92 protein-coding genes are annotated in these 108,844 nt (G+C 38.4%); 21 read left to right on the top strand and 71 right to left on the bottom strand.

The annotated features are described in order from the left end of the window. The 7 genes from ACTQ46_RS05935 to ACTQ46_RS05905 form a co-directional block, all read right to left on the bottom strand. A partial coding sequence (locus ACTQ46_RS05935; protein WP_441748039.1) for a transposase occupies nt 1-359 on the bottom strand: 359 nt, incomplete at its 3' end. A gap of 137 nt (nt 360-496) precedes the next feature. Further along, nucleotides 497-1,069 (bottom strand): hypothetical protein, encoded by a 573-nt coding sequence (locus ACTQ46_RS05930; RefSeq protein ID WP_441748037.1) that lies wholly within the window; start codon nt 1,067-1,069, stop codon nt 497-499. A 150-nt stretch (nt 1,070-1,219) separates the two neighbouring features. Then, the gene (rlmD, locus tag ACTQ46_RS05925; protein ID WP_441748035.1) at nt 1,220-2,842 is read right to left on the bottom strand and encodes a 23S rRNA (uracil(1939)-C(5))-methyltransferase RlmD; all 1,623 of its coding nucleotides are present in this window, start codon (nt 2,840-2,842) and stop codon (nt 1,220-1,222) included. Between the two features lie 5 nt (nt 2,843-2,847). Next, nucleotides 2,848-5,157, bottom strand: coding sequence for an ATP-dependent DNA helicase (locus tag ACTQ46_RS05920; protein WP_441748034.1), 2,310 nt, complete (start codon nt 5,155-5,157; stop codon nt 2,848-2,850). A gap of 8 nt (nt 5,158-5,165) precedes the next feature. After that, entirely contained in the window at nt 5,166-5,633 is a 468-nt protein-coding gene (locus tag ACTQ46_RS05915; protein WP_441748032.1) for an acyl-CoA thioesterase, read from the bottom strand. Nucleotides 5,634-5,657: 24 nt separating this feature from the next. Next, nucleotides 5,658-6,308, bottom strand: coding sequence for a lysoplasmalogenase family protein (locus ACTQ46_RS05910; RefSeq protein ID WP_441748030.1), 651 nt, complete (start codon nt 6,306-6,308; stop codon nt 5,658-5,660). 281 nt (nt 6,309-6,589) lie between these two features. Beyond that, entirely contained in the window at nt 6,590-7,129 is a 540-nt protein-coding gene (locus ACTQ46_RS05905) for a 5' nucleotidase, NT5C type (RefSeq protein WP_441748028.1), read from the bottom strand. Between the two features lie 146 nt (nt 7,130-7,275). On the opposite strand from ACTQ46_RS05905, the gene ACTQ46_RS05900 reads away from it, so the two are divergent. Next, on the top strand, nt 7,276-7,935 hold the full coding sequence (locus tag ACTQ46_RS05900) for an HAD family hydrolase (protein ID WP_441748026.1): 660 nt from the start codon (nt 7,276-7,278) through the stop codon (nt 7,933-7,935). 39 nt (nt 7,936-7,974) lie between these two features. Next, the gene (locus tag ACTQ46_RS05895; RefSeq protein WP_441748024.1) at nt 7,975-8,517 is read left to right on the top strand and encodes a type II toxin-antitoxin system RelE/ParE family toxin; all 543 of its coding nucleotides are present in this window, start codon (nt 7,975-7,977) and stop codon (nt 8,515-8,517) included. Between the two features lie 5 nt (nt 8,518-8,522). Here ACTQ46_RS05895 and ACTQ46_RS05890 read toward each other — a convergent pair whose 3' ends face one another. Continuing rightward, nucleotides 8,523-8,816 (bottom strand): cupin domain-containing protein, encoded by a 294-nt coding sequence (locus tag ACTQ46_RS05890; protein ID WP_441748022.1) that lies wholly within the window; start codon nt 8,814-8,816, stop codon nt 8,523-8,525. 75 nt (nt 8,817-8,891) lie between these two features. Here ACTQ46_RS05890 and ACTQ46_RS05885 point away from each other — a divergent pair, with 75 nt between their 5' ends. Beyond that, entirely contained in the window at nt 8,892-9,998 is a 1,107-nt protein-coding gene (locus tag ACTQ46_RS05885) for an MGDG synthase family glycosyltransferase (protein ID WP_441748020.1), read from the top strand. Nucleotides 9,999-10,015: 17 nt separating this feature from the next. Here the strand turns inward: ACTQ46_RS05885 and fni are convergent, their stop codons facing one another. The 5 genes from fni to tadA all read right to left on the bottom strand — a co-directional run bounded on the left by fni (nt 10,016) and on the right by tadA (nt 18,144). Beyond that, on the bottom strand, nt 10,016-11,032 hold the full coding sequence (gene fni / locus ACTQ46_RS05880; protein ID WP_441748018.1) for a type 2 isopentenyl-diphosphate Delta-isomerase: 1,017 nt from the start codon (nt 11,030-11,032) through the stop codon (nt 10,016-10,018). 22 nt (nt 11,033-11,054) lie between these two features. Beyond that, the gene (locus ACTQ46_RS05875; protein ID WP_441748016.1) at nt 11,055-12,056 is read right to left on the bottom strand and encodes an LCP family protein; all 1,002 of its coding nucleotides are present in this window, start codon (nt 12,054-12,056) and stop codon (nt 11,055-11,057) included. 311 nt (nt 12,057-12,367) lie between these two features. Beyond that, nucleotides 12,368-16,594, bottom strand: coding sequence for an acyl-CoA dehydratase activase-related protein (locus tag ACTQ46_RS05870; RefSeq protein WP_441748014.1), 4,227 nt, complete (start codon nt 16,592-16,594; stop codon nt 12,368-12,370). Then, nucleotides 16,591-17,514 carry a TIGR01212 family radical SAM protein gene (locus ACTQ46_RS05865; protein ID WP_441748012.1) on the bottom strand — a complete coding sequence of 308 codons (924 nt, stop codon included), beginning with the start codon at nt 17,512-17,514 and terminating at the stop codon, nt 16,591-16,593. Before ACTQ46_RS05865 ends, ACTQ46_RS05870 begins: the two co-directional genes overlap by 4 nt. A gap of 84 nt (nt 17,515-17,598) precedes the next feature. Beyond that, the gene (tadA, locus tag ACTQ46_RS05860; protein WP_441748010.1) at nt 17,599-18,144 is read right to left on the bottom strand and encodes a tRNA adenosine(34) deaminase TadA; all 546 of its coding nucleotides are present in this window, start codon (nt 18,142-18,144) and stop codon (nt 17,599-17,601) included. Between the two features lie 47 nt (nt 18,145-18,191). Here tadA and ACTQ46_RS05855 point away from each other — a divergent pair, with 47 nt between their 5' ends. Beyond that, nucleotides 18,192-19,340, top strand: coding sequence for a ribose-phosphate pyrophosphokinase (locus ACTQ46_RS05855; protein WP_441748008.1), 1,149 nt, complete (start codon nt 18,192-18,194; stop codon nt 19,338-19,340). A gap of 260 nt (nt 19,341-19,600) precedes the next feature. Here ACTQ46_RS05855 and ACTQ46_RS05850 read toward each other — a convergent pair whose 3' ends face one another. From ACTQ46_RS05850 to ACTQ46_RS05765, 18 genes are all read right to left on the bottom strand, one after another. Then, nucleotides 19,601-20,485: a DMT family transporter gene (locus ACTQ46_RS05850; RefSeq protein ID WP_441748006.1), complete on the bottom strand. Its 885-nt coding sequence runs from the start codon at nt 20,483-20,485 to the stop codon at nt 19,601-19,603. 83 nt (nt 20,486-20,568) lie between these two features. Further along, complete coding sequence (locus ACTQ46_RS05845) at nt 20,569-21,252, bottom strand: hypothetical protein (protein ID WP_441748005.1); 684 nt, start codon at nt 21,250-21,252, stop codon at nt 20,569-20,571. A gap of 108 nt (nt 21,253-21,360) precedes the next feature. Continuing rightward, entirely contained in the window at nt 21,361-22,542 is a 1,182-nt protein-coding gene (locus ACTQ46_RS05840) for a MalY/PatB family protein (RefSeq protein ID WP_441748003.1), read from the bottom strand. A gap of 12 nt (nt 22,543-22,554) precedes the next feature. Continuing rightward, nucleotides 22,555-24,312 (bottom strand): putative glycoside hydrolase, encoded by a 1,758-nt coding sequence (locus ACTQ46_RS05835; RefSeq protein WP_441748001.1) that lies wholly within the window; start codon nt 24,310-24,312, stop codon nt 22,555-22,557. Between the two features lie 33 nt (nt 24,313-24,345). Next, nucleotides 24,346-25,089, bottom strand: coding sequence for an amino acid ABC transporter ATP-binding protein (locus ACTQ46_RS05830; RefSeq protein ID WP_441747999.1), 744 nt, complete (start codon nt 25,087-25,089; stop codon nt 24,346-24,348). After that, entirely contained in the window at nt 25,089-26,693 is a 1,605-nt protein-coding gene (locus tag ACTQ46_RS05825) for an ABC transporter permease subunit (protein WP_441747997.1), read from the bottom strand. The genes ACTQ46_RS05830 and ACTQ46_RS05825 overlap by 1 nt, the downstream gene beginning before the upstream one ends. A gap of 446 nt (nt 26,694-27,139) precedes the next feature. Then, the gene (truA, locus tag ACTQ46_RS05820; protein ID WP_441747996.1) at nt 27,140-27,874 is read right to left on the bottom strand and encodes a tRNA pseudouridine(38-40) synthase TruA; all 735 of its coding nucleotides are present in this window, start codon (nt 27,872-27,874) and stop codon (nt 27,140-27,142) included. Then, nucleotides 27,874-28,671: an energy-coupling factor transporter transmembrane component T family protein gene (locus ACTQ46_RS05815; protein ID WP_441747994.1), complete on the bottom strand. Its 798-nt coding sequence runs from the start codon at nt 28,669-28,671 to the stop codon at nt 27,874-27,876. The genes truA and ACTQ46_RS05815 overlap by 1 nt, the downstream gene beginning before the upstream one ends. Continuing rightward, on the bottom strand, nt 28,668-29,528 hold the full coding sequence (locus ACTQ46_RS05810) for an energy-coupling factor transporter ATPase (protein WP_441747992.1): 861 nt from the start codon (nt 29,526-29,528) through the stop codon (nt 28,668-28,670). Before ACTQ46_RS05810 ends, ACTQ46_RS05815 begins: the two co-directional genes overlap by 4 nt. Beyond that, nucleotides 29,513-30,352 carry an energy-coupling factor transporter ATPase gene (locus tag ACTQ46_RS05805; protein WP_441747990.1) on the bottom strand — a complete coding sequence of 280 codons (840 nt, stop codon included), beginning with the start codon at nt 30,350-30,352 and terminating at the stop codon, nt 29,513-29,515. Before ACTQ46_RS05805 ends, ACTQ46_RS05810 begins: the two co-directional genes overlap by 16 nt. Nucleotides 30,353-30,564: 212 nt before the next feature. Further along, nucleotides 30,565-34,182 (bottom strand): DNA-directed RNA polymerase subunit beta', encoded by a 3,618-nt coding sequence (gene rpoC, locus ACTQ46_RS05800; RefSeq protein WP_441747988.1) that lies wholly within the window; start codon nt 34,180-34,182, stop codon nt 30,565-30,567. Between the two features lie 32 nt (nt 34,183-34,214). After that, a complete protein-coding gene (gene rpoB, locus ACTQ46_RS05795; RefSeq protein ID WP_441747987.1) occupies nt 34,215-37,898 on the bottom strand; it encodes a DNA-directed RNA polymerase subunit beta in 3,684 nt (1,227 codons plus the stop codon). A 538-nt stretch (nt 37,899-38,436) separates the two neighbouring features. Further along, nucleotides 38,437-39,213, bottom strand: coding sequence for a uridine phosphorylase (gene udp, locus ACTQ46_RS05790; protein WP_441747985.1), 777 nt, complete (start codon nt 39,211-39,213; stop codon nt 38,437-38,439). A gap of 9 nt (nt 39,214-39,222) precedes the next feature. After that, a complete protein-coding gene (locus tag ACTQ46_RS05785; RefSeq protein ID WP_441747983.1) occupies nt 39,223-41,544 on the bottom strand; it encodes a S8 family serine peptidase in 2,322 nt (773 codons plus the stop codon). 82 nt (nt 41,545-41,626) lie between these two features. Beyond that, a complete protein-coding gene (locus ACTQ46_RS05780; RefSeq protein WP_441747981.1) occupies nt 41,627-43,489 on the bottom strand; it encodes an ATP-binding protein in 1,863 nt (620 codons plus the stop codon). A gap of 10 nt (nt 43,490-43,499) precedes the next feature. Next, nucleotides 43,500-44,465, bottom strand: coding sequence for a DNA double-strand break repair nuclease NurA (locus ACTQ46_RS05775; RefSeq protein WP_441747979.1), 966 nt, complete (start codon nt 44,463-44,465; stop codon nt 43,500-43,502). Then, nucleotides 44,447-45,286, bottom strand: a complete 840-nt coding sequence (gene rsmI / locus ACTQ46_RS05770) for a 16S rRNA (cytidine(1402)-2'-O)-methyltransferase (protein ID WP_441747977.1) — start codon at nt 45,284-45,286, stop codon at nt 44,447-44,449. The genes ACTQ46_RS05775 and rsmI overlap by 19 nt, the downstream gene beginning before the upstream one ends. Continuing rightward, the gene (locus ACTQ46_RS05765; protein WP_441747975.1) at nt 45,279-45,980 is read right to left on the bottom strand and encodes a tRNA1(Val) (adenine(37)-N6)-methyltransferase; all 702 of its coding nucleotides are present in this window, start codon (nt 45,978-45,980) and stop codon (nt 45,279-45,281) included. The genes rsmI and ACTQ46_RS05765 overlap by 8 nt, the downstream gene beginning before the upstream one ends. Before the next feature lie 116 nt (nt 45,981-46,096). On the opposite strand from ACTQ46_RS05765, the gene ACTQ46_RS05760 reads away from it, so the two are divergent. The 3 genes from ACTQ46_RS05760 (at nt 46,097) to ACTQ46_RS05750 (ending at nt 50,001) form a co-directional block, all read left to right on the top strand. Then, a complete protein-coding gene (locus ACTQ46_RS05760) occupies nt 46,097-47,023 on the top strand; it encodes an NAD(P)/FAD-dependent oxidoreductase (protein WP_441748043.1) in 927 nt (308 codons plus the stop codon). Nucleotides 47,024-47,301: 278 nt separating this feature from the next. Further along, nucleotides 47,302-48,561, top strand: a complete 1,260-nt coding sequence (locus ACTQ46_RS05755) for an MBOAT family O-acyltransferase (RefSeq protein ID WP_441747973.1) — start codon at nt 47,302-47,304, stop codon at nt 48,559-48,561. Nucleotides 48,562-48,570: 9 nt separating this feature from the next. Continuing rightward, nucleotides 48,571-50,001 carry an alginate O-acetyltransferase AlgX-related protein gene (locus tag ACTQ46_RS05750; protein ID WP_441747971.1) on the top strand — a complete coding sequence of 477 codons (1,431 nt, stop codon included), beginning with the start codon at nt 48,571-48,573 and terminating at the stop codon, nt 49,999-50,001. Between the two features lie 446 nt (nt 50,002-50,447). On the opposite strand, the gene ACTQ46_RS05745 is transcribed toward ACTQ46_RS05750, so the two are convergent. From ACTQ46_RS05745 to speD, 18 genes are all read right to left on the bottom strand, one after another. Next, complete coding sequence (locus ACTQ46_RS05745) at nt 50,448-50,891, bottom strand: GNAT family N-acetyltransferase (protein ID WP_441747969.1); 444 nt, start codon at nt 50,889-50,891, stop codon at nt 50,448-50,450. Between the two features lie 227 nt (nt 50,892-51,118). After that, nucleotides 51,119-53,131, bottom strand: coding sequence for an alpha-amylase family glycosyl hydrolase (locus tag ACTQ46_RS05740; protein WP_441747967.1), 2,013 nt, complete (start codon nt 53,129-53,131; stop codon nt 51,119-51,121). Nucleotides 53,132-53,290: 159 nt separating this feature from the next. Beyond that, nucleotides 53,291-54,862 carry a citramalate synthase gene (gene cimA / locus ACTQ46_RS05735; protein WP_441747965.1) on the bottom strand — a complete coding sequence of 524 codons (1,572 nt, stop codon included), beginning with the start codon at nt 54,860-54,862 and terminating at the stop codon, nt 53,291-53,293. Nucleotides 54,863-54,870: 8 nt separating this feature from the next. Then, entirely contained in the window at nt 54,871-55,944 is a 1,074-nt protein-coding gene (gene leuB, locus ACTQ46_RS05730; RefSeq protein ID WP_441747963.1) for a 3-isopropylmalate dehydrogenase, read from the bottom strand. 12 nt (nt 55,945-55,956) lie between these two features. Beyond that, nucleotides 55,957-56,448 (bottom strand): 3-isopropylmalate dehydratase small subunit, encoded by a 492-nt coding sequence (leuD, locus tag ACTQ46_RS05725; protein WP_441747962.1) that lies wholly within the window; start codon nt 56,446-56,448, stop codon nt 55,957-55,959. Beyond that, on the bottom strand, nt 56,448-57,710 hold the full coding sequence (gene leuC / locus ACTQ46_RS05720) for a 3-isopropylmalate dehydratase large subunit (RefSeq protein WP_441747961.1): 1,263 nt from the start codon (nt 57,708-57,710) through the stop codon (nt 56,448-56,450). The genes leuD and leuC overlap by 1 nt, the downstream gene beginning before the upstream one ends. Before the next feature lie 781 nt (nt 57,711-58,491). Further along, complete coding sequence (locus ACTQ46_RS05715) at nt 58,492-59,853, bottom strand: MATE family efflux transporter (protein ID WP_441747960.1); 1,362 nt, start codon at nt 59,851-59,853, stop codon at nt 58,492-58,494. After that, a complete protein-coding gene (locus tag ACTQ46_RS05710; protein WP_441747959.1) occupies nt 59,850-60,278 on the bottom strand; it encodes a MarR family winged helix-turn-helix transcriptional regulator in 429 nt (142 codons plus the stop codon). Before ACTQ46_RS05710 ends, ACTQ46_RS05715 begins: the two co-directional genes overlap by 4 nt. Nucleotides 60,279-60,936: 658 nt before the next feature. After that, a complete protein-coding gene (locus ACTQ46_RS05705; RefSeq protein ID WP_441747958.1) occupies nt 60,937-61,488 on the bottom strand; it encodes a DUF4342 domain-containing protein in 552 nt (183 codons plus the stop codon). Between the two features lie 65 nt (nt 61,489-61,553). Continuing rightward, nucleotides 61,554-63,029: an ATP-binding protein gene (locus tag ACTQ46_RS05700; RefSeq protein ID WP_441747957.1), complete on the bottom strand. Its 1,476-nt coding sequence runs from the start codon at nt 63,027-63,029 to the stop codon at nt 61,554-61,556. Further along, on the bottom strand, nt 63,010-64,368 hold the full coding sequence (locus ACTQ46_RS05695; protein WP_441747956.1) for a vWA domain-containing protein: 1,359 nt from the start codon (nt 64,366-64,368) through the stop codon (nt 63,010-63,012). The genes ACTQ46_RS05700 and ACTQ46_RS05695 overlap by 20 nt, the downstream gene beginning before the upstream one ends. An 8-nt stretch (nt 64,369-64,376) precedes the next feature. Further along, a complete protein-coding gene (locus ACTQ46_RS05690) occupies nt 64,377-66,392 on the bottom strand; it encodes a leucine-rich repeat domain-containing protein (protein WP_441747955.1) in 2,016 nt (671 codons plus the stop codon). A gap of 309 nt (nt 66,393-66,701) precedes the next feature. Further along, nucleotides 66,702-67,862 carry a carboxynorspermidine decarboxylase gene (gene nspC, locus ACTQ46_RS05685; RefSeq protein WP_441747954.1) on the bottom strand — a complete coding sequence of 387 codons (1,161 nt, stop codon included), beginning with the start codon at nt 67,860-67,862 and terminating at the stop codon, nt 66,702-66,704. Beyond that, complete coding sequence (locus ACTQ46_RS05680; protein WP_441747953.1) at nt 67,826-69,028, bottom strand: saccharopine dehydrogenase C-terminal domain-containing protein; 1,203 nt, start codon at nt 69,026-69,028, stop codon at nt 67,826-67,828. Before ACTQ46_RS05680 ends, nspC begins: the two co-directional genes overlap by 37 nt. 10 nt (nt 69,029-69,038) lie before the next feature. Beyond that, nucleotides 69,039-69,890, bottom strand: coding sequence for an agmatinase (speB, locus tag ACTQ46_RS05675; protein WP_441747952.1), 852 nt, complete (start codon nt 69,888-69,890; stop codon nt 69,039-69,041). Continuing rightward, nucleotides 69,880-70,731 (bottom strand): polyamine aminopropyltransferase, encoded by an 852-nt coding sequence (speE, locus tag ACTQ46_RS05670; protein ID WP_441747951.1) that lies wholly within the window; start codon nt 70,729-70,731, stop codon nt 69,880-69,882. The genes speB and speE overlap by 11 nt, the downstream gene beginning before the upstream one ends. Then, entirely contained in the window at nt 70,712-72,181 is a 1,470-nt protein-coding gene (locus ACTQ46_RS05665; protein ID WP_441747950.1) for an aminotransferase class I/II-fold pyridoxal phosphate-dependent enzyme, read from the bottom strand. The genes speE and ACTQ46_RS05665 overlap by 20 nt, the downstream gene beginning before the upstream one ends. A gap of 11 nt (nt 72,182-72,192) precedes the next feature. Beyond that, the gene (gene speD, locus ACTQ46_RS05660) at nt 72,193-72,939 is read right to left on the bottom strand and encodes an adenosylmethionine decarboxylase (RefSeq protein ID WP_441747949.1); all 747 of its coding nucleotides are present in this window, start codon (nt 72,937-72,939) and stop codon (nt 72,193-72,195) included. Nucleotides 72,940-73,513: 574 nt separating this feature from the next. On the opposite strand from speD, the gene ACTQ46_RS05655 reads away from it, so the two are divergent. Further along, complete coding sequence (locus ACTQ46_RS05655) at nt 73,514-74,422, top strand: aromatic acid exporter family protein (protein WP_441747948.1); 909 nt, start codon at nt 73,514-73,516, stop codon at nt 74,420-74,422. 406 nt (nt 74,423-74,828) lie between these two features. On the opposite strand, the gene ACTQ46_RS05650 is transcribed toward ACTQ46_RS05655, so the two are convergent. Further along, nucleotides 74,829-75,380 carry a biotin transporter BioY gene (locus ACTQ46_RS05650; RefSeq protein ID WP_441747947.1) on the bottom strand — a complete coding sequence of 184 codons (552 nt, stop codon included), beginning with the start codon at nt 75,378-75,380 and terminating at the stop codon, nt 74,829-74,831. A 2-nt stretch (nt 75,381-75,382) separates the two neighbouring features. Continuing rightward, the gene (gene bioB, locus ACTQ46_RS05645) at nt 75,383-76,285 is read right to left on the bottom strand and encodes a biotin synthase BioB (RefSeq protein ID WP_441747946.1); all 903 of its coding nucleotides are present in this window, start codon (nt 76,283-76,285) and stop codon (nt 75,383-75,385) included. 291 nt (nt 76,286-76,576) lie between these two features. On the opposite strand from bioB, the gene tenA reads away from it, so the two are divergent. Then, entirely contained in the window at nt 76,577-77,233 is a 657-nt protein-coding gene (tenA, locus tag ACTQ46_RS05640; protein ID WP_441747945.1) for a thiaminase II, read from the top strand. A gap of 546 nt (nt 77,234-77,779) precedes the next feature. Here the strand turns inward: tenA and fba are convergent. Both fba and ACTQ46_RS05630 read right to left on the bottom strand, forming a co-directional pair. Further along, on the bottom strand, nt 77,780-78,646 hold the full coding sequence (gene fba, locus ACTQ46_RS05635) for a class II fructose-1,6-bisphosphate aldolase (protein WP_441747944.1): 867 nt from the start codon (nt 78,644-78,646) through the stop codon (nt 77,780-77,782). A 93-nt stretch (nt 78,647-78,739) separates the two neighbouring features. After that, nucleotides 78,740-80,095, bottom strand: coding sequence for a PTS sugar transporter subunit IIA (locus ACTQ46_RS05630; RefSeq protein WP_441747943.1), 1,356 nt, complete (start codon nt 80,093-80,095; stop codon nt 78,740-78,742). Nucleotides 80,096-80,186: 91 nt separating this feature from the next. Between ACTQ46_RS05630 and ACTQ46_RS05625 the strand changes: the two genes are divergently transcribed. The 4 genes from ACTQ46_RS05625 (at nt 80,187) to ACTQ46_RS05610 (ending at nt 82,700) form a co-directional block, all read left to right on the top strand. Beyond that, nucleotides 80,187-80,864, top strand: a complete 678-nt coding sequence (locus ACTQ46_RS05625; RefSeq protein WP_441747942.1) for a Maf family protein — start codon at nt 80,187-80,189, stop codon at nt 80,862-80,864. Then, nucleotides 80,848-81,279 (top strand): DUF523 domain-containing protein, encoded by a 432-nt coding sequence (locus ACTQ46_RS05620; protein ID WP_441747941.1) that lies wholly within the window; start codon nt 80,848-80,850, stop codon nt 81,277-81,279. Before ACTQ46_RS05625 ends, ACTQ46_RS05620 begins: the two co-directional genes overlap by 17 nt. Nucleotides 81,280-81,825: 546 nt before the next feature. Continuing rightward, nucleotides 81,826-82,014 carry a hypothetical protein gene (locus ACTQ46_RS05615; protein WP_441747940.1) on the top strand — a complete coding sequence of 63 codons (189 nt, stop codon included), beginning with the start codon at nt 81,826-81,828 and terminating at the stop codon, nt 82,012-82,014. Nucleotides 82,015-82,040: 26 nt separating this feature from the next. Further along, nucleotides 82,041-82,700: a hypothetical protein gene (locus ACTQ46_RS05610; protein WP_441747939.1), complete on the top strand. Its 660-nt coding sequence runs from the start codon at nt 82,041-82,043 to the stop codon at nt 82,698-82,700. 207 nt (nt 82,701-82,907) lie between these two features. On the opposite strand, the gene ACTQ46_RS05605 is transcribed toward ACTQ46_RS05610, so the two are convergent. From ACTQ46_RS05605 to ACTQ46_RS05555, 11 genes are all read right to left on the bottom strand, one after another. Next, on the bottom strand, nt 82,908-83,699 hold the full coding sequence (locus ACTQ46_RS05605; RefSeq protein ID WP_441747938.1) for a family 1 encapsulin nanocompartment shell protein: 792 nt from the start codon (nt 83,697-83,699) through the stop codon (nt 82,908-82,910). 26 nt (nt 83,700-83,725) lie between these two features. Beyond that, entirely contained in the window at nt 83,726-84,073 is a 348-nt protein-coding gene (locus ACTQ46_RS05600; RefSeq protein WP_441747937.1) for an encapsulin-associated ferritin-like protein, read from the bottom strand. 65 nt (nt 84,074-84,138) lie between these two features. Next, nucleotides 84,139-84,813, bottom strand: coding sequence for an HAD family hydrolase (locus ACTQ46_RS05595; RefSeq protein WP_441747936.1), 675 nt, complete (start codon nt 84,811-84,813; stop codon nt 84,139-84,141). Next, complete coding sequence (locus ACTQ46_RS05590) at nt 84,806-85,522, bottom strand: TrmH family RNA methyltransferase (RefSeq protein WP_441747935.1); 717 nt, start codon at nt 85,520-85,522, stop codon at nt 84,806-84,808. Before ACTQ46_RS05590 ends, ACTQ46_RS05595 begins: the two co-directional genes overlap by 8 nt. A 364-nt stretch (nt 85,523-85,886) precedes the next feature. Continuing rightward, complete coding sequence (locus tag ACTQ46_RS05585; protein WP_441747934.1) at nt 85,887-86,957, bottom strand: C39 family peptidase; 1,071 nt, start codon at nt 86,955-86,957, stop codon at nt 85,887-85,889. Between the two features lie 105 nt (nt 86,958-87,062). Further along, the gene (locus tag ACTQ46_RS05580; protein ID WP_441747933.1) at nt 87,063-87,872 is read right to left on the bottom strand and encodes a histidinol-phosphatase HisJ family protein; all 810 of its coding nucleotides are present in this window, start codon (nt 87,870-87,872) and stop codon (nt 87,063-87,065) included. A gap of 76 nt (nt 87,873-87,948) precedes the next feature. Next, a complete protein-coding gene (locus ACTQ46_RS05575; protein ID WP_441747932.1) occupies nt 87,949-88,500 on the bottom strand; it encodes an AI-2E family transporter in 552 nt (183 codons plus the stop codon). A 16-nt stretch (nt 88,501-88,516) separates the two neighbouring features. Beyond that, nucleotides 88,517-89,794: a glucose-6-phosphate isomerase gene (locus ACTQ46_RS05570; protein WP_441747931.1), complete on the bottom strand. Its 1,278-nt coding sequence runs from the start codon at nt 89,792-89,794 to the stop codon at nt 88,517-88,519. Nucleotides 89,795-89,805: 11 nt separating this feature from the next. Further along, complete coding sequence (locus ACTQ46_RS05565; protein ID WP_441747930.1) at nt 89,806-90,921, bottom strand: SpoIIE family protein phosphatase; 1,116 nt, start codon at nt 90,919-90,921, stop codon at nt 89,806-89,808. 117 nt (nt 90,922-91,038) lie between these two features. Beyond that, a complete protein-coding gene (locus ACTQ46_RS05560) occupies nt 91,039-92,178 on the bottom strand; it encodes a THUMP domain-containing class I SAM-dependent RNA methyltransferase (RefSeq protein ID WP_441747929.1) in 1,140 nt (379 codons plus the stop codon). A gap of 67 nt (nt 92,179-92,245) precedes the next feature. Then, complete coding sequence (locus ACTQ46_RS05555; RefSeq protein WP_441747928.1) at nt 92,246-92,629, bottom strand: hypothetical protein; 384 nt, start codon at nt 92,627-92,629, stop codon at nt 92,246-92,248. Nucleotides 92,630-92,733: 104 nt separating this feature from the next. On the opposite strand from ACTQ46_RS05555, the gene ACTQ46_RS05550 reads away from it, so the two are divergent. Further along, entirely contained in the window at nt 92,734-93,516 is a 783-nt protein-coding gene (locus ACTQ46_RS05550; RefSeq protein ID WP_441747927.1) for a LarC family nickel insertion protein, read from the top strand. Nucleotides 93,517-93,995: 479 nt separating this feature from the next. Continuing rightward, the gene (gene putP / locus ACTQ46_RS05545) at nt 93,996-95,567 is read left to right on the top strand and encodes a sodium/proline symporter PutP (protein ID WP_441747926.1); all 1,572 of its coding nucleotides are present in this window, start codon (nt 93,996-93,998) and stop codon (nt 95,565-95,567) included. A gap of 244 nt (nt 95,568-95,811) precedes the next feature. Here the strand turns inward: putP and ACTQ46_RS05540 are convergent, their stop codons facing one another. Beyond that, nucleotides 95,812-96,855 (bottom strand): DUF4097 family beta strand repeat-containing protein, encoded by a 1,044-nt coding sequence (locus ACTQ46_RS05540; RefSeq protein WP_441747925.1) that lies wholly within the window; start codon nt 96,853-96,855, stop codon nt 95,812-95,814. Beyond that, nucleotides 96,852-97,169: a PadR family transcriptional regulator gene (locus ACTQ46_RS05535; protein ID WP_441747924.1), complete on the bottom strand. Its 318-nt coding sequence runs from the start codon at nt 97,167-97,169 to the stop codon at nt 96,852-96,854. Before ACTQ46_RS05535 ends, ACTQ46_RS05540 begins: the two co-directional genes overlap by 4 nt. A gap of 157 nt (nt 97,170-97,326) precedes the next feature. Between ACTQ46_RS05535 and ACTQ46_RS05530 the strand changes: the two genes are divergently transcribed. From ACTQ46_RS05530 to ACTQ46_RS05515, 4 genes are all read left to right on the top strand, one after another. Next, the gene (locus tag ACTQ46_RS05530; RefSeq protein ID WP_441747923.1) at nt 97,327-98,493 is read left to right on the top strand and encodes an ATP-grasp domain-containing protein; all 1,167 of its coding nucleotides are present in this window, start codon (nt 97,327-97,329) and stop codon (nt 98,491-98,493) included. 9 nt (nt 98,494-98,502) lie between these two features. After that, entirely contained in the window at nt 98,503-99,255 is a 753-nt protein-coding gene (locus ACTQ46_RS05525) for an esterase family protein (protein WP_441747922.1), read from the top strand. A gap of 68 nt (nt 99,256-99,323) precedes the next feature. Continuing rightward, nucleotides 99,324-100,289, top strand: a complete 966-nt coding sequence (locus ACTQ46_RS05520) for a P1 family peptidase (protein ID WP_441747921.1) — start codon at nt 99,324-99,326, stop codon at nt 100,287-100,289. Further along, nucleotides 100,270-101,007, top strand: a complete 738-nt coding sequence (locus ACTQ46_RS05515; RefSeq protein ID WP_441747920.1) for an ECF transporter S component — start codon at nt 100,270-100,272, stop codon at nt 101,005-101,007. Before ACTQ46_RS05520 ends, ACTQ46_RS05515 begins: the two co-directional genes overlap by 20 nt. Nucleotides 101,008-101,292: 285 nt before the next feature. Here ACTQ46_RS05515 and ACTQ46_RS05510 read toward each other — a convergent pair whose 3' ends face one another. From ACTQ46_RS05510 to ACTQ46_RS05500, 3 genes are all read right to left on the bottom strand, one after another. After that, the gene (locus tag ACTQ46_RS05510) at nt 101,293-101,721 is read right to left on the bottom strand and encodes a hypothetical protein (protein WP_441747919.1); all 429 of its coding nucleotides are present in this window, start codon (nt 101,719-101,721) and stop codon (nt 101,293-101,295) included. A 67-nt stretch (nt 101,722-101,788) separates the two neighbouring features. Further along, entirely contained in the window at nt 101,789-103,702 is a 1,914-nt protein-coding gene (ftsH, locus tag ACTQ46_RS05505; RefSeq protein ID WP_441747918.1) for an ATP-dependent zinc metalloprotease FtsH, read from the bottom strand. Nucleotides 103,703-103,726: 24 nt separating this feature from the next. After that, complete coding sequence (locus tag ACTQ46_RS05500; RefSeq protein WP_441747917.1) at nt 103,727-104,173, bottom strand: MarR family winged helix-turn-helix transcriptional regulator; 447 nt, start codon at nt 104,171-104,173, stop codon at nt 103,727-103,729. 374 nt (nt 104,174-104,547) lie between these two features. Here ACTQ46_RS05500 and iorA point away from each other — a divergent pair, with 374 nt between their 5' ends. Both iorA and ACTQ46_RS05490 read left to right on the top strand, forming a co-directional pair. Then, nucleotides 104,548-106,329, top strand: coding sequence for an indolepyruvate ferredoxin oxidoreductase subunit alpha (iorA, locus tag ACTQ46_RS05495; protein ID WP_441748041.1), 1,782 nt, complete (start codon nt 104,548-104,550; stop codon nt 106,327-106,329). Beyond that, nucleotides 106,319-106,891, top strand: a complete 573-nt coding sequence (locus ACTQ46_RS05490; RefSeq protein ID WP_441747916.1) for an indolepyruvate oxidoreductase subunit beta — start codon at nt 106,319-106,321, stop codon at nt 106,889-106,891. The genes iorA and ACTQ46_RS05490 overlap by 11 nt, the downstream gene beginning before the upstream one ends. A 287-nt stretch (nt 106,892-107,178) precedes the next feature. Here the strand turns inward: ACTQ46_RS05490 and ACTQ46_RS05485 are convergent, their stop codons facing one another. Both ACTQ46_RS05485 and ACTQ46_RS05480 read right to left on the bottom strand, forming a co-directional pair. After that, complete coding sequence (locus ACTQ46_RS05485; protein ID WP_441747915.1) at nt 107,179-108,237, bottom strand: DNA polymerase IV; 1,059 nt, start codon at nt 108,235-108,237, stop codon at nt 107,179-107,181. A gap of 97 nt (nt 108,238-108,334) precedes the next feature. Then, on the bottom strand, nt 108,335-108,844 hold a 510-nt coding region (locus ACTQ46_RS05480; RefSeq protein ID WP_441747914.1), incomplete at its 5' end, for an integrase core domain-containing protein.

Raw genomic sequence — 108,844 nt, 5'->3', positions numbered from 1 at the left:
ACTTTACGTGTTGAGACGCCTGATACATACATCTCAAGCATTGAAGCGAGCAGCGACTTTTCATTTCGCTGATACCGCTCAAACACCGTAGGTGAAAATTCGCCATCACGTGTTCTAGGTACTCTTAATTCAAGTGTACCTACTCGAGTCGTAAAATCACGCTCGTAGTAGCCGTTTCGTTGACTCTGGCGACTTTCGGATCGTTCATAGTCCTCGGCTTGAATATATTCCGTTCGTTGGTTCTCCATCAATTGATTGAAAACTGTCGTCAAAATATTTTTAGACACATCATCTTTTACCGAGTGTTCAATAATACTTTGAACCTCATCACTATTCAGTGTAAAATGTACTTGGGTCATGTAAAGTCCTCCTAGGTATGTTTTTGTGGTTAAAAACATTGTACCGTAAAAGGACTGTTACATGGCCTTTTATCTTTTACACAATTATATGGACTTTATCTTATTTTCTTTCACCCTTAACTAAGCAACCACTTATTCTATACTTGTATAGATTCGTTATACTGATTAATTTTTTTATTCAACTCATTAATAAAATACAATTTAGCATCTTCTTTTATTTCATAATCAAAATCTGCTTCTATTATTTCGTCACAATTAACGCAAAATAATTTTTCTTTTCCATAGGATATATGATTATGTTGTCTTTTAGTTGTTAACTCTGCTCCGCAATGGCAAATAGGTCTAAAGTTCTCCATTTTTATTCGATTATCGTATGTTTTAACTAATTCCCACTTATAATGAATCCCTTTATAAACACCATTAGTAAAGTCCATAAAAACTGGTCTAATAGTATTTACTTTAGATTTGCTTTTTATATCAAAATATAACTTAATAACAAAAACTAATATTAGTAAAAAAACTAATACTTGCCATAGTCGAAGCTCTATTGACAAAAGATTTACTAAAAATGTAATTAATATTTTCCATATGCTTTTTAAGGCAGTAAAAAAATCAACCTTTTCAATAATTGCATAAATAATTGATGAAATGACATTGATAGCTACTGCTGAAATAAAGACATATAGTCCACTTTTTTCTTTTTTATTCATATTTTCCTCTAGCTTTCAAACCTTTTACTTATTAAAGATTATTATATCAAATAAAGCATGATTTATCAGCCTGTTATAACTAGAAAGTTTTCTAGCATAGAAAAAAGCACTTCTGATTCTTAGATCAAAAGTGCTTTCAATATTTTCAAATTAAATCATTTTAAAATGCTCTAAAGCCTCTCTGATCGCTTCTTCCTTTTCAGGTGGGCAATTTGGAACAATTGTATTTTCTTTTTTAGATACATTATAGTTTTTGCCAACTTCTAAGCCACATTTTCTTTTAATCTGTGAAATATACAAATTAGAAACCTTCATATCGTTCTTCTTTAAAACATAGTCCTTAATTTCTTCATAGGTCGCTTTGCTTTCAGAAGCAGTAATATCTAGCTCGTCCATATCTAATTTTACTTTTATATGTTGGTCGACATCTAGTTTGGACAAAAGTGCTACCGTCTCCACGTGAACTGTCCTTGGAAACTGGTCGAAGAACTCCAGCTTCTCAAGCTTATATCCCTTCTCTAAAATCAACCTCAGATCTCTGGCTTGTGTTTTTGGGTTGCAGGAGATATAGACAATGGTTTCTGGTTTTGTGTCTAGGATCGGATCTATGGCTTTTGGATGTATTCCATCTCTTGGAGGATCTAGAACTAAGACATCTACTTTGTTTTCAAGATCTTCTATCTTTTCTAATACATCGCCGCAGATAAATTCAACATTTTCTAAACCGTTTCTTAGCGCTGTTTCTTTTGCGGATTCTACAGCTTCTTCTATGATTTCAATGCCATAAACTTTATCTGCTTTTTTTGCAAAGACTTGGCTGATGGTTCCTGTACCGGAATAAAGGTCGTAGACTTTTTTGTTTTCTAAATCCCCCGCCAGCTCCAAGGCTCTTTCGTATAACTTTTCTGCCATAGAAGGGTTCGGCTGGAAGAATGAAAATGGAGTGATTTGGAATTTAAGACCTAGAAGCTCTTCATTGATAAATTCTTCTCCGTATAATAAATCCAGTTTTTCCGGTATTACAGCATCTGCTAAGGAGTCGTTTGTTGTATGGTAGATGGAATGAATCTTTCCATTTACTGGAAGAGCTTTCAACATTTCTACAAACTCTTCCTTATTCCACTCCACTTGGCTGCTGGTTACAAGGTTTACGAGGATTTCTTTGCTGTGAAAGGCGTATCTTACTACTAAATGGCGAAGAAGTCCCTGATGTGTCTGCTTTCTGTAATAAGAAAAACCACCTTCTCTAAAATATTCCTCGACCGCTTTTCGTACCTTTTCGAAATCTTCTTCTACAATATTGCATCCTGTTGTATCACAGATCTCGTAAAATCTTCCTTTTGAATGAAGCCCTAAGGTCAAAGGTCCCCCCTTATACTGATCCCCGAAGCTGTACTCCATTTTATTTCGATAAGCGCTGATTTTTTCTAAGGGATGAAAATAAAGTTCTTCTGTGTATAAGTTCTCATAGAGTTTTTTCATCATCTCTTTTTTTATATCCGATTCTGTTTTGTATTCTAACGACTGATAAGTACAGCCTCCGCAGACTCCAAAGGCAGGACAAGGTGTCTCTGTTTCCAAGGTAGAGTTTTCCAACAATTCCAGAAACTTGGACTGTATCCCTTCTTTTCGTTTTCTTTGGGTAAGAACTCGGACTTTTTGTCCTTTGATGCCGCCTTTGAAAAAGTATTTTTTATCTTCCTCCGTAAAATAGGATTTGTTCGGGAAGTCTGTCCCCTCTATGATTCCGATAACTTCTTTTTTTCTTCTCAATGTAGTTATGTCCTTTCTATATCCAGTTTCTCAATTTCATGAATTTTATTTATTCTTTTTATTGTATTCCAATGAAGGGGAAAAAGCTTTCTGTACTGGGCTGTTAAGAAACGATCGTCTATTAAAAGGACCGATCCTTTATCCTCAGGCGTTCGAATCACTCTTCCTGCAGCCTGAAACACTTTATTCATTCCAGGATAAAGGAAGGCATATTCAAAGCCCTTCCCTTCTTTTTCTTGAAAATAATCTCGTATCAGTTTCGTATCAAGCCCCACTCCTGGAAGACCTACAGAAACAATTGCCGCTGCATTTAACCGTTCGCCAATTAGATCAATCCCTTCGGAAAACACTCCCCCCAATACAGCAAAGGCGATAATACTCGATTCTGTTGTGAATTCTTTTAGAAATTCGTCCCGCTGTCTTTCCGACATGGAGGATTCTTGTATAACTTTTCTCGGATCCTTTCGAAAACGATAGTAGATTTCTTTCATAAAATGATAAGAAGGGAAGAACAGCATAAAATTTCCCTCATCTTCTGTAAATTTCTCTAAAGCTAATGTAATCTCCCCGTAGTTTTTCTCCCGATCGACGTATCTAGTAGACAGAGGAAGAACTCCCAGTTTGAAGTTTTCCTCTGGAAAGGGGCTTGGAAGCCTTAACGTATAATAGTCCTCTGCTCCGAACAGTTCTCCATAAAATGCTGTTGGTGTTAGGGTCGCTGAAAAAAATATTGAGGATACTGCTCTCGTAAGAATAGACTTAAAGATTCTTGAAGTATCGAGGCATTTAATTTCATAGAATCCTTTATCCTCTTCTATATGGGCAACGGTCTTGAAATCTGTATCATAAAAATCGCTGATCTTTACAAAATGATTCAAGTCAAAATACAGATCCATGATTCTTTCATAAAGTTCATGATCTCGTTCTTTCGCTAAAAACTTTTCCATGTTTTTAAGACAAATCTGAACAGTTTTCATTAACTCTTCTTTATAGGAAGCAGAAATATAGACCCCTTTCGGTCCTTTTGAAATTTCTTCTTCGATATGTTCCTCTAAAAAATGAAGGCTTTTTAAAATTTTCAAAAGTGTTTTATCTTCTCCGTCGGTATGAAGAATCTCTTCAATTTTCTCTTTTTCTATCGCTGCAGAATACATATTCCGACCACGATCTACGAGATTATGGGCTTCGTCTACTAAAAATACATAACGGTCGAGATTATTCTCGAAAAATCTTCGCAGATAAATCTGAGGATCGAAAACGTAATTATAGTCGCAAATAACCACATCAGAATAGATGGATAAGTCCAGCTGAAACTCCATGGGACAGACTTTATGCTTTTTCGCATAGTCTAGGATTGTCTCTACATGAAGCAGATCTTCCTCTTCATAAATTTCTAAAATCGCATCATTTACCCGATCAAAATGGCCTTTCGCAAAGGGGCAGTCCTCTGGATTGCACTTTACTTCATTATTCAGGCAGATTTTTTCTTTCGCTGTTAGAGTAATACTTTTGATACGAAGGCCCCTGTCTGTCAAATGATAGAGGGCTTTGTTCGCCGCTTCCTTTGTCGTTGACCGTGCCGTCAGATAAAAGATCTTATCAATATAGTCTTCTCCCATGGTCTTAACGGCAGGAAATAAAGTAGACATCGTTTTTCCGATCCCGGTAGGAGCTTCTACTAATAGATCTTTTCCTTCCTTAATCGCTTGAAAACAGCCTACTGCAAGCTTTCTTTGGCCTTTCCGATATTGTATGAAAGGAAACTGGAGCTTATCGATTCCTTCATTTCGAATTTTTCGAAAAGCAATGATCTTTTTCGAAAAGTTTAGATAAGATCTTAAAAGCCCGCCGTAGAACTCTTCTAGTGTTTTAATATCAAATTCTCTTTCCAGTCTTTTGACTTCTTCTGTGTCTATTTGATAATAGGTTAAACGGATCTTAATCTTTTCTAAGCTGTGATCTCTCCCATAAAAATATCCGTAACACATGGCCTGTGCCCAGTGGAGAGGATTGCTTTTTTCTGTGAGTTCTTCAAGATTTCTCGTTGTGCTTTTTATCTCGTCTATGAGCACATCGGACCCTTTATGATAGACTCCGTCTGCACGTCCTTCCACCTGAAAAAGAACACCTTCTACCACTTCTTCTCGAATCAGACGAACCTCGCTTATAAAATGAAGACCATATTCTTTTTGAAGCTTCTTGTGGATCCGCTGCCCTTCTTTAAGACTATTCATCGTGCGGAAGCGGTTGTCGATATCTCCGCTTCTCATCACAAACTCGATCAGCCCTCTTACCGAAATTCTGATCTTATCCATAACATCTCCTATTTTATTCGTTCCTTAGACATATCGATGGACTTGTTGATATTTCGTCTTTGGATCGCTTGTCTATTGTACATTCTGTCTTCTTCCGATTCTAAAATAAGTTTCGGCACCTCTGTTGCTTTCATATCTCTGTCGATAGCAACCATTGTAAAATAACCTGAGGCGATCATCGCATTGTCCCTTTCTGGAACTTCCGCTTTCAAATAAACCTCCATGGACGTCCGCCCTGTATAATCGATAATTCCTGTGATTCGGATTTTATCTCCTTCGAAAGCCGGCTGCGTAAAGGTAAAATTGTTTACCGATTTTGTTAAGGAAGGAAATCCGCTAAAATCCTTGCTGCAGTATCCTGCTACTGTGTCCATCATTTTAAAAAGCTCTCCTCCGTGAAGAAGACCAAAATCATTGAGCATCGATTTAATAACACAAAAATTCATCTTTCTTTCTGTTTCTTTTTTTGTAAACATATTTCCTCCTGATGAGAATTATTGTCAGATACTGCTGCCTAGTACTATACCCAGAGCCAATAAAAATTGACCTAAACTATATAATAAAATTACCGGAGACCAACGTCTCGGTTTCTTAAAATCTTTCAATATCCCCATATCCGATATCATAAATAAATGAGCCCCTGCAAAAATCATAAAGGATTCTAAACCTGGAGTCTCGAGTAGAAGACTCAGACTGCTAACTGTTATAGATAAAACTGCTATACCGTATAGACAATATAGATAGAAAAATCCGCTATGATCGTCATATTTCTTTAAAAAGAAAAACAATATTACTCCATAAATGAGGCTTGCAAAAAACAACAAAAGAAGATTTACTTCTCCTATCATTTCAAAAATAATCCAAGCATATAAAAGATGTCCTGCCAGAAAAGAAAAAACGCCTCCCATAAATAGAGCTCTTTTATTTTTATCAAACAATAATAAATCCCCTAAAAACCCGAGTAACAATGCCATTTTTAACGCAGAGGGAACGTATAACTGTCTAATCTGCGCAAATAAAAAAGCGCTTAAGAATAATGAAGGCATTAAAAAAAGCTTTATTCTCTGAGTTTCTATTCTTTTTTCATTCCACTCGAAATAAAGATAGATTCCTAATACAAGAAAGAAAATAACCCATACCAAAAATTCCATAGCTGCTCCTAGTCTTTCTTTCGATAATATCATTAAGAAGAGTATCTTACAAATACAAATAACAGCTGATCGTCTATGGAGAGTAGGGAAATAGAAAGCCTATCCGTTGTAGTTTTAATAGACGAAATTCATATCCTTTTATATCCTTATTATATCGTAATTATTTCTAATAAAAAAATACCAGCACCGCTGATCCTTTCCATTTGGATTTTTATAAAAAAATTTGTTTCACAAAAATGGTAGAGATAATGGGAGTCGAACCAAAGTCAGATTTTAAAAGATTATAAAAAGATCTCCCCGATCTCTTTCCAATTATGAACTCTTTTATAAGGCAGATCCATCTTTGCATTGAAGGGAGACGTATAGACGATACTTTGGCCTCGTACTCTTCTAAGCTGATACGGGCTATCGTCAATCAATACATCGGTTCCAACTACGTATTTAAAGCCGCAGAATATAAATTTATTTTGATCGAGAAAGGGCAGATTTTCCCTTAACCACAAATATTTATCTTCGAAAGAGTTCGGCACTTCCATGGCTGCTGTACAGATATAGATATCGTATTTTTTATTCATTTCCTCTAAAACTTCGAAAACCATAGGATCGATAAATTCTAAATCTCTAAAAAACCCTTTTTGATTTACTTTATTGTATAATTCGATCCATTCATTTTTATCCATAAATTCATGTATTGTTTTGCCTACTAAGTCATCCTTCGTGATATCTTTATTAAATAAACGATTATAAAGAGCAATCGCTTTTTTTAAGCTGTCAACGATCACTTGATCCATATCGATAGCGATACTATGTATTTCTTCCACGGACTACACCTCTTTCCTTGATTATTTTCATTATATAAAAGAAAAAAAGAATAAAGTTTAATCTTCTGTTAAAAATGGGTAAATTATAAAACTAGCATTCTAGTTTTATTTGTATATACTAATATATAGAACAGTAAGGAGGGCTTATGGAAAACAAATATAATTTAGCCTTATTTGATATGGACGGAACATTGATCGACTCCATGGACCGCTGGATTTCTATTATCGGCGAATTTATGGACCGCAACAAAATAATAATTACCGATGAACTCATTTCAAATATAAACACTTTAAACTTAGAAGAAACCATCCACTTCTTAATCAAGAACTATGGACTGAAAAGAAGCTATCAAGAGTCTATCGATGATCTGGATAAGATGATGATGGATTATTATATGCATCATGCAAAATTAAAACCGGGAGCCGTAGAGCTTCTTCACCGCATGAAAGAAAAGTCCATCCCTATGGCGATCGCTACCGCTACGAAGGATCTTCTAGCCATTCCCGCTCTTGAAAAGCAGGGTCTGAAAGAATTCTTTACCTTTATCCAAACGACAGAAAACGCAGGTTTTCCGAAGGCTCGGCCGGGATACTGGAAAATAGCTGCAGAGAGAGGAAAAAAAGATACAAACGAAGTGGTTGTTATAGAAGATTCCCTCTACGCTGCATCTCTTGTCCATACTCTCGGAATGAAGGTGATCGGCGTTGAAGACAAATCCGGAGAGCAGCACAAAGAAGAAATGCTAAAAATTTCGAAACAATTCGTGACGAATTTAAACGATGTTGATTTAAGATGGTTTGAATAAAACAACTCTCGATTTTTATGAAAGATTTCAGGTGATTCTATGACTCTTTTTATTCCAAAAAACGCTTCAAACATCCTAGATAAAATATCTAAAACAGCGAAAGAAGAATCCCTTCTTGATCGGGGTGATCTGTTTTTGTTTTTCTACTATGCACTTCTTTTAGAAAAGAAAGGTTTAAATATAGGTCATCCTTTTATCAAGGAAATACGACACTCCCTTTGGGAGCTTCGTCCCGGTAACCAAAGATACTTTTTTACAATGCTTAAAGGAGAGATCTATCTGCTTCATTCCTTTCGTAAAAGAACACGGAACACACCTTCTAGGGAATTCAAAAAGGCCGTTTTGCTATTGGATGAATTGAATCCTTACAAACCGGATATTTGGCTGCCCTTAGAAGATGTTCTTTCTTCTTATCTCACCGAAAAAGAACAGCGGCTGATAAAAAAATATACAAGCTTTATGATAGAACTTGTTCCAGAATATAATAAAGAGCTTCTGGATTTCCCGAGATATTTCGATAAAGGCCATATCGACCCGCCGCTTCTTTGGGCTCTTTCTTTGATAGAGAAAAACTCTGATTAACTTGCCTATTTTACGAATATACAAAGCCAAAGACAGTTTTCCGAAGTATAGAGCACTCTATGCTTTTCATGGGCCTTTATATAATAATGATCTCCTTTTTTAAGGGGAATTTCTTTCCCTTCTGTTTCCAATACACTTTCTCCTTCTAAAACAAGAACCCATTCATCTTCGTTCTGATCGTAAACATCCGAACTCTGCCCTGAAGACAATATCCTTTCAATCTTAATTTTTTCATTTTCCAATATCGTATCTGTTATTTCAAAATCTTTGCTGAAATTTAACGTCTCAAATAAATTCATAACATTCCTTTCCGTTGGCCAATTGCCTTTTTCTTATTATTTTATAGTATAATAGACTAATAATGGGAGGTTTCTATGAAAAAAGCACTTATCTTCTCTCTTTCTACAGGAGGAGGCCACAATACAGCAGCGAGAAATCTTAAAGAAATCTTTACAGATTCTGATTATGAAGTTGTTATTGTGGACACGATGAATAAAATTAGTCCCAAACTAGATCGTACCATCAACAAAGGATACGAAACCTTGGCAAATAAGGTTCCTTCTTCATGGGGTGCATTATATCAGCTCTCTAATAAGAAAAAAATTTCAAAGGGTTTATTTTCAACACTAGCAAAAGTTTCCCGTAAAACAATTATAGAAATACTCCATCGCGAAAGACCGGATATTATACTGGGAACACATCCCTTTGTCGTTTCTTTTATTGCTTCTATGAAAAAAGAAGGAATTATCCGCCTGCCTTTTATCAGCGTAGTAACTGATTTTGTAGCTCACGATCTTTACCTTCACGATTATGTGGATGCTTATATTGTAGGGAGCGACTTTACGAAAATTAAGATGGTTGAAAAAGGGATACATCCCGATCGGGTTCATTCCTGCGGAATCCCTATCTCTAAAATCTTTACGATCCGAAAAGATCCTCCTTCTTTTGAAACTTTCAAGATCCTCGTTATGGCCGGCTCCGTCGGTTTCAACTATATTATACATATCGTAGATGCGTTGTTGAGTATAGATCGGCCGATACATATCCGCGCCTTGTGCGGGAGAAATGATAAAATAAAAGAGAAAATGAAGCGGCGTTTTGCTAAGGATATTCAAGAAGGCAGGCTTGAACTTTTCAGCTATACCGATGATGTAGCTTCCCTTATGGATGATTCCCACTGTGTCCTGACAAAACCAGGCGGACTCTCTGTTACAGAAGCGCTAAACAAGAACCTGCCTCTTCTGCTTCCACACTATGTACCAGGGCAGGAAAAAGAGAATGTGGAGTTTCTTCTGTCCAATCATCTGGCCTTTTACGCAAGAACGCCAAAGGAAACAAAAAAGATCATGGAAGAGATTATGGATTCCCCTGAAGTTTTAGATATCGTTAAAGATAATATGGAGAAAATCACCTCAAATTATCATCGAAAAAAAATTATACACATTGCCAATGAACTCATAAAAAAAGGATCCTTTACTTAAAAGTAAAGGATCCTTTTTTATTCTGTTAATTCTTTTAATCGTCCAGTTACTTTATAAGGGATCTTTTTTAAATCTTCTAGATCTTTTGCACCTAGTAAAAGCATTGCTATCTTGGTTTTTGCTATAAGACTTTCTACATAATCTCTAGCCTGTTCATATCCCCCGTATAAAAGGTAGGAAAGAATTTCTCCGCTGATTCCTACATAATCAGCGCCTAATATAAAGGATTTTACGATACACTGTCCAGATTTTAGTCCGCCGCTGGATATTAAAAAAAGATCCTCTTTTCGGTCTTTTTTTATATCTAAAAGGATCTTCGCAGTAGGAATACCCCATGGGTAAAAATCTTCAAAATCACAATCAAATCTTCGATTGTTCTCAATTTCAACGAAATTTGTTCCTCCGTGTCCCGCAATATCGATATATCTTGCACCCTTATCGTATAATCTGGAGACTGCCTGGGCAGATAATCCAAACCCTACCTCTTTTACAATAACGGGCTGGTCTAATTCTTCTATAATATTGCTGATATTTTCTAGGATCCCTGAAAATTTTCGATCGCCTTCTTTCATTACCAGCTCTTGAACAGGATTCACATGAAGCTGCATCGCATCTGCATCGATCATGTTTTTTGCTCTTTTTACTTCTTTTAAACTGCTGTTGGAAGAAAGATTTCCGATTACCACGTTCTTTTCCCCTACTATCTCTCGAACAATAGAGAAGGTTTTAATGCTTTCATCATTTTCTAAGGCTATTTTTTGGGAACCTAATGCAATTGGAATCGAAAATTCTTTTGCAATCCGTGCCAAGTCTGCATTTATCTCTTCACAGACTTCCGTTCCTCCGGTCATCGCATTGATCATCAGCGGAAATTTTGTAATTTTCCCAAAAAGCTCTGATTCTGTATTAATCTGTTCGAAATCTAGTTCAGGCAGAGCATTGTATTCGATATATATATCACTTAGAAGATTATCGCCTTTATAAGCAGACTTTAAATAATTTTCTATATGCTCTTCTTTTCGAATCTCTCTCATTAAGCCCCCGCCTTTCCATTATTTAATACTGGTTTTGCCACTGCATTTCTTTATTTAATTCCGGGTCATTGAAATGTTCTTCGTCAATATTGCCTTCATTCTGCTTTTGAATTTCCGCATCTGTTAGAACATAATCCCCAAAGATCTCTTCCACAAGTTGTAAAGTTTCTTCTCTTTGGGCTACATAATAAGAGATTCCTTCATTTACAGGCTGTCCTGGAACAGTATGGAAATTCACTTTGTCTTTATTGATATTGCCGATTTTTGTTGCAGCTCCGGCAATAATATTCGATGGTATATTTGTTTTCACTTCTTTTTTATAAATATCGATTAGCTGAGGCACCTTTGTAATATTGCCAGGAGAAATCACTTGATCAAGAAGGTTCATCATAAATTTTTGCTGATTATCCACTCTTCCTAAATCTCCATTGTCGAATTCTCTATTTCGTACAAAGGCCAGTGCATCCTTGCCGTTTAGTTTGATCTTGCCTGCAGGAATATCAACTTTTTCCCTCGGTATCACAATACGGCGCTGGTTATCCACTTCGATTCCTCCGATAGCATCTACAACTTTTTCTACAGCTTTAAAATTCACCGCCACATAATAATCTAAATCTACTCCTAGAAAATTACGTATCGTCTGAAGTGTTAACGTCATTCCGCCGTATGCATGAGCTGCATTTATTTTATGGTATTCCCCATTAATTTTTACCTTTGTATCCCTCGGGATGGATAAAACATCCGCAGAACCTGTCTCTAAGTTTACTTTCGCAAGCATTATTGTATCTGTTCTTGTATTTTGATCTTTATTTTCCATCTGGCTGTTTTCATCTACTCCAACCATTAAAAAGAATATCTCGTTTGGTACCCGCTGCTCTATCTCATTGCCTTTTGCTAAATCGTCTCCTTTAATCGTATCATCATTTCCTAAATTCAGCATATCCAATATGGTTGAACCATAAAAAAAGATAAAACCAAAAATAATTAACGATAAGACAAAGGCGACTATTGTACGACCTTTCATATGATTCCTCCAGTTATTATTAGTAGTATTATTATAGCACACTCATAATAATAACAGAAAAGTTTCCGGGAAAGTCAACGATATTCTTTCAATACCCTTTCATTTTATCATATTTTTAAAAAGCAGCCCAAAAGCGGCGTAAAAATACCGGTCTATCAAAAAAGAAAAGAGATATAAAAGAAAGAGAGAAGATAAGGAAGAAGATAAGCATTCCTCTTATTTTCCTCCAAAACTCCGCTCTCCACTCTTTTTTCTCTCCCTAGCCGCTAAGGGCGTGCCGCCTAGGCCTCGCAGCAGTCCTGCCTTTTTCCTTACAGCAGCTCCGGTTCTTTTTCAAGATTTTCTCTAGCTTGGTTAAGCATCAACTTGATTCTATTGATCTGATTTACTTCAGAAGCTCCCGGATCGTAATCGATAGGGATAATATTCGCTTCTTCATGCATTTCACGAATCGTTTTGATAACACCTTTTCCGGTAATATGATTTGGCAGACATCCGAAAGGCTGGATACACACGATATTCGGCGCTCCTGATTCGATTAATTCCAACATTTCTGCAGTTAACAGCCATCCTTCCCCGTATTGGTTTCCTAAGGATACTACAGGTTCAGCCAGATTCTCCAATTCTTCTACATATAAAGGAGTGTCGAATCTAGAGTTTGCAAGAGCTTTACGAATATGGCGGCGGTAAAACTCTATAAATTTCACACCCATATCGCATAAAACCGCTCCAAATCTCCCTTTCGATAACAGCTGATGTTTGTGTACCGCATTTCTTAAAGAGTACATTATGAAATCTGTTAAGTCTGGAAGTACTACTTCGGCTCCTTCTTTTTCCAAAATATCCTGGAGATTATTATTTGCTTCCGGAAGATATTTTACTAAAATCTCTCCAACAATCCCAACTTTTGGAATAGCTTTCTTTTCTATTGGAATCGACTCGAAATCCTCGACAATTTTATAGATATTCTTTTTAAACTGGCTCATACGAGGACTGCGTACCTGCTTGCGGCAAATTTCAATCCACTTATCTTTCATCTCATTTGTTTCGCCTTTATTGATTTCATAAGGTCTTGTTGCATTGGAAACTCTCATAATAAGATCTCCGTACAGCATAGACATTAAAGACTTGTTAAGCATGGAAGTAGATAAATTGAAACCTTCGTTTGTCTCGATACCCTGTGCCGACAATGCGATAACAGGAATTTGCGGATAACCTGCTTCGATTAGCGCTTTACGAATATAGCCTACATAATTAGAAGCTCTGCAGGCTCCTCCTGTCTGGCTCATCAGCAGGGCTAAACGATTCACATCGTATTTCCCGGATTTTACAGCATCCATAAACTGTCCTACTACGGTAATCGATGGATAGCAGGAGTCATTGTTTACATATTTCAGCCCTTCATCGATCACTTTTGTATCTACTGTCTTCAAGAACTCAAAATGATAGCCTTCTGATTCTAAAGCTCCTTGAAGGATATCGAAATGATCCGGAGCCATCTGAGGCGCAAGGATAGTGTAGGATTCCTTCATATGCTTTGTGAATTCTATTTTCTTCGGCATTTCCGCTTTAACCGGCAGTTTCAATTGTCTGCCTTGAAGAGCTTGTGTTAAGGAACGAAGGCGGATTTTTACTGCCCCTAAATTCGATACTTCATCGATTTTTATCGTCGTATATATTTTTCCTTTGCGCTCTAAGATTTCCTTCACCTGATCCGTTGTAACAGCATCCAGCCCGCAGCCGAAAGAGTTTAACTGCACAAGTTCCATATTCTTAGAATCTCCTACTACTTCTGCTGCCCTATAAAGTCTGGAGTGATATACCCATTGGTCCAATACTCGAAGTTCCTGGTCCACATCTTTTTTATAGGAAAGGACTGAATCCTCGGATAGAACCGCAAGACCCAGCGATGTAATCAGCTGAGGAATCCCATGGTTTATCTCAGGGTCGATATGATAAGGACGGCCTGACAATACAATTCCATGAATTCCTTTTTCTTCCATAAATTCCAAAGCTCTTTGACCTTCTTGCCGGATATCCTCTCTAAAGTTTTCTAATTCATCCCAAGCTCTTTCCATAGCATTTGAGACTTCTTTTTTTGAGATGCCGAATTCTTTAAATTCCTCTGCAAGTCTCTTTATAAGTCCTTCTTTATCCTGAAGGGATAGGAAAGGATTCATAAACTTGATCTTCTCTTCTTTAAAGCTGTCCATATTATTTTTAATCAGCTCTGGATAGCCGATAACTACAGGACAGTTTATATTATTATGAGCCTTTTCGAACTCTTGTTTTTCATAAAATACAGAAGGATAGAATATGAAATCCACATCTTGATTTACAAGGTCTTCTATATGTCCATGGGCAATTTTAGCCGGATAGCAGGCTGTCTCGCTGGGAATCGAAGAGATTCCTTTTTCATAAGTCTCTCTTGTCGATTCTTCGGATAGTTGAACCCTAAAGCCTAAACTTGTAAGGAAGGTAAACCATAATGGATAATTTTCATACATATTTAAAACTCTTGGAAGTCCTACAACACCTCTTGAAGCCTGTTCTTTCGTTAAAGGAGTGTAATAATCGAAAAGTCTTTTATATTTATATCTGTAAAGATTTGGCAGTTTGTTCTCGTCTTTTGTAACGATACCTGCTCCTCTTTCGCAGCGGTTTCCTGTAATATACTTTTTACCGTTGTTGAAGATATTGATGCTTAAGGCGCAGTTATTGCTGCAAAGTCCGCAGTGTGTCTGCTTTTGTTTATAGCTGAAGTTTTCTAAAAACTCCAAGTCTGCAATCGTCGACTGTCCCGTAGACTGTTCTTGGGCAATCAGCGCCATTCCCATCGCACCCATAAGCCCTGCGATAGAAGGACGAACCGGAATTCTTCCCGATACTTTTTCAAAGGCTCTTAAGATGGCATCTCCATAGAAGGTTCCCCCTTGTACTACTATATTTTTTCCTAGTTTTTGAGGATCGCGGACTTTGATTACCTTTTGTATCGCATTTTTTATAACCGAATAGCAAAGACCTGCAGCAATATCGGCTACCGTTGCTCCTTCTTTTTGAGCCTGCTTAACTTTTGAGTTCATAAACACAGTACATCTAGAACCCAAATCCACAGGATGTTTCGATCTTAAGGCTTCTTCTTGGAACTCTTCTACACCCATATGAAGAGATTTCGAGAATGTTTCAATAAAAGATCCGCATCCAGAAGAACAAGCTTCGTTTAACTGTATAGAGTCGATAATTCCATTCGAGATATGCATGGCTTTCATATCCTGACCACCGATATCTAAAATAAAATCAACGTCTTTATCAAAGAATTTTGCTGCACGATAATGGGCGATAGTTTCTACTTCTCCCACATCGATATTGATAGCAGCTTTTATAAAGTCTTCCCCGTATCCTGTTATTCCAGAAGAAAGAATTTTAGCATTCGGATGTTTCTTGCTGTAGATCTCTTTCAACACTTCTATGACAAGCTCAAGAGGTTTTCCTTTATTGTTCGCATAATGGGAGTAGAGAATTTTTTGGTCTTCATCAATCAATACTACTTTTGATGTTGTAGAACCTGCATCAATTCCCAAATAAAGATTTCCTTCATAGCTTTCAAGATCCCCGTATTTTACTTTTCCTGTTTTATGAGATTCTTTAAAGGCTGCTATTTCTTCTTCGCTGTTAAAAAGGGGCTCTAGTTCGTTTTTCTTATCCCCTTCGATTTCTACTTTTTTATTGATATTCTTTATAATATCTTTAAAGGCTTTGGCCTCTTCCTCTCTCGAAGCAAGGGCTGCACCCATCGCTACAAAAAGCTGAGAATTTTCCGGTGCATAAAAATTATTAGCTCCTTCGCCCAATGTAGTTTTAAATCTCTCTCCTAGTTCGGAAAGGAAATGAAGAGGGCCGCCTAAGAATGCAATATTGCCTTTAATCGGTCTTCCGCAGGCTAAATTCGAAATGGTTTGATTCACTACAGACTGGAATACAGAGACAGCGATATCCTCTTTGCTTGTACCCTGATTCACTAAAGCCTGCACATCTGTCTTCGCAAAGACGCCGCATCTCGATGCAATCGGAAATACTTTTTCAGAACCTTTCGCCATTTCATTCAGCCCTGAAGCGTCTGTCTCTAAAAGAGAAGCCATCTGGTCGATAAAAGCACCTGTACCTCCCGCACAGATCGAGTTCATTCTCTGCTCGATATTTCCGCTTAAGTAGGTAATTTTACTATCTTCTCCCCCAAGTTCGATAGCCACATCGGTGTCGGGAATATATTTTCGGATAGCTGTCGTTCCCGAAACCACCTCTTGTATAAAAGGAATCTTGAGATATTTCTCAACAAACATCCCTCCGGATCCTGTTACCATCATGGTAACATCTCCATCTCCTACTTCTTTATAAGCATCTACTACTACTTCTCTTACTGTTTCCTCCACATCGGAGAGATGACGCTTATAAATGCTGTATTTGATTTCATCCTGTTCATCTAAGACGACGAGTTTAACCGTCGTCGATCCAACATCTAGACCTATGTTGTATTTCATTCTTTGCTCCTTTCGCCCTCTTGGGCATAGTACTTCCCTTGAAAACTCTTTCTCAGCTTGAGTTCTTTTTGTATCCCTCCGATCACCGATAATTTATCCGCTGACCATGTCGGCTTATACAATAAACTCTTGTCTGCATCCCCTGTTAAACGGTGTACCACCATACTCGCAGGTATCCGCTCCAACGCATCGCAGACCCAATCTATATACTCTTCTTTTTCCAAAAGCGGAAAAGAAGCTTTTTTGTAATGTAAATAAAGATCAGAATCCTTCTGAATATACAGACTGTGGAATTTAATCCCCCAGATCCCAAGATCTTTGATATCCTCTATTGTTTTTAGAAAATCTTCCTTTTGTTCCCCTGGAAGACCCGCTATTACATGAACCACACTTTTAATTTTTCTTTGGTTCAGATTTTCAATACTGCAATAAAAAAAGCAGTTATCATATCCTCGACGAATCAAACTCGCTGTTTTCTCATTAGTTGTCTGCAGCCCCAGCTCCACAAAACATTCTTTTTTATTGTATTGTTCAATCAAATCCAGCACATCTTCTCCTAGACAATCCGGTCTTGTCGCTATAGAAAGCCCGATAATGTCTTTTTGTTCTAAAGCTTCGTCATAAAGCTTTTTCAAATGGCGTGGATCTGCATAGGTATTTGTAAAGTTCTGAAAGTAAGCAAGAAACTTTATTGCATCCTTATGTTTTAAATTCGATTTTTGTTCTTTAATCTGCTCTGGAATTGTTTTTCTCCGATCTGGGGTAAATTCTCCCGCTCCTTTTTCAGAACAAAAAAGGCAGCCTCTTTTACCCTCTTGACGATTCGGACAGCTGAACCCTCCATCGATTCCTAATTTATATATTTTAAATCCATATTTTTCTTTAAAATACTCTGACAAGCTGTAATATCTTTGATTCAATGTCGTCCTCTTTATTATACATAATTTTACTAGGTTATTTCCACTAATTTTTATCTTATTTGCAATATTACAATCATAACACAATTAGGGTCGTTTTTTCGCCCTCAGCTCCCGAAAAAATCTCTGAATTTTTTCCAGACATTCTTCCTTCAGAACCCCCCCTTTTATTTCCACATGATGATTGAATTCTTTCACCTGCGGTATCTCCATTATACTGCCGCAGCATCCTCTTTTTGGATCGTAGGCTCCGAAAACTACTCTTCGTATTCTAGAATAGACTAAAGCGCCGGAACACATAATGCAGGGCTCAAGGGTAACATAAAGATCGCAGTCGATCAGCCTCCAGGACCCTATCGCTTCCGAAGCTTCCTTAATCGCTATAAGCTCTGCATGCTGCAGGGGATTTTGGTCTTGCTCTACTTTGTTATGGCCTCTTCCAATTATTTCGCCCTTATACACAACAATAGCACCTATAGGAATTTCTTCTTCTCTATAAGCAAGCTCTGCTTCTTCCAATGCCTTTCTCATAAAATATTCATCCATTTTAATCGGCTCCTCTCCTTTACAAATAGTACCACAATTTAGAACATATTTTTTATTCCATCTTTCCTTTATTGTCTTCATTATCATTCTGTGATATCCTAAAAATCAGTCAGAGAAATAACAGGAGGGATCATATGGCGTCAAAAAAACATGGACTATCTTATGGTGAAATGGGTCTGATCGCTTTAAAAAGCATGAGCACAATCGGCCGCGAAGTAGATGAATGGTTGAAAAAGAAAAATAACAAAGATGAAGATTTCAGTTATCTCATCGATATAACAGAAAGCCGTTTCTCTAATGGTGAAGCGAAGGTTCAAATTAACGAATCTGTTCGAGGCAAAGACATCTTTATTCTTTGCGATATCGGTAATTATGGTTGTACTTACAAAATGTTCGGGAGTGAAAACAGAATGGGTCCTGACGAGCATTTCCAAGATATTAAGAGAGTTATCTCTGCAATCAACGGAAAATCTCATCGAATCAATGTAGTTATGCCCCTTCTATATGGAAGCCGCCAGCATCGCAGAAAAACGAGAGAATCCTTAGACTGTGCGATGGCGCTTCATGAACTTCAGAATATGGGAATCAACGGTATTTATACCTTTGACGTACATGATCCAAATGTTCAAAATGCAATTCCGCTTTTATCTTTTGAAAATATTTATCCAACTGCAGAAATTGTAAACGCTCTTATTAGCACTGAAAATATTTCAAAACAAGAACTTGCGAATAACGAAATGATCATTATCAGCCCGGATACAGGAGCGATGGATAGAGCCATCTATTATTCCAATGTACTAAGACAAGATATAGGACTTTATTACAAAAGAAGAGATTATACGAAAGTAATCGGCGGGAAAAACCCTATTGTCGAACATAAGTATATCGGTAGAGATGTTGAAGGCATGGATATCCTTATCGTAGACGACATGATCGCTTCCGGCGGATCTGTACTGGATATCGCCAAGGAATTGAAAAAGAAAAAGGCGAACCGCATCTTTTGTGCAGTAAGTTTTGCGCTCTTTACAGAAGGTCCTGAAAAATTCAACGAATATTATGAAGCAGGCCTTATCGACAAAGTCTATTCTACAAATTTAACTTATGTCCCAGAAGAAATTATCAACCAGCCATGGTTCCATCAAGTAAACTTATCGAATCTAGTTGCGAAATTCTTAAGAAGAATCAACTTGGACAATTCCGTAAGCCGTCTTCTTGATAAAACAAGAGGAATCAAAGGGATCGTCTCCGATGAAGAGAAAGCTCCTTCTGTGGAAGAAGCTTAGTCAGCCCTGCTAACGGAGGTCAGGCGAGCTTGCTTCACAACCTAGGCAGGATCGCTTCGTGACCTAGAAAAAATAATAAAAAAAGGGCGGATACTTTTGAGTATCCGTCCTTTTTTTATTCAAATACAATCTTCCTGCAGCTACAGCAAGCTGCCTAAGCCGCGTGTTGCAAAACAATCACGCCTATCTCTTCCTAGGTGCCGAAGGCATCCTGCCTGGCCACCGAAGGTGTGCCGCCTAGCGCCTGAGTTGCGAAGCAATCACGCCTGTCTTTTTCTATTATACAGAAAGATCGCAAGGCTCGCTGCAAATATCAAGGCCGATCCGATCACCGTTCCAAAATCCGGCACTTCCGATAAAAATAAAAATCCCAGAACAGCCGTAAATACTACTGTCGAATAATCATAAATCGAAATTTCTTTTCCGGGAGCATGTTTATAAGCAAACGTCACTCCGTACTGGCCTACCGCTGCAAAACTTCCTGTGCAGACTAACAGAAAGATCTGAATTGCTGTCATAGAATGATAATTCAATATTAGAAAAGGAAGTGTAAGGATACAGCTCATCCCTGCAAAAAAGCAGATAATAAAGGAGCCGTCCACCCCCCATAACCCCAGCTGGCGAAGACAAGTATAAGCTGCCCCTGCTGAAAATCCGCCAAAAACACCTACGAGATAATGAAGGCTGTTTACATTATCAAAAGACGGATCTGCTACAAAGATCACTCCGGCAAAAGCGCATACAAGTGCAAATATTTGACTTATATTCATTTTCTCATGAAGAAATATAAAGGATAGCAGTACAACGAAAAACGGAGCCAATTTATTCATTACAGAGGCATCTGCTACAGGAACACGATCCAGCATATAAAAATTCGCTATAATACCAACTGTTCCAAAGAGGGATCGAAGAAGCAGGATTCCCCATTGATCTTTTCCCTTGGGTAAAGATATTTTATTGTCCGTCTTGCTGCTTTTTCGAATCAGATAAACCAGCGCCACGAAAAAAGCAATTAAATTTCTAAAAAAACTTTTTTGTATACTGGGAAGATCCCCAGATAATCTTACAAAAAGATTCATCATCGCAAATCCGAATGCAGATATCAGTATAAATAGTACACCCTTTTGTTTGCTTGTTAATGTCAAAAAACCCCTTCTTTCTTTTTTCTTATATGTGAACAATCTACAAATGATTATTATAACGCAAAGAAAGATTTCATACTATAGTTCTACATTTTAGCATCCTGCACATTTGAGAGCCAAATAAGATGTGCCGTTTCTATATTCTTAAGACAGATTTCGCAGTTTGTATCTAAAGCCATTTCTAAAGTCTGTCCCTCTTCTACTTCGTGTTTTTCCCTTATCACTCGTTTGCCTTCTTTTCTTTTATAGATTATCACTTCTCCCCTTCCCCGAAAAATTCCAAGCAAATAACCTCCTTCAGAGAAATCTCTCCCTGCAATATAGCATCCGTTATGTAAAGTGTCCCCTGACTTTTTTGCTTTAACGGGTCTAAAAACGAGATTGCCTTCAACCTCCATCGTTTCTCCAGACTGAATATCCAAAATTGTATTCAACGGAAAAATCCCGCTTTCTTCCGAATAAAGTTCCTGTTCATATATTTTTTTGCTATCTTGAAATAGGATTATTTTCCCTCGACTGGATGTAGTAATTTCATAGTGTCCTTGATAGATGTCTTCAGGAATACGGATATCTTTTTGATTTGAAAATTCGTATCCATCTTTATTCAAAAAAACACTGTCCCTATTCAGTTTTACTTTTCTTCTAAATATAGCCGGGGATTTTGATTCTTCCGTAATAATTTCTTTATTCGAAAAAAATCCACAGCCGGATAGACCGAGGCTCAGTATTAAAAGCAGAAAAAACGCCAGCTTTTTTCGATTAACTATCATAGCCTTTTTCTCCTATTCTATTTTCTAAAAGAATTGTATATTCCACTTTAGTATAACATAAGAGTTTAGTTCAAAAAATAAAAGACAGATGCAATATGCATCTGTCTTTTACAGTTTTTTCTCTATAACTTTTTTCAGTCTTTCCAAGGCTTGCTCTATGACTGATTTTGGGCAGGCTAGATTGAATCGTTCAAATCCGCTTCCTTCCGCGCCGAAGATATAGCCTTCGTCTAGATAAAGTTTTGCCTCTTTTGTCATCAGTTCTTCCAGTTCTTCATTTCCTAGATCCAAAGCTCTGAAATCCACCCATTGAAGATAAGTTCCTTCTACTAAAGGAGCTTTTATTTTCGGAAAATTTTCTTCGAAGAATTTTTTAACATACCTTTGATTTCCATCGATAACTTCTATACATTCTTCCAGCCATTCTTCACATTCATTGTAGGCTGTCTCACAAGCTTTGAATCCCATCATCGTGTTAAATGTGGCTGTTTCTACAAGACCTTCTTTAAAACGATTGCGAATCTCTTCATTTGGGATAATAATGTTGGATATCCCAAGACCAGCAAGGTTGAAGGTCTTGGAAGGAGCTGTGCAGGTAATAATCCGGTCTTGCAAACGGGGATCGATATTTTGAAGAACTAAATGTTTATATCCCGGCATGATCAGATCGCTGTGGATCTCGTCGGACACAACTAAAAGATCATTTCTCAGAATAATCTTCGAAAGCTGTTCCAGTTCTTCCCTTGTCCATACCCTTCCTACAGGATTATGAGGACTGCAGAATAAAAGAATTTTATTTTCTTTCCTTTGTGCCGCTTGTTCTATTTTTTCGAAGTCCATAGTGTAATAGCCCTTATCCTCTAGCAAAGGGCAATTGACAATTTTCCTGTTGTTTTTTTCTGCAGAAAGATAAAAGGGATAATACACAGGGCCCATAACAATAATGCCGTCGCCTTCTTCCGAGAAATTTCTTACTGCATTGAAGAAAGCATTTACAACACCAGGCGTCTGAACAATCCATTCTTTTTCTACTTTATACTGATGGCGTTTTTCCATCCAATGGATAACCGCATCGTAGTAGGACTCTGTCGGACCTGTATAACCTAAGATCATTTCGTCGATATAGTTTTTCAATCCTTCTTTTATTTCTGGAGGGTTTTTAAACTCCATATCCGCTACCGAAAGAGGAATAATATCCTCTTCCAGCTCTGGATTATCTAAAAGCATTTGATCCCATTTCATCGATCCGGTATTTCTTCTGTTCGTTACAGTTTGAAAATCATATTTCATATAATTCTTTCCTTATTCGTTGCTGTTTTCTTGTGTCTCAGCGGGAGCTTCTGCAGGACTATCACCAAATGCAGGAGGCTGTATTTTATAGATTCCGTTTTCAAGGAATACTTTTAGATCATGGCTCTCGTTTTCCACTTCTTTTCCATTTATTGAATAGGAAAAAGCCACTTTTGCCACACCGCTTTCTCCCTCCATATCAAATGAATTAAGAGTATAGCCTTTTAAATCGACATTCCGCTCTTCCATTTTTTTAGCATAATCTTCGTAGAGAGGCTGATGGGATGCCACAGGAGTCATCAGATACATTCTCTGATAGTTGTCGCTTTCTAGCCCTTTGAGGTATCGATCTAAAGCTTCCTCGGGCGTACGACCCATAAGATCTTTTCCTTGTTCTTTTTTAGGGGCTTCCGGCTTGTAATTAAAAATCTGCGGATCGTATCTGCTAGAAGAGTTCCATAATAAATAACTGTCTACCCCGACGGATTGGCTTCCTTGAATCTGCTGAGCAATGACAGAAGGTGTATATTCTATAAAGCCCGGCACCCAGCTTGCTGTAAAAGCTTGTATCCATGGAGTGATCTGTGCAGGATTTGGCAAGGCTGCATTTTTTTCAATACTTGAACGCATTGAGTCTTCTAAAACTCCGTAAGGATTGGCATCCGGTACATCAAACCCGAACCAACCTTCGGTGTAATGGCTTGGATAAACCATGGGTGCAACTCTGTCTGTATTATTAGAAACTTTTAAGAATCCTTGTCCTATATCATCCGGAATATCTTCCCAGTTTTTCGTCGTTGTTCCAAAAATCGCAGCAGATGTTTTTGCTGGATAGTCTTTTAATTCTTCCCTTGCAAATTGTAGAAATGCTGTTATAGCCGCATCTTTTGGACGCCCGTCTCTTCCCGGGAAATTCGCAATCTCATTGTATGTTCTCGCTCCGTCCGGGAATCGGACATAGTCAAAATGAATCTCATCGAAACCGCGGTTTACAGCTTCCTTTGAAATGGCCACCACATATTTCCAGACATATTCGTCAAAGGGGTTTACCCATGCATTTCCATCATTATCCCGATAGATTCCGCCGCTGTTAAGCTGCATCGCATGTTCTGGTTTCCGATCTGGAAGAATCGGATCTTTAAAGGTTACCACCCTTGCCATTTTGTAGATCTCTTTTTTCTCCATATAATCCAGCAGGGATTTGAAATCATCCTGTGACACAGGTTGAGAAACACCCAGCTCCTTTGCAAGAGGCACTTCGGTTGACCAAGCTAAAGAACCCCAGTCTGTTTTTACATCAATAACTAAAGTATTTACCTCAGTGGCATTTGCAATAGCAAGTGCTGCTTCAAGAGCATTAATATTATCCGGTTTCTCTGCTGTTCCTTCTCCTTGGAGCATCTTCTCGATCTCTTGGGCATAGGCGTCGATTTCTTCTTCGTTAAAAGGCTGAGCCGCCTCGTCTGCAGAAACATACAGACCTTTTACATTTACATCTTTTTCTTTTCTATCTGCCGCTGGAAGAGGAACGTAAAATTCTCCATATTCTTCTTTTCTTTGAGCTTCCAGTTCCTCCAGTTCAGCTTTAGAAAGTGTCTTTTCTTCCTCTTGATTACTGTTGTTTTCTGTAACATCTCCCTCTTTCGAACAGCCTTTGATTCCAAAGGCTGCTCCTACAAGAATAAGTATAATTACGAGAGTTCTGATTGTCTCTCGAAAAGGCTTAGGAGTGTGTCCCTTTCTATTGTTGTTCTGTTTATTCGGGTTCATAGTTTACTCCTTTTTAACTATTTTTTTAGGCTATTAATTATCATTACCCAAAAAACGGCTTAAGAAATCCTTTGTTCGATCGCTTTTTGGATGCATAAAGATATCTTCTGGCGAACCTTCTTCTTCTATATAACCATTATCCATAAAACAAACTTTCGTTGAAACATCTCTTGCAAAATCCATCTCATGGGTTACAACGATCATTGTCATGTTTTCTCTGGCAAGATCTTCCATAACTTTAAGCACTTCGCCTACCATTTCAGGATCAAGAGCGGATGTCGGCTCATCAAAAAGCAGAATTTCTGGATCCATAGAAAGAGCTCTTGCAATTGCCACACGCTGCTGCTGTCCTCCCGAAATCTGGGACGGCATTGCTTTTGCAAAGGTCCCCATTCCGACTTTATTTAAGTACAGTTTCGCATTCTCTTCTGCTGCTCCCCGAGATCTGCCTAAAACTTTCATCTGCCCTACAACACAGTTTTCCAGTACGTTTAAGTTCTTAAATAGATTAAACTGCTGAAACACCATGCCTACTTTTGCACGATACTCTTTTTCATCGTAATTTTTAGTTAAAATAGAATTCCCGTGAAATAAAATATCTCCGTCCGTAGGTTCTTCTAATAAATTAATACATCGAAGCATTGTCGATTTACCGGATCCAGAAGAGCCGATAACGGAGATTACATCATTTTTATATACATCCATATTAATGTCTTTAAGAACTTCTACATCTCCGAAATTCTTTTTTAAATGATTTAGTTGTAATATTCCTTCCATTAGACTCCTCCTACACTGTCGCTGGTTAATATGATTCTTCTATCTGTATCTAATCTTCTTTCAAGAAGACGGATAATTCTTGTAGTTGTAAAGGTTAATACAAAGTAGATTGCCGCTGTAATCAAATAGCCTTGGAAGGCTTGATACGTTGAACCGACAATAGATCTTGTAACAAAGAACAGCTCTGTTACAGCGATTACATTTAGTACGGATGTATCTTTAATATTGATTACGAACTCATTTCCGATCATCGGAAGGATATTTCGTATCGCTTGGGGAAGCACAACATTTGTCATGGTCTGAGTATGGCTCATTCCTATTGCTTTGCAGGCTTCAAACTGGCCCTTATCGATAGAGTTGATTCCTCCTCGAACAACTTCAGCCAAGTAAGCTCCAGTGTTCACAGAAACGACGATAAACGCTGTTAACAAAATATTTATATCTAAATTAAAGAGCTGCTTGCTTCCATAGTAGAATAACACTGCTTGTACCATCATCGGTGTTCCACGGATGATTTCTACGTAAGCCGCTAAAAGGAAGTTGATAACCTTTTGAACATGGTACTGTCCCGGTCTTTTTTTTCGATTAAGAGGAATGCTTCTTACCACTCCGATCACAAGACCGATCAAGAATCCGATCAGTGTAGATACAATAGCAATAAGCATTGTAATCGCTGCTCCTCGAATAAATAAGGAACCGTATTCTCTCGCCATTGAAACAATAGAACCGAAGAAAGACTGTGTTCCTCCTTCTTCTGCCACATTAAGCATTACCATTTCTTCCATAACCTGAGCACGTTCTTCTTCTCCGATTAAAGATAGAGCATTATTCACTTCTCCAGTTAAGCTGCTTCCTTTTTGGATTCCTACGGCAATAGAGGTGTCTTCTGAAGAAGTATTAAATCCTTGTCCCTGCTCAAATTCCACAAAAACTAAATCAGGGTTTGCTGCAACCGCAGCCATGGCTCCTGGTTTTTCCGATACATAACCGTCGATACGATCGGATTTTAACGCTTCGATCATTGTAGGGAAACTATCTAAAGCAGTCTCTTTGCTGACCCCCGGAATCTGATCGATAACAGAATAATGGAATGTATTCAGCTGCCCTGTAATTCTAGCTCCGCTGAAATCCGCCAAGGTTTTCTTATCAGCCCATTGGCTGCCTTTTTGAACTACAACCACTAAATCAGAAGTATAATAACTGTCTGAAAAGTCGATCTGCTCTTTTCTCTCAGCAGTAGGACTCATTCCAGCAATAATCGCATCGATTTTTCCTGTCATAACTGCCGGTGGCAGTCCATCCCATTCATACTTTACGATCTCAAGCTCTAGTCCCAGACTGTCTGCTATCTTTTTTGCAATCTGAACGTCATAGCCGTTCGCATACTCACCCTCGCTGTTTGCTATGGCCACAGCGCCATTTTCATCAGATGTCTGCGCCCAGTTAAACGGGGCATAGTTTGCTTCCATTCCTACTCTTAATTTTCCCGGCGTAGCAACCTGAGCCGATGCAAAAGATGGAACAGTTCCTAAAACTACAGACATCAACATCAAAAATGAAAGAACCAGACTCTTCCATTTTATTTGAACATCATTTTTTTTCATATTCTCCTCCTAAAACTGATATTCTTTAGTATATCATTGTAAAACTATGAAGTCACGGTATAATGCCCTTTTAAAAAACAGAGTGAAAGAGTGAAGAGTGAAATTAATGTTGAAAAATGAATAATCTTTCATTTTTCTATCTTTTAAAGATAGACTCGCTAATTGCTATTTCAATAATCCGAAGACTAAAAACATAGATAACACTAAAATATAATTTTCCTATAAAAAAAGAAAGTGGTGTTATTCCACTTTCCTTCTGCAACTTCACTCTTCACTCTTTGAGCTCTCTTGCAAACCAAGCATTTAATTTTAGAAGAGGGCTCATGCCATTTGTTTCCCAAGAACGGTGTTCTTCCGTGATTGGCTAGAAACAAAGGGCCACTCTTTCTTTTCTAAGGTCCCTTTAGCGAGCCTGTCTGGCTGCCGGAGGCGTGCCTATCTTTTTTCTAATAATGAACTTCCCATAGATATAGTCCAGCAGCACTAATCGTTGGAGCGGCGGATTTTCGGTCTTTTTTCTCCAAAACCTCTTGGATCCACTTCGGCTCTCTTTTTCCCTTGCCGACTTCTAGAAGACTGCCTACTATATTTCGAACCATATTGTGGAGAAAACTTTCACCGTGGAATTCGAAAACCAGCTCCTGTTCCTCTTCGGTGATCTCTAGAAAATCGAGTGTGCGTACAGGATTTACATGGGGCTGTTTTTGAGTTTGAAAAGAAGTAAAGTCATGGGTTCCTTTCAAAAATTCCCCAGCTTCTCTCATCTTTTCCACGTCTAAAGGTCCGTAGTAATGTCCTTTATACTTTTTATGAATAGGATGAAGATATCTTTCCCGGCTAAGAAAATAGCGGTATGTCTTTGACTTGGCACTGAAACGGGAATGAAAATCTTCTCCCACCTCTTCTGCATCGATAATCTGAATCCCAATAGGCAGATAATGGTTCAATCCCGTGACAATATGCGGAAGTTTATGATTTTTTCTTGTTTTAAAATGGGCTACCTGCCCCATGGCATGAACGCCAACATCTGTTCTCCCTGCTCCCATTAATTTAATCTCTTCAAGAAATAAATCTTCTAAGGCTTTCATAATAGAGCCTTGAACCGAAGGAAGATTCTTTTGATACTGCCACCCGTAAAAGTAGGAACCGTCATACTGAATTGTTAACTTTATATTTCTCATTATATAAACCTCATTGCAATGATAAATACTAGATATACAGCGAGGATAATATAAGCAACAGTATCTCTTTTGTGGTATTTCAGTTCGTTAAGTCTAGTTCTGCCCTCCCCTCCCCGGTAACATCTCGATTCCATTGCAGTGGCTAATTCGTCCGCTCTTCGAAAGGAGTTTATAAACAGCGGAACCAAAAGAGGAACGAGGTTCTTGGCTCTTTTCAACAGATTTCCTGTTTCAAAATCAGCTCCTCGTGCCATTTGAGCTTTCATAATTTTATCCGTTTCTTCAAATAACGTCGGTATAAAACGAAGGGCTATGGTCATCATCATCGCAAGCTGATGGGAAGGGAATCCTATTTTAGTAAGAGGCTTCATCAAACTTTCCATACCGTCTGTCAAAATAATCGGACTTGTTGTAAGAGTCAAAAGAGATGTCCCGATTACAAGGAGAATCAGTCTTGTGGCCATAAAAAGTCCAGTATGAAGCCCCTCTTCCGTAATTCGGATGAATCCAATTTCATACAATACTCTTCCCGGCGTCATTAAGAGATTTATCATCAATGTCAAAAAGATAATAAAAACTAAAGGTTTTAAGCCATTCAGCACAAATTTAAGCTCTATGCCCGAAACTAAAATAACAGCTAGTAAAGCAATGGCAATCGGAAGATAGACTATAAATTTCGTCACTAAAAAAACAGAGATCATATAAATCAATATGGCAACGATCTTCACACGGGGATCCAGTTTATGAATAATACTGTCCCCCGGTATAAATTGTCCTAATGTAATATCTTTCATCATAAGCGCTGCCCTCTCAAATAATTTTTGATTTCTAAAAAGGCCTCTTCCACTGTATAAATATCTTCGCGAACCTCATTTCCTTTCGCTTGGAAAGCATTCATAAATTCTGTAACCTGAGGAATATTCAGACCGATGTCCTTCAGTTCTTGTGAACGCTTAAATACCTCTCTTGTTTTGTCATCCATAATAATTCTGCCATTATCCATAACAAGCAGGCGGTCCGCAAGTCTCGCCACATCTTCCATGCTGTGAGAGATGAGTATAACTGTAATATTCTCTTCTTTATAAAGACGGTGGATTTCAGAAAGAATCTCTTCTCTTCCTATAGGATCAAGTCCGGCTGTCGGTTCGTCTAAAACGAGAAACTTCGGCTTCATCGCTATGACTCCAGCAATGGCAACCCTTCGTTTTTGTCCGCCGGAAAGTTCAAAGGGAGAAAGCTCCTTTGCTTCTTTGAAATCTACTCCAGTCATCTCGCAGGCCCATCGTACCCGTTCCTCGATCTCTTCTACGCTGCAGCCTATATTTTTAGGTCCAAATGCAATATCGTTATAAATCGTATCTTCAAAAAGCTGATACTCCGGATACTGGAATACAAGACCTACTTTTTTTCGGATCTCTGTTTTCGATACTCTTTTATCGGATGAATCCTTGCCATCGATAAATACCTTTCCTTCCGTAGGCAGCATCAGACCGTTAAGATGCTGAACAAGGGTCGACTTCCCTGAGCCCGTATGTCCGATTAAACCAATAAACTCTCCTTGATTAATTTCAAGATTTATTTGATCCAAGGCTCTTTTTTCAAATTTATTGCCTTTATTATAAATATAACTTGTATTGTCTAATTTAATCTGCATAATGCCTCTACCAACTCTTCTGATGTTAATACATTGGGAATGTCATAGCCTTCTTGTCTTAAAAGAAAAGCCAGTTCCGTAACTTGAGGAACATCCAGTCCCAACTCTTTCATCCTCTCGACTTTTCCAAAGATTTCTCGAGGAGTGCCTTCTTCAATGATTTTTTTATCTGAAATAACGATAATACGGTCTGCTAACACTGCCTCTTCCATATAATGGGTGATATATACAATCGTCTTATTATAATCTCTGTTTAGCTTTAGTATAGTATTCACGATCTCTTTTCTTCCAGAAGGATCCAGCATCGCTGTAGGCTCGTCTAAAAGAATACATTCCGGATCCATCGCTAAAATTCCCGCTATAGCGATTCTTTGTTTCTGTCCGCCAGAGAGAAGTGCCGGAGAATGCTTTTTATACTCGCTCATTTCAACCGTTTCCAGAGCTTTATCTACTTGTTCTCTAAGTTTAGGCATAGGTATGCCTAAATTCTCAGGACCAAAAGCAACATCCTCTTCTACAATCGTCGCTACAAGCTGATTGTCCGGGTTTTGGAAAACCATACCGCAGGTTTTCTTAATATCCCAAATCGTCTCTTCCTCTCTTGTATTGATCCCTTTCACCCAAATATTTCCTTCGTTTGGAACAAACTGTGCATTTATTAATTTTGCCAAAGTCGATTTTCCAGAACCATTATGGCCTAAAACAACTAGAAACTCTCCTTTTTTTACTTGTAAATTAATATCTTCCAGAACATAATCTATAGTACCGTCTTCTAACGTTTCATACGCAAAAGATAGATTTTCTACACGTATTAATTCTTCCATCTCTACACCTCAAATCTTCTCTTACTATAGCACATTTTCTATTATTGTTGTAGGATCAGAGAAGGCTCTAAACTGGTTCTATAAAAATCCAAACAGGCAAACCAATTCTAAATCATAATACAAATGGATGTGTTGGGCAAAATATATACATGCGAAGATCATATTAAAAAAACGAGATGAAATCTTTCGATTTCAATCTCGTTTTTATTGTTTTATAATTTTTCTAATATATCTTCCGGATCTGCCACACCTTCACGCTCTTCTGTGATTCCGTGGGCTTTAACCTCGATTTTTTCATCTTCTTCTGCTTTACCAGCATAGTCGATATCAATGTCGCTATATTTGTGAATACCTGTTCCTGCTGGTATCAGCTTACCGATAATAACATTCTCTTTCAATCCTAGAAGATGATCTTCTTTTCCTTTTATCGCCGCATCTGTCAAGACTCTTGTTGTTTCCTGGAACGATGCTGCCGATAGGAATGAATCTGTAGCAAGGGATGCCTTTGTGATACCTAATAAAGTTCTTTCCCCGGTAGCTATTTCTTTGCCTTCTTTTTCCAATCTTTCGTTTGCATCTTCAAATTCTCTGAAGTTTACTAAACTTCCTTCTAAGAAATCAGAGTCTCCTGAAGTATCGATTTTCACTTTAGAAAGCATTTGTCGAATAATAATCTCGATATGTTTATCGTCAATACCTACCCCTTGAAGACGGTATACCTTTTGGACTTCCTTGATAATATAGTCCTGAACGCCTTGTACTCCCAATACTTCAAGAATATCATGAGGGTTGATAGAACCTTCTGTTAAAACTTGTCCTTTTTCTATAGAGTCCCCTGTTTTAACTCTTAAGCGGGAGCCATATGGAATGGCATAAGTTTTTTCTTCTCCATCCTCGGCTCTTACGATAATATCATTTCTTTTCTTATTATCTACAACTTCTACAGTACCTGAAATCTCTGTAATATAAGCAAGACCTTTCGGCTTTCTTGCTTCGAAAAGCTCCTCCACACGAGGCAAACCTTGTGTGATTCCAACACCGGCGATTCCTCCGGAGTGGAAAGTTCTCATTGTAAGCTGAGTACCCGGCTCTCCAATAGACTGAGCTGCTATCGTTCCAACAGCTTCCCCTATATTTACAGCTTTTCCTGTAGCTAAGTTCTTGCCGTAGCACTTAGCACAAACTCCGTATTTTGTTTTACATCCAAGTACGGACCGTACTTTTACTTCTTTTATATTTTTCTCAACGATCTTGTCTGCAATATCGCTGGTGATTAATTCGTTTTTCTGAACGATTATTTCCCCAGTATCTAAATCCAATACATCTTCAAAAGCGAAACGTCCAACAACTCTGCTTCCGATTCCTTCTATCAATTCGTTTCCTTCCATAAAGTCGCGAACTGTAATATATTGATCGGTACCGCAGTCTTGTTCCGTTACGATAACATCTTGGGAAACGTCAACCATTCTTCTTGTCAAGTATCCTGAATCCGCTGTTCTTAAGGCTGTGTCGGAAAGTCCTTTTCTGGAACCGTGAGTTGAGATAAAGAATTCCTGTACTGTTAAACCTTCACGGAAGTTGGATTTGATTGGAATTTCGATTGTTCTGCCGGCTGCAGAACTCATCAAACCACGCATACCGCCCAGCTGTCTGATCTGGTTTTTACTACCACGGGCACCAGAGTTGGCCATGATCGCAAGGTTATTATCATCATCAAGGTCTCTCATCAAGGTATTTGTCAATTCGTCTGTGACTTCTCCCCAGATCTTGATAACGAAATTATAACGTTCTTCATCGGAAATCATACCTGTACGATAAAGGTTCTCGTATTCCTCTACTCTTTTATCCCCTTGTAGAAGGATAGAGGGTTTTGATTCCGGAACGTTGATATCACCCATGGAGATGGTGACAGCACCTATTGTAGAATATTTATATCCTAAAGATTTAATATAATCCAGAAGTTCTGAAGTGATAATATTGCCGTGTTTTTCATAACAGCGGTGAATAATCTCTTCCAACTCTTTCTTGCCTACCAGTTTGTCGATTTCAAGTTTAAATGGTTTTTCTTCACGATTAACAAAACCTAAATCTTGAGGAATCTTTTCGTTGAAAATAAATCTTCCTACTGTAGACAATACAGGTCTACTTTTCTCAAGATTCTTATTATAAACTCGAACCCTTACAAAGTCGTGAAGACCAACATTTCCAAGCTGATAACTCTTTTTCAGTTCGTCTATATCTGTAAACAGCGGAACTGCAAAAGCATCTGCTTTGATTTTTTCTTTAAATTCGGCTCTTTCTTCATCTTTTCCTCGAGTTAAATAATATGCACCCAATACCATATCCTGAGATGGTGTTGTGATCGGCTTACCGTCTTTCGGCGCTAAAATATTATTTGTACTCATCATTAGAAGACGTGCTTCTGCTTGAGCTTCTGCAGATAAAGGAAGATGGACCGCCATCTGGTCTCCGTCGAAGTCCGCATTATAAGCTGTACAAGCCAATGGATGAAGCTTAATCGCTTTACCGTCTACAAGAACAGGCTCAAATGCTTGGATACCTAGTCTGTGAAGAGTAGGGGCTCTGTTTAATAGGACTGGATGGTCTTTGATAACATCTTCTAAGACATCCCATACTTTAGAATTCTTTCTCTCCACCATTTTTTTAGCGTTTTTAATATTATGAGCGATATCTCTATTTACAAGCTCTTTCATTACAAAAGGTTTGAATAGTTCTAACGCCATTGTTTTCGGCAGACCGCACTGGTTGAATTTAAGTTTCGGTCCAACAACGATTACAGAACGTCCTGAGTAGTCTACCCTTTTACCTAACAAGTTTTGACGGAAACGTCCGTTTTTACCCTTAAGCATATCGGATAAACTTTTTAGAGGTCTGTTTCCAGGGCCTGTAACAGGTTTTCCTCGTCTTCCGTTATCGATCAAATCGTCAACAGACTCTTGAAGCATTCTTTTTTCGTTTCGAACAATAATATCTGGAGCACCGATATCCAACAGTCTTTTCAAACGGTTGTTTCGGTTGATTACACGGCGGTATAAGTCGTTTAAGTCGCTTGTTGCAAAGCGGCCTCCTTCTAGCTGAACCATAGGTCGCAGATCTGGAGGAATAACCGGCATCGCATCTAGAATCATCCATGTAGGATCATTTCCAGACTCGCGGAAAGCATTAACTACTTCTAGTCTTCTTAGAATACGGATTTTTTTTTGGCCTGTAGCTGTTTCCAGTTCATCTTCCAATTCTTTAAATTCCGCTTCCAAGTCGATTTTTTCTAAAAGTTCTTTAATCGCTTCGGCACCCATACCCGCTACAAAGTCTTGACCTTCTATATAATTTTCGCAGGCTTCCATATACTCGTATTCTGTTAGAAGCTGCTTTTCAAAAAACTCAGTATCTCCTGCATCGATTACAATATAGCTGGCAAAATACAATACTTTTTCTAATGCTCTAGGACTCATATCCAGAAGAAGTCCCATTCTAGATGGAATTCCTTTAAAATACCAAATATGAGAAACAGGTGAGGCAAGCTCGATATGCCCCATCCTCTCTCTGCGGACCTTAGAAGTTGTAACCTCTACCCCGCATTTTTCACAAACAACACCTTTATAACGGATTCGTTTGTATTTACCGCAGCTGCATTCCCAGTCTTTTTGCGGTCCAAAAATTTTCTCGCAAAATAAACCGTCTTTTTCAGGCTTTAAGGTTCTATAGTTGATTGTCTCCGGTTTTTTTACTTCTCCCCGAGACCAAGATCTGATTTTCTCCGGTGAAGCTAAACCTATCTTCATTGAATTAAAATTTGTTAATTCTACCAAGGAGCCCTCTCCTTTCTATTGCGTTCTCGCGATTATTCGTTAATCTCTTCTTCAACAGTTTCTTCTACTGTACCCTCTTCTGCTTTTTCTACAGTCTCTTCGCTTTCCACGAAAATATCCTCTGTAGCTTCTTTGGCTTTTTCAGTCGGTTCTTTGTCTTTTTGATCCATTTCTTCTATATGTCTAAATTTAATAGCATTTTCTTCATTTTCTTTTAAAGATATTTCTTTTTTCTCTTTATCTAAAAGTTTTACATCCAAAGACAATGCCTGTAATTCTTTTATAAGAACTTTGAAAGATTCTGGTATGCCAGGCTCTGAAATATTTTCATTCTTAACAATAGATTCGTACGTCTTCACTCGACCTACAATATCATCGGATTTTACAGTCAATATTTCTTGAAGGGTATGAGCGGCACCATATGCTTCTAATGCCCATACCTCCATCTCTCCGAATCTTTGTCCTCCGAACTGCGCTTTTCCTCCTAGAGGCTGCTGCGTTACAAGAGAATAAGGTCCGATGGAACGAGCATGGATTTTTTCATCTACCATGTGGTGAAGTTTAAGCATATACATATAGCCGACAGTAACAGGATTATCGAATTCTTCCCCTGTTCTTCCGTCTCTTAACCAAATTTTACCTGTTTCAGGATAGCCTGCTTCTTTTAAAGCATCCACGATATCCCAGTCGCTTGCTCCGTCGAATACCGGAGTCGCAACTTTCCAGTCTAATTTGCTTGCTGCAAGTCCTAAATGCACCTCTAGGATCTGTCCCAAGTTCATTCGGGAAGGTACCCCTAGCGGGTTCAATACAACTTGAACAGGTGTACCGTCTGGAAGATAAGGCATATCTTCCATAGGAAGGATTCTTGAAACGACACCTTTGTTTCCGTGTCGTCCGCACATCTTATCTCCTACCATGATCTTTCTTTTCGCTGCAACATACACACGGACAACCTGGTTTACACCTGGAGACAATTCATCTCCATTCGCACGGCTGTAAGTTTTAACGTCGACAACAAGACCTGTTTCTCCATGGGGAACTCTCAAAGAAGTATCTCTTACTTCTCTTGCTTTTTCTCCAAAGATTGCTCTCAAAAGTCTTTCTTCTGCAGAAAGTTCTGTTTCTCCTTTTGGAGTTACTTTTCCTACAAGAATATCTCCGCTTGTAACTTCAGCACCCACACGGATAATTCCTCTGTCGTCAAGATCTTTTCTCATCTCTTCGCTGACATTTGGAATATCTTTTGTGATTTCTTCCGGTCCAAGTTTTGTTTCTCTTGCTTCGCTTTCGTGCTCTTCTATATGAACAGATGTTAATACATCGTCGATAACAAGTTTTTCATTTAATAAAATCGCATCCTCGTAGTTGTAACCCTCCCATGTCATGAAGGCAACAAGAAGATTTTTCCCAAGAGCGATTTCTCCGTCGTTTGTACTAGGACCATCTGCAAGAATCTGATTCTCGTGAACATGATCTCCTATTCTTACGATCGGACGCTGGTTAAATGTAGTTCCTTGGTTGGAACGCTTGAATTTTAACACTTTATATCTATGAATTTTTCTATCCTCGTCTGCTGTAACCTGAATTTCGTTTCCGGAAACTTTTGTAACAGTACCTTCCACTCTGGATTTAACCACAACTCCCGAGTCTAATGCAGCTTTATGTTCTACTCCTGTTCCGATGATAGGCGCTTCTGTCTTAAGAAGAGGAACCGCCTGACGCTGCATGTTCGAACCCATCAAGGCACGAGTCGCATCGTCGTTTTCAAGGAATGGAATCATCGCTGTACCAACAGAAACAATCTGCTGCGGGCTAACGTCCATATAGTCTATTTTTTCTCTAGGATAAATATCATTTTCTCCATAGAAACCGCGGCCTGATACTTTTTCATTTATAAATCTGGAATTTTCATCTAAAGGTTCGTTGGCTTGAGCGATAATATAATGATCCTCTACATCTGCAGTAAGATATTCCATAGTATCTGTTACAATACCTGTTTCCTTGTCCACCTTTCTATAAGGGGTCTCTAAGAAACCATATGAATTAATACGTGCATATGTGGTCATAGAAGTAATCAAACCGATATTCGGTCCTTCCGGAGTCTCTATCGGACAGATTCTTCCGTAGTGAGAATCATGAACGTCTCTTACTTCGGCGCCGGCACGGTCTCTGGAAAGACCGCCAGGTCCTAAGGCTGACATTCTTCTTTTATGAGTAAGCTCTGCAAGGGGATTCATCTGATCCATGAACTGGGACAACTGTGATGAACCGAAGAATTCTTTTATAGAAGCCACTACAGGGCGGACATTGATTAATCCTTGCGGAGTCGCAAGATCTAAATCTTGAGTCGACATTCTTTCTCTGACAACTCTTTCCATACGGGATAAACCGATACGGAACTGATTTTGAAGAAGTTCTCCAACAGAACGCACTCTTCTGTTTCCTAAATGGTCGATATCATCTACCGTTCCAATTCCTTGGAACAGATTGAATTGATAGCTGACAGTTGCTAGGATATCAGAGTGGGTAATATGAATCGGCGACAACTCTTTTTGTCTCTCGATCATCGCTTTTTTGATGTCTTCCGGTGTATCGAACTCATCTAAAATTTCTGCCATTACCGGATAGTAGATTTTTTGAGATAAATTCAGATCTGAAGTATCAAATTCCAAATCAAAAGCTTCGATATCTACAAAATGATTTCCGATGACTCGTGCAGTCTGGCCTTCCAGCATAACATCCACGCGGTTGATACCGGCATTTTCGATTTCAATAGCTTTCTCTAGATCTATAGATTCACCAGCCGTAACAAGAATCTCTCCAGTATCTTCATTGATAATATCGGATTTTGAAGTCGTGTTTGTAATACGGTCTCTTAGGGCTAATTTTTTATTGAATTTATAACGGCCTACTTTTGCTAAATCATATCGTCGGCTGTCGAAAAATAAATTATTTATTAATGGCTCTGCACTTTCTAGGGCAGCAGGATCTCCTGGTTTCAGTTTTTTATAAATTTCTATCAAGGCTTCTTCTTGTGTTTTCGAAACTTCTTTTTCAAGAGTAACGCGCACTTCCGGTGTATCGCCTAAAGCCTCCAAGATCTCCTCATCGGAGTTGAAAATAAGTGCTCGAACTAAAGTTGTTACCGGCAGTTTTCGAGTTTTATCGATACGTACGTTGATAACATTATTTGCATCTGTACTGTATTCCAGCCAAGCTCCTCTGTTTGGGATTACTGTAGATGAAAAAATTCTGTTTCCAGATTTGTCTATTTCATCTGCATAGTATACACCCGGACTACGAACTAATTGACTGACAATAACTCTTTCTGCTCCATTTATAATAAAAGTACCGGATTCCGTCATAAGAGGCATATCTCCCATGAACACTTCCTGTTCTTTTACTTCTCCCGTTTCTTTATTAATAAGTCGAACCTTCACCTTAAGCGGACAAGAATAGTTTGTATCTCTATCCTTTGCCTCTTGTTCCGAATATTTAGGTGTGTCTTCCATATAGTAATCTACAAATTCCAGTACAAGGCTTCCTGCGTAATCTGAAATGGGACTAATATCATTAAAGCATTCACGTATTCCCTCATCAATAAACCAGCGATAACTATCTGTTTGGACAGCAATCAAGTTCGGCAGCCCTAATACATTCTGAATCCTGGAGAAGCTGACTCTCTCCGTAATTCCATACTTTTCAGTATGCATCAACCATTCACCCCTCTTTAATTTCCAAGCTTTAAAGATTTACATTTCCATCAAAATAGAGAATAATTGCGTACTTCTCCATTCTTGTCTATTATAGCATTTTACCATTCTATCAAAATCCCGATAGCCTGTCAATATTTTACTTCCATTTTATTTTCAAGACAGGAAAAAACCTCTCAATATATAAGAGGTTTCCATCATCACAAAATCCAAAGGATTTACATATTCATACTGTTTTTTTCTTTCTGAAACTCTAGCGCTAATTCTTGATTTTTATCTTTTTTGTCAGTTTATTTATTTGAGAGAGAGGCTTGAACTTCCAGCCCTGAGGGAGGATAAAGAGCGTTGCGATTCGCCCTCATCCCCTCCCCCAGACCCCCTCCTTTTACACCCCCAACGCTTAAAAGCAGGGGAGTCTTTTGCAATAATAAATTACATTTTTATAAAAGTAAAACATCTGAAGAATTGTCTTTATCAAATGTAGAAAATAAATATCCTTTTTATTTTCGTCTTCAACTCCACTCTTTCACACTTCACTCTATATTTCTTCGTCTTTCCTAATCTGTATTCTCAACGCTTCGATAGCCGTTTGGATTGCTTGATCCGTATCTTCTGCTGTTGATGTTTGAAGACCTTTTTCAGCGAGCTCCTGATTGTTGACACAAAGGAAAACTGCAGCAGCCCTTGCGCCAAGATAGGAAGAAACTACAAACAATGCCGCCGACTCCATTTCCGATGCCAGCACACCGCATCTTTTCCATGCTTCCCAATAATTTTCTAGTTGATAGGACACTGGTTTGGATGACGGATCGTGCTGTCCGTAGAAAGAATCTTTGCAGTACACAACGCCTAAATGATATTTCCGTTTGCTTTCTTTGCAGGCCTCCACTAAGGACTGAGTCAAATTGAAATCGGATACCGCCGGAAACTCAATGGGAGCATACTCGCGAGTCGTTCCTTCCATTCGAACTGATCCGGAAGCAATCACAATATCGCCTGCTTCTACTTCCGGCTGCATTCCGCCGCATGTCCCTACCCGTATGAAGGTATCTGCACCGATTTTGTACAACTCCTCTACAGCAATCGCTGCAGAAGGACCTCCGATACCCGTAGAAGTGACAGAGACTTTCTCTCCCTCAAGATAGCCTGTATACGTGATATATTCTCTGTTGTCTGCACAAAGGACCGGATCATCAAAATAAGCAGCGATTTTTTCGCATCTTTTCGGATCCCCGGGAAGAATCACATATCTCCCCGCTTCTCCTTTTTCAAGCCCGATATGATATTGTTTGTTTCCTAATAAATTATCAGCCATAAAGACTCCTTACTGGAATATTTTTTCGATATTGTATTTATTATTGTCATCGATTGAAGCGTTCCCGCCTAATATATACACCCTGTCAGGACTTGCAGTTTTTAAATAGCTGCTGATACTTTCTGAAACACTTCCTTTTTTCACTAACTGAATTGCCGAAGATTCAGATCCTGCCTTTGGACTGATGGTAAGAGCATCTGCCCCTCTTAGTCCATTCGCTAAATAAACAGTTCGGGCATTTGGATAATAGGCTCTATTGACAACAGCTGACGTTTCAAAACGGTCTGTGCCTTGGTGAACCTCAACCGTTATACCGCTTTCTTCCAACTCTTTAATGATATCGCTGGAAACTGCAGCATTTCCACCGATTATAACAACTTTTTTGATTCCATTCTCAGTAATAAAGCTGCTGCTTGCATTATGAAGCGTACTTTTGTCTGTTAACAAAATAGGGATTCCTGATTTTGTCGCTTGAGACGAGATACTTAAAGCATCAGCACCATTCATTCCATTTACAAGGAATATTTCTTCTGATTCTTTTTGATCGAAAATTCTTTCTGCGATAATTCTATTGGTATCAAATCGGTTTTCGCCGCCTAGTCGAAGAGGTGTTATCGCCGTACCTAATTCCAATCCCTTCTCAACCTCTTTCGATACTGCCCCTTCGCCGCCAATAATCACAATCTTTTTCGCTTTTAATCTTTTAATCTCAGCTATGGCAGCCGGTGTCGCTCTGTCATCTACTAGAAGCAGAGGTCCTTCTCCTTCTGTTTTTGTTAAAGGACCCATGGCTAAACCGTCAGAAAAACGAAAACCATTTGCAATATAGACAACATCCGCTGTTTCATAGAAACGGTTTGAAATCTTTAACGAAGTTTCAATTCTGTCTTTTCCTTGAATTCGTTCAATCGGAATCGAAGTTTCAAGAGAAAGTTTCGCTTTTTCAACTGCTTTATACGCATTTACCAAGCCGTATCCGTAGGCCATATTCGGAGTAGAATTAAAATCTGCATCTGTCAAAGGAGTTGCCGTTTCTATTAATATTCTTCGAATTTGTGTATTGCTTAAATTTTTATTTACAGACTTCATTAAAGCTACAACTCCGGCAACATGAGGAGCGGCTATAGAAGTGCCGGTCCAGTTGGAATAGCCTCCTGCTTTGTTTGTAGTATAGACAAACTTCCCAGGCGCTACCACTTCCGGCTTAATCACTGTTGCTGTAGGATCAAACACTGAAGGACCTCTTTTAGAGAAGTTCCCGATAATTTTATTGGAGTCTACTGCTCCTACTGCAAAGGCATCTAATAGACTTGCTGGATTTTCTATAGAAGCTTTTTCAGCAAGACCTTTTTCATTTCCAGCTGCAAATACAGGGAAAATTCCTGCTGCCAACCATGCATCTAAAAGATTATTGAACCATTTCTCATCCGTGGATTTTCCGCCCCATGAATTATTAATAACATCCGGCGCTTTGCTCACATCACCGTCTGGAGCAAGCATCCACTCTCCCGCTTTTATTAAGTTCGTATTCAGAGAAAACTCCGTAGAGAAAGCTCTCGCCGCGATCCACTTGCTGCCTGGAGCAACGCCTACGGACGTACCGCTCTTGTCTCCGCCTACCGCGATTCCTGTAATCGCTGTACCGTGGCCAAGTTCATCTACAGGCATTTTTCTGTTAGCTACAAAATCTTCCCAATGGCCTTCTGTAGTGATTTCTTTTGTTTCGCTGTTATATCCTCTGAAACTTTCTTTTAGGTCTGGATGATCGATAAAAGCGCCGCTGTCGATAAATCCTATCGTAACACCTTCCCCCTTTGTACCAAAGGCTTCCCATGTTTTCTTAACATCCGTCGCATCTAAATTCCACTCTTTTCCTGCACCGGCGGATTGTGACCCCCTTGTTTCTTGGGTATCGTTTAAGCTGATCTGCTCGATATTATTAAAACGATCTAAATCTTCTATTACATCTATTCTTGCAATGGTGCGAATCGTATTCGTACTATAATAAGATTCTAACAAATCTACCTGCTTCGTAGACTGTCCGTCTCTAAGATAGCTCAAGACTTCTTCTTGGGATTGATCTGCATTGTTTTTTAGATTCTGTATAATTGCTTTTCTTTTTCGAACAACTTCATCCTTGGAATCTGTGGGAAGTACCTGCTCCGTATTATAGATCTCGTCCTCCATTTGGATCAGTACATCTATGTACCCTTTTTCATCAAATTTTTCTTGAACCTCTTGAGTGAATACTTCATCCTTGGCAAAAGAATTCACCGGGACTAAAGTAAGCAATAATGAAAAGGCCATAATCAAACTAACAATTCTTTTCATTTATCCTTCTCTCCTTAAATATTCTAGTAGCTAGACTGAATCCTGCCAGTCTTTATTTTTATAAACATTATTTCGAAAAGCTTTATTCCTCTTGAGATTTAGCCTTGAAAACGTCTCCAAATAATGATTTCTCAACTTCTATCATACCTTGTTTTGCCAAATCATTCAATAGAATACTTAAATTTTTTGATGAATATACTTCATCATCCCGCTCTTGGATTTCCCTGCCCAAAGAGTCCAGATCAAAGGAATTGATCGGAAGATACTTTTGTATCATTTCATAAAAACCGCTGCTGTTGGCTTTTGATTTGTTGTTTAATTCTAAGAAAGGATTCTCTTTGTGGGGAGTATTGGTATGAGCTGCCCTTATCCTTACAGAGACGGTTCTTCCCACTGCAGATTCTGATAAAAACACATCTCCTGTTTTTAAATATGGCAGCCGTTTTGATTCTTCCGGACTCAAATCCGTCTCTTCCCGAATGGTGTCAATATCCGTCGCTCTTGTCGTTCTAAAAATCAACTTCGTATTCAGCTGCGCCGTAATAGTACTGTCTAGAAGCGATGGCCTTTGTGTTGCCAAAATCAGGAATACACCGTACTTTCTTCCCTCTTGTGCGATTTCCCGAAGGACATATTTGCTGGGGATTTCCCGCATGCCGTCTTTCGACTGAGGAGCAAAATTATGGGCCTCGTCTGTTACCACAATAAAAGGAGGGAAATACTCTCCGCTCTCATTATTGATCATCTGATCTCTGTAGTTTCTCCTTTTGTCATAAAACAAATTCATCAAATAGGTAGAGAATACCTGAATAATCTTAATGCTTCCCTGAAGAACAACGAGCTTTCTAGAAAGAAGTGCTCTTTCGCAGTCTTCGGTGTTCTGATTGAAGATGCCAAGATTTTCTAGTTTATTAAACCTCCAGTAAACCCCCATAACGGAAGAGGCCGGACATTTGTCGTTGTATTTTTTGTATACTTCTAAAACTCTTTCATAATTCTCTCTTTCTTCTTTTTCTGCAGCATCGATAATCCGGTCTTGGATTTTAGCCTCCTGCCCCAGTTCCTGCCCGGCCCTTAAGTCTTCGATTCTCTGGCGGAAGGTATACAGGGAGTCTTTCGGGCGATGAAGATTTTCCACTACATTTTCCATAGCCTCTGTCAAGTGCGAACTGGTATTGAGCAGGTTTTTCAAGTCCTTTGTATTTATTTTTGAAAACTCGATTCCGATGTTTTTTCCTATCGTAAACTTTTCAAAAGAGTTTTCATAGTCTTCCCCATACCCCTCTAAAAATCTTTCGCTAAAATCCATCTCGTAGTGGGGATCTAGAACCAAAGTAGGGATTTCTTTTCTCATCAATTCTTCCAACAGCACACGAAGACCAAAAGACTTTCCAGAACCCGATCCCCCGAAGATTCCGATATGGGGATACTCGTTCATTCCATAAAGATTTAGTAAATAAGGAACATCCTTTTGTTCTAATGTTTTTCCCTTTTGGAACGTCTTGCAGATATTTTTCCATTGATCTTCCATCGTAGCGGCTATCTCTTCTGTATTGCGAATAACACCTATAGTAAGGCCTGTATCTTTTGTACAGGATATAAAATAGGATTTTACTTCTTGAAAGTTTGGAATCCGGCAGACAGATCCCGTTTCGATAGGATAATTCCCCTCTTCCAAAAGCCGAACTTTTCCGATGTATACAGTATCCTTGTCTAAATCAAAACCCACCTCTCTTAAGTTTTCGATCATTCTCTGATCCGGCACCCCATGATTTTCATCCATAGGAATAAATCGATTATAAGTATGCGCCTCTACAATCTCCCCTAAAATATCTCCTTGATCCCTGTCCTCAATCATTAAAAACTCATTGATTCTAAATTTATATTCTTTTGATCCGATAAAAGCTTCCTGCTGATCGGTCATGCCGACAATTTTTATATCCAATTTTTATCTCCTAATAGATTCGTTTGCTTCTTTGAGAACGGAATAACTTTTCATAAAACTTCGGTTCCAAATACATCTGAAGCATTTCTTCAATCATTTTATTTGTAATACGGGATTCCCGATCTACATAATCCAGAAGAAGAGGTATACCCCGTCCGTTTTCATCTGTTAATGCCAAGATTAACGACAAAACACTCTCCATTTCCTCTTTCTGCTCTTCTAACAAATCCACCCCGATCACCGACGGATCTCTGCTGCTTCTCATAAAGGCTGAATACATCCCTCGGGTTTCTTTCCCTTCTTTCATGCCGTGTATTTCTATAGCTTCCTTGTAATCCAGCTGATTGAACAAGGCTTCTTTATCGTAAAAAGCGTTAAACTTCTCTCTTATATTTTCAGGGAGTTGCTCATATACAATAGAGGTTTTAATTTCTTCAATAACACCAGCCAAAACAATTCCTCTTTCTAAAACTATCTCTTTTAACTCTTCCCATAGCTCCGGCTGCAAAATGGCAAAACGAATCAAAGAACCGTCCATCAAAAGAACTGCCGGGGACTTCTCTTTCAAAGCCTCCAGCGTAACTTCTATTTCGATAGCCGCAAGCTTTGCTTCTTCTTTTTTCCTGCTCTCTTCCGTATTCGACGTCAAGGGCTGTTCAAGCAGTGGAATAAACACATCCGAAAGAGTATAATAGGATTCCATATCCGCTGTAGAAATACTAACACCTCTAAAAAGAGTAGCAAAATGAGGATAAGCTCCACCGTAGTGATTACTGCTGGCATCGGTGAAGAGAATCCCTCCATTTTCAGATATTCTTTTTAAAGAACTTTTCTTCATCTCTTCCACTTTGTACCTGAAACCGATCTGATCCAAAAGATGTCTCCAATCGGACTTCGATAATTTCATAAACTCTTTATAATAGTCTTCTAAAGCAGTATTCAGTTTTTGAATCTCTTCTATGATCTTTTTTTCCATGGAATCTCCAAACTTATTTCATAGACTTCATTTCTCTTTAAATTATACAGAGAACAGGCCTTTTTTACGCTTTCCTTTCGAGATAAACCTTCTTCCTGATACCCTTCTAAAACTTTTCGGATATCAATCTCTTCTGACTCTATTTTTGCACCCTCAAGAACAAGAACAAATTCCCCCTTTAAAGTCTCTTTATGTTCTATCCTTTCCAAGACCTCTTTTACACTTCCCCGAATTACCTCTTCGTGCAGTTTCGTGAGCTCTCTGCATAGAGCGATTTTCCTATCTGGAAAATAATCAGAAAGGAGCTTCAAACTCTGTTTGATTCTATGGACAGATTCATACAGAATCCCTGTGTGTTCTAGTTTAGATAATAGTTCTATAAACTCTTTCTGTTCCTTGGCACTGCGGGGGATAAATCCAAGATAAGTAAACACAGACGTATCCATACCAGAAAGGATCAGTGCAGTAATCGAAGCAGTTGCCCCTGGAAGAACTTCCAAGTCCACACCTGACTCCACTGCTTTTTCTACCATAATCTGCCCCGGATCGTTTATCCCGGGCATCCCTGCGTCGCTGACGAGTGCAATATTTTTTCCATTCATCAGTTCCTCTATAAAAAAATCAGACCGGAACTCTTCATTATGTTTATGATAAGAAATCATTTTATTTTCTATCTCGAAATATTTTAAAAGCCTTCCTGTATGTCTCGTATCTTCGCAGGCTATAAAATCCGCTTCCTTTAATATTCGTATCGCTCTTAGCGTTATATCTTCCATATTCCCTATGGGAGTTGGAACGATGTATAATTTTCCCTTATTCATAAAAAGCTTTAACCTCATCTCTGTATTCTCGGCCTTCATAAACTGCAAAAGGCTCTTTTACAACGAACCCCTCTTTTCCACCCTTTACAAATTTTAAGAGTACCATTTTGCTTTCTTCTCCGCTGCGGGAAGGAACGGGGACCATTTCCTTTGGCTCTATCTTATATTTTCTTCCATAATAAAACAAATCCACTAAACGGTGAGGCCGGTGAATCATATATAGAACCCCTCCCTCTTTCATATACTTCTTTGCAAAGATAAAAATATCCTCTGCAGTCATTTCTATTTCATAACGGGATACATAATCCTGTTTCAATTTATTTTCCAACCCGGAACCTTTTTTATAATAGGGCGGATTCGTTACGATATAATCCAGTTCATCTTGTTCTAATGAAAAATCCTTTATATTTTTAACCACGGGAATCACTTTCTTCTCAAGTCCATTTTCCATAACCGACTTTTCAAAGAGGCGGATATTCTCTTCTTGTATCTCCACTCCATATACTTTTGACAATTCATAGAGATAAGAACATCTCATAGAAATAAAACCTGTACCTGCTCCTATTTCTGCCATTACCTTTCCTCTTTTCATCTTCGCATATTCTGAAAGAAAAACAGCATCAATACCAAAGGAAAATCCATCCTCCTCCGCATAAATCGAATAAGGCGTTCTTGGAATATATAATCTTTTCATAATAACCCTCCCTGTTTATTATAGCAAAAACATTCTATTCTCCTTTCTTAAACCTATCGCCTATAACATATATCTATATTTAATTTTTTAGTAATTTATGATACTATTATCATAAGATCATAAAGGAGGTCATTATGTACGATGTAATAATTATAGGATCTGGTGTGGCTGGATTAACAGCTGCTATTTATGCAAGAAGCCGATCTTTAAAAACAGCTGTATTTGAAAAAGAAGAAAACGTTGGAGGCATAATCCGCGGCGTTTCATTTGTGACACATTATCCTGGCGTAAGTTATAACGAGCGCGGTGATGAATTCGTTTCTAAAATTGAAGATCAAACTCGGGATGCAGGCGCAGAAATTATCCATGAAGAAGTAACAAAAGTTGATTTAAACGCTGATCCGAAAGTTGTTTATACAAACAACGGCAAATACGAAGCAAAAAAAATTGTTATAGCAAATGGCACTACTCCAAGAAAATTAGATTGTCATAGCGAAGACAATGATACTCTTATCAGCTACGATGCTTTCGCAGATTCTTCTAAAGCTTTTGGAAAAGAAGTATTTATCGTTGGCGGTTCTGACGGTGCTGTAAAAGAAAGTATTTTCCTAGCTTCTTTAGCCAATAAAGTTCATATCACTCATCAAGGAGAAGCGTTAACAGCAATCGAAGCTTTCCAAAATGAAGTTAACTCTAAAAACAATATCGAAGTTCATTTAAATACACGAATCGATTCCATTTCTGGAGAATCAGGAAATGTTACTGTCAAGCTTCGTGATGTAAAAACTGACGAAATTACAGAAGTTTCAGGCGATCATTATGTATTCGCATACATAGGCGGCGTTCCTAATACGGATTTATACGAAGGTCTTGATTTAACGGATAAAGGCTATATCGTAATTGATAAAAACATGAAAACAAATATCGACGGTGTTTACGCTGCTGGGGATATTGTAGATAACGATGTGCGTCAAATTTCTACTGCAGCGAGCGAAGGAACTATAGCTGCAATTCGTATCGCAGATGAACTTAAAAACGCATAATTTATAATAATATTTATTTCCTAACACAAAAGATCCGGCTAAAACCGGATCTTTTTATTGATTATAATTAAAAAGACCTCTATATCTTACTTATGATATAATTATACTTCCTGATAAATTAAATATACGGAGGTGTTGATATGTCTTTTAGCTCCTTAAGCTTCTTGTTCATATTCCTGCCTGTAGCACTTATCCTATATCTCATCACTCCGAAGAGATTTAAAAACCTTGTTCTTCTTGCGGAAAGTTTTCTTTTCTATCTTTGGGGAAACGGGAAAATGGTTATCTTGCTATGGGCTACCATATTAATAAACTACATAATCGGCTTGGGTATCGAGAAATCAAAAAACCACGCGAAAAAACTGCTTTGGATCGGAGTTATTACAAATATACTGATTCTCTGCTTTCATAAATATTATTTTTACATAGTTGATTTTTTCAACACAAATTTTGATGCGGGAATGGCGATCCCAGACGGATCTCTGCCTCTAGGTATCTCTTTCTTTATCTTTCAAGAGATCTCTTATTTAGTGGATGTTTATAAAAAGGATGCCCCTGCAAACAAAAACTTCTTGGAACTCAGCACTCATATATTTATGTATCCGAAAATCACCCAAGGACCTATTGTAAAATATAAAGACATCTATCAGCAGCTTTCCAGCCGTACTCTTTATTTCGAAAATATATATCTGGGACTTCGGCGATTTACATTAGGCTTATCCAAAAAAGTTCTTTTGGCAGATACTATCGGCGAAAAAACAGATATGATATTCGCCCAGGTTTCAACCGGTCTGGATACTCCTACCGCATGGCTTGGCATGTTATGCTACAGCCTTCAGCTGTTTTTCGACTTTTCCGGATATTCGGATATGGCAATCGGGATTGCTCAAATTATGGGTTTCCGATTTAAAGAAAACTTCAACTATCCCTATATTGCAAAGGACATCTCAGATTTCTGGAGTCGTTGGCATATTTCTCTGTCTATGTTCTTCCGAGAATATATTTATTTTCCTTTAGGGGGAAACAGAAAGGGAGAGGTCAGGACTTACTTAAATCAATTCGTCGTCTTCTTTATCACAGGGATATGGCATGGAGAAACACTGAACTTTTTAGTGTGGGGAATCTATCACTGGTTCTTTTCAGTCCTTGGAAAGTTCATGAAAAGATTCGACTGGTATATAAAAACACCGGATATTTTTAAAAGGATATTTACATTCCTGGTAGTGGCCATAGGTTTCGTAATCTTTCGAAGTGCAGATCTAGATCAAGCAATGCTTTATCTTTCCTATATGTTTAACAATGCATCGACGGCTGTTCCAGTTTTTGAATTTCCTTACTTTCTATCGAATGATTTGATATTTTACTTAATAATAGGCTGCATTTTTTCTACACCTATTATGCGAAAAATCCATCATCAATATAAAGACACAAAATGGTTTCCATGGATCTACGATATTGGTCTGCTCTTATTCTTTATGCTTTCGATTCTGTTTTTAGTCAGCGGAAGCTACAGCCCCTTTATCTATTTCCAATTTTAGGAGAGAACAATGAGAAAAAAAATATTTATAGGTATTTTATTGATTATCATCTTGATCCCTATAGTTAATCTGAATACAGAAGAAAATCAAGTCTCTACAATAGATAACCGCACCCTTACCGATCTCTTTCCGGAAGATACAACTTCTCAAAAACAAAACCTCGATTTCCATCTTATGAGCATGCAGTTTGAAGATTATCTTTCGGATCGAATCGGTTTTCGCGAAGAAATGCTGGGCATCTACGGCAACGGATACAATAGTATCTTTGGAGTATTAAAACACCCTTCCTATGAATACGGCAAGGAAAAAGAAGTTTTTTACAGCTACGCAGCTGAACCGGCAGATAAAGAATTTGTAGATAATTTCAACAATTTCATGGGTACGGTACAGCGCTATCTCGAAGTAAGAGGCATCGATTTTGTTTTTGCGGCAAATCCTTCTAAAAACGATATTTATCCGGAAAAACTCCCAGACTCCGTTCATACATCCTACGGAAACATGGAGTATCTTAGAACACTATTGCCCAACAATTTCTTTACCTCCATAGACAATGTCGAATATCTTCAAAACGTAGATGCACAAGAACGGATTTTCGACGAACAATATGATGTGGGACATTGGACCGATTATGGAGCGATACTCGGTATCAGCAATATGATCGAACCCATGCGGGAAAAACATCCGAACATCGGCAGTATTTCTTTCGAAGAATATCAAAAGGAAAAAATCGTTCAGGAATATCTGCCCAATTCTAAAATAAAAATCAACCAAGAAATCACAAAATACCATTCAAAAAACCCGCAGCATGTGAATCCGAAAGAATATCAAGCAGCGCTAAAAAATGAATTAAAACTTCATCCTACCCATAGCACCCTGCGTATCGACCAAAACCCGAACAATCCCGATGCACCCAGCCTTCTGATCTTTCGAGGCAGTTTTATGAATGGCAAAGAAGATTTCTATACGGACGACTTCTCCGAAGTCATAGGAATTCATAACTATGAAAATATATTCGATATCGACTATTATCTTAATCTTTTTAAACCGGATATCGTATTGTTTGAAGTAGCAGCCTCTGCCTTTAATGAAGGCTACTTCAACCCTAACGCTTTTTCGAGTGTTCATTTCAATCCAAAATACGAAAATTTATCTGGACTCTCTGAAGTTGAAGCGTCTCAAGAACTCCTTGATCAGATAAAAGTGAACATACAAAAGAAAGACATCTTAACCGATATCGCCATACAGTACCCAGAACAGTATAACTATCTTTATCTTGAAGCATCCGAAAGGATACACGATACCCATCCTTCAAATATCGGCAACGGCATCTTGTCCACATATTGTTCTGTTTACAACGATACTTTCAAAGATGTTAAACTCATACTAGTTGAAGAAAAAGACAAAACAAAAACAATCATCCCGCTAGATAAATTATTATAAAAAAAGAAGGCATTTCTACAACCGCCTTCTTTTTTGTTCCCATAACAACTCAATCCAATCCTCCCCTAGTAAAAAAGGACTGTTAACTCAGCAGATACCTCCCTCAATTCCCCTATCCATTCGGATAAAAACTCTATATTATAAATTCTCAATACCTAGTTTTCCCTTAAAAATAAGAAACCTGCTTCTTTCATATAAAATTTTTCTGCTATACTCTTTAAACTCACCTCTCTGAAGCCCTCTTTAAGTCAAGTATTTTGATTTGGCGCAGGTCAGCAAATAATATTAGCCATATGAAAAAACTCATTTAGAGAATGAGCTGCACCAGAGCTGCTAAAGTTTTCTTAGAAAACGCTATTTAGATCAAGCTCATGCCGCTCCTTTCCCAAAAACGGTGTTTCTACATTCTTGGCTAAAAACGATCGGCCCGCTTTCACTCTCCACACTCATTCTTTAAGCTCTTTCTCCATACGAATATGCATTACAGGCACAAAACCAGGCTCATAAGCCTCGCCTAGCGTTATATAACTTCTTTTTTCATAAAAAGGCAGTACTCCTGTCCTTGCCACTAGGACCACTTTTTTATAATGATTCCTCCTTGCATAATCTTCAAGCTCATCCATAATAGCATTGCCTACGCCCTTTCCTCTCATTTCTTCGGATACGGCCATATACTTAATCTCGATCTGCTCTTCATCTACAAATCCCATCACGCCTGCACCGACCATCTTCCCCTGATCATATAGACCTACAATCGGCGCTCCTTCTTTTTCAAAAGCCCGCTCTTCTTCATCCATATCACAGTTTAATGGACGTCTCAGCACATCCACCCGCAGCTTAACATTCTCTTCATATTCTTTCGTTCCATATTCTATATATTTTATCTCCATAAAAAACTCCTTTTATTATAAATTTTTCACTACTCAATATAACTAAATTCTAAACTCTTTTCAAAAAAAGGAAAGCAGCTTTCCACCGCTTCCCCGTTTATATTCTATTTCTTCTATTTTAAATTCCTATATCGTGCCGTATTTACCTCGTTATTTCTCCAAAAGAAACAAGTTCCATGTTTCAACCACAACTCCACTCTTTCACTCTCCCACTCTCACACTTTTTTTTAATCTCTTTTCTCCAAAACCATAGCCGTGCGGCTTGGAATATAAAGTGTAATTCCATGATAATTCGGGTTCATCTTCATGGGCTGGACAATATATTCGTAGTCATGAGAAATTCTTCCCCCAAATCCTCCGAACTCTTTTTGATCCGTATCGAGAACTACACGATAAGCACCTTCATCATGAGTTGGAAGTTCAAAACCTTCATAAGATTCAGTCGGATGGAAGTTGTAAAGGAAGATATAGCCTTTTTTACGAATGGCAACAAGCTTTCTCTCGTCATCTCTCCATAGAACTTCCGGCTCGCCGCCGCCCATAAGATCATTTTCTTTCATAAAATGAATCATGGCTTTGTCAAAATCGTTTAACCCTTTGTATCTTAAATACTCTTTGTCTGCAAGGGACCATTGTCTTCTGGAATGTTCGAAACTCCATCCGTTTCCTTCCCTTGGAAAATCGATCCATTCCGGATGTCCAAATTCGTTCCCCATAAAGTTCAGATACCCGTCGCAGCCCATAGAGATCGTGACGAGACGAATCATCTTCGATAGGGCGATGGCCCTGTCTACTACAATATTTTCGCCGAACACATTCATCTCCGTATACATATCTTTGTCGGCCATTCTAAAGATAATCGTCTTGTCTCCCACAAGTGCCTGATCGTGGGATTCCACATAACCGATTCTCTTTTCCCCTTCCCTTGTAGTAGAAAGCTCAAAATAGATTTCATGCATATTCCACTGATCGTCTCTTTTCTCTAAATTTCGTATCCAAAAATCAGGAACTCCCATGGCTAAGCGATAATCAAAGCCGATTCCTCCTTTTTCGATAGGAAGGCACATTCCCGGCATGCCGCTCATATCCTCCGCTATCGTTATCCCGTTCGGGTTGATTTCTTTCACGAGAGAACTTGCCAGCTGAAGATACGTCACAGCTTCTACATCCGTATTCATACTGAAGTATTTTTTATAACTGTCAAAATCCGTTCCCATACCATGATCTAGATACAGCATAGAGGTCACCCCGTCGAAACGAAATCCGTCAAAATGATATTCTTCCATCCAGTATTTTATATTCGATAATAGAAAATGAATCACTTCGTGTTTTCCATAGTTAAAAATCTTAGAATCCCATTGATCATGATTCCCCCGCTTTCCAGTGTGGAAAAACTGAAAATCCGTACCGTCAAACTCGTTGATTCCTTCGATTGTATTTTTAACAGAATGAGAGTGGACAATGTCCATTAACACAGTGATTCCCATAGCATGGGCTTTGTTGATCAGATATTTTAAATCATCCGGTGTTCCAAACCAAGAAGAAACGGCAAAGAAATTCGATACATGGTAACCGAAGGATGCATAATAGGGATGCTGCATAATCGCCATAATCTGTACCGTATTATATCCCTGTTCTTTAATCCGTATCAAAATATTATCCGCAAACTCCCGATACGTCCCGATCCCTCTTTTTTCCTGAGCCATACCGATATGGGTCTCATAGATAAATGGGGCTTCTCCCTTCAGCCCTTTAAACTCCTTGTCGCTCCATATAAACCGATTCGAAGGCTCCCAAATCTGTCCGCTGAAATCATTGGTCTGAGGGTTTTGTACAGCTCTTTTTATGTATAATGGAATTCTATCTTGAGATCTCCCTTGAAAAACAACCCGCACTTTCACCAAGTCCCCATGATGAAGTTCTTCCGGCTTCAATCGAATCTCCCAAGTATTAAAATCGATACGCTCTAAGTGATGGGATTCCCGATTCCAATGATTGAAATCCCCTATCAAGAAAAGAGCCTCTGCTGCCGGCGCCCATTCCCGATACACCCAGCCATCTTTATCTTTGTGAAAACCATAATATCTATGTCCGTTCGCAAAATCCTTTAATGAACCGTCTTCGACTAGTTCTTCTTTAACATCGTAAAATCTTTGATTCCTATAATCTAAATCACCTTTAAACTCCGCAAGCATCGGATCGAGCTCATAGATCTCCAGCGGGAAACGATTTTCAGCCATTGAACTACCTCCTATAATTTTTCCTTCTTTTATTATATATACCCGAAACCCAGTGTTTCCTCGAAGAATAGATAATTTACGTTGAATATTTTTTCTATTTATCTCTTTCGCATACAATTCTTTTAAACATAATAAGAGCACCCTTAAGGATGCTCTTATTTATTTCACTTCGCTGTCTTTTAATAATTTATAATTGAAACTGTCTGCCAATGCCAGCCAGCTGGCTTCGATAACGTCGTTGGATACGCCGATTGTCGTCCAGTTGTTGACCCCGTCAGATGATTCTATAAGTACACGGACCTTTGCGCTGGTACCGTCTTTTCCATCAATGACACGCACTTTGTAGTCCACTAGATGCATGTCTTTTAAAGCCGGGAAGAACGCTTCCAAGGCTTTACGGAAAGAGTGGTCTAGTGCGTCTACCGGTCCGTAGCCGTCTGCTGCAGTATGGAAGATTTCCTCATCAACTTTGATCTTTATAGAGGCTTCCGAATATACAGGAAGCACTCCTCGTTTATTCGCCACCACATTAAAAGATTCCAAGGAAAATCTCGGCTGAAAATCGCCCATTTCTTTTTTTAACAACAGCTCAAAGGAAGCCTCTGCACCTTCAAACTGATAGCCTTCATATTCCAGCTGTTTGATTTTTGAAATAAAGTTCCGTTGAACACCCCGATCTTCGGAGAATTCCACATTCATTTCCTTCACCCGATACTGAAGATTGCTTGCACCGCTTAGCTCGGATACAAGTACTCTTCTTGAATTCCCCACTACTTCAGGGTCTATATGTTCATAGGTTTTCGAATTCTTAAGGACTGCACTTACATGAATCCCTGCCTTATGGGCAAAGGCGCTGTTTCCTACAAAGGCTTGATTGTTTGGAAGACTTAGGTTTGCCGTTTCATTGACAAATCTCGCTGCCTCGGTTAAATGTTCCAGCCCGTTTCCATTTAAACAGTCGAAACCCATTTTGATCTGAAGATTTGGAATGATGGATGTAATATTTGCGTTTCCGCATCGTTCCCCTAAACCGTTCATTGTACCTTGAACCTGCCTTGCTCCGGCACGCACTGCCATTAAAGAATTGGCAACGGCTACTTCAGAATCGTTGTGGCAGTGGATTCCTACTGGAATATTCATCGCATCCACGACTTCTTTTACGATATCGTAGACCTCGTATGGAAGTGTTCCCCCGTTTGTATCGCAGAGAATCACCGTTTCAGCTCCGGCTTTTTCAGCGGTCTTTAACGCTTTTAACGCATAGTCTTTGTTTTCTTTGAAACCGTCGAAAAAATGCTCCGCATCAAAAAACACATGGATACCGTTTCCTTTCAAGAAATGAATACTGGATTCGATCATCTCCAGGTTTTCCTCTAAACTCACTTTTAAGGCTTCCTTTACATGAAAATCCCAGGATTTTCCGAAAATCGTAACGTATTCTACTTCGGACTTCACAAATTTATTAAGGCTGACATCTTCTTCCGCTTTGATTCCTGCACGTCTCGTACTTCCGAACGCAACAACTTTAGCAAACTGTAAAGGGATATCTTTGATATCCCTAAAATAGTCCATATCTTTAGGATTGGATCCTGGCCATCCCCCTTCGATAAAATCAACTCCGAGCTGGTCCAGTTTTTTTGTAATATTGATCTTGTCCTGTACAGAAAGGCTGACACCTTCTCCCTGAGTTCCATCTCGAAGGGTTGTATCGTATATTATGACCTTCTCCATAATTCCTCCTATAAAGCTTTAACGACTTCGTCTCCCATTTGAGAAGTAGTAACTAAAGTTTTTCCTTCTTCCATAATATCAGGAGTTCTAAATCCTGCTGCTAATACTTTTTTAATCGCATCTTCGATCATCTTTGCAGCTTCTCTGTCCTTTAATGAGTACTGGAATAACATAGAAGCAGAAAGGATTGTTGCTAACGGATTGGCTTTTCCTTGTCCTGCAATATCAGGTGCCGATCCGTGAGATGGTTCATACAACGCTACGTCTCCACCGACACTTGCTGAAGCAAGCATTCCGATAGAACCTGTCATAACAGAAGCTTGGTCTGTTAAGATATCTCCGAACATATTCTCTGTTAAGATGATGTCGAAAGATGTCGGTCTTAAGATCAGCTGCATTGCAGCATTATCTACATATAGATGATCTAGTTCTACATCTGAATACTCTTTTTCATGAAGAGCTTTTACAGTTTCTCTCCATAAACGTGAAGATTCTAGTACATTTGCTTTATCAACAGATGTTACTTTGTTTCTTCTAGTACGTGCTGTTTCGAATGCAAGTCTTGCAATTCTTTCCACTTCGTATACATAGTACTTGTCTTCGTCTAAAGCATATTTTCCGTTTTCATCTTCTCCGCGTTCTTTTTTACCGAAGTAGATTCCTCCAGTAAGCTCACGGAATGTAACTAGGTCAGTACCTTGAACAACTTCTTTTTTAAGAGTAGATGCATCTGCTAGTTCGTCATATACAAAAGCTGGACGGATATTTCCGTAAAGAGCTAGTTTTTTACGAAGTGGAAGCAAAGCCCCTACTTCCGGTCTTTTCGCTACTGGAAGATCATCCCATTTTGGTCCGCCGACTGCTCCTAAAAGAACAGCATTGCTTCTTTCGCAAAGATCTACTGTCTCTTGAGGAAGAGGCTCTCCTGTTTCATCGATGGCAGCTCCTCCGATGAATCCTTCTTCATAATTAAATTTATATCCTAACTTTTCCCCAACTGCGTCCATAACTTTAATCGCTTCTGGTACAATTTCAGGGCCGATTCCGTCCCCTGGTAATACTGCTATATTATATTCTTTCATTAAAAGCCCCTCTTACATTTTGTTCTTTTTAATATAATTCATTAAGCCGCCCGCTTGGATTAATTCCTGCATAAAATCAGGGAACGGCACTGCTTGATATGTTTTTCCTGTTGTTTTATTTGTAATAACACCAGTATCTGTATCCACTTCTACTTCGTCTCCAGCTTTGATATCATCAGATGCTTCTTTTGATTCGAAGATTGGAAGACCGATGTTTAAAGAGTTTCTATAAAAGATTCTTGCGAAAGATTCTGCGATTACACAAGATAACCCTGCCACTTTAATCGCGATAGGAGCATGCTCACGGCTGGATCCGCAGCCGAAGTTCTTTCCAGCTACTAAAATATCTCCGTCAGAAATCTTCTTGCTGAAACCTGCTTCCGCATCTTCCATTACATATTCTGCCAACTCTTTTGGGTCGGATGTATTTAAATAACGAGCCGGGATGATCGCATCCGTATCGATATCATCTCCGAAAGTCCATACTTTTCCTTCTAATTTCATTATAAAACCTCCTCTGGTGAACCGATTCTTCCTAAAACTGCTGAAGCTGCTGCTACGGCAGGACTTGCTAAATAAACTTCACTGCCTGCTGCACCCATTCTTCCTACAAAGTTTCTGTTTGTAGTAGATAAAGCTCTTTCCCCTTCAGCAAGGATTCCCATATGTCCGCCTAGACAAGGTCCGCATGTAGGAGTGGAAACTGCACTGCCTGCTTCTACGAAAATCTTAAATAGACCTTCTTCCATCGCTTGAAGATAAACTTCTTGAGTTCCAGGGAAGATTAATAGACGAACGCCATCAGCAACTTTTTTGCCTTTAAGAATAGAGGCTGCAATTCTCATATCTTCGATACGTCCGTTTGTACAAGATCCGATTACAACTTGATTTAAAGTAATGTCTTTCGCTTCGCTGACACCTTTTGTGTTTTCTGGTAAATGAGGGAAGGCTACTTGAGGTTCTAAGTTTGTTACATCCCATTCGTAAACTTTTGCATATTCTGCATCTTCATCGCTTTTATAGACTTTATAAGGTCTGCGAGTTCTGCCTTCTACATAATCGATGGTTGTTTGGTCTGGTGCAATTAAACCTGCTTTTGCTCCAGCTTCGATCGCCATATTGCTCATTGTAAAACGACCGTCCATAGAAAGTTCATCGATGGCTTCCCCAGTGAATTCCATCGCCATGTAACGAGCACCGTCTACACCGATTTGTCCGATAGTGTAAAGAATCAAGTCTTTACCGCTTACCCATTTTGGAAGCTTTCCATTATATACAAATTTAATTGTTTCTGGAACTTTAAACCAAGCTTCTCCAGTAATCATACCGGCTGCCATATCTGTACTTCCAACACCAGTAGCAAAAGCGCCTAATGCACCATAAGTACAAGTGTGGCTGTCCGCTCCAATAATCAAATCTCCAGGGCCTACAATTCCTTGTTCTGGTAAAAGAACATGCTCGATACCCATTTTACCTACTTCAAAGAAGTTCTCGATTTCATATTTTTTCGCAAATTTACGAACTTTATTTACCTGCTCTGCAGATTTTATATCTTTATTTGGTGCAAAGTGATCCGGCACCAAGCAAATTCTTGATTTATCAAAAACTTTATCCGCACCTACTTTTTCAAACTCATTAATTGCAACAGGTGCTGTAATATCATTCGCTAAAACAATATCAAGCTTTGCATTGATCAATTGACCCGGTACGACCTTATCTAAACCGGCATGATCCGCTAAGATCTTTTCACTAATCGTCATTCCCATAATTATATCCTCCTAAAATTAATTCACATTAACTAGTATTCTACTACATTTTATAGATCTTTGAAAGCTTTTTATAGGCTAATAACACAAAAAAATGAATAATAAAACCAAGACGAAAAAGGATGAAAACCCTTTCTTTGTTTTACAAGTTTAAAACTTACCCTATTTCAAGGATTATTCAGAATGCAACTTTTTCCGTTTACGGTTGGAATAATGTATATTTATACTATACTTTATCAATATATCAAACTAAAATCCGATAAATGCAAGATTCTTAAAAACTTTTATCTTTTCTAACTGGATATATTTTCAATACCATTTCACCGCAATACACCATTTTCATAAAACAGTTCCTTTAAGAATTCCTCATAACACCCCAGCCTATCTCTTTTTCTAGAACACGAAAAAAATATCCTGCACCTATTCTCCATAAAAAAAGAGAAAGTGAAAAAACACTTTCTCTTATAAATCATTCCAGAAAACACTTACCTATGTCTTGACACAAAGTACTTACCCATGTCGTGATCAGACCGCGTTGCGATTCGTCCTCATATCCTCCCCCAGACCCCTCCTTTTACACCCACAACGCTTAGAAACAGAGGAGCGTCTAACGACGCCTTTATATATGAAGAAAATGCTCCGCATTTTCCACCTTCCCTATTTCCTAACCCCTATAACCTATCTCCTATCTTTCCCCTATCTTTACCTGGCCGCCGCAGGCGTGCCGCCTAATGCCTAGGTCCCGCAAGGGATCCTGCCTGGGCCCATCAGCAATCCCGCCTTATCTCTCCTTCAAGCTTCTAAAAAACTTTCTTAGCAGAACAACCGCTATAATACTTAAAACAAACTCTGCCACGAACTGCGCAAAAGAAAGTCCGAAAGGAGGAAACAATATATTTAGAATAATAATAAAAGGAATCTCAAAGATAATTTTTCTTAAAATAGCAAAAACCAACGCTTTTCTTCCGTCTCCTACAGATTGAAATACAGAAACAGCCATAAAATCAACAATCATAAAGGGAAGAGCCAGCATTAATCCTCTTAAAAAACCTTCCCCGTAGCTTATTACATTCGGATTTTCCATAAAGAATCCGACCATAGGCCGTGCTGCTAATACAGAGACCGCTGTGACTGCAACCATAGCGATGATCACCCTTTTTGTTACGAAAAGAATGCTGTCTTTCATCCTATCATACCGTCCATTTGCAAAAGTATAGCTTATTAAAGGCATCACCCCTTGGGTTGCGCCGAGAGCTACTTGAATCGGAACCAGCTGAAGCTTAAGCGCTATTCCCATCGCAGCAACTGCATCCGGGCCGTATCCCGCAGTAAAATTATTAAGAATGGTCATACCTGTTACATTAAGGAGATTTTGTACCGATGCAGGTACTCCCACATTTGCGATCTCCCCTAGAATATAAGGACTTAACGTAAAATCCTTCGGCTGAATAGATACAAAAGTCTTCCCTCTTTTGCGCCAAACATAAAAGAAGAAATAAAGACAAGTAACACAGTTGGAAAGGAATGTTGCAAGCCCTGCACCAGCCGCTCCCATATTAAATCCCCATGGCAATATAAAAATCGGATCTAGCACGATATTTAATAAAGCTCCGCTCATTGTTCCGATACTTGCAGATAACGCCTCCCCTTCGGAACGGACAAGATAAGAAAAAACCACATTTAATATAGAAGGAGCCGCCCCTGCTGCTACTGCCCAGTCCATATAAGCCTTTGTAGAACCTAACGTCTCTCCCGATGCCCCTAATATCTTCAGCAAAAAGGGATAGAAAACGAGACATAGCACAGATAATAATATACCGCTGGCGACAGAACCATAAAAACCGACTGCCGAACTTTGACGGACCTCATCATATCTTTTTCTACCTAACGCCCGGCTCATGGCACTGGATGTCCCTACACCAAAAAGGTTGCTTACTGCAAAAAAAGCTAAAAGTGCAGGACCTGCTAAAGTAACCCCCGCAGTTTGGATCGGATCATTTAATAAGCCTACGAAATAAGTATCCGCCATGTTGTAAATAACCATTACTAAAGAACTGATAATCGTAGGAACTGCTAGTTTTGAAACAGCCTTTTTTATCGGCGCTTCTTCAAATAAATAGGCATTTGTATTCTCTTTGCTCATGATATCTTTTCTTTCATCATATTTTTTATCATGCGATGATAAAGTCTTTTAAACTCTTCTATCTCCTCTTCGCTGAAATCGGAGAATAAATTTTCAAAAAACTTCGTCTGCTTTTTCTTCCCGTACACTGTAACAGTTTTTCCTTCCTCTAATATTTCTAGATGATACACCCTGAGATTATTCGGGTCTTTTTCTTTTTTTAAAAATCCCTTCTCTATAAGTCCCTTTATAGTCATAGAAACATGGGATTTTGCAATCTTTCGAACCTCGACAATCTCCTGAGCGCTTTTATACTGGGGATTATTTTCTAAAAACAATAAAATATCCACTTCAGCTCCTGTTAAACAAAAAGCATTCATGATATCTTTTCGTACAAGATCATATTCCTTTTCTAATAAATCACAAAAATTAATTAATGAAAACATCCTTCCTCCTATAGTTCGTTTTTGAACTATTATATTATAACTCTTTATCAAATATTTCCAATAGTTTGTATGAAGTTTATTTTTAAAAAAAGACCCTATCATTATTCGATAGAATCTTTTAGTTATACAAAAGAATCTGAGATAAAAATCTTTCGATTTTCACCTCGCATGTTGTGGCTTACTCTTCACCAACACTATTTGTTAAAAGCCAATATTACTATTTTTAAATTTATATCCTAATAAGTTGTTAAAATGTAAAGTTCAATATTTCTACTTTTTTCTTTTTCGTAAATAAAGTATTATCAAAAGCAACACAATATCTATCAGAAGTATAATAATTCTCATATTTTCAGAGAATATTCATAAAAGATGAAGAAAATACTATAATAAAAAACAACACCAGTAAGATTACAGAATTATTTTTCATGACAATTCCTTTCTAATCCGCTAATTCCTGCTGTGTCATTCTAGCATCTGCACGTCTACCGCGGATTTTTGTTTCAAATGTATATTTATCCTTTTTAGCCATCTATTCTCCTTCTCTTTTACCAAATAATTAAATTCTAACAAAATGTAAGATTTAATTATTATTTTAACATATTTTTATTTTTCCATCAAAAAAGACCCTAGAGTTTTCTAAGGTCTTTTTTCTCATATTCTATTTTTCTTCGTTCTGATCTTGGTCTTCTTGTTTTTCTTCTTCCTTATAGCCTTTGTTCATTTTTCTTCGAACAGCTTCTTTATTTACGTCCACAACTTCGCCGCTGTCCATAATGATTTTGATAGAATATTCTGTGATAAAGGCTGCTCCCAGTCCTATAATCGCTGCTACCGGTGCGATCACAAGTCCGATGGTGCTGACGGTTAAGGAAAGGCTTAAGATGGTTTTCCCGTCTTTTTCAATCACAAGATTCGATGCATTTCCTTTTTCCCAGATTTCTTGGATCGTATCGATAATATCTTGTGCAAAGGCTCCGATGGGGTTTTGTTTATGTCTTTTATCATACTGCTCTTCCCAGTTCTCACCGCCTTCACTATACTGGCTGTCGTTTACAGTAGATTCGTCGCTTATTTTCTTTGTTTGGTTGGATTCGATAAAGTTGATTGCTTTTTCTACATCTCCGTCGGAAATAATTAGGGCTGTTCTAACAGCTCCATATTCTGCTCCGGTTTGTTCGATTACATAATCGATTTTTTCAATATTTATCATTTTTTATCTCCTTGTTGTTGTTTCATCTTTTTCTCTTTACTATATTATACCCAGTATTGAGTAAACTACAACTCCAGTTCGGAAATTTTTCCTTTTAAATCCATTTTTCTTTCTTCTAGAAGAAGCTCTTTATTGTATTTGAAATATTCTTCAGATCCATAACGGCTGATATAGTAGGAACAGTGAGATCTCACAGTAAGTTCTGTTACAAAAAGCACCATCTCTTGATCCCCGTCATAAGCCTGTTCAATAAAACGGAAGGCTTCTTGGAGAGAAGTATTCGTATGGGCTATAAGCTCTTTTAATTCTGCTACCTTTTCCATATATGCTTTTTGAATCACACTGAAATCCTGTTCTTCTAAGATAGATCCCGTTAAGAAATTCAAGGCAAATTCTTTTGCATAGAGTTCCTCGTTGTTTAAGCTTCCAGCAGTTTTTTTCTGTTCAAAGTCTTCTTCGTACGCTCTTTTTTCTTCTTGGATTTTTGTTTGAAGTTCTTTTCCTTCATATCCCTTTGCCTGTTTAAGAAGAGCACGGAGTTCTTGAATGCCTCTGTCGAAAAAATTTACTTTACGAATTTTCGCGGTGATCTCGTCTAAAAGCATTCCAACAACTGCAAGCCGTTCGTCAAAGGAGCTTTCCTTCGCTTTCTCCATAAGGGATTCGGAGACTTCTCCTGAAAAAATGGATTCGATCTGATATTCTTTTTTGTAACGGTTGAAGAGTTCATAGTAGGTAGCGAATTCTCTTGCAATTTTCGAGTTCTGCAGATATTGATACACCAAATCATAGTCAATCTGTATATCGTGAAGCTCGTAGAGTCTCATCATATCCGACAGATCTTCCCATCCTCTAGGGGTTACAAAGCTTTTACCATCGATAGAAGTCGTAACAGAATAGAAAAACTCCGGCTTTTGATCTAAAAAGTTCAGGATAGAAGAATGAAGATTTCTGTTCACAGCATAGGATCTCCAGACTTGATAATCCGGTTCTACATCAATCCGCTTTAAACGGTCTAAGGTTACGATATCCATTTCATGAACGTTTTTATTATATTCAGGAGGATTTCCGGCGGTTACTACGATCCACCCTTCTGGAACTCTATGCTTGCCGAATATTTTATACTGAAGAAACTGGAGCATCGCTGGAGACAAGGTTTCGGATACGCAGTTGATTTCGTCTAGAAAGAGAATTCCTTCTTTGTTTCCTGTTTTTTCTATGGTGTCATAGACAGAAGCGATAATTTCACTCATGGTATATTCAGATATTCTGTATTCTTTCCCATCGTAGATCTTTTCTGTGATGAAAGGAAGACCTAACGCGGACTGTCTTGTGTGATGGGTTATAGAATAAGAAACGAGGCTTACCTTCATGCTTCTGGCGATCTGTTCCATAATGGCAGTTTTTCCGATTCCCGGAGGTCCAATCAAAAACACAGGACGCTGCTTTTGTACAGGGATAAGATAGTTGCCGAATTCGTCTTTTGAAAAATAAGCAATCATCGCGTTTTTAATTTGTTTTTTAGCTTCTTTTATATTCATAACTCTCTCCTAAATCATAACGTTTTAAAACTAAGGTCATCGCCCAGATGGGAGGTTCAAACCCGATGGGATATTCGTCTAAAAAGATAAATGCGGAGTTATAATCCGGTCTTTTCTCTGGATATTTCCCATGTCCGTCTGTAAAATAGAGCATTCCTTTTAGATTAAAAAATACTCCTTCTTGTATCTTTTCGTCGATATAATCGAAAACAGGCCTAAAATCCGTTCCTCCAAAACCTATAAGGGTAAAATCTTCTAGATACGTTTCAAAATCTTTCGGAGACTTTATAATATCAACTTTTCGAATCTGGGAGTCGCATTGTACAATATGAATATTGACTTTAGAATAAAAGTTTTCATATTGGCTTAAAATATTATATGTTTTTTCTATAAAGGCCTGAACCAGTTCTCCTTTTACAGAACCTGAAGTGTCGATGGCTATCACAAACTCTCTGATCTTAGAAACTTCTTTATACTCAAGGGGATTGATCAAGGGAACATTCCCATAGAGATCCAGTCCGTAAGAATAATAGATATAGTCGAACTCTTCTTCATTTATTTTGATATCTTCTCCAGACACTGCAAACTTCTCTAGAAAACTTCTGTAATCGTAGTTTTCTTGATTCACCTGCTCCAGGTTTTGCATGAGCATAGTTATAGAAGGGTCTTCAGACTCTTTTAAGGATTGCATTTTAACTTTCGTCTGTTCGCTGATCCTCTCCCAGTTTTCCAAAAGTTCTTCTATATCCTCTGTCTTATACTCTTCATAGCTTTCGTATTTATCTTCGTCAGGGAGTTCTTCGTATTCTTCCGGATACCAAAAGGTATGAAGGTCTCGTTTAAAGATCTTTTCGATAATTTCGACTTCTTCCTCTTTTAATTCTTCTAGATGATAATAGAGTTTTTCTGCAGTCAAAACCCCCAGCTTTTCTTTAAATTCCTGAATAAAAGGTTCCTGTTTAAAGCTTCGGAGTCCTCTATAGCTTTCTCTCTTCGTCAACTCATAAAGGATAGCCTCTACTGTAATATCGCAGGCGGTGTTCCACCTTAAGGGATCTGCTTCTTTTCTTGGAAAAGGATGATAGTAGATACAGTGGAGGATAATGTGGAGATAATCTCTGTAAAGCTCTTCCAGCTGGCGATCGTATTTTTTTAAAATATTCTCTGCATTATAATAGATACCCTTGCCATCTGTCATCAGCTCCTGAACATCTAGAGGAATCGGAGTCAGGCTGAAAAGCGCTTTATCGAAATAACGGTATTTTAATAAAAGTCCGTTTCTCATCTGTTTCCAGACTTCCCGGCTTATCCTTTCAATTTTTCTTTGTTGTTCATCCATAATTTCTCCTAGAGTTCATAGTCCTCTTCTACAGTGGCATAATTGTTTTTAATATAATTTAATAAAAAAGCAATCATCTTCGGTGAATTTCTGCTTCTTGTATAATCAAGCATTGTCTCGATTTGATCTTTGGATAAAGATTTTATCTCGAGAAGAATTTCTAATCCCCGGCTGTTTTCCCAGTTGATCACTCTTTTGTAGATATTCTTAAAATTCCGGTCGATAAAACGTCGATACTGCTCTTCTCCTTTAGGGTTGATGCTGCAGGGAGATTCCAGTCTAGATAAGGCTACTTGTATCATTTCGTCCCAGTCCCTTACAATGGGAAAAAGACTGTCATAGACTTCAAAATCTACCACTTCTCCTTCTCCATCATAATAGATGCAGTTTAAATAACGGTTTAAATCATCATAGACCATATCCAGTGTAGGAAGAAAAAGAGTAATCATAGAGCAGACCCTTTCGTCTTTCAATTCGATAATAAGACGTTTCAGCTCTTTGCACTGTATAAAGGCGTCTTTTTCTATTTTTATAATCTCCCGATGAAGAAACACTTCTTCTACAGAAGATTCTGCAAAAGCTCCTTCTTTAATAATGGCTGCATAGGAAGGCAGATAATAACTTTCTTCTTTCCCGAAATAAAGATATAATGCGATTCCCTCTTTTTCCCTAGCGTATAATGCTCCTTGTTCTACGCAGAAGCGTGGGTTCTCTGGATCTACATAGACTTTATCCAGAAACCGTCCCCCTTCCGGGTTTCTTCTTGTAGATAGTGCATTTTTACCTAAGATCTTCAAGGAAGCAGGGATGTTTATTTCTTTTATTTTTGTCTGATAAAAGGCATAATTCCCTATCTTTTCTACAGTATCCGGTATGCCCGCTTTTTCCAAATTACTATAATAAAATGTATAATTTCCTATTTCTTTGAGTCCCTCGGGAAGGGCAGTTTCTATGAGTTCAGCATGATAAGAAAATATATCATCGGATAAAAAAGCTGTTTTTTCAGGAATTTTGTATTTCGATGGAATGTTTTTTACAAGAAGCAGCAGCCTGTTTCCTGCCTTTTCTCTATAAAAAAGAGCGCTATTGTCTATATAATAATAGGGGTTATTCGAATCTACTGAAAAATCTTCTACCCCTCTTGTATCGATTTCATTTTTACGTATAGTGAAGGCATTTATCCCGATTTTCGCCACATTCTTTGGAACTTTTACTTTCGTTAAACCGGAATCGAAAAAACTTTCATCTCCGATCACCCGAAGGCTGTCAGGAAGTTCTGCAGATTTTAGATTACGGCAGAATTTAAAAGCGGCTTTCCCGATCTTTTCTAGCTTTTTCGGAAAGCAGATCTTTGTGATCTCTGTAGAAAAAAATGCGTAATCATCAATAATCTTTAAACTTTCCGGAAGTTCTATTTCTTTAATTTCAGTAGAGTTCTCAAAGGCATGCTCGCCGATTCTTTCTACACCTTCTTTTATTTTATACGCAGAACATTTCACAAGCAAAGAAAGAAGCTTGTCTCCTTTTTTCGAATAAATCCCCTTTCCGTCGCTTATAAAATACGGGTTATCTTTATCCACAGAAACTTCCTGCAGGCAGCTGCCGTTGAAAGCTCTATTTTTTATTTCCTTTACATTTTTACCGATCATTATCTTCACAGGACAAGAATGGATAAAAAGCATGCCGGGAATATGGGTGAGCTTGTCTGGTATATTCACAATGGATAGATTTCTGCATCCAAAAAAGACATTCTCCGGAAGAGAAGACAAATTTTCAGAAAGATGTATTTCTTTTAAGTTTCTGCAGTTTTTAAAAGCTGCCTCTTCCACTTCTGTTACAGAATCCGGCATCCATATCTTTTCAAGAAATAGATTACCTTCAAAGGCTCCTGCTCCGATCTTTGCAAGCTTCCGGTTCCTAGAAGTTTTCGGCAGATTAAGTACAGATTCTTCTCCCTTATAAGAAATAAGAGTGCAGTTTCTTTCCCCTGTAAATAAAAATCCATTCTCTTCCCAAGTATCCATATCCTTCACCTCTATAGTAATAGTAACATATATTTATAACGGGTTTTGTAACATTTGAACTCTGTTCTTACAGATAAAGCTGTTAAAAGATTAAGCGTTTTTTAAGTGTGGAGTGTGATAGAGGGGAGGAAAATAAATAAAGCATTTATTATCTGCTTTAGTGTAAAAGGCAGGATCTTTCTGACGGTAGGTCCGTTAGAAAGCATCCGCTTTAACGATCCCAACTGACTACATGCTTCCTTAATATAATAAAAGGAAAGTGGATCTTTCCCACTTTCCTATTGCAACTTCACTCTAGCGCTCTACCTTTTACGAAAGTCTTTCTTTAAAGTCCTCGTATCCAAATTCTTTCACCTTTTCCAGTTCGCCGGTTTCTCTTTTGTAATATATTGAAGGAAGGGGCATTCCGTTGAAGGTGTTGTTTTTTACCATGGTATAAATCGCCATGTCTTGAAAGCTCAAGATATCTCCTGATTTTAGTTCCTTATCAAAGGAGTATTCCCCGATGATGTCTCCTGCAAGGCAAGTCGGTCCGCCGAAACGATAGCTGTACTTTTTCTCCCCTAAAACTCCCGAGTCTTTCAATGGAGGTCTGTAGGGCATCTCCAGTACATCTGGCATATGACAGGCGGCAGAGGTATCGAGAATTCCGATCTTCGGTTCTCCGTCGATAATATCTAGAACCGTTGTTTCCAACGTTCCAGCATTTAATGCAACAGCCTCTCCCGGTTCCAAATAGACTTCCAGTCCGTATTCTTTTAAATGAAAGATCAGCTCTTTTAACAGGTCCCGATTATAATCTTCTCTTGTAATATGATGGCCGCCTCCTAGATTAATCCACTTTAAATGATGGAAATACTTTCCGATTTTCTCTTCCACTACCTTTAAAGTATCCCTTAAAGGTTCCGAACCTTGCTCGCAGAGGGTGTGAAAATGAATCCCGTCCACTCTTTTTAATATTTCTTCCTCTATCTGTGAAATAGGAATACCAAGCCTTGATCCTTTCGCACATGGGTCATAGATCGCAGGGCCTTCTTGGGTGGAAAACTCGGGATTGATTCGGATTCCAAAGCTTTTGCCTGCTTTCTTTGTTTCTTCTTCGAATTTTTCCAGCTGAGATAAAGAATTGAAAATAATATGGTCGGAATATTTTAAAATATCTGGAAACTCTTCTTCTTGAAAGGCAGGAGCAAAGGTATGGTTTTCTTTGCCCATTTCTTCATAGCCAAGCCTTGCTTCATATAATCCGCTGGAGGCTGTTCCAGAGATATATTCGCCGACAAGCGGATAAAGACTATACATAGAAAAAGCCTTTTGTGCCAGAAGAATATGGCAGCCAGTGGTGTCCATAATTTCTTTTAATATTTCTAAATTTTTACGCAGCAAAGACTCCTCTACTATATAGCAGGGAGTCTTTCTTTTAGTTGTTTTCATTAATCCACTAGCTCCGGATTTTCTTCTATCTGCCATGGAAGTCCCCATTTGTTTAGTGCGTCCATAAAAGGATCCGGATCGAATTCTTCTACGGTATAGACTCCGGGTGTTTCCCATTGTCCATTCATCACAAGCATCGTTCCGATCATAGCCGGAACTCCTGTTGTGTAGGATACTGCTTGAGATCCTACTTCCGCATAAGCTTCTTGATGATCGCAGACATTATAAATATAAAGAGTTTTTTCTTCACCGTCTTTTACCCCCTGAAAGATACATCCGATATTTGTTTTGCCAACAGTTCTCGGTCCTAAAGAAGAAGGATCCGGAAGTACAGCCGTCAAAAATTGAAGCGGAATAATTTCTTTTCCTTCAAACATAATCGGTTCGATGGAAGTCATCCCTACATTTTCTAAACATTTTAAATGTGTTAAATAGCTTTCTCCAAAGGTCATAAAGAAACGGATTCTCTTAATTCCCGGCACATGAAGACCTAGAGATTCCAACTCTTCATGATGAAGGAGATACATACCTTTTTCTCCTATTTCAGGGAAATTATATTTTCTTTTGATTTCTAAAGGTTCTGTTTCTACCCATTCTCCATTTTCCCAGTAAGAACCCTTCGCAGAGACTTCTCGGATATTGATTTCAGGATTGAAATTTGTAGCAAAAGGATAACCGTGGTCGCCTGCGTTGCAGTCTAATATATCAATATAATGTATTTCATCAAAATAATGTTTTAAAGCATAAGCTGTAAATACAGAAGTAACCCCCGGATCAAATCCGCTTCCTAACAGTCCTGTTATACCAGCTTCTTTATAGCGGTCCATATAATCCCATTGCCATTTATATTCGAATTTTGCTGTATCTTCCGGCTCATAGTTTGCCGTATCGATATAGTGGGTTTTTGTTTCCAGACAAGCGTCCATTATCGTCAAGTCTTGATACGGAAGAGCAAGGTTAAGAACCGCCTCCGGTTTTACTTTCTCGATTAGAGAAACAAGCTCCTCTACATTGTCTGCATCAACCTCTTCTGTCGTAATAACAGTTTTTGTTTTCCCTTCAAGCTTTTCTTTAATTGCATCCGCTTTCGCCTTTGTTCTTGTGGCTATACATACTTCTGTGAAAAACTCGTCATTTTGACAGATTTTATGAATTGCTACGCTAGCTACTCCGCCGGCGCCGATTACTAATACTTTTCCCATATTTCACTCCTTAACAACTTATGCTTAATATTATTTCTCTTAATAGTTTCCCTGCTACCATTGTGGACATATCGGAAGGGTCGATGGCAGGAGCTAATTCTACCATGTCGCATCCTACTAGATTTGATCTTCCGGTCACTTCCCGCACTTCCCTTAAAAGTTCCACATATCCTACTCCCCCTGCTTCCGGGGTTCCTGTTCCCGGCAGTACAGAAGGATCTAGGATATCCAAGTCAATCGTCAAATAGATCGGATATCCGCGGAGGTTCTCTACTATTTCGATTAAATCTTGGAAATTAAATAGTTTTAATTCAGTGTGTCCCTTAGACCACTCGAATTCTTCTCTGTCTCCTGAGCGGATTCCAAACTGGTATATTCGCCCATCTCCCAGCAGATCCCAACATCTTCTCATTACAGAAGCGTGAGACAGTTTTACTCCTAGATACTCATCTCTTAAATCCGCATGGGCATCGAAATGGATAATATGAAGATCAGGATGTTTTTTCGCTAAAGCACGTACGGCTCCCAGACTTACTAAATGTTCTCCCCCAAGGAGAAACGGAAACTTGTCATCAGCAATAATTTTTGTTATTGTATCTTCTATTTTTCGAAGGGTCTTCTCCGTATCTCCGATCGGAAGTTCTATATCCCCTGCATCGAAGATATTTTCTTCTGTCAAATCTCTATGAAGTCCTGGACTATATGTTTCCAGCCCTTCAGACAAACATCGCATCGCTTTCGGACCGAATCTTGCTCCTGGTCTAAAGGAAGTTGTAGAATCGAAGGGTGCTCCTACAATGACAATATCGGCTTCTTCGTAGGGTTTATCGCATCCGATAAACTTTTCATTATTATTCAACATCTTTCATAATCTCCTCTACATATTTTGGCAGATAAAAAGCTCCGAGGTGAAGCTTTGTGGTGTAATATTTCGTCTCTAATTTTCTTTCGTTCCATCGTTCTTCGTTTAGATCCTTTAATGGATGGTACGTTTTCGAAGCAAACCCAAACAGCCAGTGCCCGGATGGATACGTCGGTATGTGGGCTTGATAGATTCTCGCTATAGGGAAACTGTCTACAATCCGTTTATGAGCTCTTTTACAGGCTAAGGCGTCCTGAGGATAGAAAGGGCTTTCATGCTGATTTACCATAATACCGTCTTCTTTTAAGGCTTTATAGGAATTGCCGTAAAACTCTTTTGTAAAAAGACTTTCTCCCGGTCCGAAAGGATCCGTAGAGTCTACTATAATGAGATCATAGTAATCATCCTTTCTTCTTGTAAAGCGCAGTCCGTCTTCATAATAGATATGAACTCGAGGATCCTCCATTTTTAAGCTTGTCTGGGGAATATATTTTTTGCATACTTCTACTACCATCGGATCTATTTCTACTAAATCTATCCGTTCTATATTCTTATACCCTGATAACTCTCGGATAACTCCCCCATCCCCAGCCCCGATTACTAATACCTTTTTTACATCGGGATGAACGGCCATAGGAACATGTACCATCATTTCGTGATAAATAAATTCATCTTTTTCTGTAAACATTAAAAACCCGTCTAATACAAGAACTTTCCCTAAATCATAGGATTCGAAAACGTCGATTCTTTGAAAATCGCTTTGGCCTGAGTATAGCTGTTTGTCAATTCGAATCGATAATTTTACATTGTCTGTATGCATCTCAGAAAACCATAAATCCATCTTTATCACTCCCTTCTAGCACATTCAGTCTTTCAATATTGATATCTTCCGGTCCCGTTATTTGAGATCCTTTTTCTTTTGCATATTTTATATAATCGAGTATCTCTCGTGTGATAACTTCACCAGGGGCTAAAATCGGAATACCTGGAGGATAGCACATAACAAACTCGCTGCAGATTCTGCCTTCCGTTTCTTCGATAGGCAGAGAAATCTTTGGAGCATAGAAGGCGAACTGAGGTGTTTTTAAAACTGTTGGCTCTACATTCTCATGATAGTGGTGAATCTCTTCTTTTTTCGTAAAATTCCTTTTCACCTCTGCTAAAGCAGCCACCAGCCGTTCCACGTCCCGATTCCGGTCGCCTATGGCGATATAGGCTAAAATATTTCCCATATCTCCGAACTCGATTTGGATGTCGTATTCATCTCTTAAAAGATCATAGACCTCGATGCCTGTCAGTCCGATACCCTTGGTATTAATCGTCAGCTTCGTCTGATCGTAATCGTAGATGCTGGAGCCGTTTATAAGTTCATTTGAAAAGGCATAATATCCTCCGATATGGGCTATCTCTTCTCTGGCATAGTCTGCAAGTTCTTTCACTTTCTGAAAGGCTCTCTTTCCGTCCAAGGCCAAATTTCTTCTAGACAGATCCAGACTGGATAAAAGAAGATAAGAGGCGCTTGTCGTTCGTGTAAGGTTTATAATCTGATGAATAAATCCAGAGCTTATGGTGTTTTTCGCTAACAAAAATGCAGACTGGGTAAGACTTCCTCCCGACTTATGCATACTGACAGCTGCCATATCGCAGCCTGCTTCCATGGCGCTTATAGGAAGATTTTCACCGAAATAAAAATGAGTCCCATGTGCTTCGTCGGCTAAGCAGTACATACCGTTTTTATGGGCAAGCTCTACAATCCCTTTTAGATCCGAACAAATTCCATAATAGGTCGGGTTATTTACAAGAACCGCTACTGCATCGGGGTGAGCTTCTATCGCCCTTTCTATTTGTTCTACTTTCATACCCAATGCAATCCCTAATCTCTCATCGATATCCGTATTAATATAAACAGGTCTTGCCCCGCAGAGAACAAGAGCGTTGATAACACTTCTGTGGACGTTTCTTGGAAGAATAATCTTGTCGCCGCTTTTGCATACTGTAAAGATCATACTCTGTATTGCTGAAGTGCCTCCCCCAACCATAAAATAAGCATGGTCTGCTCCGAAAGCTTCTGCTGCAAGCTCCGCTCCTTCTTTTATGACGGAAACAGGATGGCAGAGATTATCCAGCTGCTTCATAGAATTGACATCTATAGATACACATCGTTCTCCCAGAAAGTTTTTTAAGGCTTGGTTTCCCCGGCCTCGTTTATGCCCCGGTACGTCAAAGGGTACAATTCTTTCGTTTCTAAATTCTTCTAAAGCTTCGTAAATAGGCGCTCTATTCTGATCCATATCATCACATCCTAGTATAAGTTTTTGCCGTGAAAGATCTCCATCATCTCTTGGCGGATACTTTCTGTAATCTCTTCTTTTTCTTCCTCATCCAGCTCTTCTTCCAAGTGAAAAAGATAATCTTCTAATATAATTTCCTTTAGCTTCATCTTCGTATGGAAAAGATTCGCTTGATCTACATTAATATCATAGACCTCATAGCGGTTTAAAGTTTCTTCTTCTATATAGTCTTGGATAGAGTCTATAGGGTGATCTATAAAGATCTTCTCCCCTTCCAGATTCCTTGTAAATCCTCTTACCCGATAATCCATCGTTATAATATCCGAATCGAAAGAATCGATCAAATAATCTAGAGTGGATAGAGGAGAAATCTCCCCGCAGGTAGCTACATCGATATCAACTCTAAACGTCGCGATGGAACTATCCGGATGAAACTCGGGATAAGTATGTACCGTAACATGGCTTTTATCCAAGTGAGCTAGTATTTCAGAGGTCTTTCTTCTATTTTCCGCGATCAGCACAGCTACAGAGGCTCCCTGAGGGTCATAGTCTTGGCTGGATACATTCAGTATTTCCGCACCGATCATATCGACTATTTTTTTTATAATCGCAGTAATTCTAGCTGAACTGTATTCCTCATCAATATATTCCACATACTGCTGGCGTTGTTTCTCTGTTTTCGCATAACAAATATCGTATATATTAAAACTAAGAGATTTTGTTAAATTGTTAAACCCGTATAATTTTAATTTATCCATAAATCTCCTCCATTTAAAAAAGCACAAGAGATCTCTCTCTTGTGCAGAATTCTTCTATATCTCGAGAAATCCTCTTACAAGAACAGCACACAGCGATCTTTTATTTAAAACTATTCCTTTACTTAGGGCAAAAGATCCAGCCCCATGGACTTCTCATCTGAAAACATCTCTGCTTTTCCTTTTATAGCAGAAATATTATATAATAATTTTCTCTAATTGTATAACAGAATTTTTCAAGAACAAAGCTTGGGTGAAAGGTTCTTTGTAATAATAACTACCCTTTGTTATGATATATAAAACGGCTGAGAAGAAATGGGAAGGGTGAAAGAGGAGAGCGGGGAGTTAATGAAGCAACATAGAACGTGTTTTTTTATTTGAAAAAAACAGAATTTACTAATCTCAAATTGGCTGATTTAACAGCTAGATGCCGCATCTTACTATGGCTAGAAAAAGAGACAGAACCCCTATGCGGCTTAGAAAAGCCGACATCTATCGAATCCTCAGCTCTAATCGGACTTCCAAGGCATTTCTTTTATATATATTATCTTATTAAATCAGGAGAAGGAGGAAATTCATGAAATTTTCTATATATAGACCCAGTATACGAACTGTGAAAACAGGTTTAGCTGTGGCGGTATCGCTGGCCATTGCCAATTTTTTTCATTTAGAAGCTCCTTTTCTATCCGGAATTTCCGCCTTGATGACTGTCAATGATTCTATCTCCAGTTCCTTTAAAATAGCTCTTTTTCGTATGACTGCAACAGTGCTTGGTGCTGTTATAGCCTGCCTTTTTCAATTCGCAGGCTTTACAAACAGTTTTGCTATCGGACTTGCTATCGTTCTTCTTGTACAGCTTTTTATTTTATTAAAATGGCAGGAGTCCATTATCACTGCCGGGATTGTAACGATATCGATAATGCTCTTTAATCCCGCAAGCCACGAGGCTTATATTCTTTTTTCCGTATCTAAGATCATCGATACCTTTGTAGGGGTAGCTACTGGATTTTTAATCAATTATCTGATCCTTCCTCCGAGAAGAGAAGTCATACTCGTAGAATATTATCGAAGTATTTTACAAGAGTTTATAAAAAAACTAGGAGAACTTTTGGAAAAAGAAGGAGATGTGCATATTTCTCCTTTAATCGCAGAACTAAACTCGATTACCAACGAAACTTTAACCATAGAAGAAGATAAACGCTTTATCCAAAACAGAGTTAAAGAAACGGAAATCTGGGAAATCAATACCTTGTTCTATATCCTCTTCAGCCTAATTACCCAGCTGATCGATAAAAAGCATATCGTCCCTTTAACGGATAAAAACAAAAAAGCCCTCGAAGAACTGCTTGACCGGGATATCCAGCAGCGCTACGACGACAAAGACAAGGATTACGAAAAAATATTCAACTTCACCATCTCAAGAATCATCAGCACCTCCCGTTCCATAGAAAAACGGCTAAAAGAAATCGAGAGTTCGGTGAAATAAAAAAGCTATTAAAAAAAAGTGGGGAATGTGATAGAGGGGAGTGGGGAGTTGTTGAAGAAACATGGAACGTGTTTCTTTGGTAGTATAAGTGCTCCTTTCTTGACCTTATTCAAATATCAAAATAGTAGCTTCTGAAAAACAAGGCTCGAGAACTCAAGATCAAAATATCTTATATTTCAATATATACAATACCCCACCAGCAAAATTTGTAAAACAACTATAGTATCCAATCCAAATATCGAATTTCTAAAATACTAGTTTTATAATCTAAAAAAGGAAAGCGGGGTATTCCCGCTTTTCTACCTTTACTCCACTCTACCACTCTTTAACTCTTTCACTCTTTTTTAATGCCGCCTAGGTTGCGAAGCAATCCTGCCTAGAGCCTGGGTCCCGATAGGGATCCCGCCTATTCTTTAATCCCATACAGTTTGTTTTGGATTAAGGCTTCTCGGATTTTTTCTCCGGCGAAGGCTGCGACTGCTATTTTCACAAGGTCTCCAGGAATAAAAGGAATCACTCCTGCCATAAAGGCTTGAGAAAGTCCCATGCCTGTTTGAATATTCAGCCAGATAGTTCCAAAGAAATAACAGACAACCGTTCCTATTATCATCGCGAGTATCGTATTTTTCTTATCCTTGTAATTCTTCTCAATAAAATACCCGCTGATTAAAAAGATAAAAATAAATCCAAATAAATATCCTCCAGTGGGGCCGAACAATTTCCCTGGTCCTCCGCTAAATCCGGAAAATACCGGCAAACCCACAAGGCCGATCAAAAGATAGACAAGATAAGAAACGAGTCCTCTCCTGCTGCCAATAGCAAATATTGCCACATAAATAATAAAATTCGTAAAAGAAATCGGCACAGGTCCTATGGGTATGGATAAAGGCGCTATAATACATAATACAGCTGCTACCAACCCTATTTTTGTAATTTCTACGGTATTCATGTTTTTCATTTTTATATCCTTTCATATCCTAATAGATCTAATTGTTCTTGATCTCTGTTCAAATCGCTTCCTGTCGTTGTAAGAAGATTTCCCGTCATTAAGGCATCGATTCCTGTGTCGAGAATTTCCTTTTCAAAATCCGGATAGAGACCTCTTCCCGCTGCTAATCGGATAGATGATTCCGGCAGAAGGAAACGAAACATAAGAAGGGTACGAAGGATCTCTTCTTTTTCCAACACTTTTTGATTTTCAAGGGCTGTTCCCTTTTGAGGCAATAACACATTAATCGGTACGGAATCTACTTTCAGCTCTTTTAAAGTCATTGCCATCTCCCATCGGTCTTCGAAACTTTCACCCATACCGATAATTCCTCCGGAACAAATTTCTAAACCTGCCTCTTTGGCTTTTTGAATCATGTCAATCTTTTCATTATAGTCATGAGTACTGCAGATTTCTGGAAAGTAAGACTCGGAGGTTTCTATATTGCAATGATACCTTTTCACCCCGCTGTCTTTCAGTTCTTTCAGCTGCTCTTGGGTTAAAAACCCATGGGAAGCACAAAGGTTAAAACTGTATTTTTCATCTAGCGCTTTATAAAAAGAGGCAAGTTCTTCGAAATCTTCATCCATCGTTCTTCCTGAAGTCACGATGGAAAAACGGTCTACATTGCCTTCCATTTCGCTGCAATAATCAAATAGGGATTCTTTCGAAATCAAATCCGTCTCTTCAATGCATCCTTTTCTATGTACAGATTGAGCACAGAAAGCACAATCTTCACTGCAACCTCCTGTTTTTCCGCTTAGGATGGAACACAAGTCGATTTTATTCCCTGAATATTTTCCTCTGATTTCTCTCCCCTTTTCCATAAGCGATTCTAAATCTCTATGGACAAAGAGTTCTACATTGTAATTCATACTAGCACCTCCAACTTCTCTAGTATAAAATCATTTTATTTTATTGTCAACTTATATTTTATTTCAGTTTACTTAATCCGTTAGACGAAATATTTTACTTGTGCTATAGTATAAGTAATAAAATATGGGGAGCTTTTTGCTGAGAGGATCGTTGAGATCGACCCAAGAACCTGTTTGGATAATGCCAGCGTAGGAATCATAATCGAGAGGACTTTTTGCCTCTTTTTAAAGTTGAGTCATAACCATCAGGTTTTGGACTCCTTTTTTATTAAAAAAACTTTAGGAGGCAGGATGAAATTTACAGATGAATTGCTAGAACAAAACCTTGATTTATGGGAAGGGTATTTAAAACATCCCTTTGTAAAAGGAATAGCCGAAGGAGACTTGAACATCGATCATTTCAGATACTATATGATCCAAGACTATATCTATCTTTTTGATTATGTAAAAGTTTTTTCCTTAGGCCTTGTAAAATGCGACAGCTTCGAGGATCAAAACTTAATGTCCGGATCCATCGCAGGTGTTTTATGGGAAGTTGAAAATGTCCATAAAAAATATATGGAAAGAATCGGTATATCCGAAGACGAAATCGAAAACACTCCAGTTCACATCGACAACACAAGCTATACGAAGTATATGCTTTACTGCGGATACGAAGGAGATTATTTCGATATTCTAATGGCTATTCTATCCTGTGTATGGAGCTATCATTATATTGCAGAAAAAATCAACGGAAAAGATCCGAAAGCAAAAGAACACGAATTCTACGGACAATGGATCAGTTCTTATATCAGCGACGAGTTTAGATCCTTAAAAGAAGGTCTTGTACAAAGAGCAAATGAACTGGCAAAAGAAGTTTCGAAAAAACAGCTAGAAAAAGCCCATAGAATCTTTAGAAACTGCAGTATTTATGAAATGCAGTTTTGGGAAATGGCTATAAAGAGATAGGCGGGATCCCTGTCGGGCTCCAGACTCTAGGCAGCTTGCTTCGCAACCTAGACGGCACGCCCAAGGGCGGCCGGGAAAAAAGTAGAGTATAAAAAAGAGTGGAAGAGTAGGAGAGTGGAGAGTGAAGATAATGAAGAAACATGAAACATGCTTCTTTAGTCATATAAGTACATATTTTTTGGATTTTATTAACTATCAAAATATTCATGAATCCATGAAGAAACCTCCAGAAATTAGATCATATTATTACTCTACAATTGAAAAAAAGAAAAGCGGTGCTATTCCGTTTTTCTACTATAACTCAACTCTTTCACTCTCCACTCTTTTTTTAAGCTCTCCCCTCTTTCACACTCTGAAGCCCTAGCCCAAATCAGGTATTTTGATTTGGTTGCAGGTCTCATGCCACTCATTTCCCAATAACGGTTTTTCCGTTCTTGGCTAGAAATGATCGGCCACTCTTCTTTTCCCTCATGGTATTCTGTATTCAAAATTTAGATTACCCGCAAAAAAAGCAGCTTGCCTATGCAAGCTGCTTTTTAAATACTCTTATTCTGCTTTTCCGCTGGATCCGAAAAGGTCCATTTTTTCTTTTACAAGTTTTACTACTGCATCTGTTCCTGGTTTTAATAGTTTTCTAGGGTCAAATCCTTTACCTTCTCTGTCTTTGCCTTCTTCGATATATTTTCTTGTGGCTTCTGCAAAGACAAGCTGGCATTCTGTGTTTACATTGATCTTAGAAACACCAAGTCCGATAGACTCTTTTATCATATCGTCTGGAATTCCTGTTCCTCCATGAAGAACTAGAGGCATTCCGCCGACTTTCTTTTGAATCTCAGCTAAAACTTCCAAGTTTAGTCCTTGCCAGTTTTCTGGATAAACACCATGGATATTTCCAATACCTGCTGCTAAGAAGTCGATTCCAAGATCTGCAATTCTTTTACATTCTTCAGGATCTGCGATTTCTCCGCTTCCTACAACTCCGTCTTCTTCTCCTCCGATCGCTCCGACTTCAGCTTCTACTGAAATGCCTTTGCTGTGTGAGATTTCAACGATTTCTTTTGTTTTTTCTATATTTTCTTCGATAGGATAGTGGGAACCGTCGAACATTACAGAAGTAAATCCTGCGTCGATTGCTTTTAAGGCTCCATCATAAGAACCGTGATCTAAGTGAATCGCTACAGGTACAGTAATACCCATTTCTTCCACCATTCCTTCGACCATTTTGACAACTGTTTTAAATCCAGTCATATACTTGCCGGCACCTTCTGAAACTCCCAAAATAACAGGTGATTTTGTTTCTTCTGCTGCTTGTAGAATCGCTTTTGTCCACTCTAAATTGTTGATATTAAACTGGCCTATGGCATATTTTCCTTCTAATGCATCTTTTAACATTTTATCCGCTGCAACTAACATGATACCCCTCCTATTAATTATGTAATATGAATTCATAATTAATTATATCATAAAACCCGTACTTATTGTATTTCTCCTATTTTTAACACCGTCTTAAAAAGAATTCAAGATCGGAAGCACTATGCCAATCATGAAAACCCCGATTAAAAGAAGACCAAATAAAGGCAGCAGTATCGTTTCAGCAGCATCTTCCATTTCTTCCGGAAGAAATGACAATAGCTTCTGAAGAATGATATAGAGATAACCGGTCATCACCCCTCCAAGAACCCCGCCGAGAACCGTCATGACTGCATTATTTATATGCAATGCAATAAATCCTGCGATCATACCCGGCAGCCAGGCAGAATCGATACCAGATTTTAATGCAATAAAACCAGATAATAGTATAATAAAAAACTGCAGGATTCTTTTTCCTAAAGTGTTAGCGAAGAAATATACGTAGCTGTCTCCGAAATTCCCCTGCAAAAGAAGTGATACTCCATACAGGACCAGTCCTGCTATGAAAAAAGAGATAAACGTATAAATGCTTATGGGCAGGGTTTCAAGAAAACGGACTTTCTGTTTGCCCATTTTTTCTTTTCCCGGCTTTCTTTCCCGATCATCATCCTCTTTTAACTCTTGGGGAATATGATCCAGTATTCGATTGATTAAGGCTTGGGGCTGTCTTATCCCTTCTGAAACAGGAACTTTTATAATATGCTTTCCTCGAAACCGCTCAAGGTTCATCTTCATCTCGCTGGCAATAATAATTCCAGAAGCCCGGTCGATATCATTCTCTGTTAAAGGATTTTCAACTCCATCTTCATGATCAACTTCTACTTTAATCGCCACATTTAAGTCTTCTGCAGCTTCGCTAAAAGCCTCTACAGCTAAATCCGCATAGTTGGATCCTTTATTTGAAGAAGTAACTACAGCTATAAACGGATGATATTCTATCGGCTCCATCTCTCCAAGCTCGCCAAACTCTCCTGTAAGTCCTCTATCAATCAAATCATATATTTCATCCGCATCTTCTGCTCTTCTTAAGCGGTCGATAAAGCCGTCGATTAATAATAAATTATAAAGATCTGTCAGCGGATGGATATATTCCGCTTCCGAACCCTCGGGACAAGCTGTCATAAAAAAAAGATAAACAGGCATGTCGTCTACAGAATCAAAGTCAATCCCTTGGGAACTTCTTGCAAAAAGCACCGCCGGCTCCAATACGGCATTTGTCTTTGCATAAGGAATGGCAACTCCGTTTCCGATTCCTGTAGATTCCTGACGCTCTTCCTTCAAAATCTCTCCCTTAAATTTTTCACGATCGTTTAAGACCTCTCTTTCATGAAGTCTCTCGATCATTTCATCAAGGACAGCTTCTTCTGTGTCCGTCTTTAATTCTAATATCATTAAATCTTCCCGCAGCAGCTCTTTCATTTCCATCTGGATCACTCCCTTTCTTCGAATCATTTTCTACCTCCTTCTATTCTACTATAAAGAACATCAAAGTTCGAAAAGAAAAATAAGTCTTCATTGGTTATAATAAAATCAGGAGGTTATTATGAATATAGAAGAACGAATCAAAACTTGTTATTTAAATAAAAGTCTTATCTTTTCAGGAAACGAGAAAATTCATTTGGGGAGTTCGTCCCCCCGCAGGATTCAAATGATATCACAACTAAAAGAACCTGTCCGCTGCACCTCTCCTTCCCTGGAAGAAGATACCATTTTAAAAGAACTTCAGACCTCAATCGATGAAAAAGATCCTCTCGTAAAAAACTCTATAGCAACAGCACTTCTCGCAAGGGCAAAAGCCGAAACAATTCCTGTGAAAGAAGAAGAAATTCTTATTACTGCAGATACTACAGTGCTTTTAGAAGACCAAATCTTAGGCAAGCCTAAAAATCAGAAAGAAGCTTTGAAAATGCTTCTTTCATTATCCGGCCGCATTCATTACGTGACAACGGGAGTCTGCCTGTATAAAAACAAAGAAAACTATGATAACTTTTATCTTTCCTCCGCTGTAAAATTCCGAAAACTAGAGGGAGTACTTCTGGATACTGCAAAGAGATATGTTAAGGAAGGCAAGGCCCAAGACAAGGCCGGAGCTTATGGAATCCAAGAAGAAGCAGGACTCTTCGTAGAATGGATCTGGGGCGATTACAACACGATTGTAGGATTTCCATTAGGCGAAATTTATCAGTCTTTAGGAGGGCTTTTTCATGAAAATTCTTGTTAGCGCTTGTCTATTAGGAGAAAACTGCAAATATAACGGAGGAAATAATTTCAACGAAACAATCGCCCAGCTGCAGGAAAAACATGAGGTCTTTCCCTTCTGCCCTGAGGTAGAAGGAGGACTTTCTACCCCGAGAATTCCCTGCGAAATCATAAAAGGAAAAGTCATCGGAAAAGACAATAAGGATTATACAGAGTTTTTCCTAAAAGGCGCAGAAAAAGCTCTTGAATATGCAAAAGAACATGATATTCATATAGCAGTATTAAAACAACGAAGCCCCTCCTGCGGCTATGGAGAGATCTACGACGGAAGCTTCAGCGCAACAGTTATAGAGGGCATGGGAAAAACTGCGGAACTTTTAGAAAAAGAAGGGATAGAAATCTTTACAGAAAAGAAGTGTGGTAGAGGGGAGAGATAGGCGGTATCCCTGTCGGGACTCAGGCTTTAGGCAGGATTGCTTCGCAACCTAGGCGGCACGCTCAAGGGCGGCCAGAAAAAGAGTAGAGTATAAAAATAGAGTGGAGTTATGGTAGAAAAGCGGAAATACACCGTTTTTCTTTTCTAGATTTTAAAACATATATTATAGAAATTCGATATTTGGTTTGGAGACTATAGTTGTTTTACAAATTTTATTGATGGATTATTGGAAATGTTATTATATAAGATTTCAATCTTTAATTTAAATAATACTTTCTAAAGAAACTCATATTTCGATATCCAAATAAGACCAAAAAATATGCACTTATTCTACCAAAGAAACACGTTCCATGTTTCTTCATTAACTCCCCTCTCCCCTCTTTCACTCTTTTTTTAAGCTCTCCCCATTCTCACACTTTTTTTAAAATTGGTACCGAAAAATGAGTTCTCCTTTGTATATTATAGTGAAAGGGAAAATATTTTTTTGAAACCAAACACTCCCTTTCGGAAATTTATTTCTTATTATAATACTGAAAGGAGAAGTAAGATGAAAAATATTTTGAAAGGGGCCGCCCTCTTTTTAGCCGTTTTAATGATGGGATCTGTTCTATACTTAAGCTTGTTTGGGGATACAACTTATGCCGCAGTATCTGTCGGTTCTTCCCAATCCCCTATAGAGGTAGAAGTACGAAAAAACGGAGATATCAAAAAATACTCGATCCTTCTGGGTCTATAGACCCGAAAGATTGGGAAGGAAAAAAGATGGAAACCTTCATCCCGATACTTGTGGAGCATTCCAACAACAGTTCCGGATCGGAAATCATTATCTCTTCTACTTATCCAAAAGAGGATCAGGGCATCTTAAAAAGAATAGTAGCGGAAATCCAAAAGAACAGCAAAAAAACAGGAGTCATTCTCTTGGATGGGGATTTAAAAGAATACAAGGAAGCAAAAGATAAGAACGAATCTTTGAATTCATATCTTGTAAAGAGCGAAACGATCTATGTATGGAATGATGAAGATGCTCGGAACAAAACTCCAGAAGAGAAAAGAAGTCAATTAGGATCAAAAGCTTTCTATTATCAAACAAACGATGACTTAAACAGACGAAATGAACTTAAGAAGCAGAAAGAAAAGCAGATAGCTGAAAAGAAAAGGGCAGAAGAAGAGAAGAAAGCTGCTGAAAAAAAGGCCGCTGAAGAAAAAGCAGCCCAAGAACAGCGAAGAGCACAACAGAAGCAAGAGAATGACAACAACTCAAGAAGAGCTGCCCCTGCACCTATTAAAAGACAGCCCTCTGCTCCTTCAGTTCCAAGACGCCAGCAGACACAAAGACGCGCCCCTCAGCAAAACAGAAGGCAAGTTCAAAGTTACCATTATGACGACGATGATGACGATGATGATGACGACTGGGATGACTAAAAATAGGTTCTAGGAATTAGGCCATAGGGATAGTTGATTTTTCGCTACCGCTCAAAACCATATCTGTCATTATGTATAAAGAATTGTTGTCTTGATTGTAGAGTAATTCCTATACAAAAGAAGTATAAGATATTTAACCAAAAAAAGAAAAGCGGTATCTTTCCGCTTTTCTACAATATCTTCACTCTTTTACTCTTTTTTTATCTGCTATTTAACAGTGAATGCTGCAATAATGCTTTCATCTAAAATTCTAAAGGTAAAGGACTCTGTAACGAAGAAGTTTACATTTTCTTCATCATAGCTGTCGTAAGCTATCGCAAAGTCTTGTCCTATTGTTAATTCTAAATCTTCGTGGCGATGAGGGATCATAATAGCTCCATTTACAGACTTAGAACGAAGTATAACTCCGCCATCAAGAAGTTTTCCTACGATCGGAAGAAGAGGAGCACCTTCATATATCTGATTCAAACGGTCATAGGCTTCTGGAGAAAGTACCAAATCATAAGGACCTTCAGCATAATTATCCATTAAGGAATATTTTGCTTCTGAAATGGCTCTTAAAATCTCGTCTCCGCTTTTTCCTAATTCGAAAGTTTTTTCTGACGCAGCAGTCAAACCTTGTATATTTCCTTCTTCATAGCCGTTCAATACAGCTTCTTCTTCAAAAAGCGTAATTTCCCGAACAGCCTGCTCTAAATTATCCAACTCGATATCTTTAGCGCCGCGGTAAAAATTATCTAATTCAGTTCGAGGCAGAGAAAAGTTTCTTCGGACTTCGATAAGAGGTTTTACTCTATAGGTTCCTACTTCGATATCTCCTTCTTTTACAGAATCTAAACGGCCCTCTTTTACAGCATTATAATCTAATCCTTTTGGTCCAGATACCTGCAATACTCTTCGTGTTGTGGTCATAGAGCTGATAACCTCTTTTGCGCGGCCTTCTAATTCAGCCCATAATTCTTCCCCGACTAATGCAGTATTTTTCTTTAAAAATCCCATAATAATCTCCTTTCTTAAAATCTAAACTATAATTGTCCTATTCCTAAATCGTCGCCGGCAGATTCCTCTTCTTCACCAGCTTCTCCTTTTTCTTCTACTTCCAAAATATTATCGGATGTAAATAAATAAGTACTCAATTCGTCATCCCAAGCATCCATGTTTCTTCTTAGGTATTCTAACAGCATAGCACAGTGTTCGATTTCTTCGTCTCGGTTATGCTCTAAAATTTGTTTTAGTTCAGGATCTTCTGTTGCAGCAACTCTTTGGTTGTACCAGTCTACTGCTTCGATCTCTTCTTTTAAACTATTTAACGCTCGTACTTGACCTCTTGTCTTTTCATCTAAATATTCAGGTAATTCATGATAATCACTCATTATAATTCTCCTTTCAATTATAAATAAATTATTTACTCAACAATTTATTTATACCCAATAAATTTTTATTTATCTAAAAAATTTAAAATCTCTTTAGGATGATCTATTATTGCTTGGGGCTGAAAGGCTTCCAATTCTTCTCTTTCTCTAAAACCCCAGGTTACCCCCACTGTATCTACAGCGGCATTTTTCCCTGTTTTCATATCCGTATTCGTATCGCCGAAGTAGAGCACTTCCTCTTTTGAAACTCCAAGTTTTTCCATAACAACATTAAGCATATCCGGTTCAGGTTTTCTGGAAATTCCGTCCTCTAAGGCGCTGATATAATCAAACTCTGCTGAAAATACACTTTCTACTAAATTTTCCGCCGCCATTTTTCTTTTATTTGTACAAATTGCAATCATACGGTTTTCTTCTTTTAATTTGCAAAGAACTTTTTCAATTCCCGCATATGGTTTTGTAAGGTCGTCCTTCAGCTGATCATAGGTTTCCAAATAGTCCGGATAAACTCCTTGGAACACAAACTCTTCTTCGCCGGGCTGAATCCTGCCTTCGCTTTTCAGATATTCTATTGCTCTTCTTACAAGAACTGCAGGTCCGTCTCCTGCAAAATAATTAAAATGTTCCTTTTGAATACTAGGAAGACCGTAACGCCTTAACACGCTGTTAAAGGTTCTTGCAATAATTCCCAAAGAATCGACTAATGTTCCATCTAAATCAAATACAAAAAGCTTATACATAATTCCTCCATGTTTCATACATTCCCACACCGCAGGCTAAAGTCAAGTTTAAAGAATCTACTTCATCCGTTTGAGGGATAAAAACTTTCTGTATTCCCTCTTTAGAAAAGGCTTCGCTTAGACCTGCTCCTTCATTCCCGAAACAAAGGGTGAAGGGCATAATATATTGGGTTTCGTTTAATTTCCGACTGCTATAATCTAAGACAAAAGCGTATAGATTATGATTCGGCCATTTTTCAAGATACTCTTCAAGGGTTTTAAACGCAGAAATGCGTATGCTGAAGAAGGAACCCATACTGCCTCGGACCACCTTTGGATTATAAACATCGCAGGTATTTCCTATCAAAACAAGATCCTTAAAACCAAACCCGGCCATTGTTCGTATAATTGTGCCGAGATTTCCCATATCCCTGACCTCTTCTAATAACAGGTGATTATCCCCTTCAATCTCAGGGATTTCTTTTTTAAACACCGCCGCCGCAAATATCTTTTTCTTATTGCCGATTCTTTCCAATGTCTTTTCTTCAAAGGTATAAGGAATTGCTTTTGAATCCAGCAAATGAATCATTTTTTCTTTCTCGTTAAATTCTCCCGACAAAATCACCCGAATAATCAGCTCCGGCCGTTTTTTTATAATCTCAAAAGTGGGAAAGGGTCCTAAAGTATAGGAATATTCCATTTCTTTTTTGTAAGCTCTTAATCTTTCCATTTGTGCCCCTTTCATTTTTCCGTCTTTTCAACTGTCTTTATTATACCTCAGGAAGAACTCTTCTACGCAAAAACAATAGCAGCCGTTCATTGAAACTATAGATTATTTGCAGTTATTTAAAAATCTCTCTTAATCTGCTGACCCTATCTTAATAGAAATAGAGGAAAGCAGCTGTTCCTTTAAAAAATAATGCGAAAACATCTTAAATAATAGGAATAAAAAAACAGCAAAAAAACCGAAAGAACATTCTTTGAATGCGCTTTCGGCTAATTCTATCTTTCTTACTATCGTATACAAGTTTGTTGAGTTTAACAGCCGCAGGCTCTTTTCATTTTTCCTAGATCTAAAAAGGATCCTGCCTCTCTTACTTGTACAATGCCCATATTTTTTTCAAATCGCCTTGGAATTCACTGTATTCCCAATGTTTTTGGGTGTTTTGAAGATTGTTGGGATCATTTATAATATATTTCCCGTCCTCATCTACTCCTACAAGCATCATGATATGGCCTACCTGAGTAAACTGGCCCGGCTTTACAGATATAATAATCGGGTGTCCTTCTTGCAGATGTTTTTTCATCTGCCTATCGTCCTTAGGCAGTTCTTCCAGCTGAAGACCGTATTCCTTTGCCATAAAAGGATAATAATCCCAGCCTGTTCCGCTGTCGTTGCTAAATCCGTTTTCTTCTGCTATTTTTGCCATCTCAGCTGGTGTTGTTTTTGTTCCAGTAATTCCGCTTACTGCCATTGCCATAACCGTCGGCGCACATCCTGTATAGCCGATGATTCCTCCTGCATATTTTTCATAGCCCCAACGATCATCCCATTGGATATAATACGGAAATTTTTCACTGTTGATACTTTCTGGATATCGGAATTTATTCTCTACAGCAGGATCGATGGATTTTGCCACGAAGTCTATAGCATCGAAATTATTTCCCGAAAGCTTTATCAGCGGATCAGACAAATTATCGATATTATCCACGATACGCTTTGCATTGGGATTCGTTTTTGCAGCAAGGTTTAAATTGTGTATCCAGTTCTTTTTCTCATAGGTGCCGAATACCGGCTTTTCAACAGTTCCTGCGCTTTGAGCTGTATTGCTGCCCTCTGGTATTCCTCCGCCTGAATCTACTGTTGTGATTGCCACTTCTTCTTTATTCGGTTCTTTATTCATTAAACTCATGAAACTTCTTCCTGTTAAGAACACAACAAAAACAAGAACTAAGAGAAATAATCTTCTCCGCCTTCTTTGTGCTCTTATTCTTTTTTCACGAAGCCTTCTCTGTCTTCTTCTATACTCTAGAGAATCCCTTTCAGAAAGATTCGGTCTTGAACCAGACCTTTCTCTTCGAGCCCTTCTTCGTTCCTGAGTATTGCTAGAAGAAGATCTTCTCCGACGCTCCCCGGAATAAGTTCTTCTATTATTATTTGACATTGTTCATCCCCTCAGCTTTATTTTACTATATCCGAGTGTTTTTATCTATAAAGACAGGGCTTTCGAAATGTCTTAATTTAAAGATATTAAAATAAAGTAAACTTTCTACAATAATATTTTCTTTTCTTTTCTCTTTTCAAAAACAGAAACTGTAGCGAAGCCGCATTCTTTTAATAGTTCTACAGCTTCTTCCACCCCTTTTCCGATATCTTTCGCTTGATGCGCATCGGTTCCGATAGTGATAATCTCTCCGCCCAACTCTTTATACCATTCTAAAACCTGCTTTTTAGGATGCATATAAGGAAGTCCCTTTCGAGGTCCTGCAGTATTTATTTCAATTCCCTTATTTCTGGAAATGAGATTCTTCAAAGTAGGAATTAAATATTCTTTATATTCGCAGATATCTGGAATACTCTTTATATCATCTATATAACGATCCATATAATCGATATGGCCTAAAACATCAAATTCTTTCGATTCCTCTACCGCTTTTTGCGTTTCTTCGTAATAATACTTATAAAAATCTTTTATATCTTTAAATTTCTCTATCACAAAATCCGTAACCAGGTCTTCTCCGTTGATTTCATGAATCGAACCTATTACAAAATCAAAAGGAAAACTTCTCACAATTTCATCATTTACTTGGGCAGTCGTTGTCTGAATTCCCACTTCGATACCAGAAAGGAATTTAATCCTACCGCTGTATTTTTCCTGCAATTTATTATACTTCGCGAAATAGCCTTCAATATCCAGCATTTTCCGATAATCTTCATGAGGATAAAATAAATCAAGATGATCCGTAATAGAAAGATAATCTATGCCTAATTCTATAGCCTTTTCTATATTTTTTTCCATGGGAGTGGAACTGTCGAAAGAAAATTCGCAATGATTGTGCAAATCCATTATTAAACTCATAATTCCTCCTAATTTTTCACATAAAAAACCATGAAAGAATGGATATTCATTTCATGGATTTAGGTACAATAATTATTTATAAAAATTCGTCTCGGTTGCGCTCTTCTATCCGACGAGATCTTCGTCGTCTCTTTTCGATCTTTTCTTTTCTAGCATCTGTCTGTACATCCGCCACTTCTAATACGGATTTGAAAATCAAAACTATAAAGGTTGCTGCCACAATTCCAACAGGTCCCCCTACAATCCATGCTAAAAGAAAAATCGCCACTGAAAAGATCGGTCTGATTCCTAAGGATTTACCAATCACATAAGGTTCTGCTAGTTGACGGATGACTACATTAATTACAAATATCACTCCAAGCCCTGCTGCTAAGGGCAGCTCGTTTGTAATTACTCTTAAGATCATCCACGGGATAAGAACCGCTCCCGACCCAAGTATCGGTATGAAATCCACCACTGCAACTAAAATAGCCTTTAGTATAAAATGCTCCACATTTAATATTCGTAATCCGATGGCTGTTATGACTAAGGTGATAGCCGATAAAATCAACAGCGCTTTCAAATAATCTATAAAATTTCGTCCTGTTCTTTTTAAGACTTGCTTAAGATAAGACCTGTACTGCTCCATATGCTTTCTCCATTTTTTAGTAGCCTGGTTTTTCCAATAATTTAAACATCTGTGTTTTGTATGCTTCCACACCCGGCTGATTGAACGGATTGATTCCAAGCATATATCCTGACACAGCACAAGATATTTCAAAGAAATAGATTAATTCTCCTAATTCTTTTTCGTCGATTTTTTCTAAAATAATACGGATATTAGGAACATCCCCTTCCAAATGGGCATTTGTAGTTCCTTCCATAGCCATTTTATTCACATAGCTCATGTTCTTTCCGCTTAGATAATTCAGTCCGTCAAGATCACTTTCATCGTGAGGAATCTTTAAATCTTTTCTTGGTGTTTCCACTTCTAAGACAGTTTCAAAAAGATTTCTTTCCCCCTCCTGAATCATCTGTCCTACGGAATGAAGATCTGTAGTGAAATTTGTCGAAATCGGAAATATTCCTTTATTTTCTTTTCCTTCAGACTCTGCAAAGAGCTGTTTCCACCATTCTGCCACATATTTTAACGCAGGCTCGTAATTCGCCAGTATCTCAATGACTTTTCCGTCTTTATATAATATATTTCGAGCCGTTGCATATTTTAAAGCATCATTTTTTTCGAAAGAGGGTTCTTTATACCTTTCTCTAGCAGCCCTCGCCCCTTCCATGAGGGCCTCTATATCATAGCCGGCTGCCGCTAAAGGCAATAGCCCAACAGCAGAAAGAACACTATAGCGTCCTCCGATATCATCCGGGACTACAAATGTCTCATAACCCATTTCATCGCTTAAGCCTTTCAATGCACCTTTTTCTTTGTCTGTAGTGGCATAAATCCGCTCTTTAGCACCTTCGCCATACTTTTTCTCTATTTCTTCTTTTAAGAAGCGAAACGCAATAGAAGGCTCTGTTGTCGTTCCAGACTTTGAAACAACATTGATACTGTATTCTTTATCTTTTAAAAACTCTATAAGTTCATTCATATACGTAGAACTGATGTGGTGTCCGGCATACACTAGCTGAAGGGAATTGTCTTTTGATGGAAAATAAGGGGATAATGCATAATCTACTGCCTTTGTCCCTAGATAGCTTCCGCCGATTCCGATCACTACTAAAATATCAGACTGTTCCCTGATTTTCTCTCCTGCTTTCAGAATTCTAGAAAACTCTTCTTTGTCATACTCCACAGGCTGATCCACCCAGCCTAAAAAATCGTTTCCCGGACCCGTTCCTTCTATTAAAGTTTTAAGAGCTTCTAAAGATTTCCCTTTTAGAGTCTCCATTCTTTTTTCCATGTCCAGTCTTGAAAAATCTACTTTCATGAACTTCCTCCTTATAGAGCTTCCACCAGCAATAAAGCGATATCGTCTTCTTGTTCGCCCCATCTGTACTCATTTACTTCGCGGATGATATTATCTAAAAGATTATTGCCTGCCTTTCTAGTTGCTTCGCATAGCCTTTCGTCTCCAAAAAGTTCCCCTTTGAAATCTCGAGTCTCTGTAATTCCATCCGTGTATAAAAGAATTTTTTCTCCAGAGTTGAAATGAATCGATTGTTCTTTATAGTCAAAATCCGCAAACATAGGAGCGATCGGAAATCCTGTTGCTTGGAGATTATGACATTTATGTTTTTTAATCAACAACGGCAGGGCAATGTGGCCAGCGTTACTGTAGAAAAACTTTCTAGTACTTTTCTGATACAGCCCGTAGAACATTGTAAGATATTTTTCATCCCCCAGCTGCAGCCGTTCAAACTTTTTATGAAGGTCTTTAAGAACTTCATTCGGCTGGCATAAATTTTTCTCCACAATAATAGATCGCATGGACTGCTGAACGAACATTGTAAGCATTGATGCTCCTACTCCATGCCCCACTACATCGCAGATATAAATCGCTGTAAGATCATCATTTACCCGAATAATATCGAAAAAGTCTCCAGACAGTTCATCAGAAGGTATGTATCGATAATCGATATTCAGTCCAGACTTCACCGACTTCGCTGGCAAAATCTGAGATTGGATAAGTTTTGCAAATGAAATATTATGATACAGCTTTCTATTCGCATTGATTAAATTTATTTTAACATTGTTTTCGCCGGTAATATCTCGAAAAACCTCTATTCTGCCCTTCATCTCCCCATGATGATCCAGCACTGGAGAACTTTGAATCGAATAAATTCTGTTTTTCACTCTTCTTTCTTCTTTAACAATCCCTGTAAAAGGAAGATTTCCGTTATAAACAGATTTAGGAACTCCCTTTAAAGGTTCATGAAAACAATTCATCCCCTTCGGATCCATTTGAAGACTCTTGATCATACTCTTGTTGGCAAAAACAATAGTTCCTTCATTATCGATAACTCTAACCCAATCCACGATCGAGTCCAAAAGTTCATAAGAATCAGGACGTATTGAATTGATTTCTTGATTTATTTCGTCGATATAAGTATTCACAATAACAATAGCCCCCTTTAATGGTTGTTAATCCTCTTAATGATAACATAGACAACAAGGGCTTTCAAAGATTTTGTCATCTTTTCTGCCCTAAAATTCTATTAATAACTTCCGATCCTATTCAGTTTTTTTCGGCGGGCGCGGACCATAAAACTGATAATAGTCTACCTTTATCCGCCCATTATATAATTTCCGCTTTCGATCTGCTCTCTTTCCATACAATTTTTCAAATCTTTCGTAGCTTGTAAGAAGATATACAGACCAAGTTTCGAAATCCTTCATCTTTCTGCCGAAATCCAAGTACAATTCTTCTATTTCTCCCAACTCTCCCATTCTTTCTCCATAAGGAGGATTGGTAACAACAACTCCGTAGTTGTCTTCCAGATCAACATCGCGCATATCTTTCATAAAAACTTGAATGTCGTCTTTGACACCCATATTTTCTGCATTATCTCTAGCCCGAAGAATCGACCTTTTATCGATATCCGAACCAAGCAAATGAAGTTTTACAGAATGGTCGATACAGTTTAGCGCCTCTCTTCTTTCTTTTTTAAAAACATCCTCCCCTATAGCAGGCCAATACTGGGCATCAAACTCTCTGTCGATCCCCGGTGCGATGTTTCTCCCGATCATAGCCGCTTCAATCAAAATCGTTCCCGAACCGCAGAAAGGATCGTAAAGAGTTCTGGAAGGATTCCAATAAGAAAGCTCTATCATTGCTGCCGCTAATGTTTCTTTTAACGGGGCATCTCCTGCACGATCTCGATAACCTCGTTTATGTAAAGCATCCCCTGAAGTATCCACTGTAATCGTAGCAACATCTTTTAACATCGAAATTTCAATGCGGTACCTCGGCCCTTCTTCTTCAAACCAATCTCTGTCAAAGCTTAGCTTCATTTTTTCCACAATAGCTTTTTTTACAATCCTTTGACAGTCTGAGATACTAAAAAGTTTCGACTGATGGCTTCTGCCGTCTACTGGAAAAAATGCATCTTCCGTTAAAAGCTCTCCCCATGGCAGAGCTTTCGTTTTTTCGAAAAGTTCATCAAAAGTGAAAGCTTCAAATTCTCCGAATTTTAATAAAACACGTTCTGCGCAGCGAAGATTAATATTGAGCTTCGCAGCATCCTCCAACGGAGCTTTTACCTCGACTTTTCCGTCCTTTACACTGATATCTTCATATCCTAATTTTATAAGCTCTCGTTTTACGATCGCCTCTAAGCCTAATACTGTTGTTGCAATAAATACTGCTTCCATGCTGCACCTCTTCTCTTGTACTTATTATATCAAAATATCTCATGACAAAATCAATTATCCCGCTAATTTATAAAAATTCCGCAATCTTATCCCATAAAAACCGGTCTTGATCATGTCCTTCTTCTCCGCAGTCTATAATTTCTGTGCGGCCTTGGACAATATCCCCTATAGCTCCCGGCAGGTAGTCTGCTATTTTATCCGGGATAATGTGAGCATAGATTTCTACCACGAGAGAAGTATCGGGAATCTTCAACTCTTTTTTCTGTTTGTGCCGAAAGTACCTTTTAATTTCTTGGACAATTTTAAGCGCATTGTCATCCTTCTCTTTTATAAATTTTTGAAAAACATCGTCGTTAACAATATGAATCGAATGTTCTTTTGTCCAATACTCTATTCCCTCTTTGTTTTTCACCCGCTCATTTGTCTTTTGAAATAAATTATCTATTGTCATCTTTTTCTCCTTATAAATCCCTTCCCTCTATTATAACGAAACCCGCCATTGTTTTGGGTATTATTTTATGATAGTCTTTCCTTATTATTTGAGGGAGGATAATCATGGATATTTTATATTTAGACACTCTATCAGGAATTAGCGGAAATATGTTCCTAGGCGCTTTGATCGATCTAGGATTTGATATTAATGTCCTAAAAAAAGAACTTGCGAAACTTCCTTTGGAAGGATATACAATCGAAATCGCTCCTGCCGTAAAAAAAGGAATCTCCTGTACTTTTTTAGATGTAAATATTGACTGGGAATATTTTTCTCCGAAGAAAAGAACAGAGCAGACTTTTCCGAAGGACATTTTCCGTGTCCTAATGGAATCGGAATTATCTCCTTTCGTAAAGCAAAATTCCATAGAGGCCTTCGAAAAAAACATCGCCGCTAAAACAAAAATATTCAATACATCGAAAGACAAGATCCATTTTAATTCTGTCGAATTAATCGATACCTATATCGACATCGTCGGCGCCTGCACCGCTGTAGAAAGCCTTTCTCCTAAAAAAATACAAGCATCTGCTGTACATGTTGGAACAGGCCACTTTAAAAGCCGCCATGGTACAAGAATCATCCCGGATCCTGTTGTTTTAGAAATTTTCAAAAGCCGAAACATCCCCATCCATTCTACCGACATCCGAGGCCAGCTTGTAACAATTACAGGAGCCTGCATTTTAGCTCAGCTGGTAGACGAGTTTTGCCCCATGAATTTCGAAGTGAAAAATATCGGCTACGGATGCGGCAGTTCCGATTTTGCTATACCAAATGTTCTTCGGGTCATCGAAGGAACCCAACTCCAATCGAAAAACAAGTTTGTATGTGAGGGAAAAGATAGGAAATAGATTGTAGGTTTTAGGGAGTAGGGATGGTGGAAAATGCAGAGCATTTTCTTCATATAAAAAAGGTGTCGTTAGCCGTTCTGCTGCTTCTACGCAATGGAACAAAAGAAAGAGTGTTAGAAAAGCTGAAATTCAACGCTTTTCTTTTTTCGCGAATTTGTGTATACAAATTTTATGAATGTTGCTAAAAACAGCCTAAATACAGATTTTGTTTTTAATAAATTTTTTAAGCTGAGTAAAATCCCCGCTACTTTCGCTTTAGTCTGATAGAATAATCATCTTCGATGTCTGATGATAATCTAGAACTAGATTTTCATTACTAAAAAAGAAACACGCCCCATGTTTCTTCTACAACTCCCCTCTCCCCTCTTTCACACTTTCTTTGATCTCTTCCTTTCACCCCTCTTTCTTTTATCTGCACTAGCCACCATCACGATCTTTCGATATAATAAATTTATTATGATTTTTTAGGAGGGGAAATATTGGATAATTTTTTAGTATCGCTTGCCATGATTTGTTATATGGCAATCATTATCGGTATAGGACTTTATTATGCGAAGAAGTCTAATGAAAGTACGGATAATTATTTTTTAGGGGGTCGGTCTTTAGGTCCTTATGTAACAGCCATGAGTGCAGAAGCATCGGATATGAGCGGATGGATCTTAATGGGTCTTCCTGGAGTTGCTTATTTTACAGGTATTACAGACGCCTTTTGGACAGCCCTAGGACTTGGTGTGGGAACCTACATAAACTGGCTTATTGTAGCTAAACGACTTCGTGTCTATTCCCATGTTGCGGGAAACAGTATAACCGTTCCAGACTTTTTCTCTAACCGTTTCCGAGAAGAAAACAAAACAATCATGGGAATTGCAGCATTATTTATTCTAATTTTCTTTACAGTCTATGCATCCAGCTGTTTCGTAACAGTAGGGAAACTTTTTAACACTTTATTTGATTTCGACTATACGATTATGATGATTGCAGGGGCTGTATTTGTTATCGTTTATACTTATATCGGAGGATTCTTAGCTGAATCCGTATCCGACTTTATGCAGTCGATCGTAATGTTTATCGCATTAATCGCGGTACTCGGCGTAGGAATTTACGCTGCCGGAGGGCTTAGTCCAGTACTGGAAAATCTAAAACAATTTCCAGGCTTCTTAGAGTTTGTCGGTATTGGTGATCCTGTCCTTGTCGATGGGACTCAGCAAGTCGCAAACAATCTGCCGGTCTTTTCTGCAGAGCCTGCTGATTATGGGATCATCACGATTCTTTCTACATTATCTTGGGGTCTGGGCTATTTCGGCGTGCCTCAAGTACTGCTTCGTTTTATGGCAATACGGGATCCTCAAGAGATTAAGATTTCGAGAAGAACAGCTACAACATGGGTCATTATTTCTTTAGGAGCAGCGGTACTTATCGGTATGACAGGCCGTGCTTTATATCCTACTGAATTATTGACAGCTTCGGCTTCGGAAAGTGTATTTATCTTAATGTCCAGCAGACTAATGCCTCCATTCCTTGCAGGAATTATGATGGCAGGAATTTTGGCTGCTACAATTAGTTCATCGGACTCTTATCTTTTAATCGCTTCTTCTGCTGTAGCGAAGAATCTTTATCAAGGAATCTTCGATAAAAAAGCAGAAGATCATCAGGTTATGAGAATCTCTAAAATCACACTTCTTCTAATTTCCCTTGTAGCTATATTCTTAGCCTTGGATGAAGAGTCTGTGATTTTCCAAATCGTATCCTTTGCCTGGGCAGGATTCGGAGCAACATTCGGTCCTTTAATGCTGTTCTCTTTATTCTGGAGAAATACGACGAAAGAAGGTGCTATCGCAGGTATGGTAAGCGGCGGCGTTATGGTTTTTATCTGGAAGCTGCTGTTAAAACCAATGGGCGGCATACTCAATATCTATGAGCTGCTTCCAGCTTTTCTGATTTCATGCATTTTTATCGTTGTTGTTTCTAAAATGACAAAAACAGATCCTAGAGTTCAAGAGGATTATGATACTGCGATGAAGGAATTAAACAAACTAAATCAATTAAATTAAAAAATGCAGGAGCGTGTGCTCCTGCATTTTTATCTTTTAACTAGATATTAATAGAAACCCGGGAAACGTCTAACGACGCCTTTTTATATGAAGAAAATGCCTTGCATTTTCCACCATCCCTATAACCTACTTCCTATCTTCCCCTGTCTTTCCCTATCTCTCCCTGGCCACCGCAGGTGTGCCGCTATAGCCTAGGTGCCGAAGGCATCCTGCCTGGGCCCATCAGCAATCCCGCCTCTTCCCCCTACAACTTCTCTACACTTATATTTCCAGATACAGAACTCATATGAATCGAACGATGTTCTTCGCTCCATTTTTCTTCTATAGATTTCCCATATTTTTTAACATCATCTGATATGCCTTTATCGATACATATTTCTCCGCTCATAGAAGAAGCCTTCACTTTCCCTTCCAGTTCAGCCATCTGCAAACGAATATCGCTGCTTATAGAACGGATTTTAAGTTCTCTGCTTTTCAGCATTCTTACCTGAACCTTTCCTGAAATCGTATTGATATCCATTTCAGCCGTTCTGGAATTTACATCGATGTTTCCGGCTGCTGTTTTAATATAGATTTCCTTTTGATCCCCTCTCACCTTTACATTCGCTAAAGCCGCATCGATAACAGCGGATCTGCCTTTGGATCTTAAGAGGATTTCTCCTTTTCCAACTCGAAGGGTAATATCATTATTTAACACATCGATGTCTGAATTTCCCGAAAGACTCCAAATATTAATACCCATGTCATTCCCCTCGGGTATCCATATTTCAGCTTTTTTTACATAGGGAGCTTCTGAAGGGTTTAAAAGGTGATTCGGCTCTAAGGAACCAATTTTCAGCAGCGAACCTTTTGTCTGTATCGGAAGATCTCCGCTTTTTTCTGAAATATAATGAATGCTGATAGAATTCTCTTTATGATTTCGAATCTTTATATCATAGCCTTCTGAAGCAATTTCAATTCTATGAACTTGTTCTGGAATATTTCGGCTGTAGTTTTGAAGTTCGTTTCTTTTTTTCTTTTTGCTGAATTTTTCGCCTATCTCATCGAATATTGTGCCAAATATACTAAAATCAAATCGGGCATTCTCTTCAATAATCCCCTCTTCTTTGTACTCTAGAAAAATTTCTTTCGGATCTCCCAGTTCATGGGCAATCTCTTCTTCCTTTTTTCCATCTTCTATTCCTTGCCTAAAATGATCTTCAAAGTCTTTCTTAATTTCTTCATAGACTAAAGGGTCCGCATTTCTAAAATAATAGTCCATCAAATCTAGATACTCTGTTTGCTTCATTCTTCCTTTCCTTTCATAATTCTTTCTACAGACAGAATAAGTTCTTCCCATTCCCGAACGGATTCTTCATAATATTTTTTCCCTTCCTCTGTAATGGAATAATATTTCCTTGGGGGACCGCTGGAGGATTCTCGCAAATAGGTTTTTACTCTTTTTTCCTTCTGAAAACGCCTCAGCATCGGATAAATCGTTCCTTCTGATATATCGATATTTGCTGAAAGCTGGTCGATTATGTCATAACCGTAACTGTCCTCCTGCAGCAGTATGTGCAGAACACACAGCTCTAAAATACCTTTTTTAAATTGAGGATTCATCTTCTACCTCCTTAATATATATAGTATATCATCAAAATAGCTGAAGTCATGAATTTCATTTCCATAAAAACCTTTATATTTACAAGCTTTTCCTTAAATGATAGAATATACTCAATATAGACAAATCCATTAACGCATTAGAAGAAGGAGCCCCATCATGAATTATATTTTCATATCCCCTCATTTCCCTTATATCTTTGAAAACTTTGCTGTTCACTTAAAGGAAAAAGGTGTAAATGTTTTAGGTATAGCAGACGAATCTTATGATAGTCTAAGCCCCCGTTTAAAGAGCAGTTTGACAGAATATTATAAAGTAGATAATCTAGAAAATTACGAAGAAGTACTTCGCGCCTGCGGATACTTCACCCATAAATACGGAAAGATCGACCGTGTAGAATCCCATAACGAATATTGGCTATCATTAGACGCTCGAATCCGAACCGACTTCAATGTCTTCGGCTATAAAAGCTGCGATATGGATAAAATCCAAAAAAAATCTGGAATGAAAGAAGTATTCCGCTCCTGTGGTATCCCTGTAGCTAAAGGCCGCGTATTTACAAGTTACGATGACGCTTTAAGCCTTATAGCAGAATTAAACTATCCCGTCTGTATTAAGCCAAATGAAGGTGTCGGCGCTTCCGATACTTATAAAATTCGAAACAAAGAAGAACTCGAACATTTCTTCTCTATAAAAGTATCCCATATCGAATACATCATGGAAGAATTTATCGACGGAGCAATCGTGACTTATGACGGCTTAGCAGACAAAGAGGGAAATATTGTTTTCGACTGCTGTTTGAAATATGACCGCCCTGTTATCGAAATTGCCCATCTAGACACGGATATGTATTACTATGTCCCGAGAGATATTGAAGAAGACTTAAAGGATTATGGATGCCAATGCGTAAAAGCTTTTGATATAAGGGAACGGTTTTTCCATATCGAGTTTTTCAGAAAAAGCGATGATCAAAGCTTGATGGCTTTGGAACTCAACTGCAGACTTCCTGGAGGAAATACTCCAGAAATGTGGAATTACGCCAATGATTTTGACATCTACCGGGAATACGCAAATGTAGTTGTGGACCAGCACTTTAGTTCAACTATAGAGAGACCGTATTTCTGCTGTTATGTAAGCCGAAAATCTTTCAGAAACTACACCTATACAGAAGAACAAATTAAAGACCGCTACTCTGAGCAGATTATGAGCATAGAATCCATCCCTGGAATCTTTTCTCAAATCATGGGAGATGTAGGTTTTATTTTAAGAACACCGGAAAGAGCAGAGATGGATCATATCATTTCTGAAATCTGGCAAGAAAATTAAGGAGCAGCTATGAATATTGAACAACATACTTTTTATTCCCACCATCTTCAAAGAGACATGACTTACAAACGCTACGGTCACTGGGGAAAACCTATTATAGTATTTCCTTCCTCCGGCGGAAGTTTTCATGAATTCGAAGATTTCGGCATGATAGATGCCATCTCTTGGTTTATCGACCAAGGGCTTGTTCAGGTTTTCACTCCGGACTCTGTAGATAAAGATGCTTTTCTTGCAGACTGGATGATCCCCCATGATCGTGCCGTTAGACAAAGCGATTATTACCGCTATATTATAAACGAACTTATCAGCTCTATTAAATCCGAATACAACTACGACGGCGGATTTATCGCTACAGGCTGCAGTATGGGAGCGTATCACGCATTAAATATCTTCCTACGCCATCCAGACGCATTTGATACGGTAATCGCTATGAGCGGCGTTTATGATGCTCGTATATTCGTAGGAGATTATGGAAACGACTTTAATATTTACGAACATTCTCCAGTAGACTATATTTGGAATCAAAACGACGGCTGGTTTATCGATCATTATCGAAAAGGAGATATTATTATCGTTACCGGTCAGGGACGCTGGGAAGAAGATACTTTAAAGGATACAGGCAAAATGAAAGAAGCCTTTGAAATGAAAAACATCCCTGCTTGGGTAGATTACTGGGGTTATGATGTGGATCACGACTGGCCATGGTGGAAAATTCAGCTGCCTTATTATCTAGGTGCTTTAAAAGATCAAGGCAAATTATAAAAATAAAAGAAGGATAAAGAAACTTTCTGAGGAAAATTTCTTATCCTTCTTTTTCGAAAGGAAATAGAATGCATACAGGATCAATTACAGACATTGGAAATATATTGGTAGGACATGCAGAAAACGATATCAAGACATCTGGAACCACAACTCTTCTTTTTCCCGAAGGCGCTGCCTGCGGAGTAGACGTAAGAGGATCCGCTCCCGGAACCCGTGAAACAGATCTTCTGCGTTCTGAAAACCTCGTTCAAAAAGTTCATGGAATTTCTTTTTCCGGCGGTTCTGCATTTGGACTTGATTGTGCAACCGGTGTAATGAAATACTTGCGGGAACAGTCTATTGGATTTGATATGGGCATGTGTAAAATTCCCATCGTAACCGCTGCTGTTATTTTTGACCTTGCTGTATTAGACTTTGACCATCTTCCCGATGCCCGGCTGGGATACGAATCAGCCGCTGCTGCTAAGACAATAGATACTTCTCAAGGAAATATAGGTGCCGGAACAGGGGCAACAGTAGGCAAATATCTAGGTTTCGATTCAGCAATGAAAGCCGGTTTAGGACAGGCTTCTATGAAAATAGGCGATCTATGGATCGGAGCTGTCGTTGTCACAAACAGCTTCGGCGATATTTATGACGAAAAAAATAATCAGATCGCAGGCGTATACGACCGCAGCTCTATGAAACTGATCCCTACTTTAAAACTTTTAGAAAAATCCCCGCCATCTTCTGCTCCTTCAAATACTACCATCGGAGTCATTGGAACCAATGGCAGTTTTTCAAAAACCGAACTCAATAAGATTGCACAAATGGCCCACGACGGCTATGCTAGAAGTATCCGTCCTGTACATACTATGAACGACGGCGATACGATCTTTGCTGTTTCTACCGGTACTGTAAAAGCCGATCTGAACCAGACAGGGAGTTTAGCCTCTATTGTAATGATGAGAGCTATAGAAAATTCAATATATGCAGCGGAGCCTCTCATGGGCATTCCTGCGTGGAAAGGAATCAATGAAAAAAATGAAAAATAATATTAGACAATTGACAACCATCGGGTTTTTAGGCGGGATTTGTATCGTATTAGGCCTTACGCCCCTCGGACTTATTCCCATCGGCGTAATCAATGCTACAACTATGCATATTCCGGTTCTTTTAGCTGGAATCACCAGCGGCCCCTTTGTTGGAGGAGCCGTAGGACTGATATTTGGACTCTACAGCCTTGCAAACGCCTACATGCGCCCCACAATAACATCCTTTGTTTTCTGGAATCCTTTAGTTTCTGTACTGCCTCGGATCCTTTTAGGCGTTATCGCAGGATATCTTTATCTTTATTTTAAAAAGAGAAAGAAGCCCTTCTCTAAATATATTTCCATTGCAATCTGGGCAATTATGATTCTATTCCTAATCTATCGTCTATGGGACGCTGTTCAAAAGGATGCAGGAATCCTAACAACCATTCTTTTATTAATCGCTTCTGTCATTCTTTTGGTTTGGAATGTAAAACTGAAAGATCAAAATCCAGAAGTGCTGTTTACTACAATGTTTACAAGCCTTGCCCATACGGTAATGGTCCTTGGTTCTATATACCTTTTCTACGGAGCACGATATATGGAAGCCATCGGACAGCCTGCCGAATCCGCTTTATCCGCACTGACAGCGATCGGAATTACAAACGGCATCCCGGAAATGGTCGTAGCAACAATTATTATCCCGCCGATTGCTGCCGCTTATGAGAAGTGGAAGAAATAGGCGGTCTGCATAGCAGCCCAGGCAGGATCCCTTCACAACCTGGCAAAGAATTAAAAACCAGCCTTTCGGCTGGTTTTTGAGTTTTACTACTGTAGAAGAGCTGCAAAGCTTTACATTTATTTTTATCAGAATTCACTTTCATAATTCTTGAGTAATATATACTGATATTTAAACAGCAAAAAAACTTGCTTTTTCAAACGTAGAAAATAAGCATTCTTCTTATTTTCGTCCACAACTCCCCTCTCCCCTCTTTCACACTTCACATTTTTTAAATGATTTCTTATTTCAGAAATTTTCATCAATGAATCGATTGACTTCTTCTTGATTTTCGGGAGTTTCTGGAGCCGATACTATTCCCTCTTTTACCACAAGCACCCTGGGTATAAATCCTATACCGTATTGTTCTCTAAATGCTTGAATATTTTCTAGAGTATCTCCCTTTTTTTCATCCAAATAAGTCATTTCAAATTTCTTTTCTTTGTATTTATTTCCTAATAATTTTACAAATTCTACACAATAAGGACATTCTTCTGAACCAATATAAATAATAAAAGAATCCTTGTCTTCGATTCTTTTATTGATTTCTTCCACAGATTCTTTATTAAAATGATCTACAATTTTCTGATAATCCGTCTTCCTCCATTCCAAAATCATAAACACAGCTACCGCAAGTATCACTGCAAAAGCAATACTAAGGATAATCTTTTTTCTCATTTTACATCCCCTTATCCAACCCATATTTATATTTTATAAGCGAAAAGACAGGTTAAACCTGCCTTTTTTAATCTTCTTTTATTGCTATATTGTCTTTCTCAATCTCTGAATTTGCATGAACTTCTTCTGAATTATCCGTATCTTCAAGATCTAGAATGTTCATAAATTGTTCTCCAGTGATCGTTTCTTCTTGGATTAAGAATTTCGAGATCTCATGGAGCTTGTCGATATTGTCTTCTAAAATCTTTTTCGCCTTTTCATGGGCTGACTTAATGATTCCTTCCACTTCATCATCGATTTCAGAAGCTTTTCGCTGTGAAGCCATAGAATTCGTACCGCCGCCCATATATTTGCTTTGGCCGGACTCTAACTGTACCATTCCAAATTCATCGCTCATCCCGTATTGTGTAACCATGGCTCGTGCCATTTTTGTAATCTGCTCGATATCATTGGAAGCACCTGTCGTTTTCGTATTGAAAACAACTTCCTCCGCTGCTCTTCCTCCGGTAGTTGTTACTATTTTGTTGAAAATTTCTTCTTTGCTCATCAAGAATTTTTCTTCCTGATCTACCTGCATCGTATACCCCAAGGCACCGCTGGTTCTTGGAATAATAGTAATCTTCGTTACGGGAGCAGAATGGGTCTGCATCGCCGCTACCAGTGCATGGCCTACTTCATGATATGCGATCAGTTCTTTTTCTTTCGGAGAAATAACCATGCCTTTTTTCTGCTGCCCAGCAATAACCACTTCTACCGACTCTTGCAAATCTTCTTGGGATACTTTGTCTCTACCGTTTTTCACAGCTCGAAGTGCTGCTTCATTGATAATATTGGCCAGCTGCGCACCGCTTGCCCCTGCAGTTAAAAGTGCTATATCTCGGTAATTTATAGCCTCTTCTGTTTTTACTTTTTTCGCATGTACCTTTAGAATTTCTTCTCTGCCTTTAAGATCCGACAATTCTACAGGAACTCTTCGGTCGAAACGGCCCGGTCTTGTTAGTGCAGGATCTAGAATTTCCGGTCTATTCGTTGCAGCTAAAATAACAATACCTTCATTGCCGTCAAAACCGTCCATTTCACTTAAAAGCTGATTTAATGTCTGTTCCCGTTCATCGTTGGAGCTGAATCCGGACACATCTCTTCTTTTTCCAATCGCATCAATTTCATCAATGAATATAATACATGGAGCTTTCTCTTTTGCCTGCTTAAAAAGATCTCTAACCTTAGAAGCTCCCATTCCTACAAACATTTCAACAAATTCTGAACCGGAAATCGAGAAGAATGGAACTTTAGCCTCGCCGGCTACGGCTCTGGCTAAAAGTGTCTTTCCTGTTCCTGGAGGTCCGACTAAAAGAACTCCCTTTGGAAGTACTGCTCCGATTTGAGTATATTTCCCTGGATCATGAAGAAAATTAACAATTTCCAATAGATCCTCTTTTGCTTCTGTTTGTCCTGCTACATCCCCAAAAGTCTTGCTGTTTTCCGTCTCTACATAAATTTTCGCATTGCTCTTTCCAAAATTCATGGAACCGGAACCCATTTTTTTTATCATACTTTTCGATAATAAACTCAACAGCCCGAATATTAATACCATAGGCAGGATAAACTGCAGTAAAAAGGTGATGATCGGAGAAAATTCTCTTGGAACGATTCGTTCAAAAGTAACTCCTTTATCAATTAGCCTTTGCGTTAAAGTATCGTCTTGAACGCGACCGGTTTGATAAATTTGATCTTCAGCTTCTCCTGTTTTGTTAAAGCTTACTACTTTATCATCGATCTGTACTTTTTCAACCTCGCCCTTATCCACCATGGAGATAAACTGATTATAAGGTACTTTTTCAATACTTCTTTCTGCAATATTCGGAAGAAGTATACTTGAAAACAAAGCCCATATTACAATCGTAATAATATAGGTCATTATCCTTGGATTTTTCGGGCCCAAGGGACCCGGTGTTTTTTTTGGATCTTTATTATCGCTCATCTTGTTCCCTTCTAAAAAAACAATCTATTTGTATTCTAGTAAATTATCTAAATGTTTATTTAAACTTCTTAAAGAATCCACAATAGACTTGTATTCGTTATCTGTAATATTCGCATCATAAGGATGATACTTATCATTGATTTGAGTGCGAACTTGATCTAGTACTTTTTCCCCTTTATCGGTCAAGCTGACCTCGACTACCCGCTCATCGTCTTGACTTCTTTCCCGAACTAGATAACCTTCATTTTCCAAGTTTTTACACATATTCGAGATATTTCCTCCAGCTACGCTTAAAGACTGGCCTATCTCTCCAATATTAACTCTTCCCTGCTTGCTGACTTCCATCAGCACTTTCATTTTCATAATGGTTAAGTTGTTATTATCCGAAATCGGAAAAAGAATTGAATCCAGTTTTCTCGACACCTCTCGAATCAATTGTGATGTTTCTGTGTTAATTAATCGTAATGACATTTGTTTTCCCCCCAAATTTTTACCGTCCTATATTATTTTATTAGATATTTGTCAAGAAATTATGTATCTTCCTGAATATCCATAAAATATTTCCGGTTTTACTATTAATACCCATTTTATAGGAGTTAAAAAAGATATTCTCTCTCTTATATAGCTACTCTTCCTATAAATATTTTATTAATACCCTTAATTTTTCTTAATATTCTGATAACAATTACTTTTCTTTCATTTAACAAATAAAAAAAACTTATCCTTTGCCGCTTTATAATTGTAAAGGACGGGGGTATTTGATATAATTATTAAATCGTACTAATTAGATATACTAGTTTTTTTATATAAAACAATGAAAGTAATAGAGGTGATTTCATTTGAAAATGATATTAACTGGCAACGAGGGAATTGCCAGAGGGGCCTATGAGGCCGGAGTAGTAATAGCAAGCGGATATCCTGGAACACCCAGTACAGAAATTTTAGAAAGTATCGGAAAAAGATATCCTGAAATCAGGGCCGACTGGGCTCCGAACGAGAAAGTAGCACTGGAAGAAGTTTGCGGAAGCGCCATCGGCGGAGTGCGTTCTATGTGTACCATGAAGCATGTAGGACTGAATGTAGCGGCAGATCCGCTGTTCACCATCGCTTACGAAGGGGTGAATGCCGGTCTAGTAATTGTAGTAGCCGATGAACCCGGTATGCCCTCTTCTCAAAACGAACAAGACAACCGGTATTATGCGAAACATGCCAAAGTAGCTTTAGTTGAACCTGCAGATTCTCAAGAGTGTATCGATTATATGAAAGAAGCTTTTGAAATCTCGGAAAAATTCGACACAGTCGTTATCTTAAGATTAACCACACGAGTCTCCCATTCGAAATCTCTAGTAGAATTCAAAGACCGAATAGAAGCTCCTTACAAAGAGTACGAAAAAGATATTAAAAAATACATAATGGTTCCTGCAAACTCCCGCCCGAAACATGTGGAAATGGAAACCGAAAGAATTCCTGCTATGAGAGAGTATTCTAACAATACTTTCTTAAACAGAATAGAATATAATGATAAAAAAATAGGCGTTATTACCAATGGAATGGCTTATAACCACGCTCGCTCTGTATTTGGAGAAAATGCTTCTTATTTGAAAGTAGGCTTTTCTTATCCTCTTCCAGACAAATTATTTAAAGAGTTCTCTGAAAATGTAGACACACTTTACATTGTTGAAGAAAACGAACCTTATATGGAAGAATTTGCAAAAGCAATGGGCATTGAATGTATCGGAAAAGAAATTTTCCCTATCTGCGGAGAATTAAATCCTCAAATCATTCAAGATGCAGTCTATGGAAAAACAGAAGATCTTAAAACTCCAAAAGAATCCGAACAAGACATTCCAAACAGGCCCCCAAGCCTTTGTCCTGGATGCCCTCATAGAGGAATCTTCTATGAGATTTCGAAATACAAAGATTCTATCGTTTCGACATCGGATATCGGCTGTTATACATTAGGTATGGCACCTCCCTTATCGATCGGAGATACGGTTATCTGCATGGGTGCAGGCTTCTCTGCAGGGATCGGATTTGAAAGAGCTTTTAAAGCCGCAGGAATCACAAACAAAAAAGTATTTGGTTTTGTAGGAGACAGTACCTTCTTCCATTCTGGAATTACAGGTCTTGTCGATATGGTTTACAGCAATACGAATATGGTAGCTGTCATCTTAGACAACTCTATTACAGCTATGACCGGCCATCAAGATAATCCAAGCACCGGAAAAAATCTAAAAGGCGAGATTGCAAATGTCGTGGATATCAAAGCTGTCTGCAAAGGCTGCGGAATTCCTGAAAATAGAATTGTAGAATTTGATCCATATGATCTTAAAGCAACTGAAAATGCCGTTCGTATCGCTTACGAATCAGAAGGACCCTTTGTCCTTGTTTCCAAAAGAGAATGTGCTTTGATTAAAGATATCATGAAACAAAGAGCACATTTGAAATGCAAAGTCGATCCTATGGTTTGTATCTCCTGCAAATACTGCCTTGATGTAGGATGCCCTGCTATTTCTATGAAAGGTGTATCCGTTATTGATAAAACACAGTGCAACGGATGTTCAATCTGTTCCCAAGTCTGCCCTACAGGAGCAATTCAACAGATGGAGGACTATAATGGAAAATAAAATATTACTAGTCGGCGTAGGCGGTCAAGGAACAATCCTAGTATCGAAAATCCTTTGCTATGGATTTGCTGAAAAAGGGTATGATGTCAAAATGAGCGAGATTCATGGAATGGCTCAGAGAGGCGGATCCGTTACAACTCAAATCGTTTACGGCGATAAAGTCTACTCCCCTTCTATCGAAGATGGAGATGCAGATCTTTTAATCTCATTTGAAAAACTTGAAGCTGTACGCTATTTATCAAAGCTGAATCCAAAAGGCCATGTTATTATCAACGATACAAAAATCGAACCTATGCCTGTCCTTTCCGGTTTTGCCGAATATCCTAAAGATCTCGACGAAATTCTGTACGATTATACGGATAATGTTATGCTTATAAAAGCCTCCGGCCTTGCCAAAAAAGCAGGTTCGGAAAAAGCAACAAATATCGTTATGCTCGGTCAGCTTGTAAAAGTAATGGAACTGGAAGATATCGACTGGAAAGATATTATGAAAAGAAATATCCCGGAACGTTTCCACGAAATGAACTTTAAAGCCTTTGATCTAGGCTATAACTATGAGTAAAAAACCAGCCTTTCGGCTGGTTTTTTTATGTAAAAGAAGGAAATAGGTTGTAGGAATTAGGAGATAGGGATAGACGAAAATAAGAAAAACACTTATTTTCTACATTTTAGAAAACAATCTCTTTTATGAGTGTTTAATAAAATCAAAAGCTCTTTGATTATAATCATAAATGTTACTAACAGATTCTTTCTGTGTTTTTTGATATTAAGAAAACTTTTGAGCCTTTGGCTCAAAAGTTCTCAATCCCTACTGCCTATTCCCTACAACCTGCTCCCTCTCATTTCCCCTCAAAACAAATCAGTAAAACGAAGCTGTTCGATATCGTCATCCCGCAGCTGATTCATCGTTACGCCCATAAGGCGAACCGGTTTTTTAATCATGAGCCCGTCAAATAAATACTCTATTTTTTGATAGATCTCCTCCGCATCTCTGGTATACTCCATTAATGTAAAATTTCTTGTGAAGGCGGTAAAATCATAGTATTTGATCTTCAAAGATACGGTTTTTCCTACAACATGATGTCTCTTTAAATCTTCTTCCAGCTCTGCGCAGTAGGTTTTCAAAATCTCTTTCATTTCTTCACGGTTATTAAGATCCTTTTCATAGGTCCGCTCGATTCCTAAGGACTTCCTTACCCGGTCTGTCTCTACCTTTCGAAGATCGATCCCCCGAATGCGGTCATACATTATCTGCCCTTGTTTCCCAAAATGATACACCAAGGTATCTCCAGGGATCTCCATTAAATCCGACACTAAGTAAATTCCCATACCCTGAAGCTTCTTCTCTGTTTTTCTTCCTACCCCTGCCACTTTTCCCACAGGAAGAGGCAGCAGAAACTCCGGCATCATCTCTTTTGTGATAACCATCACACCGCTGGGTTTATTCCAGTCGCTGGCAAGCTTTGCTAAAAACTTGTTATAGCTGATTCCGATTGATAGAGTAAGCCCCGTTTCACGATACACCCTTTCCTGAATCCTTTCGGCTAAAACCTCAGGTTCCAGATCAATACCGCTAATATCCATAGCCCCTTCATCGACAGACATTTTCTCGATTCGAGGAGAAAATCTATAAAGAATCTCGAATACCTCAGCGCTTTTTTTGCTGTAAAAATGATGTCTTGTGGGAACGATAATCACATGGGGACAAAGACTTTTTGCCTGAAAAATCGGCATCGCAGAATGAAGTCCGTATTTCCTAGCTTCATAATTCGCTGTAGTAATAATCCCCCGACGGCTTCTTCCCCCAACAACCATAGGGTTACCCTTCAGCTCTGGATGCTCCAGCTCCTCGCAGGAAGCAAAAAATGCATCCAAATCAAAATGTAAAAAATTTAAAGAATCCTTCATAATACCTCACCTGACTTGAGTATAACATAAGACTAAAGAGGAGTGTGGAGTGTGAAAGAGGGAAGCGATGGGTGTCAAGGTAGTTGACGGATTTCTTTTACAATATTTCAACTAATTCTAGAGGTTCATTTGCAGGAATTTGATAGTAAGATCTAAACTCATCATTTTCTTGCAGAATCTCTTGAATATCTTTATCATCCATTGGAATTAAACACACTGATCTTTCCATTGTGTAGGATCGAATTCCATTTGGAAATCGTTCTGGATGTTTCTTTTGAAATTCTTCTAATACTTTTTTTCGTTTCTTTTTTATCTCTCGATCTTCTAGTTTATGTCTTTGATTTGGCGTTACATGATCTAGTGATTTGTGAGGTTCATTGTTGTAGGTTTCTATAAATTCATTGACCCATTCTTGTGCAGAGTTCACACTCTTAAAGCCGTATTTAGGGTAATTGTAGTGCGTTTTTACAGTTCCGAAGTAGGATTCTATATGAGAATTATCATTGCTCACTCGAGGTCTTGAATGGCTTTCTAAAACACCTAACTCTGTTAACAGAACACTAAGAGTTTTTCCTTTCAAAGTCGAACCGTTATCTCCGTGAAGTAC

This window comes from Gallicola sp. Sow4_E12 (assembly GCF_052116305.1).
GTDB lineage: Bacteria > Bacillota > Clostridia > Tissierellales > Peptoniphilaceae > JBQKLI01.
Note: the sequence above shows the minus strand (reverse complement) of the source record. Positions and strands in the feature narration are given on the sequence as shown.

Excerpts from the sequence above, each read along its gene's own strand:
- ACTQ46_RS05930 (WP_441748037.1), bottom strand. The coding sequence starts at position 1,069 with ATGAATAAAAAAGAAAAAAGTGGACTATATGTCTTTATTTCAGCAGTA.
- ACTQ46_RS05920 (WP_441748034.1), bottom strand. The coding sequence starts at position 5,157 with ATGGATAAGATCAGAATTTCGGTAAGAGGGCTGATCGAGTTTGTGATG.
- ACTQ46_RS05915 (WP_441748032.1), bottom strand. The coding sequence starts at position 5,633 with ATGTTTACAAAAAAAGAAACAGAAAGAAAGATGAATTTTTGTGTTATT.
- ACTQ46_RS05910 (WP_441748030.1), bottom strand. The coding sequence starts at position 6,308 with ATGGAATTTTTGGTATGGGTTATTTTCTTTCTTGTATTAGGAATCTAT.
- ACTQ46_RS05900 (WP_441748026.1), top strand. The coding sequence starts at position 7,276 with ATGGAAAACAAATATAATTTAGCCTTATTTGATATGGACGGAACATTG.
- ACTQ46_RS05895 (WP_441748024.1), top strand. The coding sequence starts at position 7,975 with ATGACTCTTTTTATTCCAAAAAACGCTTCAAACATCCTAGATAAAATA.
- ACTQ46_RS05890 (WP_441748022.1), bottom strand. The coding sequence starts at position 8,816 with ATGAATTTATTTGAGACGTTAAATTTCAGCAAAGATTTTGAAATAACA.
- ACTQ46_RS05885 (WP_441748020.1), top strand. The coding sequence starts at position 8,892 with ATGAAAAAAGCACTTATCTTCTCTCTTTCTACAGGAGGAGGCCACAAT.
- fni (WP_441748018.1), bottom strand. The coding sequence starts at position 11,032 with ATGAGAGAGATTCGAAAAGAAGAGCATATAGAAAATTATTTAAAGTCT.
- ACTQ46_RS05875 (WP_441748016.1), bottom strand. The coding sequence starts at position 12,056 with ATGAAAGGTCGTACAATAGTCGCCTTTGTCTTATCGTTAATTATTTTT.
- ACTQ46_RS05870 (WP_441748014.1), bottom strand. The coding sequence starts at position 16,594 with ATGAAATACAACATAGGTCTAGATGTTGGATCGACGACGGTTAAACTC.
- tadA (WP_441748010.1), bottom strand. The coding sequence starts at position 18,144 with ATGATAATGAAGACAATAAAGGAAAGATGGAATAAAAAATATGTTCTA.
- ACTQ46_RS05855 (WP_441748008.1), top strand. The coding sequence starts at position 18,192 with ATGGCGTCAAAAAAACATGGACTATCTTATGGTGAAATGGGTCTGATC.
- ACTQ46_RS05845 (WP_441748005.1), bottom strand. The coding sequence starts at position 21,252 with ATGATAGTTAATCGAAAAAAGCTGGCGTTTTTTCTGCTTTTAATACTG.
- ACTQ46_RS05840 (WP_441748003.1), bottom strand. The coding sequence starts at position 22,542 with ATGAAATATGATTTTCAAACTGTAACGAACAGAAGAAATACCGGATCG.
- ACTQ46_RS05835 (WP_441748001.1), bottom strand. The coding sequence starts at position 24,312 with ATGAACCCGAATAAACAGAACAACAATAGAAAGGGACACACTCCTAAG.
- ACTQ46_RS05830 (WP_441747999.1), bottom strand. The coding sequence starts at position 25,089 with ATGGAAGGAATATTACAACTAAATCATTTAAAAAAGAATTTCGGAGAT.
- ACTQ46_RS05825 (WP_441747997.1), bottom strand. The coding sequence starts at position 26,693 with ATGAAAAAAAATGATGTTCAAATAAAATGGAAGAGTCTGGTTCTTTCA.
- truA (WP_441747996.1), bottom strand. The coding sequence starts at position 27,874 with ATGAGAAATATAAAGTTAACAATTCAGTATGACGGTTCCTACTTTTAC.
- ACTQ46_RS05815 (WP_441747994.1), bottom strand. The coding sequence starts at position 28,671 with ATGATGAAAGATATTACATTAGGACAATTTATACCGGGGGACAGTATT.
- ACTQ46_RS05810 (WP_441747992.1), bottom strand. The coding sequence starts at position 29,528 with ATGCAGATTAAATTAGACAATACAAGTTATATTTATAATAAAGGCAAT.
- ACTQ46_RS05805 (WP_441747990.1), bottom strand. The coding sequence starts at position 30,352 with ATGGAAGAATTAATACGTGTAGAAAATCTATCTTTTGCGTATGAAACG.
- rpoB (WP_441747987.1), bottom strand. The coding sequence starts at position 37,898 with ATGCATACTGAAAAGTATGGAATTACGGAGAGAGTCAGCTTCTCCAGG.
- udp (WP_441747985.1), bottom strand. The coding sequence starts at position 39,213 with ATGGCTGATAATTTATTAGGAAACAAACAATATCATATCGGGCTTGAA.
- ACTQ46_RS05785 (WP_441747983.1), bottom strand. The coding sequence starts at position 41,544 with ATGAAAAGAATTGTTAGTTTGATTATGGCCTTTTCATTATTGCTTACT.
- ACTQ46_RS05775 (WP_441747979.1), bottom strand. The coding sequence starts at position 44,465 with ATGGAAAAAAAGATCATAGAAGAGATTCAAAAACTGAATACTGCTTTA.
- rsmI (WP_441747977.1), bottom strand. The coding sequence starts at position 45,286 with ATGAATAAGGGAAAATTATACATCGTTCCAACTCCCATAGGGAATATG.
- ACTQ46_RS05765 (WP_441747975.1), bottom strand. The coding sequence starts at position 45,980 with ATGAAAAGATTATATATTCCAAGAACGCCTTATTCGATTTATGCGGAG.
- ACTQ46_RS05755 (WP_441747973.1), top strand. The coding sequence starts at position 47,302 with ATGGTTATCTTGCTATGGGCTACCATATTAATAAACTACATAATCGGC.
- ACTQ46_RS05750 (WP_441747971.1), top strand. The coding sequence starts at position 48,571 with ATGAGAAAAAAAATATTTATAGGTATTTTATTGATTATCATCTTGATC.
- ACTQ46_RS05745 (WP_441747969.1), bottom strand. The coding sequence starts at position 50,891 with ATGGAGATAAAATATATAGAATATGGAACGAAAGAATATGAAGAGAAT.
- ACTQ46_RS05740 (WP_441747967.1), bottom strand. The coding sequence starts at position 53,131 with ATGGCTGAAAATCGTTTCCCGCTGGAGATCTATGAGCTCGATCCGATG.
- cimA (WP_441747965.1), bottom strand. The coding sequence starts at position 54,862 with ATGGAGAAGGTCATAATATACGATACAACCCTTCGAGATGGAACTCAG.
- leuB (WP_441747963.1), bottom strand. The coding sequence starts at position 55,944 with ATGAAAGAATATAATATAGCAGTATTACCAGGGGACGGAATCGGCCCT.
- leuD (WP_441747962.1), bottom strand. The coding sequence starts at position 56,448 with ATGAAATTAGAAGGAAAAGTATGGACTTTCGGAGATGATATCGATACG.
- leuC (WP_441747961.1), bottom strand. The coding sequence starts at position 57,710 with ATGGGAATGACGATTAGTGAAAAGATCTTAGCGGATCATGCCGGTTTA.
- ACTQ46_RS05715 (WP_441747960.1), bottom strand. The coding sequence starts at position 59,853 with ATGAGCAAAGAGAATACAAATGCCTATTTATTTGAAGAAGCGCCGATA.
- ACTQ46_RS05710 (WP_441747959.1), bottom strand. The coding sequence starts at position 60,278 with ATGTTTTCATTAATTAATTTTTGTGATTTATTAGAAAAGGAATATGAT.
- ACTQ46_RS05705 (WP_441747958.1), bottom strand. The coding sequence starts at position 61,488 with ATGATAAATATTGAAAAAATCGATTATGTAATCGAACAAACCGGAGCA.
- ACTQ46_RS05700 (WP_441747957.1), bottom strand. The coding sequence starts at position 63,029 with ATGAATATAAAAGAAGCTAAAAAACAAATTAAAAACGCGATGATTGCT.
- ACTQ46_RS05695 (WP_441747956.1), bottom strand. The coding sequence starts at position 64,368 with ATGGATGAACAACAAAGAAAAATTGAAAGGATAAGCCGGGAAGTCTGG.
- ACTQ46_RS05690 (WP_441747955.1), bottom strand. The coding sequence starts at position 66,392 with ATGGATACTTGGGAAGAGAATGGATTTTTATTTACAGGGGAAAGAAAC.
- nspC (WP_441747954.1), bottom strand. The coding sequence starts at position 67,862 with ATGGCAGATAGAAGAAAATCCGGAGCTAGTGGATTAATGAAAACAACT.
- ACTQ46_RS05680 (WP_441747953.1), bottom strand. The coding sequence starts at position 69,028 with ATGGGAAAAGTATTAGTAATCGGCGCCGGCGGAGTAGCTAGCGTAGCA.
- speB (WP_441747952.1), bottom strand. The coding sequence starts at position 69,890 with ATGTTGAATAATAATGAAAAGTTTATCGGATGCGATAAACCCTACGAA.
- speE (WP_441747951.1), bottom strand. The coding sequence starts at position 70,731 with ATGGATTTATGGTTTTCTGAGATGCATACAGACAATGTAAAATTATCG.
- ACTQ46_RS05665 (WP_441747950.1), bottom strand. The coding sequence starts at position 72,181 with ATGGATCAGAATAGAGCGCCTATTTACGAAGCTTTAGAAGAATTTAGA.
- speD (WP_441747949.1), bottom strand. The coding sequence starts at position 72,939 with ATGGATAAATTAAAATTATACGGGTTTAACAATTTAACAAAATCTCTT.
- ACTQ46_RS05655 (WP_441747948.1), top strand. The coding sequence starts at position 73,514 with ATGAAATTTTCTATATATAGACCCAGTATACGAACTGTGAAAACAGGT.
- ACTQ46_RS05650 (WP_441747947.1), bottom strand. The coding sequence starts at position 75,380 with ATGAAAAACATGAATACCGTAGAAATTACAAAAATAGGGTTGGTAGCA.
- bioB (WP_441747946.1), bottom strand. The coding sequence starts at position 76,285 with ATGAATTACAATGTAGAACTCTTTGTCCATAGAGATTTAGAATCGCTT.
- tenA (WP_441747945.1), top strand. The coding sequence starts at position 76,577 with ATGAAATTTACAGATGAATTGCTAGAACAAAACCTTGATTTATGGGAA.
- fba (WP_441747944.1), bottom strand. The coding sequence starts at position 78,646 with ATGTTAGTTGCAGCGGATAAAATGTTAAAAGATGCATTAGAAGGAAAA.
- ACTQ46_RS05630 (WP_441747943.1), bottom strand. The coding sequence starts at position 80,095 with ATGATTCGAAGAAAGGGAGTGATCCAGATGGAAATGAAAGAGCTGCTG.
- ACTQ46_RS05625 (WP_441747942.1), top strand. The coding sequence starts at position 80,187 with ATGAATATAGAAGAACGAATCAAAACTTGTTATTTAAATAAAAGTCTT.
- ACTQ46_RS05620 (WP_441747941.1), top strand. The coding sequence starts at position 80,848 with ATGAAAATTCTTGTTAGCGCTTGTCTATTAGGAGAAAACTGCAAATAT.
- ACTQ46_RS05615 (WP_441747940.1), top strand. The coding sequence starts at position 81,826 with ATGAAAAATATTTTGAAAGGGGCCGCCCTCTTTTTAGCCGTTTTAATG.
- ACTQ46_RS05610 (WP_441747939.1), top strand. The coding sequence starts at position 82,041 with ATGGAAACCTTCATCCCGATACTTGTGGAGCATTCCAACAACAGTTCC.
- ACTQ46_RS05605 (WP_441747938.1), bottom strand. The coding sequence starts at position 83,699 with ATGGGATTTTTAAAGAAAAATACTGCATTAGTCGGGGAAGAATTATGG.
- ACTQ46_RS05600 (WP_441747937.1), bottom strand. The coding sequence starts at position 84,073 with ATGAGTGATTATCATGAATTACCTGAATATTTAGATGAAAAGACAAGA.
- ACTQ46_RS05595 (WP_441747936.1), bottom strand. The coding sequence starts at position 84,813 with ATGTATAAGCTTTTTGTATTTGATTTAGATGGAACATTAGTCGATTCT.
- ACTQ46_RS05590 (WP_441747935.1), bottom strand. The coding sequence starts at position 85,522 with ATGGAAAGATTAAGAGCTTACAAAAAAGAAATGGAATATTCCTATACT.
- ACTQ46_RS05585 (WP_441747934.1), bottom strand. The coding sequence starts at position 86,957 with ATGTCAAATAATAATAGAAGAACTTATTCCGGGGAGCGTCGGAGAAGA.
- ACTQ46_RS05580 (WP_441747933.1), bottom strand. The coding sequence starts at position 87,872 with ATGAGTTTAATAATGGATTTGCACAATCATTGCGAATTTTCTTTCGAC.
- ACTQ46_RS05575 (WP_441747932.1), bottom strand. The coding sequence starts at position 88,500 with ATGGAGCAGTACAGGTCTTATCTTAAGCAAGTCTTAAAAAGAACAGGA.
- ACTQ46_RS05570 (WP_441747931.1), bottom strand. The coding sequence starts at position 89,794 with ATGAAAGTAGATTTTTCAAGACTGGACATGGAAAAAAGAATGGAGACT.
- ACTQ46_RS05560 (WP_441747929.1), bottom strand. The coding sequence starts at position 92,178 with ATGGAAGCAGTATTTATTGCAACAACAGTATTAGGCTTAGAGGCGATC.
- ACTQ46_RS05555 (WP_441747928.1), bottom strand. The coding sequence starts at position 92,629 with ATGACAATAGATAATTTATTTCAAAAGACAAATGAGCGGGTGAAAAAC.
- ACTQ46_RS05550 (WP_441747927.1), top strand. The coding sequence starts at position 92,734 with ATGGATATTTTATATTTAGACACTCTATCAGGAATTAGCGGAAATATG.
- ACTQ46_RS05540 (WP_441747925.1), bottom strand. The coding sequence starts at position 96,855 with ATGAAGCAAACAGAGTATCTAGATTTGATGGACTATTATTTTAGAAAT.
- ACTQ46_RS05535 (WP_441747924.1), bottom strand. The coding sequence starts at position 97,169 with ATGAATCCTCAATTTAAAAAAGGTATTTTAGAGCTGTGTGTTCTGCAC.
- ACTQ46_RS05530 (WP_441747923.1), top strand. The coding sequence starts at position 97,327 with ATGAATTATATTTTCATATCCCCTCATTTCCCTTATATCTTTGAAAAC.
- ACTQ46_RS05525 (WP_441747922.1), top strand. The coding sequence starts at position 98,503 with ATGAATATTGAACAACATACTTTTTATTCCCACCATCTTCAAAGAGAC.
- ACTQ46_RS05520 (WP_441747921.1), top strand. The coding sequence starts at position 99,324 with ATGCATACAGGATCAATTACAGACATTGGAAATATATTGGTAGGACAT.
- ACTQ46_RS05515 (WP_441747920.1), top strand. The coding sequence starts at position 100,270 with ATGAAAAAAATGAAAAATAATATTAGACAATTGACAACCATCGGGTTT.
- ACTQ46_RS05510 (WP_441747919.1), bottom strand. The coding sequence starts at position 101,721 with ATGAGAAAAAAGATTATCCTTAGTATTGCTTTTGCAGTGATACTTGCG.
- ftsH (WP_441747918.1), bottom strand. The coding sequence starts at position 103,702 with ATGAGCGATAATAAAGATCCAAAAAAAACACCGGGTCCCTTGGGCCCG.
- ACTQ46_RS05500 (WP_441747917.1), bottom strand. The coding sequence starts at position 104,173 with ATGTCATTACGATTAATTAACACAGAAACATCACAATTGATTCGAGAG.
- iorA (WP_441748041.1), top strand. The coding sequence starts at position 104,548 with ATGATATTAACTGGCAACGAGGGAATTGCCAGAGGGGCCTATGAGGCC.
- ACTQ46_RS05490 (WP_441747916.1), top strand. The coding sequence starts at position 106,319 with ATGGAAAATAAAATATTACTAGTCGGCGTAGGCGGTCAAGGAACAATC.
- ACTQ46_RS05485 (WP_441747915.1), bottom strand. The coding sequence starts at position 108,237 with ATGAAGGATTCTTTAAATTTTTTACATTTTGATTTGGATGCATTTTTT.